Here is a 113162-nt window from a genome sequence, read left to right as displayed (position 1 = left end):
TCTTTTTGTCCCAAGAGTCAAAATTGCCCTTGGGGTTTAGTTCTGTTAGTACCATACAAAGTAAGATTTAGATAAGTAATAGGTTTTCGTTAGAGATGATGGGGCACTCTATAGATGTAAAATGTTTGTTGAGGTTCAGTGAGATTGAGTTTCGCAAAAGACAACGATTGCAAAGAATGCTTAGGCTCTTGCTGCGTTTGCACCTGCTTTGGCCATAAAATAAACCAAAGTTTGCTTCAAAGATTCGTATTGAAAAAGGCTAGACGGGGCGAATGCATCTTGCCGACCTAAAATAGAAATGGGTCGAAAGATTTTGGGCTTGGCCCTTTTGTTATTTTTCGGGGTTTTCCAAAAGTCTGATGGCCAAGGTGTTTCTTGCAATTTAAAAGTTTTCATTCTTTATATTCTTCTTTTAGCGGCACCTATAGTAGGTATTTTTTCTTTGATTCTTTTATAGAGATAGACTTCAAAATCTTGGGTTTTTTTGGGGCCTATTTCAAATTTTTGGGGAAGATATGAATTTTAACAAGAAAAAACGCCCGATTGCTATACTCTGCAATCGGGCGTTTTTGTAAGTGTATAATTTGGTGTTACTTCACCATTTCGTAACTGCGTTTTATAAAGTTTGTCAATTCCTCACCTTTTAATAATCCTTTTGAAAGCCGTGCCAAATCTATGGATTGATTGATCAACCGTTCGCGTTTTTTGGCGGTTTTGGTGTTCAATATCTCACCTACGAGCGGGTGATTGGTGTTTACGATAAGGTTGTACATATCGGGCATTGACCCCATAGCGAACATACCGCCGCCACCGGTCTGCTGCATTTCTTTCATACGGCGCATAAATTCCGGCTCGGTAATGATAAAGGGTGAAGCATCACTGTCCATAGCCTCAAGTTGAACGGTATAGCTCTTATCGGTAATTACCTCTTCAAGATTCTTTTTAAGGGTCTCCTTTTCCTCGTCCGATAATTTAGAGATTTGGGCATCCTCTTTTTTGATCAGGTTGTCCAAATGGTCGGCATCTACACGGGCAAATGAAAGTTTCTCTTTTGAGGTTTCCAATTTTTGCATCAAATGGGCAATGATTGGGGAATCCATCAAGAGTACCTCATAACCTTTTGCCTTTGCAGCTTCAATATAACTGTGTTGGGCAACCTTGTCGGAGGCATAAAGAACAACGAGTTTATCGTCTTTATCGGTTTGATTTTCCTTTATTTTTTCCTGTAGTTCCTCAAAAGTATAGTAGGCACCGTCTACAGTAGGATACAGTGCAAATTTGTCAGCTTTTTCAAAGAATTTGTCCTCACTGAGCATTCCGTATTCAATAACGATCTTGATGTCGTTCCACTTTTGCTCAAATTCCTCGCGGTTGTTCTTGAACAATGAATTCAGCTTATCGGCGACCTTTCTCGTTATGTACGAAGAAATTTTCTTGACGGCACCGTCGGCTTGTAGGTATGATCTGGAAACGTTCAAAGGAATGTCGGGCGAATCGATTACACCGCGAAGCATGGTCAAGAACTCGGGCACGATGCCTTCAACGTTATCGGTAACAAAAACCTGGTTTTGGTACAACTGAATGCGGTCTTTCTGTACATTGAGGTCGTTGGTCAACTTAGGGAAGTATAAAATACCGGTAAGGTTGAAGGGGTAGTCTACGTTCAGGTGAATATTGAACAAGGGTTCTTCGAATTGCATTGGGTACAACTCGCGGTAGAACTCTTTATAGTCTTTGTCCTCTAGATCGGCGGGCTGCTTGGTCCAAGCCGGATTAGGGTTGTTGATGATATTGTCTACTTCTTGGGTAGGTGCGGGATCGTCTTCCTTGGCACCTTCCGGTTTGGGTAAAGTTTCCGTTTTTGTACCGAACTTGATCGGTATCGGCATGAACTTATTGTACTTGTTTAGAAGTTGGTTGATGCGGCTGTCTTCCAAAAACTCGGTCGAGTCTTCCGCAATGTGTAGGATGATTTCCGTACCGCGTTCTTGTCGGCTGCCGGGCTCCAAGGTAAAATTGGGTGATCCATCACAGCTCCAGTGTACCGCCTCGGCATCTTCCTTAAAGCTTTTGGTGTTGATCTCAACCTTGTCGGCTACCATAAAGGCCGAATAAAAACCTAAACCGAAATGACCTATAATTCCGGTTTCCTTGGCGCCGTCCTCATATTTGTTCAAGAATTCCTCGGCACCTGAAAAAGCAAGTTCGTTGATATATTTCTTGACCTCGTCCTCGGTCATACCGATACCCTGGTCTATAACGTGTATTTTTTTTCCTTCCTTATCGACCTTTATTTCTATCATCGGGTTGCCGTACTCTACCTTGGCCTCGCCTATAGAGGTCAGGTGCTTCAGTTTAAGCGTTGCATCGGTCGCGTTCGACACCAGCTCCCTTAAGAAGATTTCGTGGTCACTGTACAAAAATTTCTTGATCAGCGGAAAGATATTTTCCACCGAAACGTTGATTTTACCTGTTGCCATATACTATCATTTTAATAAGGTACTCGCCGTAGCTTGACCTATAGTTTAATATTTGTTTTGGTTCTTGAGCATAAAGGAACCACAGTAGTAATTACCTAGATGGTGCCTGTCAAAAAAAATACCACATACGGTAAGAGTGACAAACTGGCGCATTCCACTCTTCCATACTTTGAAGAAATGGCATAATTGTCTTTTTGTTTAATTATTTTTGGAAATAGTTAAACATTTTGTATATTTGGTCATGGATGTGATTAAGATTGCTATGAGAAAGAGCGTTTTAGTTTGGATCACGTTTAAATTAATTATTGTTAGGTTGTTTAAGAGCGTGTTTTCTTCGGAAAGCACGTTTTTTAAATTAGAGTAGAATAAGAATTGGTATACCCTTAACAGTAGTTAAAGCCTTTAAGGCGTAACTTTATGTAATAAAATTCAAGAATCGTGGCTAAGACAAAGACAAATAAAATTACGGAAGATCGCATCATTGAACTCTATATGGACTACGTTCTCGAGCATGAGGCAGTACCGAAATCGATATACAAGTTCTGTAAGGAAAACAAAATTGCCGAAACCGATTTCTATGCGTTTTTTGGTTCGGTGGAAGCCCTGCAGAAAGCAATATGGAGCAAATTTTACGCCCATACCGAAGCACTTTTGAACAAGAACGACGAATACGAAAGCTTTACGAACAAGGAAAAGATGTTGACCTTCTTCTTTACCTTTTTTGAGCTTTTGAGCCTAAACCGAAGCTATGTGCTGCTTACTTTGACCGAACATCGGAATGCACTCAAGAATTTGGCACAGTTGAAAGATTTACGGCACTTGGTGAAGGGTTTCGCTACTGGTTTGATCGATGAGGCCAATTCGGAGAAAAGCTCCAAGATCACAAAGTACAATCCGAAGATATTTTCTGAAGGGGCGTGGTTGCAGTTTCTGTTCGTATTGAAGTTTTGGATGGGTGACAGTTCCCCTGGTTTCGAAAAAACCGATATGGCCATTGAGAAATCCATCAATACCGTTTTCGACATCTTTGATCATACGCCATTGGAAAATATAATCGATTTCGGCAAATTCTTATATAAGGAAACCATGGCATAGCCGGGTGGTTTATTATTCTCGCCTTAACAACAACATATGAAGACACTTGATAGTATACCCACGGGGAAGATAGAAAGAGCAGGCAAACTGGTTAAGACGGGTGTAAAGATCGGTGGAAACTATGTGAAGTACTACGGAAAAAAATTGGTCAACCCCGAGCTGGGGAAAGACGAACTCAACGAAAACAATGCCGAAGATATTTATGACGGGCTTAAAAGCCTCAAGGGTAGTGCATTGAAGGTGGCCCAGATGTTGAGTATGGAAAAAAACTTACTGCCGAGGGCCTATGTCGACAAGTTTTCGCTATCTCAATTTTCGGTGCCACCACTGTCAGCACCGCTGGTCAGAAAAACGTTTAAGAAATATCTGGGCAAGTACCCTGAAGAACTTTTCGATACCTTTGAAAAAGATAGTGTGAACGCGGCCAGCATCGGTCAAGTGCATAAGGCTACCAAAGATGGCAAAGCCTTGGCGGTCAAGATACAGTATCCCGGTGTGGCCGAGAGTATTTCAAGTGATTTGGCCTTGGTAAAGCCCATAGCCATCAGAATGTTCAACTTGCAGGGGAAAGATTCGGATAAGTATTTTAAGGAAGTAGAGAACAAGCTAATCGAGGAGACCGACTATCTGCTCGAAATTGAACAAAGTATAGAAATTACCGAGAGATGCTCGGCCATCAAGAACCTTAAATTTCCTAAATACTATAAAGAACTTTCCAGTGAGCGTATTATCACCATGGATTGGATGCAGGGGCGGCACCTAAGTGAATTTACCAACAAGGAATTTGATCCGGAAGTCGGTAATAGTATAGGTCAGACTCTCTGGGATTTCTATATGTTCCAAATACACGGTTTGAGGAAGGTTCATGCCGATCCACATCCCGGTAACTTTTTGGTAAGCGAAGACCATACTTTGATCGCTATAGATTTCGGGTGTATTAAAGAGGTGCCCAAGGAGTTTTATGTACCTTATTTTGAGTTGGCGCAAAAACAGAACATTGAAAATGATACGGTTTTTATGGAAAAGCTGTACGAGTTGGAAATATTGACGGAAACCGATTCACCCGAAGAATTGAAATTTTTTAAGGCTCTCTTTAAAGAAATGCTTTCGCTTTTTACCTCGCCATTCAATGAGGAGTATTTTGATTTTGGTTCCAATGATTTTTGGGAAAAAATAGCCGATTTGAGCGAACGCTATTCGAAAGACAGTCAAATACGGAAAATGAACGGGAATAGGGGGTCTAAGCACTTTCTTTATATGAACCGGACTTTCTTCGGTCTTTACAATCTTCTCCATGACCTTAACGCGAAAATCGAGGTCAATAGCTTTAAGCGGTACTTATCTTAAATATCGGAAGATCAAAATCATCTTATAATTTTTGCATATCTTAGAAATTTACGGGTTACTTTGCAATACGGTGAAAGCGTTTGCTTTTAAATTTTTAAAAAATCTTCTATGTATAATTCAAAAATAACGGGACTAGGATATTTTGTGCCCGAAAACGTAGTGACCAATGACGACTTGGCCAAGGTAATGGATACCAATGATGAATGGATCCAAGAACGTACGGGTATAAAAGAGAGAAGGCATGTGCTCAAAGGTACCGATACCACGACCACAATGGGTGTTAAAGCGGCAAAAATAGCTATTGAACGGGCCGGTATCGACAAAGATGATATCGATTTTATTGTTTTTGCCACCTTGAGTCCCGATTATTATTTTCCTGGTCCCGGTGTACTGGTACAGCGCGATTTAGGTATAAAGACCGTGGGGGCCTTAGATGTTAGGAATCAATGTTCCGGCTTTATCTATGCCTTAAGTGTTGCCGATCAGTATATTAAGAGTGGTATGTACAAAAATGTCTTGGTTATCGGTTCGGAACTGCATAGCCATGGTCTTGATATGACTACTCGAGGTAGGGGTGTTTCGGTGATTTTCGGTGATGGTGCGGGTGCCGCCGTGCTCAGTAGGGAAGAGGATAATTCAAAAGGTATTCTTTCTACACATTTGCACAGTGAAGGCCAACATGCCGAAGAGCTTTCTTTGATAGCACCGGGTATGGGTAAGCGCTGGGTTACCGATATCATTGAAGATAACGACCCAAATGATGAGTCTTATTTTCCGTATATGAACGGACAGTTCGTATTTAAAAATGCGGTGGTACGGTTCAGTGAGGTAATTATGGAAGGCTTGAAGACCAACGGGCTGGCCCCTGAGGATATTGATATGCTTGTGCCGCATCAGGCCAATCTGCGTATTTCCCAGTTTATTCAAAAGAAATTCAAACTCTCCGATGATCAGGTGTATAACAACATCATGAAATATGGCAATACTACTGCAGCATCCATTCCTATAGCCCTTACCGAGGCATGGGAAAAAGGAAAGGTCAAAGAAGGCGATTTGGTGGTCTTGGCAGCTTTCGGTAGCGGCTTCACTTGGGGCAGTGTTATCATCAAATGGTAAGTAAATAGAAATTTACGGCACACACAAAACCCCGATGTCTCCATCGGGGTTTCTGTCGTTGATGCTGCTATACTAAACACTAACCATTAACTATAAACATATAGCTTTATCACCGACCAATATTATTGAAAGGTTATAAACATCATAACGACTTTTAATAAGACGCACAAATGTTACAAAGGTTACAACATGTATTAAACTTTAACATCATATTTAACATATGAAAACTACCCTGGTATTCGGAGCCTCGCTCAAAACGAATCGTTACAGTAATCTGGCGGTAAATCGCCTAGTAGACCATAACATCAAAACAGAAGCATTCGGCCTTCGAAAAGGTAAAATCAGGGGTATACAAATAAAGACCAATTTAAGCGAAATTCAAAACATTCACACCATTACTTTGTATATCGGCCCAGCGCGCCAGCCTGAATATATCGATAAAATCTTACAAATAAACCCGAAACGCGTAATATTTAATCCGGGCACTGAAAACCCTGAGTTTTACAAAATACTGGAATCCAAAGGGATTGAAGTGGTCGTGGCCTGCACCTTGGTCTTGTTGGCGACAGGTCAATATTAAATATCCGACAAATGGGGTGTCCGATTTTTCGGATGAAACTTTAACATTTCATAATTTGATATTTAATCGATTTTAATAGAGTCATTTCTTTTGCGAATGGCCCAAAGTCCTAAAAATGTCAGTAATCCGTTCAAGGGTAATAGTTCATAGCCTACTTGGTATCCTCCCAGGTAGTCCGCCGGTAAATTGGCTAGGCCTAAGATGCATAGAACGGAGAGTAAGGCTATGAGCCATACATAGTTGTCCTTAATGGCGAACTTGGTGAGTATTCCAAAGGTAAATAAGCCCAGTAAAGGGCCGTAGGTGTAGGTCGCGACCGTCAATAGTCCGTCAATAACATTGCGGTCTAGAATGTATTTGAAGAGTATAACGGTTACGATTAAAAGAAGGCTCATGCCAACGTGGGTGGTCTTTCGAATTCGGTTCTGATCTTTTTCTTCTTTTTCGTCAATGTTTAAAAAATCTACGCAGAACGAGGTGGTCAAAGAGGTCAGTGCACTATCGGCGCTGCTATAGGCCGCGGCAATGAGTCCGAGCATAAAGGTGATGGCCACAACGCTGCCCAGGCCGCTATTCAGTGCGATTTCAGGAAAAAGAAGGTCGGACTTCGGTTGGCCGTCCATTAAGGGGGTGGCAATGTTGAATTTGGCGGCATAGATGAACAATAGCGCCCCTAGCAAGAGAAAGACAAAGTTTACGATAACCAATACAACGCTAAAGGAAATCATGTTTTTTTGTGCGTCCTTAAGCGATTTACAGGTGAGGTTCTTTTGCATCATATCTTGGTCAAGACCCGTCATACAAATGGTAATGAACATTCCGCCAAAAAATGACTTCAGAAAGTGGTTCTTGTCAAAGAAACTATCGGTAAACAGGATTTTGTTGTATTGTTTTAGCTCTTCCGAAGCTAAAAATTCAGTAAATCCCCAATCTAGCTTTTGATTGATAAAATAGATGCTCAAGCCTACTGATAAGAGCATGAATGCCGTCTGAAGGGTGTCGGTCCATACAATGGTTTTGATTCCTCCCCTAAAGGTGTATATCCATATGAGTAGAATAGATAGGATTACCGTGATCTCAAAAGGAACGCCAAGCTCGTCAAAAACGAATTGCTGTAAAACTATGGCTACCAGAAAGAGCCTGAAAGCCGCCCCGAGAACCCTAGATATAAAGAAGGATACGGCCCCGACCTTGTAACTGACCGTTCCAAAACGTTTTTTTAGATATTCATAAATGGAGGTTACGTTAAGTTGGTAGTATATGGGGAGCAGTACAAAGGCGATAACGAAATATCCGGCCAAATAACCAAAGACCACCTGCATATAGCTGAATTCGGAGGTCTCTACCCAACCAGGTACCGATATAAAAGTTACACCTGAGAGTGAGGCCCCTACCATACCGAAGGCTACCAAGTACCAAGGCGATGATTTGCCGGCTTTGAAAAAGTCAACGTTCGAGTCGTTTTTCCCCGTAAAGTAAGATATGAGCAAAAGCAAAAGAAAATAAACACCGATCAAGATGAGAATGTGGGTGGCGGTCATGTAATAAAATTTCAAACCAAAGTACAAAAAGTAAAAATAGTACGTAATTTTGTAATCATGGATTTTTCATCAAAGCTTCTGGAAAATGCGGTATACGAAATGTCACAGTTGCCGGGTATCGGTAAACGTACGGCGCTTCGGTTGGTACTACATTTGTTGAAACAACCGGGCGAACAGACCGAAAGATTATCCAATGCCCTGCTGCATTTGCGAAATGACATTAAGTTTTGTGAAAATTGCCATAATATTTCAGATGTGGCACTTTGTGAAATTTGTGCCAACCCCAAGCGGGATAGAAGCCTGGTTTGCGTTGTAGAGGATATCAGGGATGTAATGGCTATTGAGAATACCAGTCAATACAGGGGGCTATACCATGTTCTTGGTGGAAAAATATCGCCTATGGAAGGTGTAGGTCCCCAAGACCTTACCATTGCCTCTTTGGTGGAAAAGACCAAAAAAGGAGAGGTAAAGGAGCTTATTTTTGCCTTGAGCTCTACTATGGAAGGCGATACGACCAATTTTTATATTTACAAGCAATTGAAGGGACTTGATGTCAGTACTTCTACCATTGCCCGGGGGATCGCCGTGGGTGATGAACTTGAGTATGCCGATGAGGTCACGCTGGGGCGAAGTATTTTAAATAGAATTCCCTTTGAAGGTTCCTTGAAGGCGAATTAAAAATGTTGGAAATTTAACAAATAGGTGCTTTTTTTGGTATTTTTGCGACCAAAATAGCTTAAAAGCAGTATAAAATAAGAATATGTCAAAGTTTGAACTGAAATTACCGAGAATGGGTGAGAGTGTTGCCGAGGCAACGTTGACCTCTTGGTTGAAAGAAGTTGGGGATACTATTGAATTGGACGAGCCTATTTTTGAAATAGCCACCGACAAGGTGGATTCGGAGGTTCCTAGTGAGGTGGAAGGTGTTTTGGTAGAAAGGTTCTTTGAGGTAGACGATGTGATCAAGGTTGGGGAAACGGTTGCGATAATCGAGACCGAACAGTCGGACAATACGGAAGCTGTGGTTGTCGATAAGACAAGCGATAAAGTAGAGGAATCTGCGGCTATGGTAGAGGAGACGGTAAAAGTGGCCAAGGAAGTGGCCAGTGCACCTGTCCATCAAGCTCCAAAGGCCGTATCGGGAGAGCGCTTTTACTCACCCTTGGTGAAAAATATAGCGAAACAAGAAGGTATCTCAATGGACGAACTCGATACCATTAAAGGTACGGGTAACGATGGAAGGGTCACCAAAAACGATATTCTCGATTATTTAAAGAACGGTAGGGTAAAAGCTGAAGAGCCTGCTGCTGCGGTCGCTACAGAGGTAAAAAAAGAAGCCCCTTCAGTGAATTCGGTGCAAGCGGTAAAAGAGCCGGTTGCGGCGGCTACCATAAAGCAATCCGTTGATGCGGAGGTCATTCCCATGTCGCGTATGGGGAAATTGATAGCCAAGCATATGGCCGAGAGCGTGTCGACTTCGGCGCATGTACAGAGTTTTATCGAGGTAGATGTGACCAATATCGTAAACTGGCGTAACAAGGTTAAGGCAGATTTTGAGAAAAGGGAAGGTGAAAAACTGACGTTTACCCCCATCTTTATGGAAGCTGTGGCCAAGGCATTGAAAAAGTATCCCATGATGAACATATCTGTAGATGGCGATACGGTTATCAAAAAGAAAAATATAAACATTGGTATGGCTGCGGCCCTGCCGGACGGTAACCTTATCGTTCCGGTCATAAAAAATGCCGACCAATTGAATTTGGTAGGTATGGCCAAGGTGGTGAACGATTTGGCCTTTAGGTCAAAAACGAATAAATTAAAACCCGATGAGGTGCAAGACGGTACCTATACGGTAACCAATGTCGGAACCTTTGGCAGTGTGTTCGGTACGCCTATTATCAATCAGCCGCAGGTAGGTATTTTGGCCTTGGGGGCGATTCGGAAGATTCCGTCGGTAATAGAGACCGCCGAAGGTGATTTTATAGGGATTCGCAGTAAGATGTACCTTTCCCATAGCTATGATCATAGGGTGGTAAACGGGGCCTTGGGCAGTATGTTCGCCAAGGCGGTGGCCGACTACTTGGAAGGTTGGGATGTAGATAGGGAAATCTAGTGTATTGAAGTCTTGTCGGTTGGTTCTGGGGCTATCTGTGCTATGGGCGGTCCGGGTGTCCGCAAGAAGATGGCCTTAAAATGATGCGGTACGGTCCGTGGCTTGTGATTTGTATTCCGGGTGAGGTGTAGGGTAAATCCTTGTATTTGATTTGTACATATCTGTAACTCGCTTGTTTGTGTGGTAATTGTCGGCCTTTCCGGCTATAGCGGTCCTTAATCGGGCAAGAAAACCGAAGATATATTTTCTCTAAGCTCGTTAAAGATTATATTTGCTTAAAAAATTGCAAAAACATGGAGCTTAATCTTACGCGTCCCATTTGTTTTTTTGATTTGGAAACTACGGGTACCAATGTTGCCAAAGACCGAATTGTAGAAATATCTGTGTTGAAAGTATACCCTAACGGGAATAAGGAAAGCAAGACTTGGTTGGTAAACCCTGAAATGCAAATACCGGACGAGGTCGTCGCCATACACGGTATTTCAAATGAAAAGGTGGCCAATGAGCCTACTTTTAAGGAGTTGTCCAAGACCATTTACGCGATGATAAAGGACTGTGATTTGGGCGGATTCAATTCTGATCGTTTCGACATTCCCTTATTGGCGGAAGAAATGCTTCGGGCCGAAATCGACTTCGATATGAAAAGTATGGTCTCGATAGATGTGCAGACTATTTTCCATAAGATGGAAAAGCGTACTCTTGCCGCGGCCTATAAATTCTATTGCGGGAAGGATTTGACCGATGCGCATAGTGCGGAGGCCGATACCCAGGCTACCTATGAGGTGCTTTTGTCGCAGCTAGATCGATACCCCGAGCTTGAGAACAACGTAAAAAAATTAGCTGAATTTTCCACGCATCGGCAGTTTGCCGACTTTGCCGGCTTTTTGGGCTATGATGAAGATGGTGTTGAGGTGTTTGCCTTTGGTAAGCATAAGGGTAGGAGGGTGTTGGATGTTCTTGAAAAAGAGCCGGGCTATTTCGGGTGGATTCTTAATGCCGACTTTCCCCTGTATACCAAAAAGGTATTAACGCAGATCAAATTGAGCCAACTGAACAATAAACTAGGGTAAGGCTTAAATCGGTACACATGAAACTTATTTGTATAGGGAGGAACTATGCTGCGCACATTGCCGAATTGGCCAATGAACGCCCTGAAGAACCGGTGGTGTTTATCAAACCCGATTCCGCAATCCTGCCCAAAGAACAAGATTTTTATATCCCTGAATTCTCTAACGATGTCCATTACGAGGTTGAAGTATTGGTCAAGATCAACAAGGTGGGCAAGCATATCAATGAAAAGTTTGCGCATAAATATTATAGTGAAGTAGGCTTAGGTATTGATTTTACGGCTAGGGACCTGCAATCAAAACTGAAGGAAAAAGGCCTGCCGTGGGAAAAGGCAAAGGGGTTTGACGGAGCAGCCGTTATAGGTGAATGGCTTCCGAAAACCGATTTTGAAGATTTGAACCGTATAAATTTTTCGCTGTTCAAAAATGGTAAAGAAGTACAAAAGGGAAATACAAGTCTCATGCTCTGGAAGATAGATGAACTTGTGGCTTATGTTTCCCGGTTTTTTATGTTAAAAAAAGGCGATATAATTTTTACCGGAACGCCTTCCGGTGTTGGAAGAATTGAAGCAAATGATTACCTTTCGGGTGTTCTTGAAGGGCATGAGCTTTTTCATTTAAAAGTAAAATGATGATTTACAATCTTGATAAAATCAATGAGATGGCTGAAGGGGATGAGGATTTCATCAACTCTGTAATTTCAGTATTTTTAGAAGAAGTGCCACAAGATCTAGAGGATCTTGAGATTGCACTGAACGATCAAAACCATGACCAAGTATATAAATTGGCCCATAAAATTAAGCCTAATGTGGATCTTTTGGGGATGGAGCAGACCCGTGCCGCTGCATTGCAAATAGAGACCTTAGGTAAGGCCGGGGCAAATATTTCGGAGATACAGGAGGTCTTTCCCTTGCTAAAAAAAGATATACACCAAGTCGTATCGGAGTTGAAGAAAGATTTTAGTATTTGATGTTTGCCGAAATCATTACCATTGGCGACGAAATCCTAATCGGTCAGATTGTCGATACCAATTCAGCCTTTATTTCTAAGGAGCTGAATAAAATCGGGGTCTCGGTATATCAGATTACTTCGGTTCAAGACGATAGGGAACATATTCTTCAGGCTCTTGAAGAGGCCAAGGGTAGGGCTCAGGTGGTTATCATGACCGGAGGGCTCGGGCCGACCAAAGATGATATTACCAAGCACACCCTTTGTGAGTTTTTTAATGATACCTTGGAGGAAGACGCGGGTGTGCTAGCCCACGTGGAAGAACTTTTTGAAAAGTATATTTCATCTACTCCTATATCCGATATGAACAGGATGCAGGCCTTGGTGCCTTCTAAGGCGACCGTGCTTCACAATGCGCTCGGTACGGCACCGGGAATGTGGTTTAAGGATGAAGGTGTGGCCTTTGTTTCCTTGCCGGGGGTACCCTATGAAATGGAGAATTTGATAGTAAATCAGGTCATTCCTAAAATCATTAAGGATTTTGAGCGCCCATACATCCTGCATAAGACCATAGTAACTTATGGCTTGGGAGAAAGTGCCATTGCCGAGAGATTGGAGCAGTGGGAAGACCATCTTCCCCCCTTTGTCAAACTGGCCTATCTGCCCAATTTGGGGAAAGTCAGGTTGCGCTTAAGTGCTAAAGGGCCAGATAAACAGGTCTTGGTCGATGCGGTAGAGAAGGAGGCTCAAAAACTGCCGGCACTCATAGGCGACATCATGTATGGAACCGAAGACGAGGAAACCTTGGAAGAATTGGTGGCCAAGACCTTAACGGGCAAAGGCCTGACCTTGGCTACGGCGGAAAGCTTCACCGGAGGAAAGATCGCAGGGCAACTGACGGCCTTGCCGGGGGCTTCAGCCTACTTTAAGGGCAGTGTCGTGAGTTATGCCACGGAAACAAAAATAAACGTTCTGAAGGTGCCCAAGGATGTAGTGGATAGATATTCCGTGGTCAGTGCCGAGGTGGCCGAGGCCATGGCCAAAAACGTAAGAAGTTTGTTAAAAACCGATTATGCCATAGCAACCACAGGTAACGCCGGCCCGACAAAAGGGGATTCGGATGCCGAGGTCGGAACGGTCTTTTTGGCCATTGCAACACCGACAGGTGTTCACGCCCAAAAATTCAATATGGGCAACCATAGAAATCGTATTGTGGAGAAGTCGGTAAACAAGGCTTTAGAGCTGTTACAAAAAGAAATTTCAAAAATCTGAAATATTCTTTTGTCCATCCCATAAAAATGATATAAATTTGCACCCTGTTTAAAGAAAAATCAGCGCGATGTCAAAAGTTTGTGAAATTACGGGAAAGAGAGCGATGTTCGGTAACAATGTATCGTTCTCTATCAATAAGACCAGAAGAAGGTTTAATGTCAATCTTTCTAAGAAACGTTTTTATATTCCCGAAGAAGACCGATGGGTAACTTTGAAGGTTTCAGCAAAAGCGTTGAAAATTATCAACAAAAGGGGTATTTCTGCGGTTTTGAAAGAAGCGAAGGCAGAAGGATTGGTAAAATAAGCTAGAATACGATGGCAAAGAAAGGAAATAGAATACAGGTTATTTTGGAATGCACCGAACATAAAGATTCGGGCATGCCAGGTACTTCAAGGTATATCACTACCAAGAACAAAAAGAACACTCCCGAAAGAATGGAGATTAAAAAGTTCAATCCTATTTTAAAGAGGATGACAATCCATAAGGAGATTAAATAAGTTTTCGTATCAACGGGGACATAAAAGAAATTAGTCATGGCAAAGAAGACGGTAGCAAGTTTACAGACAAGTTCAAAAAGATTGACAAAAGCCATTAAAATGGTGAAATCGGCAAAAAGTGGTTCTTACACTTTTGTTGAATCCGTTATGACCCCAGAAGCGGTCAACGAATGGTTGTCTAAAAAGTAAGATACTTTTATAGTATGATGAAGCCTCTTCGTAAAGAAGGGGCTTTTTTTGTTGCTCCTATACCGAGATGAGAAAAGCCCCCGTTTAAACATGGATCGTTTTAAAGCCATGGTAGTGCCAATTAAAGTAAAAACTTCCGCCTTACTTTATTATCTTTGAGCCTATTAATACAAAGAAAACATGAGTTTGTTCAAGAATATATTTTCTTCAAAGAAAAAGGAAAGCCTTGACAAGGGCTTGGAGAAATCTAAAACTTCCTTTCTCTCTAAGCTTAGCAAAGCGGTTGCCGGTAAGTCTAAAGTAGATGACGATGTACTCGATAACCTAGAGGAAGTTCTTGTTTCTTCCGATGTCGGGGTTACCACGACCTTAAAAATTATTGACCGCATCGAGGCTCGTGTCGCCAAGGATAAGTATATGGGTACCGACGAGCTCAATACTATTCTTCGCGAAGAAATATCCGGTCTTCTTTCCGAGACCAATTTGGGGAACCAAACCGAATTTTCAGTACCACAAGATAAAAGGCCCTATGTCATTATGGTGGTAGGTGTAAACGGCGTGGGGAAGACCACGACCATTGGTAAGTTGGCCTATCAGTTTAAGAAGCAGGGCTTAAAAGTGGTTTTAGGTGCAGCCGATACCTTCCGTGCTGCGGCCATCGATCAATTACAGGTGTGGGCCGATCGTGTTGACGTTCCCATCGTAAAACAAAAAATGGGCAGTGATCCGGCTTCTGTCGCTTTCGATACCTTGAGTTCGGCCGTCAAGCAAGATGCCGATGTCGTGATTATCGATACGGCAGGACGACTTCATAATAAGGTGAACTTGATGAACGAGTTGACGAAGGTCAAACGGGTAATGCAAAAAGTGGTCGATAATACACCCCATGACGTTTTGTTGGTGCTCGATGGTTCAACCGGGCAGAATGCTTTCGAGCAGGCCAAACAATTCACCAAGGCCACTGAAGTAACCTCGTTGGCGGTTACCAAATTAGACGGTACCGCAAAAGGCGGTGTGGTCATCGGTATCTCCGATCAATTTCAAATTCCCGTCAAGTATATTGGCGTCGGAGAGGGAATTGAAGACCTGCAGGTGTTCAACAAGCATGAATTTGTAGACTCCTTCTTTAAGGTATAACGGCGTTTAATTTAGCCCACAGTTCATTATCGAAGCTTGAGAGTCCTAATTGGTTTTCCCCAGCACTTTCGCCGCACCTAACAATAACCAGACCTTGGCTGGGAACGACGTAGATTTTCTGGTCGTTGGCACCTAGGGCCGCAAATAGGTCGGAGGGGGCATTGGGTATCAGTTCGCTCGATACCACTTCTTGGGAGGTCGTACCCATATAACTTTGTTTTCCGTTTAACCACCACAAATAGCCATAGCTTTTATTCAGTTCTTGGGAGGTATCGGTCATTTGGTCGAAGTAGGTTTTGCTTACGATCGAACTCCCGTCCCAACTCCCTTTGTTCAGGGCGAGTAGTCCGAAGCGTGCCATGCTTCGGGTGGTACTGTTGTATAGGTTCAAGCCTAGGGCTTTGGTCCAATTTCCCCGCATTCCGATACGGTCTTCAAGTTTGGTTTTTCCATAGTTCTGAAAGTCCATTCCCGTACTTTGGGTCAGAATATTTTGAAGAACGATAAAACCGCCCTGATGGTAGGCCCAACGGGTGCCGGCATCTGCAGTATACTCCAAACAACTTGGGGTGGTACAGACCCACGGTATGTAGTCGCCCACATGGTCGGTCAAGCCAGTGGTCATGCTTAAATGGTGCTGTACGGTAATCAGGTTTTCCTTTTCTATAGGTAGTGAAGTCCAATTCGTTCCGAGATAATCGGAGGTTTTGTCGGTAATATGGAGCAGGCCTTCCTCTTGTGCAATACCGGTGATGGTCGCCGTTAGGCTCTTGGCGGCGGAGAACCAGGTCCATTGGCTATCGGCCGTATGGCCATTGAAGTATTTTTCAAGAACGATACGGCCGTCTTTCAAAACCATAAAACCCTTGGTCCGGTTTACGTCTAAATACTCATATAGACTTTCTATTTCCGTTTCGTTCCAAGCGAGTTGGGCAGGGGTGAGTGTATCCCAAGTGGTACTTGAAATGGCTGGGAAATACATGCCCTGTGGAACTGGGTCGATTTCGACTTCGGATTCTACCTTGTCGTAGGAACAACTAAAAAGAAACAGTAAAAGGAAGCTTAATACAGAGTTGGTGATATATTTCATGACCTCGATTTCTTATAGGACGTCAAATGGCTATTAAAGTTTAACGCAATTCAACAAGAAATCGTACCAAAAGGAAGCTGTTCGTTCATCTTGTTGTATTTTTGCGGTCAATTTCCAATTATGAGAACAAAATCGCAGAAGCAGAATAAAATCAATGTAGTTACTTTGGGATGCTCGAAAAACGTGTATGATTCCGAAGTGCTCATGGGGCAGTTGCGTGCCAACGAAAAGGAAGTGGTTCATGAGGAGGAAGGTAATGTTGTTGTAATAAATACTTGCGGCTTTATCGCCAATGCAAAAGAGGAAAGTGTCAATACGATTCTGGAATATGTTCAGAAGAAGGAGGCCGGTGAAGTAGATAAGGTATTCGTGACCGGATGCCTAAGTGAGCGCTATAAGCCCGATTTGCAAAAGGAAATTCCGAATGTAGACGAGTATTTCGGCACCAGTGAACTTCCTAATTTGTTGAAGGCCCTTGGCGCCGATTATAAGCACGAGCTTATAGGGGAGCGTTTGACGACCACACCAAAAAACTACGCCTATTTAAAAATTGCCGAAGGTTGTGATCGACCTTGTTCGTTCTGTGCCATTCCTATTATGAGGGGCAAGCATAAGAGTACGCCCATTGAAGACTTGGTGACCGAAGCTGAAAAGTTGGCCGCCAAGGGTGTCAAGGAACTGATTCTCATTGCGCAAGACTTGACCTATTACGGTCTTGACCTCTATAAAAAGCGCAACTTGGCCGAGCTATTGCAAGCTTTGGTAAAAGTTGAAGGTATTGAGTGGATCCGATTGCATTATGCCTTCCCGACGGGCTTTCCTTTAGATGTTCTTGACGTAATGAAGGAAGAACCTAAGATCTGTAATTACTTGGATATTCCCCTGCAGCATATTTCAGATTCCATCCTAAAAAGTATGCGTCGCGGTACAACACAGGCCAAAACGACAAAGTTGCTAAAAGAATTTAGGGCGGCGGTACCTGAAATGGCCATTCGTACCACTTTGATCGTGGGTTACCCTGGGGAAACCGAAGAAGATTTCCAAACCCTAAAAGAATGGGTGGCCGAAATGCGCTTCGAGCGATTGGGCTGCTTTACCTATAGCCATGAAGAGAATACCCACGCCTATACCTTAGAAGATGATGTTCCCGAGGAGGTCAAGCAAGAAAGGGCTAACGAGATCATGGAGCTGCAATCACAAATTTCATGGGAGTTGAACCAAGAAAAAATCGGACAGACCTTCCGTTGTATTATTGACCGCAAAGAAGGAACGTACTTTGTCGGACGAACGGAATTCGATTCCCCCGATGTTGATAACGAAGTCCTCATTGATGCTTCAAAATACTATCTGAAACAGGGAGAGTTTGCAAATATAAAAATAACCGATGCCGCAGATTTCGATCTTTACGGCGAGCCGGTATAATGATATGTCCTAGAAGTAGGGACTTTTTGAAAAGAATTGAAAACCTGTCTTGAACGAGACAGGTTTTTTTATGGCCCGGTCTCTGGGCTTATTTTTAAACGTACTAATTACACTTCAATATTATTCACTACTTTAGGGGAAACCAATCGTAACGGTGAGAACTGCTGCTTATGGTGAGATAAAAATAACCCTAGAACTTTAGTTGAATAGTATGGATGACTTGCGAATCGAAAAAATAGAACTTTTTAAAGTACCGCCACGTTGGCTTTTTCTCAAAATAACCACGAAAAGCGGAATCATAGGTTGGGGAGAGCCGGTTGTAGAAGGCAAGGCCGCTACGGTCGAAGCCTGTGTTAACGAATTGTCACAGTACCTTATCGGTCGTTCGGCCAATGATATAGAAGATATTTGGCAGACGCTTTATGGGGGTGGTTTCTACCGCGGCGGGCCTATTCTTATGAGCGCCATTTCAGGGATAGACCAAGCACTTTGGGATATAAAAGGCAAGCACCTTGGTGTTCCGGTATACGATCTTTTAGGGGGTGCGGTACGGAAGAAAATGAAAATGTACTGCTGGATAGGAGGGGATCATCCCGAAGTTGTTCTAGAGCAGGCAAGGGAAAAAGTAGAGCAAGGCTACAAAGCCGTAAAAATGAATGCTACGGGAGCCTTTGCATGGATCGATTCCTTACAGAAAATTAAGACTGTGGCCGATAATATCCGATTGCTTCGGGAGGAGTTTGGCGATACTTTGGATATTGGACTCGATTTTCACGGAAGAATACACAAAGGTATGGTCAAACGTCTGATCGACGAACTGGCGCCTTACAACCCTATGTTTATCGAGGAACCGGTGTTGAGCGAGAATAAGGAAGCCTTTGATCATATTTATCCGTATACCAGTATTCCAATAGCAACCGGCGAACGTATGTTTTCCCGTTGGGATTTTAAGGAACTTTTGCATAGGGGAACGGTAGATATCATTCAGCCCGATTTAAGCCATGCCGGGGGAATCTCGGAAGTGCGCAGAATCGCGGCCATGGCGGAAGCTTACGACGTAGCCTTGGCGCCACATTGCCCCTTGGGCCCAGTAGCGCTTGCCTCATGCCTACATGTTGATTTCAATTCCATAAATGCGGTAATCCAAGAAAGTAGTTTGGGTATTCATTACAACAAAGGTTTTGATCTGTTGGATTATATGGACAACCCCGAAGTGTTCGATGTAAAGGATGGCTATATAGAACTCCTGAAAAAACCGGGCCTTGGGGTAGAAATCAACGAAGAGAAGTTGAGGGAAGGCCAGAAAATTGGTCATAACTGGGCCAATCCTGTCTGGAGAAATGAAGACGGTAGTTTTGCCGAATGGTAAGAAATAATAACTTAAATATCAGTTTTAGAATGATTTAGTGCTTAAATTAATCCAACTTTAACCAACCACCTATGCTTTATCTTGTAGCTTTAATTTGTGCCCTGACCTTTATAATCATGGGCATTGTCCGATGGAAAATCCATCCGTTTTTTGTGCTTTTACTGGCTGCCATTGGCTACGGATTCATCACCGGAATGGGCGTAGAGGCTATTATAGACTCCGTAAACAACGGTTTTGGTAGCATCATGGGCAAAATCGGACTTATTATTTTCTTTGGTGTGGCCATAGGCACCGTACTCGAAAAATCAGGAGGGGCTATGGTCATTGCTACGCGTATGATCCAGCTTATTGGCGAGAAATCCATTCACTTGGCCATGATGCTAACCGGCTATCTTCTTTCGATTCCCGTTTTTGCCGATAGTGCCTTTATTATTATGAATTCATTGAACAAGGCCCTTTCCGAAAAGGCCAAGGTTTCTTATGCCGGTACTACCGCGGCCTTGGCATTGGGCCTGACCGCCACCCACGTCATGGTACCGCCGACACCCGGACCAATTGCCGCGGCCGGTATTTTGAATGCGGAATTGGGGAGTGTTATATTATGGGGATTGATCGTTAGCTCCTTGTCTTTGGTCAGCTGCTATTTTTTTGCGACCAAAATAGCTTCCAAAGTATATGTGCCTATCCGGATGGAAGTTGCTCCCGATGTGGTACATCGACCCAAATTGTCGCTTTCCCTGTTGTGTATTATAGTACCGATTATTCTGATCGTTTTAAAATCGATTTTTGATTACCCCGAACTTCATATGACAGGCATGGCGGTATATCCGGTCATTGCTTTTTTGGGTACTCCTGTAATAGCATTGCTGATAGGGGTGGCTTTGTCTTTATTGCTTCCTGAGAAATTAGATGCCCAAGTCTATTCAGCAACAGGTTGGTTGGGCGATTCGTTGCGTATTGCGGCACCTATTATTTTAATTACGGGCGCAGGGGGCATTTTTGGTGCCATGCTTCAAAACTCGGGTTTCGCCGAGTTGATTACCGAAAGCTTTTCGGGTATGTCCATAGGTTTATTTTTTCCTTTTTTGTTGGCAGCTTGTTTGAAGACTACCCAAGGTTCCTCTACCGTGGCCTTGATAACAACGGCTTCCATTGTCGCACCTATGATGCCCGCCTTGGGCCTAGATGAAACTTTTATGAAAACGATGACGGTTTTGGCCATTGGGGCCGGTTCTACCGTAGTTTCACACGCCAACGATAGCTTCTTTTGGGTGTTTACCACATTAACGGGAATGGATGTCAAGCAAGGAAACCAGATACAGACGGTTGGGACCTTAGTATTAGGTACCTCGGCCATGACCTTGATATTCTGTATTTCACAACTCATGGGCTAGGTTTCAGGGGATAATCGATTTTAAATAAATTGGACATGAAAAAAATTTTTGTAATTGTTTTAGTGATGGGGCTTCACACCGCACTTGTTTCACAAGAAAGGGAAGACCGTTTTTCTGTTGAAATTCTAGATAGTGAGGCATTACAGCTTATAGATGCGAATGCCAAAATTGAAGTTATAGGAAGTGGGTTTACATGGACGGAAGGCCCCTTGTGGATTGCGGATGGCGATTACCTCCTGTTTTCCGACATCCCGAACAATACCGTGTTTAAGATCGATGCCTTAGGAAATACTAGCGAATACCTCAAGCCGTCAGGTTATTTGGGTAAAAGCGATTACGGGGCGGAGCCTGGTTCGAACGGATTGCTGTTGAGCCCGAAAGGAGAGCTTGTGTTGATGCAGCACGGGGAACGACGGGTAGCCAAAATGAAAAGTGGGTTGAACGCTCCTAAGGCAGATTACGAAGCAATTGCCGATTCATTTGAAGGAAAGCGCTTTAACAGCCCGAATGACGGTGTTTTCGATGCCGAGGGGAATCTCTATTTTACCGATCCGCCATATGGGTTGCCCCAACAGATGGACGACCCCCAAAAAGAACTCGATTTTCAAGGGGTGTATTGTTTGAAAACCACAGGGGAAATCGTTTTGGTAGATAAATTATCAAGACCGAATGGCATTGCGGTAAGTCCCGATGCTTCCAAATTGTACGTGGCGGTTTCCAATCCCGAACACGCCGTATGGTACCAGTACGATATTTTAGCGACGGGAAGGGTCGAAAACAAAAGGATTTTTTACGACTTAACCCCAATGGTAGGTCAGGAAGGGCAACAAGGCCTGCCCGATGGTATGAAAATGCACAGCAAAGGCTATCTGTTTGCTACGGGACCCGGTGGGGTTTGGATTTTTAATGAATCGGGAAAACCGGTGGCCAAAATCCATACCGGTGAAAAAACGGCGAATTGTGCTTTCGGAAAAGGTGAAAAAATACTCTACCTGACGGCCGATGATTATATATTTAAGGTTTCGCTTAAATAAAACGTGATATCTATTTATACAAAAGCCCCCCGGAACGTCGGGGGGCTTCGTAGTTGGGAATACTTGCGGGCTATACTAAGTCATTGACTATTTTGGCCCATTTTTCGGCGGTTTGCAGCTCTCCGTTCAGTTGTAGGTTATTATGGCTGTTGAAAAGCTCAAAAACGACATTGCGACGGTCGGCCGGACGGGTAGTGAAAACCAGTTCGATTCGTTCGATGACCTGCTCTACCTTTCCTTTATTTCGGAACGTCTTTCCAATTCTAGAGGCTTTGCATGACTTTACGTCTTTCAGGTCTACCGAAAGTTTTTCAGAGGCGTCCCTTTCTTCCTTATAGAAAAAAACAACCTTTTTATTGGTGTCCATTCCTATTATAAAATCGCCCAAATACTCGTGTTCGTGTATTTTGCAGTTTTCTTGTTCCGCAAAATCGCTTAGGGAACGGAGCATTGCTTTTTCTTTTTTCTTGACACTTCTGGTAACCAAAACAAAGGGGATTACACATACTAATACGGATATGGCCCCGACAAGGGACGTACCTAAATCTAAATTCATTTTTTTAAGTTTTTAAATGGATAAATGGGGCAGTGCGTGGAGCAAGCCCGATGGTAATGGGTCAAATCAAAGATTTGACATGGGGTACTTAAAAAAAAGGATTTACCAGAAGTAATGAAAAGGGAATATCATATCCGATTTTCGATAAGAAATAAGCAAGTTTCTCGAAAAACGGGTGTATTGGGTGAGTTTGCTTTCAAAGGTGCGCTCACTGGCTTTGAAATAGCCCGAAAACTTGTCCGGACCTTCAAGCCAATCAGCGGAGTTGCTCGATGGGTTGTCTATCGTTGTTTCCGATTCGGAGGTATGGCAGTAAAGTTTGGCCGATACCGAAGAGATAGATTCCTTAGGGGAATGGCTTTGGTTTTCTGCCGAAAGGGTCTGGTCGGTATTTAACCCCATGCCGATGGCGCAGCAATAAATTGCCGTCAGCACAAATAAACCAAATACCTTTTTAACCGATTTCATTCGGCAAAGGTAAAATTATATTGGTTTGTAGATGTTAAAAAAAACTAATGATTTAGGCATTCTTGAACGGCGTTCAATCCTTCCATGTTGTCGGAAAGTACGACCAAGGTATCGCCTTGTTGAATTTCGGTGGCCCCTTTGGGGGTAATGTAAACATCGTCTCGTTTGATCATGGCAATGATGGCGTTCTTGGGAAAGTTTAAATCGACGATTTTTTTGTTGACCGAAGAGCATTGGGCCCCAATGGTGATTTCCTTCATGACCGCCTTGGGTATTTCGGCGAGGAACTTCTCTTTTTCGTAAATACGCTTGGCCTTTTCGGGAAGGCCAACGTGTAGCCATTTTGCAACAATGGCCAAGGTCGTACCTTGTATAAGGACCGAGGTCACCGAAATAAAGAAAACGATATTGAAAATGATATGCGCCTTGTCGATGCCCGCCAATAGGGGGTAGGTGGCAAACACGATGGGTACGGCTCCCCGAAGACCTACCCATGAAATATAGAAGCGCCTACGGAGTTTCATTTTAATGAACATTAGGCTAATGAATACACCTATAGGTCTCGCTATAAAAATCAAGAACAGTGAGATGGTGAGGCCGATGCCGATATAAGGTACCACATGACTGGGGAAGACCAAAAGCCCTAGTGTAAGGAAGAGCACGATCTGCATCAGCCAGGCCAGACCATCGAACATACGAAAGATGGTTTTTTTGTGGATGAGATCTTGATTCCCCAAATAAACGGCGCAAATATAGATGGCCAAAAACCCGTTTCCTCCTATAAAATCGGTTGCCGAAAAGGTAATAAACATCATGGTGATGACCAGTACGGGATAAAGCCCTTCAAAATCTAATCTTATCTTGTTGATGACCAGCTTGCTCAACTTGCCAAAACCGAAACCTGCCGCGCCACCAAGAATCATCTGTTGTAAAAACAAGGGAACTATAGAGGCCAGTCCTTGATCTTGGTTCACGACCAAGGAAAGAAAGGCAATGGTAAGTACGTAGGCCATGGGGTCGTTACTGCCACTTTCGAGTTCCAGGGTCGGTCTAAGGTTGGTTTTGAGGGCGAGGCTTTTTCCCCGTAGAATAGAGAAAACCGCAGCGGCGTCGGTAGAGGAGACTATGGAGCCTAGTAGTAAACTTTCATAAATGGTAAAATCGGTGACATAGTATACAAATATACCTAATGAGACCGCGGTGAGCAATACGCCCAGGGTCGAAAGCAAGATACCTTCTTTGAGAATGGGCTTTACGGCAGGCCAACTGGTATCAAGGCCTCCCGCGAACAAAATAAAATTCAGCGAAACCACACCGATGAATTGGGCGATTTTGGGATCGTCGAATACAATACCACCTATGCCCTCCGATCCGGCCAACATTCCGATGCCCAGGAAAAGTAGCAAGGTAGGTACCCCAAATTTGTACGAGGTTTTACCTACGACAATACTAATAAAGAGTAATAAAGAGCCAATTAAGACAATATTTTCGATAGTAAGATTCATTCGCTTTGCATGCTTAAAAAATATCTGTGCAAGATATTGTTTCTAGGTAAGGAAATCAATCAAAAATAGCGGCGAGTTACCATTAATATCAATAAAAATTGGCTTGAAATAATGTAAAAATGCCATTACCATCGTGAAGCCATGAACTTGGTTCGCTAACAATGGTAATGGCACATCCGAAAGGATCTATGAAACTACGTTTTCGGTTTTTTTATAATACTTCTTTCGCAGCCAAAACGAAACCCGAACCAGCAAAATAAGGGCGGGAACTTCTACCAAGGGCCCGATAACCCCGGCAAAGGCCTGGCCTGAATTTAATCCGAAGACGGCTATGGCAACCGCAATGGCCAGTTCAAAGTTGTTTCCGGCGGCGGTAAAGGCCACGGAAGTGGTTTTGTCATATGTGGCCCCCGTGGCTTTTGTAACGAAGAAACCTATGATAAACATAAGCGCAAAATAAATGAGCAAGGGTACGGCAATGATGAGTACATCCATAGGAATTTCAACGATCAGCTCGCCTTTTAAGGAAAACATGACCACGATGGTAAACAGAAGGGCGATCAAGGTCATGGGAGATACGGTAGGGATAAACTTTTTTGAGTACCATTCCTCTCCTTTTAAACGTACGAGAATAGAGCGGCTCAATATGCCCAGAACGAAGGGTATGCCTAGGTATATGGCAACACTTTCGGCAATGGTGGCAATTGAAATGTCAACAATGGCCCCGTCAAAACCAAAATAGGGGGGTAGTACGGTAATAAAGATATAGGCATAAAAACTATAGGCGAACACCTGAAAGATACTGTTCAGTGCCACAAGTCCGGCCCCATATTCACTACTGCCATCGGCGAGGTCGTTCCAAACCAGTACCATGGCGATGCACCGTGCCAAGCCGATCAAAATTAGCCCGACCATATATTCCGGATAATCTTGAAGAAAGGTAATGGCCAGCAAAAACATAAGAACGGGCCCTATGATCCAGTTGAGTACCAATGAAATGGATAAAATCTTGATATTTCTAAAAACCTTGGGGAGTAGGGCGTAATTTACCTTGGCCAAGGGCGGGTACATCATTAGGATGAGGCCGATGGCAATAGGTATATTGGTCGTTCCACTGCTTGCGGAATTTATCAGGTCGGGAAGCTGGGGAAAAAAATTGCCGATAGCGACACCGAGTATCATGGCGGCAAATATCCAAAGCGTGAGGTAGCTATCTAAAAAACTTAACTTTTTAGCCATTTTTAGGGGTTATTTTTGAGAAAACAAAAAACAGTTCGGTAGCAATTTGAATACTCCTTTCATGGTACTTTTCTGCCTGCTGTGGGGTGTTGTCGAAAACTTTTGGGTCTTCGAATGTGATGGGAATCCGTTTTTCGGCACCCGCAATAAATGGGCAGCCACCATCGGCCTGACTGCAGGTCATAATGGCCGCAAAATTGGATTGGGGGTTAAAATCGTCATCCAAGGTTTTTGAAAAACAAATAACAGGATGCTCGTTGGGGGCATATTTAATGCTGTAAACGGGATTTTTGTCATCGGATCTTCTTACCACATCGAAACCGGTATTGCCCAGTGTTTCGGCCGCCATGGGAAACAAAGCCGTGGCTTCCGTTCCTCCGGAATAGCAAAAAACGTTCTTGATATTGAAATGATAGGCCATGGCCTGTGCCCAGACTTGCGAAAGGTGGCTTCTGCGAGAGTTGTGGGTGCAAATAAAATTCAGGCGTATGGTTTCATCGGCATCTACCTTGCCCTGGATAAAATCGATTAGGGGTTGCAATATCGTTTTTCGCGCATCGGAAATAGAACCCGTTTGCAGGGAGGCAATGGTGTTCTCAATTTTTTCAAAAGTTTTCATTAAAATATGTTTAGTTGGAAATTTAGGAGAAACGCTTAACAACACCCGCTTTTAGGGTCACAAGAACTCCCTTGTCCCAAGTCGGAAAATTGTAGTTTCGGTTTTTCGGTAGGAATGCCACAGTTTTCCTTGGCCAAGCAATCCGTTTGTTTGGTCGTTAACAAGAAGTTGGTGCCGTCAAAATCCAAACCGAATTTGCCGATGGTATCCCCTTGGTATTCGACCTCGATTTCAAGGTCACCTATGCCCAAGGTCTTTTCGGAAAGCTCAATAATGTGCAATAGTTTTTCAGGGTGTAGTCTGTGGTCGTAGTCGTTGGCGTTCCAGAGTTGAAAATTTACGACCTCTTCGTTGCGCACGGTGCCCCCGCAATCTATAAAGTGTTTGGTGATTTTACCTATTTCCGTTACGTGAAAGTGGCTCGGTACCAATTCCCCATTGGGAAGTTGAAAGGCTATTTTCTCTAATTTAGAAAGTTCTGATTTGATTTCTGATAGTTTCATAATCTATTTTTTATTTATTGTAATTTTACGATTAAGCAGTTCAAATTTTTTTAGCAACAATTTGATTTTGGAAGGTCTTGATCCAAGAATTTGAACATGACTTCCTTCATTTGGGTCCAGTTTTCCTTATGGATGCAATAACAAACGCTGGTTCCTTCAACGGTGCCTTTTATAAGGCCTAGGTTCTTGAGTTCTTTCAAGTGTTGTGAAATGGTCGGTTGTGCCAATCCTATTTCATTTACCAGGTCGCCACAGACACAGGCGTTTATTTTAAATAAATGTTCAAGTATGGCTACCCGTGCCGGATGCCCGAAAACCTTTGCATAGAGTGCAATCTCATTTTGAAGGTCTGTGAATATTTCGGTTTTGGCGAGTCCCATACTTTTGTATTTGTATATTGCAATATTACGATTAATAAAAGTACGGAATTAAGTTCGGGGCGATTTTAACAGAATTTTTATTTTCAAAGGTGTTACGGTTAAATTTTCAAAAGGCAGTTGAGTCGTATGGAATTCCCTTTGTCGTCATCGGTAACCAAGGAGAGTCTCAGCTTGCCATCGGGAGTTTTTTCGGCCACGGTGACCGATTCTACTTTTAGGGGAGTGTCGTTGTTCGGTATGGCCGCAACTCCGTATTTTTTCGAAAAAGTATTGTTGACAATAGGAATGGCCCCGATAAAGCTTCCTGCAATCTGGCCATCGTTATAGGCTGTTCCTGTTTTTTCTACGGATGCGGTAAAGAGAACTAGGTTTTCCTCTTCCAAGATAGTGGCTCCTGAAAAGCCTGACTCAAAACCATCGATCTGCGGTAGTTTATAAACTAGGGCCTGAGGTTCGGAAAAAGTTTTTCTTCCTTCCAAATAATCGAGCAAATCGGAATAATCAAAGATGAAAATTACGTTTTTGCCCCTATTGAAGAGATAAATATTCTCATGGTAGAGGGCTACGCCCTCAATGTTCAGGTGGGCGCCATCTAGGGCGTGGTGCTTTCTTAAATGGTCGTAGAATTCCGAAACCTGATAGGTATTTACATTGATACTATCGTTTAAGGTAATGTGCAAAAAAATATCCCTTTCAGGAGATTTTGCCCCAGAACCAAAAGCTAGGATCTCGTTTTCGTTAACACTTTCCAAGGCTTCAAAATCGGGTTTTTTAACCTTGTCGAGCCTATTTCCGTCTAAGAGCTCCGTGGAATAGATGAGCGATTTGTCAAGTATGCGTCCGTCTTCGTCGACCTTGAAGAGGTAGGGGGAGTCGTCACCTATTACGAAAAATTTGTCACCGGCCTTTGTGATGCCGGACGCGCTAGGTACATTTTCGAGTAAGGTGGTATCTATGACTTCTAGTTCCAGAAGAGGCCTGTTGCAGGTGGTCGCAATAGTTAGGAGTAAGGAAATAAAGGCTATTTTCATTAGCTATGTTTCTTGGTGAAAATGGAAATATCAGTCTACATAACTAATGGCCCATCTGGGTTCACCTTTTTGTTATCCGGGCAAATTTAGCTATTTGTATAAAAACAATACCCCTTCGGGCAAGGGTTTGATCGATCTATCTTGCAATTGCGGAACGGAACTTACTTGTTTTTGATATGATAGAACAACAATTCGACCGAGTCACCTGGCAAACGTATGGTTCCGTTTTGGCGAAGGCCAAGTTTAGAGAGTAATCGTTGTGAAGCTTTGTTATCTATTCTCGTAATGGCGGATAGCTCTTCAAGGTGAAAGATGTTGAAAGCCATTTCTTTTAGCTTGAGTGCGGCTTCAAAGGCATATCCTTTTTTCGCATATTCGGGTAGAAAAGCAAACCCGATATCGATACAGGGTAGGCCATCCCGTTTGTATAGACCGCAAGATCCGACTTTGGCGCCATCGGAGGTTCGAATTACGGTATAGTTGCCATAACCTAGCTTTTCGAACTGAGGCCTTATTTTGGTATTGATATAGGTTTGGGCATCGTTTACCGTATATACCTTTCTATCGCCAATATATTTGATCCAACCTGGGGAATTAAAGAGTTCATGGATAAAGATTGCGTCTTCCACGGTGGTCGGTTTTAAGTTTAATCTTTCGGTGTTAAATGCCATGGTAGTTGTGTAGGAATAAAGTGTAAAAAATGAACGTTTTTTAATTCGTTGTTTTTTCTTTTTTCTTGGTATCGGTGTATTTTTGTTAAATTTCCTTGGTGGGTTCTGGTCCGTGCCGTCCCAAAGTGCTTTTTTTTCGTATAACCTTTAGAGAGGAGTAGGTTTAAATCGAAACTCCCATTAAACCAAATCGATATAGAATACCGAATAATGTCTAAAAGTAGTAAAATTGAGAGTAGAGGGGGGGTGATTATCATGATTATAGTGGCATTATTGGCCGTTATGGAGGTGGTAAATAGCAAGTTGGAAGAAAAGATTGCCAGCTCTAATTACAAGTATGTCAGTTATTCAAATTGGTACAATGCAAAGAGTATCAAGCAGATATTAAAAGAAAACCAGCGAGATTATCTAGAATCGTTGCGGAGTGCAGGTCTGGTGGAAGATGAGAAAATGGATCAGCTAGATTTCAGGATAGAGATGACCAACGACCTGATCCGCAAATACGAAGAGGAAAAAACCGAAATACTATTGGGTTCCGATAATATTCCCCGTTCGGCCTGGTCGCAAGACCTTGATGGTGAAATGGGAAAAATAGTTGGGCTCCGCGCTTGGGAGGAGGTAGGTATCTCCAATCGAAAGCTAGTGGCGCAAATCGATATCGGAATACTTTTTCTTCAGATCAGTATTCTCTTTGGTGTTCTAGGCATGATCATTCATGATAACCGAAGATTGCAAGAGGTCTTTACAGGGCTGATGATAGCCTCGGGCTTTATAGGGCTTGCGGTCAGTATATACGGGTATTATTCCCTATTGTAAATCATTTTTTTAAATGAATTCGCCCTAGCATGGATTACCTGATGGGCCACCATGCTTCGGTTTGGGTCTCCGATAAAGTATAGGGCACTCCTAACTTGGGGAAGGTGACCTCCAAACCTTTTTCCTTGGCCGTATTTTTAAAGATTGTGGCAGGTTCTGTCCAGTCGTGTTGCGCCAAGGCGAATCCCGCCCAGTGTACGGGCATGGCTTTTTTTACTTGTGCGTCAAGTGCCGCCTGAACGCTTTCTTCGGGAAACATATGGATCTGTCGCCATTTTTCATTGTATTGTCCCGCTTCCATAAAGCCAAAATCGAAGGGCCCCAGCTTTCTTCCGATCGTTTTAAAGTGATCGCCATAGCCACCGTCACCACTGAACCAAATATTGAGATTTTCTGATTTAAAGGCCCATCCGCCCCAAAGTGATTTGGCCCTATCGGTCAGTCCCCTTCCCGAGAAGTGCCTGCTTGGGGTAAAGGTGATTTGAATGTCGGCATAGGAGGTGTTGTTCCACCAGTCGAATTCCGTAATTAGGCCAGGGTCTATGCCCCAAGCGATCAAATGGCGTTTGACGCCAAGGGCTACATAATAGTTTCTGGTCTTGTTTTTTAATTTTTGAATGCTGTCATAATCGAGGTGGTCATAATGATCATGGCTTAGTAGCATCAGGTCGATTTCTGGGAAATCGTCGATGAGCGCCAATGCGTTTTCTGAAAAGCGTTTGGTCTTGAACGGGGCGATAGGGGATGCATTGGGCCCCAACATAGGATCTATTAATATAGTCTTGGCGTTCATCCGTATCAAAAGGGCCGAATGTCCGTACCAAATGTAGTTGAAGTCGGCGCCTTCCCGTAAAAAGGATGCTTTGTTGAACGGGGCTATGGGGAGGGGCGTGGCAGGTTCCCTTTTTTCTTTGTCGGTAAACTGTCGGTATAGAAGTTTGGGTATGTCCCAAAAGCTGATGGACATTCCTGTGTCTTCCAGGTTTTGAAACTTGCCTTCTTTCCAGTTTTCCGATTGACCGTACCGCTTAATGAGGGTGTCGGTCAATTGGCCGCCAAATTGTTTTCTAAAGTTTTTCAAGTAGTCGTATTGAGGGAGTCAATATAATCATTTCGGGGCTAATCGACCATGAAAAGGGCATTGGAAAAGAGGAGTTTCCCGTTTTCCCAAAAACCTCTGAACAAGGGGTTGTCTACCATGTAGACCAACTGTCCCGAGCCATATTTCTCTACTCCGAAGACCAATGTTTCGGCAATTTTTTGTTGGGCATCGCTACCGGCAAAACCGGCCACGGGTTCAATGTTGTTGCCGTCGAGATAGGCTACGGTGCCTTTGTTGAGGTATGCATAGGCATCGCCCCCCAGTTTAAGGCTAAAGTAAATGTCGTCATACCCATAGGCCAAAGGGTGTGTGTTGTTTATTCTGGTTTTGAAAATGGCCCCTGTTATTTCATTCTTGATTTGCTCCCTTTGATCATGGTCATAGACCGGTATGGGGGCTATGCTGTCTTTCTTGATGTTTTTGGCCTTGAGTTGAAGCGTTTTGTCTTTTGCAAAATCTTTTAGGGCACTTCCCATTGCTATTAATTTACCGCCATCCCTTACCCATTGTTTGAGGCTTTTCATTCGGGCTGGGTTTAAAAATTGACTGTACGGCTTACCGCTGGGCAGGATCAAAATGTCGTATTCGGAAAGATCAACGGTATTGAAGTAGTCGCTATTGAGCACGCTTACCGGGTACTGTAGCTGTTGTTCGAAAAAATACCAGATTTCACCAAAATTCAGGGTAGAGGTGGGCTTGCCCGAAAGCAGTGCCACCTTTGCCTTTTTTAGGGGCTGTACCGAATGCGAACCAAAATCTTTTCCCCCGTCAACAAAACCGGTAGAGGTAGGGTATATCACCTTTTGGTGCCTTAAGGCTTTGGATCGTAAGCTGTCCAAGAAATCCGGAAGGTTTTTATTGTCCGATTTGGTAATGATAAGAGTGCCTCGGTCGTAAGAAACACCATCCATAACAAAGGGGTTTTGGGCATAACGCACCTTAATATCGCTATTGAGCAGGTCGGCCAAGAATCGGGCATCGCTAAAGCTGTTCCATTTTATAAGAAAGGCGTACGACTTGCTTGAGAGTTCTTCTAAGTTTAGGGCATCGAATTTGTTCCGGTCCGTTGTGGTTTGTGCGGCAACCTTGGTTTCCGAAGCAATGGCATTAAGTCCATAGGCATAGGGCAAAGACCATGCGGTAATATCATAGGTCAGGGAGTCGCTCAATTTTGTATTGGGTTCAAAGAGTACCTTTACCAGGGTTCCCTTTTTTTGATCGGAATTGACTACTAAGGCATTATTGTCGATTTTTACCGAGCCGTTCTTGCCTAAAACATAGTTGAAACCCTTTGCGGTCTTGTCGGTGGCCCATCCGTATTCGATTTCGTGCTTGGTCAGTAATTCGGTCAAGGCCTTCAGTTTGTCGGGGTTGCCGTTCAGTACATAACTTTTGTACTTAAAGTCCTTGGGCTGGTAGAATTTTTTGAATTCTTGGTTTAAGCGAACCGCGTTCTGTGATGCGATTTCAAGGGTCGATAGTCCCGTGGTATGGTGGTGAAGGATCCTGTCCTTCAAGGTTAACGTATCGCCTGTGCCTGTTCGTACGCCTAGGCCCGCGCTACCGCTACCGCCTTGTTCGTACGTCATGCCGATACTTCCGTTGTAGGTAGGGAAGGTATCTCCATAGCTTGGGTACAATAGGTCGAAGACTTCCTTGGTAAAATAAAACCATCCGTTCGCATCAAAATATTTTGCGTGGTTTTTGCCTACGGTCGTTTGAAATTCTCGCTGAAAATCGGTAATCACTTCGTGAAAAGGTTCCGCCGCGGGGGCGAAATAATACGGACTGTCCACACCTTGTTCGTGGAAATCGACGTGTACATGTGGCAGCCACTTGTTGTAGACCTTTATTCGTTGCCTGCTTTCAACTTGTGTAAGCCATGCCCAATCTCGGTTCAGGTCGAACATATAGTGGTTGGGCCTACCGTTTAGCCAAGGTTCGTGATGCTCCGCACTGTTGGGGTCTATGGTGTAGGGCGAATTTTTATATTGATTGTACCAGTTTACATATCGATCGCGACCGTCAGGGTTGACACATGGGTCTACAATGACCAAGGTGTTTTCTAAATATTCCTCTTTCTGGGTCAATAGTTCGTACACGGTTTTCATAGAGGCTTCCGTGCTTACGCTTTCATTGCCGTGTACGTTATAGCTCATCCATACGATAGCAATGTTGGGCTCCCCTTTTCCTTCGGTGTTCTTTAGGTGTTCCAGCCTGATTTTTTCACGACTTTTTATGTTCTTGGCCGTTGATATATAGGCCAAGATCAGCGGTCTGCCTTCGTTGGTTTCCCCGTAGTTTTCAAGTTGTACGCGAGAGGGATCGTTTTCCGCGAGATACGAATAATAGTCGACTACACGGTGATGTGGGGTAAATCGCGTACCCAGCTCATAACCTAAAAAATCTGACGGAGCCTTTAAATTCTGTGCATGAGAGCTTAGACAGGTGCAAATGAACAAGAGGGAAATGAAAAATCTCATATAGCGAATGTTTCCTAAGGATGCTATCAAAGCTACTGATTATTGGCCGTATATGGTAAGTTTTTCCATTAGTGGTACGAAAAACAGGTTGAAGTAATTAACGTATTTTTAGGAAGCCGCATTGGCGAAGAGTTTTATATTTACACCCTTATGGAAATTGACTGTTTACCTTTTTACAAAACCGGCTATTTTACCGAATTTATTTGCGATTATCTTGCTGAAGAACCGCAGGTGCGAAATTTTTACCATCGGTTTCCGAACCTGGATAATTTTGAGGCCCAAATAGCCGAGAAGGCGACGAGTTTTCCCGATGGGAACAGGGAAGTGCTCTATGAGGCGCTCCAAAAACAGTACAAGGGTTTCGAGGTTACCGATGCGACCCGAACACATCTTAAAAAATTAAAGGAACCTATTACTTTTACCGTGGTGACCGGGCATCAGTTGAATCTTTTTACCGGGCCATTGTACTTTCTTTACAAGATCGTTTCTACCATAAACCTGACAAAGGAGCTTAAAACGGCCTATCCGAAATATAACTTTGTTCCCGTCTATTGGATGGCTACGGAGGACCATGATTTTGAGGAAATCAACTATTTTAATTTCCGAGGAAAAAAATTAAAATGGAACAGAACGGCCTCGGGCGCCGTAGGGCACTTAGATACGAAGGGCCTTGATGAAATTTTTGAGGCATTTTCAAATCAAATAGGCAACAGTGCCAATGCCAAGGCGCTAAAGGAGCTATTTAGAAAATCGTATTTGGGGCATAATAATTTGGCCGAGGCCACGCGCTATTTGGCAAATGAACTCTTTGGAAAGGAAGGTCTGGTCATTGTGGATGGCGATGATAGAAATTTAAAAAGCCTTTTGCTTCCTTATGCCGAGAAAGATATCTTCGACCAATTGGCCTATAAAAAGGTTTCGGAAACCATAACAGGCTTTGAGGCCCTTGATAAAAAATATGGGGTACAGGTCAATCCGCGTGAAATCAACTATTTCTATCTGAAAGACGGACTCCGTGAACGTATCGTAGAACAGAACGGGGCTTATTTCGTAAACGATACCGAAATCCGTTTTACAAAGGAAGAACTACAAAAAGAATTAAAAGCGTATCCTGAGCGGTTCTCGCCCAATGTCATTGCGCGTCCCTTATATCAGGAAGTTATCTTGCCTAATCTTTGTTATATCGGGGGAGGAGGGGAAATAGCCTATTGGCTGGAACTCAAGACTATGTTCGAGGCCATGCAGGTGCCGTTCCCGGTTTTGTTGCTTAGGAATTCGGCCTTGGTGATTACCGACAAACAAAAGGGAAAGCTTGAAAAAATGAATCTTTCGGTAGCCGATATTTTTTTAAGGCAAAGCAGTTTTATCAATAAAAAAATAAGGGAAATATCGAATATCGATATCGACTTTACGCCCCAAAAACAATATTTGGAAGAGCAGTTCAAGGCCATGTACGATTTGGCCGAACAGACCGATGCTTCTTTTCTAGGCGCCGTAAAGGCCCAGGAAGTAAAGCAAAAGAAAGGCCTTGAAAATCTTGAAAAACGATTGCTGCAAGCGCAAAAACGCAAGCTAAAAGACCATGTCATGCGCATGACGGAAATCCAAAACGAACTCTTTCCGAATAAATCATTGCAAGAGCGTAACGTGAACTTTTCTGAACTATATCTCGAACTGGGCGAAGATTTGATTCCGATGCTCTTAGAGGCTTTAAAGCCTTTGCAACTGGAGTTTACGGTCATTAAGGTGTAGCCCTTGAAGGCTTAAGGAGCCAAGAATTTTCCGGACCAAGATCCATCGGTTTTTGAAAACAGTACCCTTATATGCTTAGGTTGCCTCACTTTGAGGTATTCAATACTCGTAGGCTCGATTTTTATGGCGCAGAAGTAATGCTCGTTTAGGTATTCTACGGATCCAGGGTTTTCGATAGGGCTTCCGGGAGCTAGGTGGGTGGTGTAGTCTTTTTTGTTGCTATCCGGCACGGTACTCCAATAGGTTTTTAATAAGTCGGTATCCGTAATTATCGATGCCTTTCCTTTTAAACCAATCTGCAATAGGTTCTTTGGGTGGTAGAACAACAAGCTTACGGTTCCGTTTTTTTCTATATCCTTGACTTTTTGCGAGCGCCTATCCGTATAAAACACCACATCTAGATTGTCGTTGAAGTGCCTAAAGACCACGGTCCGTTGGCTCGGGTGGTCCGATTCATCGGTAGTGGCCAGTGTAAAAAAACGAAATGGATGTCCTATTTCGGTTATTCCTTTTTTTATTTCGTCTAGGGTTTCATCCCAGTAAATAGAGGTCATGGGCGTGCTTTTGAATAAAAGTAGAAAAAACTTTTAAAAAGAGGTAGGGTATTTCATGAGTAGGGTGTTATTAATAAAAAATGCTATGAAAAAGTTTATTAATTAAACCGTTTCATGTGTTTAGGTTGGTTTTTTTGATTTTGATGAAAAGTCCGGGTTTGGTATCCCGGACTTTTACTTTTTTAAGGGGTCGTCGCTAATTCGTATTCAATTACTTTTTCGGTAAGTTGGTAACCGGCAAAAACGCCTATACCACCATCACCCTCAATATTGTTAGGCGCTATGCTGTATTCTACGAAGGGGTTGCCGTCGTTGAAGTCATTTAGAAAGGATGCGCGCAGGTTCGAATAAAGTATTTCTTCAACATTTGTTACTTGCAGGGTTATTTTTACGCTGACCGCCTCATCTGGAAAACCGTATGAAAAAGTAGCGTACCGGCTTACGGTCTCTCCATCGCCAATGGCATCGGTTAAAAAGCTGTTTAATTCAAAATCCAAAGGAAAGTAACTGACTTGTTCACCTTCTTTTAATTCTGCCGTGGCACCTATGATGTAGTGGTTTTTCTCGTTGGCGAAATCTTGAAAAGCTATATCCAGAATATAATCTTGGTAAAACTCATTTTTTTTCGCCTAGCGTTATCTTTTCCGTAATTGAGGGTATTTTTTTAGGGATGTGGCAGGTTGAGGTAAAGTCCTTGCCTTTGGCGGAAACCTGTAGAAAATATGTGCCGCCTTCGATTACATCAAACGCTGTGGCCGCTACTTGGTAATTTTTTCTCTCGGGATTATAGGTGAGTTCGACCGCATTGTTTTCTTCGTCACTAATAACGACCCGTGCATCTTTGATGATGAATTTTTCGATATCGGCCAAGGGGTCGTTCGAGTCTATGGGCGTTCCTACCGCGGCTGTGGTGGTCGATACATGGACGGAAAGTAAGGTGTCTGCGGGCGAGATGTAACCTACGATATAAGTGCGGTCTTCTTCATTGAGCAGCTCGTCTGCGTCTACCGGATCTTGACATGCACTACACAGCAAAGCCAATACGAAACTTATTTGAATGTACTTGCTCATGGTTTAGAATTTAAAGGTGTAATTGATCGACGGGATTAATATGAGTACCGATGTCCGGGTCAATTGTTTTTCGATTGGGGCATCGGGGTCGTAACTGTCATTGTCTTTATTGTCGATGGTATAGATGAACGGATTCTTTCTAGCATAGGCATTGTATAGGGAAAAGCCCCAAATACGCTCTCGGTCTTTCTTTTTCTTTTTGTGGAATTGTACCCCGAGATCTAACCGATGGCTGGTCTCTCCGCGAAAATTGTTGCGTTGGGTGGTGAAATTTTCCATTCCCGTAGAGTTGTTGTAAACCCCGGTGTTGATAATAGGGAAGTCAACAGGGTTGGCAATGTGCTGTTGGTTGGGCAAGGTGTAGTTGTTTCCGGTCGATAGTACCCATGTTCCCGATAGGGTGATTTTTTCGTTTGGCTTATAAATACCTACTAAGGATATATCGTGCCTACGGTCGTAACGGTCGTAGAATTTTTGGCCCAAATTCAATTCATCGAACTGTCGTTCAGACCATGATAAGGTATAGCCGAGCCAGCCTGTGAGCGGGCCTGTTTGTTTTCTAAGGAGTATTTCGGCCCCGTAGGCCCAACCTTGTCCTGAAGTAATGTTTTCCTCCCAGTTGCTGTTTTTTCCCGTCTCGAGGTCGTCGATAGCTAAAAAGGAGGCCCCTTCCTTGTAGGCGATAACGTCATCCAAGGTCTTGTAATAGCCTTCGAGGGTAATTGAATAGTCTTTGTCGAAGAAGTCTTTGGCAACGCCCACAGCGAACTGCTGCGAGGTCTGGGGCTTTATGTTGTCGGTAGATGAGACCCATAAATCCGTTGGCAGTCCTATGCCCGAGCTCGATAAGAGGTGGATGTACTGGTTCATTCGCGAATATGAAGCCTTAAAGGCAAGGTCGGTTTTCATGTTGTAAGACAATGCCAGCCTAGGTTCGGGATTTACATAGTGCTTGTCCTTATAGTTGAAATAACTCAGTCTGAGTCCAGGGGATAGGCTTAATTTATCGGTCAATTTCCAATCGTCCTCTACGTAAACTGCGCCTTCAAAAGAGTTCAGTTCTTGTTCTTTGTCGATGTTAGGGTTAAATTCATCTTTGAGCAACAGCCGCTGTGGTGTAAAGTTGTGTATGGTGGCGTTGGCCCCAAATCGAATGGTGTGTTGGCTGTTGGGGTAATAATCAAAATCGGTCTTTAACGTATAGTCGTTAATGCCCGAGCTGCTCTTGAACTCGTACTTCTGGTCTTCAAAATCTTCCTCTATCAATATTTTGAACTTGTAATTGCTGAAGATCAACGAGGTATTGGAGAACAGCTTATTGTTGAATTGGTGGTTCCAGCGAAGGGTAGAGGTAATATTTCCCCATTGTAACCGTGATTTGTCCCTGTCCCCATCTTCATAGACACTGTTGTCGTAGAATTTGTCCTGTCCGAAATAGTTGCTCCAGAACAATTTGTCCTTTGGGCTGAAGATGTGATGGATCTTAAAATTAAAATCGGTAAAGTAATACCCTGTTCTATTGCCCTTTTCACTATCAATAAAGGGGCGGGCCATAATATCTGCATAGGTGCGCCGGCCACTGGCAATAAAAGAGGTCTTACCTTTATTAATGGGCCCCTCGAGCAAAGCCGAAGACGAGATAAGGCCAATATTTACCTTCCCGGAAAGCTTCTCTTTGTTTCCGTCTTTCATATCCAATTTGATGACAGAGGACAGCCGCCCTCCAAAGCGTGCCGGAAAACCACCTTTGAACGCTTCTACCGATTTTATGGCATCACCGTTAAAGACCGAGAAAAAGCCAAATAGGTGGTTGGAGTTGTAAACAACGGCATCGTCTAAGATAATTAGGTTTTGGTCGGGCGTGCCTCCTCGGACAAAGAAACCGGAACTACCTTCCGATCCCCCTTGAATACCCGGCATCAGTTGCAGGGTTTTCATTACGTCTTTTTCGCCCAGTAGTGCCGGTATGTCTTGGATGTCGGCAGGGTTGATCTGCACTTTGCTCATTTGGGTGACCTTACTTTCCTTTATCCTTTCATCGGCGGTAACCACTACTTCCTCAAGATTTTGGGTAGATGGTTTCAGGGCTATGGATAGTATCTGGTCTTCCGATAAGTTGATTTGCTGTTTTTCGTTTCCGTACCCGATATATGAAATGATGACTTCGTGATTTCCTTCGGGAAGGGTCAAAGAGAAAAAACCATAGTCATTTGTAGTGGTGCCCAGTTTTAATTCGGGCACATATACGGAAACGCCCAAGAGATGTTCGCCGCTGCCACTTTCGGTAACATATCCGCTAATGGTGTATTTCTCTTTGTCTTGGTCAGGGGGTAGATAGTTGTTCTTGATAACGAAGGCTAGCCTTCGATTTTTATGGATGCCATTTTCGACCGGGGAAGGAGGGTGGCTTGTTTTGGCATGGCCTTGTTGAAAAAGAACTAGAAAAAATGAGGTACAGCAGATTGCTTTTTTCAAGATATGTTCGTTTTTTGATTGATGGAAATACTACTTTTAAACACTGATGAAATGTTTTTGTAGTGGTAAATTCTTACGCAAGAAAGTTATTATCTTTAAGGCAGGCTGTTAATGAAACGATAAATAATTTGGCGTACAAAATGGCTCTTATAAGGAAAAGGTTTTTTGGGAGGGATGAAGTGGCGGGGTTTCGTTTTAGGAGGAAAAATGATCTTAATTTACCTGTTTTAATACAATTTAACATTTTGTAGGAATAAATTTAAAGATTTTAAAACCAGTTATTTGATTGTTTTTATATGAAGTTTTAAATTATGATTTGTGTTTTTGCTTTAAATTTGATTTTTGAAACGAAATCCTAGGGAGATTCATTGAAAAAATATTGTAAATGGACTCCTTTAAAAAAATGTAAGATTGAAATAAATCATTTTTTTTATGGTCTCGATCGGGTGTTTTTTGGGAAATGCCCCTTTGTTTTTTGTGATGGTTTGGGGTGTGTTTCAAGGTCGTACCCGATTTATTAAAGACGATTGTTAAAAAACGGATTATAATTATCACAAAAGAGTCTTTTCGAGAAAGTGGAATTTCCTATTTTTGGCCATGCAAAACAACGTCCTTATACTCGATTTCGGTTCTCAGTACACACAACTCATTGCTAGAAGGGTTAGAGAACTCAATATTTTCTGTGAAATAAAGCCTTATAACAAGCTTCCTGATGATTTATCGTCGTACAAAGCGGTAATCTTATCGGGGTCGCCCTTTTCGGTACGTGCCGATGATGCGCCACATCCCGATTTGTCGCAAATCAGGGGCAAAAAGCCGCTATTGGCCGTTTGTTACGGGGCCCAATACCTTGCCCATTTCGGCGGGGGTAATGTTGCGCCTTCCAATACAAGGGAGTATGGTCGGGCAAATCTGTCGTATATAAAACCTGATGAAGCTTTCTTTGAAGGGGTTTCGGAAGGGAGTCAAGTGTGGATGAGCCATAGTGATACCATTCAGAAACTCCCGGAAAAAGGAGTGGTCTTGGCCAGTACGCACGATGTAGAACATGCTGCGTATAAGATTGAAGACGAGAGTACTTACGCCATACAGTTCCACCCAGAGGTTTATCATTCCAAAGATGGAAAGAAAATATTGGAAAACTTTTTGGTGAACATCGCCGGCCTTGAACAAACTTGGACCCCGGATGCATTTGTAGATATGACCGTTTCCGAGTTGAAACAAAAAATAGGAGACGACAAGGTAGTGCTTGGTTTGTCGGGTGGGGTTGATTCTACCGTGGCGGCAGTGCTTCTGCACAAGGCTATCGGAAAGAACCTGTATTGCATATTCGTAAATAACGGCCTGTTGAGAAAGAACGAATTTCAAGATGTTCTGGATCAATACGAACATATGGGGTTGAACGTTAAAGGGGTTGATGCTTCGGCACGCTTTTTGGATGCCCTTGCAGGGGAAAGCGATCCTGAAAAGAAACGAAAGATTATCGGAAAGGTGTTTATAGATGTGTTCGATGATGAGGCCCACTTGGTGAAAGATGTAAAATGGTTGGCGCAGGGTACCATATACCCTGATGTTATTGAATCGGTTTCGGCAACGGGAGGTCCGTCCGCAACCATCAAAAGCCACCACAATGTAGGGGGCTTGCCTGATTTTATGAAACTCGAGGTGGTGGAGCCGCTAAAAATGTTGTTTAAGGATGAAGTCCGAAGGGTCGGTAAGAGTATGGGTATCGATGATGAGCGTCTAGGGCGCCATCCCTTCCCAGGACCAGGATTGGCCATTCGTATACTAGGGGATATAACCCGGGAGAAGGTGGCCATTTTGCAAGAAGTAGACCATATTTTTATCCAAGGATTACGCGATTGGGGACTTTATGACAAGGTTTGGCAGGCCGGAGCCATGCTTTTGCCCGTAAATAGTGTAGGCGTAATGGGAGATGAGCGTACTTATGAAAAATGCGTAGCTTTGCGGGCTGTAGAAAGTACCGATGGTATGACCGCCGACTGGGTGAATTTGCCATACGAGTTCTTGCAAAAGACGTCAAACGATATTATCAACAAAGTGCCGGGCGTGAACAGGGTCGTATATGACATAAGTTCAAAACCGCCCGCAACCATTGAATGGGAATAGATATGAATCAGTTTTTAAAAATAGGCTTTACGCTTCTATTATTCGTTTTTGTGGGCTGTAAGGCTTCTGCGCAGAAGTTTACTACACATGCCGTAAAAAAGGGTGAGACCTTGGTGAGTATCGCCAAACAATATCGCGTCGATACCGAAACCATCCTTAAGCTGAACAAAGAGATAAAAGATGGCGACAATTTAAGGGTCAATACCATCTTGGTCATTCCAAAAGACGGTAAGGCTAAGGCCGTTGCGGAACAGTCTACCGTAAAAACGGCAAGTAGTTCGGTGCAAAACAATAAGGGGGAGACCCAAGAAGAGCCCATTGGTTTTACTTCTTATACCGTAAAGAAAAGGGAGACCCTTTATAGTATCGCAAAGCGATTTCATATTGGTACGGAAGACATCAAAAAGTACAATCCTGAGCTGTATTCTTCGCAGTTGAAGCGAAAAATGACTTTAAAAATTCCTAAATACAAAAGGGTGAAACCCGAAGATGTTTTGGAAATCAATGAAGACGATTTTGAAACGTACACGGTATTGCCCAAGGAGACAAGGTGGAGCATCGCCTATAAATACGGAATTACCGTAGATAGTATGGAGGTCTTGAACCCGGAACTTTCAAAGGCTAACGACTATTTGGCGGTAGGGCAAGAGCTAAAGCTTCCTAAAATAGCAGGTAGTACGGTCGAGAACCAAGAAACACAATTGTATTTGTCCTATACCGTTCCACCAAAAATGAATTTCTTCCAACTGGAACAAAAATTCGGGGTAAAGTCCGATGAGGTGGTTCGTTTGAATCCTGAGATTCAGGAAAGGGGCGGACTCAAAGAAGGTATGGTCATCCGTATTCCCCAGAAAAAAATAGCAAGTGGCGAAATCAATACGGAGAACTACAACTTTTACGAGGTAAAGCCGAAGCAAACAGAATTTTCGCTTACCCGTAAATTCGGTATTAGTTACAAGGAGCTTTTAGAGTTGAACCCAGACTTGGCCCAAGGATTGAAAGCAGGTATGGTCTTGAAATTGCCGAAAGACCAGAAGGGCGATTTTGAAATACGCAATTCCTTGGTTCTTGATAAGATCAATCTCATTGACAGTATTAATGTTCAAAACAGGCCTAAGCTCATGTTTCTTTTACCTTTTAGGTTAGACAAGCTCGATTTGTCCGATAAGGATCGTGTGGCGAATACTATCGATAAACGAAATAGTCTAAAATACAGTTTGGGTCTTTATTCAGGGGCCTTGGTGGCATTAGACTCCATTGCCGACCTAGGGGTATCGGTAGACGTGAAAACATTCGATAACCAATTGAGCCTTGAGAAGACCAAGGAAATCTTACAGAAAGAAAACCTGGCTTCGTACAGTGCGATTGTCGGACCTTTGGATGTGCCATCCTTAAAAGAGGCCGCGGTTCGCGCGGGTGGTAAACGAGTGCCGCTTGTAGCGCCCATACCGGCAAAGAGTGATTTAAGTCTTGCGAACGTGTTTTTCTCCTATACTTCTGAAGAATTGTTGCGGGAGCGGATGATAGGCTATACCCTGGAAAAGCGTACCGATCAGCATATAATTGTTATAGCCGACGATAAAAACCAAGGGGTCAAAGGTCAATTATTGGCCACCTTTGCCGATGCCGATACGTTGAAAGTGACCCAAGAGGAGAAAAACATCGGTATCAATATTGATAAACTGACCCGATTATTAAGTGATAAAACCGAAAACTGGGTATTTGTTGAGACCGATAATTTCAAGTTGGTTTCCAGTGTAACCTCTATTTTGAATTCATTGAATACCGAAGAGGTTAAAGTGCGCATGTTTACCACGGATAAGAATAGTGCCTTCGATAACGAGGTGATCAGTAATGCCCACTTGTCGAATCTTCGTTTTACCTATCCGTCAGTGTACAAGGCTGTGTCTGCCGATGCTTTTTTCAAGCGCTATGAAAAGCGCTTTGGAAGTGCTCCGGATCGTTATGCCGTTCGCGGTTTTGACCTAACCTTTGATCTTTTGCTTCGGTTGGCCTATAAGAACAATCTTATGGAGGCTTCAAAAACGGTGGGAGAGACCGAGTACTCGGGAAACAAGTTTGATTATGAGCGCAATGGTGCTTCTGGTTATTTTAACCGATCTTCATATATCCTTACCATGGAAGACCTTCGTATAAAGGAAGCGGAATAAAATTCGGGGCAACCCCGAATTTTATTTCTTTTTTGAAAGTCGTATCGCTAACTTGGGGCGAGCATTTTTACGAATTATAACCCCTTGTTTGATTATGACTTCAAAAGTTACCTATAACGGAGATTTAAGAACTACATGTGAGCACCTGCGGTCAGGTGATTCCTTTATTACGGATGCCCCTGTGGACAATAATGGTCTGGGCCAAGCTTTTTCGCCTACCGATACCGTTGCTACCGGTTTGGGGAGTTGTATGATTACCATGATGGGTATTAAGGCCAAAGGCTTGGAGGTCGACCTTAAGGGGTCTACTGTCGACATCAAGAAGCATATGGCCGCCGGACCAAGACGGATTTCAAAAATTGAAGCTAAATTGGTTTTGCCTTCCACTGTGTCCGACAAGAACCGGAAGATATTGGAGAATACCGCATTGACATGTCCTGTGCTTTACAGTTTACATCCAGATATAGAAAAGGTAATTACATTTCATTGGGAGCTTTAAAACACTTTGTTTGGGCAGTATGTCTTCTGGGTTTCGGTATGGTCTTTTCCCAAGAGGAGGAGGTGATCGTCTGGGATGCGGATAGAAAACTTCAGTGGTCCGATTTTAAGGGGAGTTATTTTAAGACCGAATGGGCCGCCGCAACTACGGCCAGTGGAATTAGTTATTCGTTTACGTCTTTTACAAAAGAAGGGCAGCTGTATCTTGATTTTGTGGTACAAAGCGAGTTTTATCCCAAAAAATCATGGTATCGCCCAGAATTGTGCGATTCTATTATTCTGGGGCACGAGCAATTGCATTTTGATATATCGGAACTCTATGCCCGGAAAATGCGAAAACGACTGGCGCAGACCCAATTTACAATGAATGCCAAGGCTGAGGTTCGGGCCATTTATAAGGGCATCTTAAAAGAGTTGGGCAACTTTCAGAACAAATATGATCGGGAAACCAATTTTTCCAGAAATTTAGAAAAGCAAGTACTCTGGAATAGGCGGATCAAAGCCGCCCTAAAAGAAGAAAAGCCTTCCCGTAATTAAATATGGGAAGGCTTTTATATGGTATGCTTAGGGTTTCTAGAACCTGAACGATACGCCCAAGGTCAAAAAAGAAGACCCGTAACCGGCTTCTGCAAAACCAGCAAAACTATCTGAAAAATACCAGCGTCCACCGACAAAAGCGCTAGCGCCCGGCCTGCTGTTTAGATCGCTGTAATTGTCGCCGCTATAAATACGCATAGAGGCCATAACCCCACCGTAAACGTCGAGATTGTCAATGTCGAAACCAGTGTAATGATAGGCTCCGCGGGCACCTATGGTTGTGTATGACCAGCTATAATCATAATTGTCAAAGGAGCTGTTATAAGTAAACCTCTTGTAGCCAAGGTAGCCTCCAAGACTTATAACACCGGGGCCGGGCATGTCCCAAACACCTCTTTCGTAGCTGGCGCTAAATACAGGGCTTTCCGTAGAGGTATTGTATCCTCCGTAATAGCCGCCTAAACCTATACCGGCATTGATTACATTCGAGCCTACTTCAAATTCTTGGGCCGATGCAAACTGTACTAAAAAAGTAAATACTGCTAATAGGGTAATCGATTTTCTCATTTTTAATTATGTTTAATGAAGTCGTTATTTTAAAAGCGCTGGCGTAAAATTACGTACATATTTTTAATATATTTTCCTTCTCTTTATTATTTAGTGGAAAAGAAGGGGACGCTTCAGGTCTGAGGGAAAAAGAATAAGGAGGCATTGGTGGACTTCCTCGCAATTTGTTTTTGTTGGCGGGAGGTCAATCCCACTTTACGGTTCCGTTCATGGTCAAGACGGCATCGGTTTTTGTGTTGATGATCGTGGTTTCTGAAAACAACACCTCTTTTTTGTCAAAATCTATACGGTAATCCGAACCACAATCGGTAAAACTGCCAAAGTTCGGGCTGGCGCAGGCGTGCTTGTATTCGGTACCGTCTACGGTTATATTCATCGATAGGGATCGGCTTGCGCTACTGGTAGATGCCTCGCCAAGATCTAAGCCTATAATGATAAAATTGTTTTTCAGGTCGCTGGGAATAGGGCCTTTTTCATCTATTTTGGTGTTGTTGTCGGTCAAGATTATGGTTTTGGCATGTCCGGTCAGGTCAGAACGGCCAATAGCGATATGTCCGACTTGTAACGATGAACCTATGTTGCCGGTTTCTTCTCCGGATAGTTGTATCGTTCCATAGGTCTTGGGTGTGTCGGTTTCGTCGGTCTCTTCGGAATTGCTGCTGCAGGCTACCGTTAAGCTTAGGCCGAGCAAAAGTAGGTTGGTGCGGTAATGGTTCAAGTTCAGTCTGGTATATTTCATTGGTGTGGTAGGGTTTTGGTTAAGTTTGGATTAAGAGGGTTTTAATTGTCCGCATCGCAATTTGCCGAATAGAATTCTAGCTGTGCCTTTTGTTCTGCACTTATAAAGTCTTTACAGGTTTTCAGGATCTTGGCTACGTCCGACTTTATTTCCTCACAGTCCCTGTCTTGTTTATCCCATTTTTCGTCAATGTCTTCAATTAGGTTGACACAATCAAGTGCCTTTTGTGTATCGCTAAGCTCGTCTATGGTGTCTTTAACGTTGCAGTTGCTCAAGGTAACTAGGCTCAAAAAAAGCATTGTAAAAAGGAGTGATGGTTTTTTCATGGTTCTTGGATGTTTTTTTAGGTTTTAAGGTCGGTTCTAATTATTGGTGATGGTGTATTTGTAGTTTTTAAAGGTGCCGTCGGTAACTACATAGGTTTTTCCTGTGTCCTTATTCTTTCCTGAAAAACTGAATTCTCCGGATAGGAGCTGCTTCTCGTGGTCTATTGAGGTGATTTTGATGTAGACTTTCTCCAAGACATCAAGCGTTGAACTCGTGTTGTCATTGTCATCGGTGTCTATGTTTTCCGAATAAGCGGCTAAAGCGCCTCCGACCAATACATCTTCTACAATGGTGTTCCATTCCGAACCTGATTTTACTGAATTGAAATCCTTGCCAAAAATAGACAGTAAGATATATTGGGCTTTTTTTAGGCCTAATTCGACATCAAAACCTGAAATCTGTAAAAAATAGTACCCCTTGTTTATAGAGACACCTGCGCCTGTCAGTTCTAAAAAATCAGGGGTGGCGAAGTTGCTTTCATTTACCTTGGCGGTCATAGTTCCTATGATTTCCTTGACTTCCTCTTCTTTCTCTTCTTCCTCTTCTTTTTCATTTTCTTTTCCCGTGTCGACTGCTTCAAATTCATCTGCGAGGTCTTCGGTAAGCTCGTTGATGGGGTGGTTGTCACATCCAACGGCCAGAAAGGACATAAGGGTAATGACAAGGATGATTCGGTTGTAGTGATGGTTTCTCATAGTGGCAATACGTTGTTGGGTTTGACGGGGTGAAAATAGGAAGAAGTGGTGTGGCTTCCGATTTGCATTTATTAAGCGTGATGCTAGGTATGGTATGTGTCGGTTTTTTTGCTATAATCGTAATAGCTTCGTTTTTTTATGTACAGACCTCAAAAAGAACAAATTATCACAATATTTACGGCCTTTGGTAGTGCATACTTCATTGAAACTGTTAAATTTGAGGCGTTATACATGACTTGTGCATATGCCCTTACCCAGAATAAAAGTGCTTACCGTATTGCTCTTATTGTCTTTGTTTGGTGTACATGCACAACGGCCCAAGATCGATAGTTTGAGCTTGCTTTTGAAGGGGCATTTGAAGCAAGATACGCTTCGATTGAATATCTTGAATGAATTGGCCTATACCTATTACTCCGTAGACCCTGCGGCCGGGATTGCTCGGTCGACCGAAGCCATAGAATTGGGGCATAAACTGCAAAATCATCCGGGAATCGCAACCGCGTATGCCTACCAAGGGCATAATTATAGCGCCTTGGGCCAAGACTCTTTGGCCTTGGCCTCTTACGACAAGGCTATGGAGGTCAGAAGGCGTATGGGCGATCTTCAGGGGCTTGCCCGATTGATATACAATAAGGGTCTGGTTTATTTTAATGAATCTGACTATGCCCGGGCAAATGATAACAACCGAAGGGCCTATGAGGTTTTTGAGAAGGCAAAGGATAGTTTTTTGATGGCTAAAATGCTCAACAGTATAGGTATTAATCATATGTACCTCTCCCAGTATCCCGAAGCCCTGAAAAGTTACCTTGATGCCAAACGTATTTATGAAGACCTAGGATTGACGGAAGATCGACAATACGCTTCCATCCTAAGTAATATCGGACTATTGTATGCTCGGTTGGAAAAATTTGGGCTAGCTGAAGAATTCCAGAAAAAGGCCCTTTTGTTTTTTGAAAAGAATGATTTTCAGGAAGGTGTAGCCAATGCCCTTACCAATCTTGGGAGGGTGTACAACGATACCGGAAATTCTGAAAAAGCCATTGAAAGTTATAAGCAGGCCCATGATATCATGGAAAAGAACAAAAATGAAAGAGGGGTGGCCAGTGCTTTGACCAACATGGGTATTGCATATTCTGAAATAGCCCAATATACTGAGGCGGTACCATATTTTGAAAAGACCCAGAAGATTTATGAAAAGTTGAAGAATACCAATAACTTGGCTATTGTTCATCGGTATCTAGGAGATTGCTATGCCTTGGGGGCGCATAAAAATTTGAAACGGGCCGAAGAAAATTACCAAGCCTCTTTTCAATATGCGAAAGGTGCGGGTAGTGTAAACCTGCAGTTCAATGCCCTAGAACAGTTGGCTTCCTTGCAAAGTGAAATGGGAAATTATAAAGGGGCTTATAAAAACAAGACCGAGGCTGTGGTCTTGCGCGATAGTTTTGCTTCGGTAGAAAAGAAAGAAGAAATAGCGCTTCTCGAGGCCGAGTATGAGTATGAAAAGGAAAAGTCGGCACTTCAGACGGCCCATGAGAAAAAACAGGCTGTTTCCAAAATGGAAATGGAACGTCAAGAACTGATGATCGGGGGCTTGACAATAGGGGCATCGTTGATCGTTGTTTTTCTTGTAGTGGCTTTTCAATTGTATAAGAAAAGGGAGAAGGTGTTGTCTGAAAAGAAGATTTCGGAGTTCAAGACCAGGGTTGCCGAAACCGAACTGAAGGCGTTGCGTTCTCAGATGAATCCGCATTTTATATTCAATGCCATGAATTCCATAAGTGATTATATGGCCAAGAATGATTTGGAGACCGCTAATGGTTTTCTGGTAAAATTCTCCAAATTGATCAGGGCTATTTTAGAAAGCTCTGAGAAAAAATGGATATCCTTGGAGGAAGACCTTGAGCTTATGGAATTGTATTTGCAGATTGAAGCATTGCGTTTAAAAGATAAATTTGGGTACTCTTTTCATATAGGGGAGCAGGTTGATGTGGGGAACACCATGGTGCCGCCTTTAATTTTGCAGCCTTTTATAGAGAACAGTATTTGGCATGGCATGGCCCCAAAAGAAACTATTGGGCAAATTGACGTATCCATAAAGTGTCAAGATCGGTTTTTGGTCTGTACGGTAGATGATGATGGGGTAGGGCGACAGAAAAACGTGGCTACCCATAATGGGAAGACTTCAATGGGGTTAAAGATTACCAAAAACAGACTGGATATTATCAATCAGTTGAAAAAGGAAAACGGAAGCATTCGCGTATTCGATAAAAAAGAAGGAGTGCGAGTAGAGCTGAAATTGCCTTTGGAACTTCAATTTTAAAGATTTTATGTTGAGAGCGATTATTATAGATGACGAAAAGCACTGTCAAGACCGCTTATTCTCATTGTTGGGTGCTCATGGCGCTATACAGGTGGAAAGTATGGTTTCTTCCTTTGATGAAGGGGTGGTAGCTATAAAAAAACATAACCCTCAAGTGGTATTCTTAGATGTACAATTGCACGATAGGACCGGATTTGAGCTACTTCAAGAATTGCCCCATGTGAATTTTGAGGTCATTTTTACCACCGGATACGATACGTACGCCTTAGAGGCCTTTAAGTTCTCCGCCCTCGATTATTTGTTGAAGCCCATTGCGGAAGACGATTTGCATGTCGCCTTAGAGAAACTAAGGGAGAAAATTTCCCTACAGGAAATCTCTAAAAAAATGGAAGTGCTATTTTATAACCTTGACAATCAAAAAGCCAGTAATTTCCGAAAAATAGCCGTGCCTACGGTAGACGGACTTTCAATGATCGCGATAACCGATATTGTCCGCTGTCAATCAGATGTGAATTATACCCACTTGTTTTTAAAGGCCGATAGAAAACTTACCGTGGCCAAGACCCTAAAATATTTTGAAGCCCTTCTTGAAAAACACCATTTTTATAGAACGCACCAATCGCATCTGGTCAACTTAAGCTGTGTGGATAAGTATGTAAAGGGAAAAGGAGGCTATGCCCTTATGAACGATGGTTCGCACATAGAGGTGGCGGTACGCAGAAAAGAAGACTTTTTGAAGAAATTAATGGGATAAAAAAAACCTTCCCGAAGGAAGGTTTAGCGATTTTTTAAACGTCACAAATGGTGACGCCTTCTTTAAGGGCCGCGATTTTATCGTCCCAGGTCGGTATAAATTCTTGGGCAACATAGCCTTTGAAGCCGGTTGCTAAAATAGCCTTCATGATGGCAGGATAAAAGAGCTCTTGCGTATCGTTGATTTCGTTTCGGCCAGGATTTCCACCAGTGTGGTAGTGTCCGAAATATTGGTGATAGTCTTGAATATTGCGAATGATGTCTCCTTCCATAATTTGCATATGGTAGATGTCATAAAGCAGTTTAAAGTTTTCCGAACCGATGGCCTTGCACAATTCAACACCCCATGCGCTGGTATCGCACATGTAATCAGGGTGGTTTACCTTAGAGTTGAGTAGTTCCATTTGTAGCACTACACCGTGCTTTTCGGCAATGGGCATTATTTTTTTTAGTCCTTCCGCGCAGTTCTTTAATCCTTCTGCGTCGTCCATGCCGTTTCTGTTTCCGCTAAAGCAGATCAAGTTGGTGTAACCGGCTTCGGCCACTTTTGGAATATGTTGGGAGTAATCGGCAATAAGTTCGGCATGAAGGGAAGGGTCGTTCCATCCTTTTTCAATACCAAATCCGGCACCCCAGCACATAGAGGCGTGAATACCGTATTTTTTCATCAAGGGCCAATCTTCAGGTCCGGTAAGGTCCATAGCCTTTATACCGAGTTGATTCAGGCTTTTTAGAAAATCTTCCATGGGAATGCCCTTGTAGCACCAGCGGCAAACGCTATGGTTGATATTTCCTTTTAATTCTGTACTTTCAGCACTTGCGGGAGCCATAGCATTTGTAGTTTTGCAGGCCACCAGTCCAACTGAGGCAGCGGCCGATGTACCGATAAATTTTCGTCGTTTCATAATTTCTTGCTATTGCGCTAAAATAAAGATAAAATATTTAGTTTTGAAAATGAATGTAGCTCCCGATAGAGAAAAATTGTTAGAATTGGCACATTATAGGATGCCTTTCGGAAAGTTTAAGGGCAGATATCTGGTAAATCTTCCGGAGCCATATTTGATATGGTATCAACAAAAGGGATTTCCTGAAGGAAAATTGGGAAATCTGTTAAAATCCATGCTGGAAATTAAGGTTAATGGACTAGAGCCGTTAATTCGGAAGATTCAAAAAGATTTTCCTAGGTAATACCTATGATTTCACGGTGCAATTTATATCTTTGTGCCCCGTAACAAAGAACACCAATATGTCGCAGACAAAGTATATTTTCGTTACGGGAGGTGTTACTTCTTCTCTAGGGAAAGGTATTATAGCCGCATCGCTCGCCAAATTGCTACAGGCTCGTGGCTACAAGACCACTATTCAAAAATTAGACCCGTATATCAATGTTGATCCGGGAACCTTGAACCCATACGAACATGGCGAATGCTATGTAACGGATGATGGGGCCGAGACCGATCTTGACCTTGGTCATTACGAACGTTTCTTGAACGTGAAGACGTCTCAGGCCAACAACGTTACCACGGGGAGGATCTACCAGAGTGTGATCGAAAAAGAACGTAGGGGGGAATTTTTGGGCAAGACCGTTCAAGTAGTACCCCATATTACCAATGAAATCAAACGACGTGTACAGCTTTTGGGCAATAGTGGCGAATACGATATTGTCATTACCGAAATAGGCGGTACCGTGGGCGATATAGAATCATTGCCTTATATCGAATCGGTAAGGCAGTTGTTGTGGGAATTGGGAGATAGCAATGCCATTGTTATACATCTTACCTTGGTGCCCTATCTTTCCGCAGCCGGTGAGTTAAAGACCAAGCCTACACAGCACTCCGTAAAAACCTTGATGGAAAGCGGTATCAAGGCCGATGTTTTGGTGTGCCGTACCGAACACGAGATTTCAGATGAGATCAAAGATAAATTGGCGCTTTTTTGCAATGTAAAAAGGGAAGCGGTTATACAATCCATTGATGCATCGACCATTTACGACGTTCCGTTGTTGATGCAAGAAGAGGGGTTGGATACCGTAGTACTCAAGAAACTGGCACTGCGCGACGATATAGAACCGGACCTTACCCAATGGAAAGAGTTTTTGGGGCAGCATAAAAATCCGAAAAACGAAGTCAATATCGGTTTGATCGGTAAGTATGTTGAACTTCAAGATTCGTATAAGTCCATTTTAGAGGCTTTTATACATGCAGGGGCAGTGAACGAGGTTAGGGTGAACGTTAAGTCCATTCATTCGGAACACCTCTCCGAAAAAAGTTTGCAGAAAAAATTAAAGGACCTAGACGGTATTCTTGTGGCACCAGGTTTTGGTGAACGGGGTATAGAAGGTAAGATCAAGGCGGTACAACATGCCCGAGAGAACAATATTCCTTTCTTGGGAATCTGTTTGGGTATGCAAATGGCGGTCATTGAATATGCGCGCAACGTTTTGGGCCTTAAGGATGCCAATTCTACCGAAATGGACGAAAACACCCCAAATCCTGTTATTAATTTAATGGAGGAGCAAAAAACGGTAACCAATAAGGGCGGTACTATGAGATTAGGGGCCTGGGACTGTGAACTTCTTGAGGGCAGTTTGGTCAAAAAGGTATATAACGGTGCCGAAAGTATCTCCGAAAGACATCGTCACCGCTATGAATTTAATAGTGATTACAAGGCGCAACTTGAGGCAAAGGGACTTAAGGCTACGGGTATCAACAAAAAGACCAATTTGGTGGAAATTGTCGAAATACCTGAGCATCCATGGTTTATCGGTGTGCAATATCATCCTGAATATAAAAGTACGGTCGCAAGTCCGCACCCGCTTTTCGTTGGCTTTGTAAAGGCAGCATTAGCGCATAAAACGCAATAAAACAATGCCAGTATGGCATAAAATGCGGTTTTGGACATATATTTGCAAATTGACTGGACCAAACCCTAGTATTTGGCACTGCGATTCAATATGTAACCATCGTGGGTAGTCTAAAAACAATTAATTAGATGGAAGAAAAGAAAGTAGACATCAATTCCATAATCGGTTTTGTGCTGATTTTTGGGATACTGATATTTATGTTTTATCAGAATAGGCCTACTCCCGAAGAGCTCGAGGCCCAAAAAGCTCAAGAGGAACAGGTAGTGGAGAAAGTTGAAAACGACGTTCAGTCGGTAGCGGTAGATGCCCCGGCCGAAATCAACCTTCAAGATTCTACGGCTATTGCCAATTATCAGGGTAAAATAGGTGCATTCGGGTATACGACCCCTTCCGATAAGGTTACTGAACTGGACAATGAACTGCTTTCGTTGAAAATCAGTAATAAGGGGGGGCAGATCATCGAAGCCCGAATGAAGCAATACCATACGTACGACTCTATTCCGGTTTATTTGGTACACGAAGGCAACGCGTCTTTCGGACTTGATTTTACTACCACTGATAACCGCGTACTCAACACCAAGGATTTGTACTTTGTACCGTCGTTGAGCGAAAGTAACGGTAATAAGGTACTCTCCATGAAGGCCAAGGCAGGTCCTTCGCAGTTCTTGGAATTCCGGTACGAAATGAAAAAAGGCGACTACCTCGTTGATTTCACCATTCGCTCACAAGGTCTGAACGGTATCATCGACAGTAGCAAGCCCGTTGAGCTGAGCTGGAAACTTAAAGGTATCAGGCACAGTAAAAGTGTGGAATACGAAAATAGGTACACCGAGCTGACCTATAACCACGACGATGGAAAAATAGATTACTTGTCGCTTACCAGTGACGACGAGGAAACGGAGGAAGATGTAAAGTGGATATCGTACCGCCAACATTTCTTCAGTTCGATCCTGGCCACCAAAAACAATTTTAAAACAGCTGACCTTACTTCGCGTAATTTAGTGGAGGAAGAGAGCAAAGACACCCAGTTCACCAAATTGTTCGGTGCTACCGTGCCATTGGAGCTTACCGCCGGCGAGCTGGCGCATAATATGTTCTGGTATTACGGCCCTACCGACGTAAAGGTATTAAGTCAATATAAAGAGTTGGGTCTTGATGATTCCATTCCTTTCGGATGGGGTATTTTTGGGTGGTTGAACCGATATCTGTTCACTCCCTTCTATTCGTTCTTGAGCTCTTTCTTGCCCTTTGGTGTAGCCATTGTGGTGATGACCATATTGGTTCGGTTGGCCATGTCGCCCGTAACCTACAAGTCGTACTTGTCACAGGCAAAAATGAAGGTGTTGAAGCCCGAGTTGGCAGAGCTAGGGGAGAAGTACAAAGATAACGCCATGAAGAAGCAACAAGAGACCATGAAGCTTTATGGTAAGGCAGGTGTAAGCCCGATGAGCGGTTGTATTCCCGCATTATTGCAAATGCCGATTTTTTACGCCTTGTTCATGTTTTTCCCGACCTCTTTCGCCTTGCGTCAAAAACCATTTTTATGGGCGGACGATTTATCGTCATATGACGTAGTGGCCAATTTGCCTTTCCATATTCCGTTTTATGGGGATCACGTTAGTTTGTTTCCGATTTTGGCCTCTATTGCCATATTCTTCTATATGACGATGACCACAGGTCAGAACATGCCGCAACAACCAGGTATGCCTAACATGAAGTTTATCATGTATCTGATGCCGGTTATGATGTTGTTCTTCTTTAACAACTATGCAAGTGGATTGAGTTTGTACTACTTTGTTTCGAACTTGATTACCATTGGTATTATGTTGGTCATCAAGAATTTCATTTTGGACGATGCGAAAATCCATGCGCAAATTCAAGAGAACAAAAAGAAGCCTAAAAAGGAAAACAAGTTTCAGCGAAGAATGCGCGAAATGATGGAGCAGGCCGAAGAACAAAAGAAAACCGGTAAGAAGTAATCGACTGACTTCAGTACCGCTTATTTATAAAACAAAAAACCCTGACATTTCTGTCGGGGTTTTTTTTAGCATTCAGTTAGTTTGGTAAGATTTGGGACTCCAAAGATGCGCCATAACTGCAGTTAAAAAAAAATAGAGTTGTCAAGTGGCTGTTTTTGTATGCTAACTCAGTAGGGCTTGTTGTCTGATTTGTTTAAAATCAAAATCATCGATAGAAAGTCTTTTTTAAAGTCCTTCATCTGACGGGTTTAAGAATGGAAAGTTGAAAGACCGTTAGTTGTAAACTGATATTTGAACTACGGATACGAACAAAAAAAAGCCGCTGAATTCAGCGGCTTTACTCTTATAATGGATAATTGAATATTATTCTTCGGTGGTACTGGGCAGTAAAACGGTATCTACGGCATGAATTACACCGTTCATGGCTTGAACATCGGCCTTGACAATATTGATTCCTGAATTTCCGGCACCGTCCGTTATGGTAAACGAATCATTGGCGGCGGTAAAGGTGAGGGCATCCCCTTGTAGGGTTGCTGGCGAAACCAGTCCGTCACTTAAATCCCCAGAAACAATATTGGCCTCTGCTATGACGTGGTGTGTTAAGACCGCGGTCAGATCTTCTCCCTCAGGTACTTCGGCTAGTGCCGCAAAAGCACTGTTTACCGGAGCAAAGACGGTAAAGGGCGTATCTTCCGTGGTAGAGCTGAGTATGCTTACGAAATCGGGTTGTCCCTCGGCAGTAAGTACGCTCACTAAAGTTGAGAAGTTTTCACTGTCAGCAGTGGCAAAAGTAACAATGGTAGGTAAATCGATTACCATATCCACTGCGTGTATAATACCGTTAGTGGTTACTACATCGCTGATGATTACTTGGCTTGTTCCGTTCAATACAACGCCGTCATCGGTATTTACATAAATGCTCAGATTATCTCCATCTTCATTTGCCGCTACAGTATTTGCATAGCTGTTACTTAAGTCACCGGCAGCAAGGGCCGCACCCATAATAACATGGTTTGAAAGGATGTCGTTCAAAGCATTCTCGTTCAGGTTCTCAAATGCGGTAAATGCATCGTTGGTCGGGGCGAATACGGTAAACTTTTCCTCAGTATCACTTAATAGGTCGGTAAACACGGTGTTGTTGTCCGCCGTCAATGCCGCAACCAAGTCCGTAAAGGCACCGTTATAAGTGGCATGGTCTACGATGTTCGGTAGGCCTATTACCATGTCTACTATATGTATGGTTCCGTTAGAGGCCTCAATGTCGGCCGTGGTTACTGATGAACCATTAATGGTCACCCCATCTTCAATATTGACGTAGAGACTGAGGTTTTTACCATCAACCCCTGCGGTAGAAGAGGAAGTGTAGTAGGTAGATTCTAAATCGGCGGCTTTTACGTTGCCACTTACTACGTGATTCAAAAGAACCTGTCTTAGGGTTTCTTCGGGAATATCGTCTAACGAAGCGAAATTGTTATCGCTCAAAAAAGCCTGAAAGGCCGCATCGGTCGGGGCGAAAACTGTAAAGGGGCCATCTCCTTGGAGGGTAGAAACCAAATCGGCTTCGCCAAGGGCTTCCACTAAAATAGAAAGATTGGGGTCGGTAATGGCGATATCTACAATATCGGTCTCGGGTTCCATGGGAACAACGGGGGCGTTGTCATCGTCGCTACAAGAGACGAACATTACTACGGTAAAGGCTAAGCCTAATAAGCTTTTAAAATTGTTGAGAGTCATAATACATATATTAAATGTTCATATTAAATGGACAGAATACAATACCCTATGTATCATCCTTACCCACTTCCTTAAGTTAAATCTGATGCAATTTAAGCTAAAAATATAGTTTTGTTTAACTTTATTGAATAAAAGTTGAACACTTTTAAGTTTAAGGGAATGCTAAAATTGGATTTGAAAAGGTGGAATCCGTGTTTATTGACTAATTTTGTCCTCTTATTTATTATCATGAAAAAAGTAGTTGTAGGCCTCTCGGGAGGGGTGGATTCAAGTGTAACGGCATACCTCTTGAAAGAGCAGGGGTATGAGGTAATAGGCTTGTTTATGAAGAATTGGCACGATGATTCGGTTACTATTTCGGAAGAATGCCCGTGGTTGGAAGATAGTAACGATGCTTTGATCGTGGCCGAAAAGTTGGGGATACCTTTTCAGACCGTAGATTTAAGCGTTCAGTATAAGGAACGGATCGTAGATTATATGTTCGCGGAATATGAAAAAGGACGTACCCCAAATCCTGATGTGCTCTGCAACCGTGAAATAAAATTCGATGTATTCATGGATATTGCTTTGCAACTGGGGGCCGATTACGTAGCTACGGGCCACTATTGCAGAAAGGGAATCATTAAGAATGAAGATGGTTCGGAAACCTACCAACTTTTGGCAGGTGTCGACGGGAACAAAGACCAGTCCTATTTTCTGTGTCAGCTTTCCCAGGAGCAATTGTCAAAAACCTTGTTTCCCATTGGGGATTTGAACAAGCCGGAAGTTCGACAGATCGCGGCTGATAATAATTTGATTACGGCCGATAAAAAAGATTCACAAGGACTTTGTTTTATAGGAAAGGTGCGTTTGCCGGAATTTCTTCAACAAAAATTGAAGCCTAAAAAAGGGGTTATTGTTGAAGTGCCGTCGGATGTTTCCCAATACCAAAAAGAACGGCCCCAGTTTGAAAGCAAACAGGCGGAACTAGCCTTTTATTCCGAAAAGCCTATATACAGCGTTTCAGACGGTAAGGTGGTAGGCGAACATCAAGGGGCACATTATTTCACCAAGGGGCAGCGTAAAGGTCTTGATGTTGGGGGAACCAAAGAACCCCTGTTCGTGATCGATACCGATGTGGACGAAAACGTGATTTATACGGGGCAGGGTAAATCGCACCCCGGTCTGTATAGAAAAACCCTCTTTATAACCGATGAAGAATTGCATTGGGTGCGTACCGATTTGGCGCTGAACGATGGTGAAACACTTGAGGTAATGGCCCGAATTCGATATCGTCAACCCTTGCAGAAAGCAAGCTTGTATAAAGTCGATGGAGGGTTGTATGTAGATTTCGAGGAAAAGCAATCAGCAATTACCGAAGGTCAGTTTGCGGCATGGTACCTAGGCGATGAACTTATTGGGTCGGGAGTAATTTCATAAAGGAAATTTTTCAATACTATATCGATGCAAAATAGAATTACGGAACTCTTCGGAATTAAATACCCGATCGTTCAGGCGGGAATGATATGGACTAGCGGCTGGCGATTGGCTTCTGCCGTTTCCAATGCCGGTGGATTGGGCTTGATCGGTGCCGGTAGCATGTATCCGGAAGTATTAAGGGATCATATAGAAAAATGTCAAAAGGCAAGCGATAAGCCTTTTGGTGTCAATGTACCGATGCTCTATCCTGATTTGGGGCGATTGATGGATATTATCGTTGAACTTGGGGTAAAAATTGTTTTTACTTCGGCCGGAAACCCGAAAACATGGACATCCTACTTAAAAGAAAAAGGAATTACGGTAGTACATGTGGTCAGTAGCCTAAAGTTCGCCCTAAAGGCCCAAGAAGCCGGTGTAGACGCTATTGTGGCCGAAGGTTTTGAGGCCGGGGGGCATAATGGTCGCGATGAGACGACTACCTTGACCTTGATTCCGGCGGTAAAGGAAAAAATAGACATCCCTATCATTGCCGCCGGTGGAATAGCTACGGGTGCGGCCATGCTCGCTACTATGGTCTTGGGTGCCGATGGGGTACAAGTAGGGAGTAGGTTTGTTGCCAGTGATGAAGCTTCATCCCATTTGTTGTTCAAGCAAAAAGTAGTGGAGGCCGGCGAGGGCGATACCCAGCTTACCTTGAAGGAATTGGCCCCGGTACGGCTTATAAAGAACAAGTTTTATAAAGATGTAGAGCAGGCTTACGCCAATGGGGCTACAAAGGAAGATCTAAGGGAACTCCTGGGAAGGGCGCGTGCCAAAAGGGGCATCTTTGAAGGTGATTTGGAAGAAGGGGAGCTCGAGATAGGCCAAGTGGCTTCGCTTATTCACGATATTAAACCGGCGGCCCGCATTGTAAGTGACTTGATGTCGGAATTTGAAAAGGCCAAACAGGGGGTGTCTTTCCTTTAATAAAAACCGTATCGAAAAATAAGAACAAAAAAAATCCCTCCAGAACCGGAGGGATTTTTTTGTTGGTCTTTAACCTTGTTTGAGATTGGCAAGGTACTCTATCAAGTTTCGCAATTCCCTTTTCGATATCAATCGGCCCATAGGCGGCATGGCCGATGGCATGTTTTCACGTTTGGCTATACGTGATATAGGGATGTCCAAAGGTTCGGCTTCCGATGTTCTCAAAGTAATTTCCTCATCGGTTTCGGCTTCGAGAATGCCGCTAATTTTTTGTCCGTCTTTTAAGGTCAGGGAAACGCTACCGTATCCTGGGGCCAATCGTGCACTTGGTTCAATAAGTGCTTCTAAGATTTGCTCCCTGCTTAGAATGTTTCCTATGTTTTCAAGGGAAGGCCCTACGTCGCCACCGGCACTGCCAATAGCGTGACATCGGGTACATTGTGCGGTAGGGTTTTTGTTGAATACGTTCCGGCCATCCCTATAATTGCCGCCGACCAAGGTTTCTTTAAAGGCGTCAATAGAGTTGCCGTTTTCCTTGAGTGGTGTTAGTTCCGCGATTAAAGTTTCGCTTCCAGTGGCTTCAACGGCCTCGATAAGGTCGAGAATAACACTTTGTTTAAGGCGGTCAGCCCTGGCTTCTTGTATCAATCCTTTTAAAACATCACCACTCTTCTCGATGGGAAGTTCTCCTAAAACACTCAATAGCTGCTGCTGTTCGCGAACCGACCCCTTTTTGAAAATGGGATTGATGATGTTCGGTAAGTTCTCTTTTGAGATATCCATTTTAGTCATCAGGCTTATGGCCGTGGTGCGAACATTTTTATCGTCATCTTTCATGCCGTATTGCATGGTGGTTTCAATTTTCTCGTAGTTCAATGTGCCCAAGGCCTTTAAGATTTCAGACCTGACCTTTGGTGATTTGTCCTTTTTCATAATAGCGAAAAGGGCGTCGTTATGGGTGTCGATTCCTAGGTTTGCCAAAGTATTGGTAATGCCGATAAGTATTTCGGTATCGCTATCTTCAAGAAAATCGGGAATGTCTTTTTCTATCTTTTGCTTTACGCTGTTCGGGTCTCTCTTGATTTCGCCTCGAAAGCGACCGTCTACGCGGTCAAGGACCGAAGGTTCTGCCCATGTGCCAATCGTAGCCAAGGCTTCACCTCTTAAAACGTTCGACCTATTCTTGTCTTTGGCGAAGGCGATAAGGTTTTCCAATTCCTTTTCACCACCAACACGAAGGGCGGCATTGATTGCCCTACGCATTAAGGGTTCTGAATTGAACTTTTCTACGGTAAGCATATTCGCAAGGGCGGGAAGCGCCGCTTCAATAGACCAGTCGTCGTTAATGGCCCTCGCAGCTTCCGTTACAATGTATTCGTCCTCATCGTTCAAGAATTGGGCGACCGCGGGGTCTTGGAGCCGGCGTAAAACGAGAACGGCGGCAATTCTAAGGCTTCGGTTCGGGTTATGCGCCAAAGGGATGATGGATTCGGTTTTTCCGATTCGGGATAGGGCCAGAACGGCCGCATGTCTCAAATAAACATCTTCATCGTTATTCGTTACAATAAGGTCAAGCAAGGGTTGTACGGCAGCGTCGGCCTTTGTTCTTCCCAAAGCTTGGGCGGCAAAGAACTGTACCCTAGGGTTGGTATGCTTTAATAGTCCGATTAATTTTGAAGTAGCTCCCGTATATCGTACATCACCTAAAATTTTTGCGGCTTGGGCAATGATTTCAGGGTCCTTATCGGATAAAAGGTTGACTAGGGGCTCGGCTTCGGCGGCTTTTGTATCGGCCATTTGGCCAATGCCCCAAATTGCGTGGATCCGGGCAAATTGATTGGGGCTTTCGGCAGCGACCTGTTTCAGTGCCTTATATCCTTTTGCGCCGTTCTTTGCCAATTGAAATTGGGCTTTTTTCCTGATGCGCATATCGCCGTATGAAAGCAATTTGACCAGTTCTTCGATTGATTGGACTTCGTAGTCGAGGGTCATAAGGCGCTTGGTCTCCTGACGTTCTTTTTCAAGGTCGTTTTTAGAAGCGTTCACATCGAGCTTCCAGACCCGGCCATAATTTTTGGTGCCCCATCCGGTAATCCAGTCCGCAAGGTACATGGCGCCATCGGGGCCAAACTGGATTCCTGTAGGTAGAACGCCGCTCAAGATACTTTTATCGGTATTGAGTTCAAAACTGGCTCCTTTGGGTTTTAGGTCAAAGGCCCAGATATTGGAACGATCCGGGTTGCCCACAAATTCGACCAAAAAGAACTTGTTCAGCCAATCTTTACCTAGGGCGGTACCTGGGTTATAGGTCATACCCGTAGGTCCGTTGTGGAAATTCTGTATAGGGGGAACAATGTATGCCGCTTGTCCTTCCCAGCGGGGAGTGAATAGCTTTTCGTCCATCCAAACCTTATATCCGTTGTTCTTGGGGTCGGTATACTTGCCGTATTGCCAGTTGGAGCGCCATCCCGAATCGGAACCTTCCACGAGGTGTACAAGGCGTTCGCTTTCACCGGCGTGGTCGCCATCGTTATCGGAGGAGATAATATTTCCGTAGGCATCGAATACAAATTCGTGGGTGTTTCTCAATCCCCTGGCGAATACCTCAAAATTACTTCCGTCAGGGTTGCAGCGTACAATAACACCTTGGTTCGGGTATTTGAACTTTTGGCCGTCGGCAGTGGTAAGGTTGGCGCCAATATCACCTATGCCCCAGTAAATCTTGCCGTCGGGGCCTTCAATGGCCCCTGACATACCATGGGCGGCAAAACCTATATGAACGGCGAAACCGTGGGCAAGGGAGGTTTTTTCGTCAAGGATCAAATCGTCATTCGTATCGGTCAAGCGCCACATATCGGGCCCTACTCCTACAAAGACATCGTTGTCGCGTACTAAAAGTGCTCCGGCAACATCGGTAATCTCCTCGTTAAAATCTTCCAATATTCGGGTAGACCTATCGGCGATACCGTTATTGTTGCTGTCTTCCAGCATCCATACTTCGTCTTTTTCAACAGCAAGATCTTTCCAGTCATGGCTGCCATCTTCGTTAAGGTCTGGAAACCATTCGTTCTCCTCACTTTTTTCAGGGGCGAAGGTTTCGTGTAAAAACTTGCGACGATCCTCTACCGACTGCAATGAAATTGAAGCGGTCATCCAATCTTGGTGTCCCCGGATATCGAATTCCGAGTTTTTTTGTCGATTGGTACGGGTGAGGTAAACTCTGCCCTCATCGTCAATTTGCATGGCAATGGGGTCGGGAGCGAGAGAATCGGAAGCCCATAGGCTCAATTCGAGTCCCTCTGCTATTTGGGGGTTAATGCTTTCCCTGATCTGTTTTGCCCGGCTTACTTCGGTAAGTGAATCTTCAACGATTACCAAGGGCGTTTCCTTTGGTTTTTTCGGTGTGGATTCGCAGGAACAGAATAAGGTAAAAAGAAGCGCGAACGCGACGAATTGGGGGAGTTTGGTGTTGATTGTCATTGTTGTTATGTATTCATTGGTATGGAGCCGATAAAAATAGGGAATAATGAATACAGAAAGCAATGTTGCCCCGTTTTTTTACTCTGCCGATACGGTTTTGGCAATACGCATGGCCTGTTCTTTTTCGTCTTCGCGGACGTAGAGCTCTAGCGCGCCATCCATATTGGCCGCGAACCCTGCCAAACGGGCGGATTTCGATTCGTCCTTGATGATCGGCACTATACCGACTTCATTCAATTTTCCTTCAATTAATTGTGCCGTAAAACGGTTTCCGGAGTAGATTTTAACATCATTCGTGTTCATAGCATTGTTTTTATAACAATATGAAGTTATGGTGTTATTCCAAATTTGACTCCCCTTAAAACGTTAATTTTTAGTCATATGAAACATGATAAAAGCAGGAGTCTAGTGTTTAGGGGGAATAAGGACGCTTTTTGTTACCAGTAACTGACCGACATGGCGTTGGCTGTGTTCGGCGGCGTGAAATAACAGGCCTAGGGTCGTTGAAGGAAGCTTTTTTCTTCCTACCGAACGCACTTCCCTTAAGGTATCCTCGTCTAAGGTCTTAAACAAAGATAGGGCCTCTTGGGTCTTCTCCTGAAAAGCGGAAACCAGTTGTGTGACAGTACGTCCTTCGTCGGCTTGGCCTTCTTTGGAGAGATAGCTAAACTGCTCTTCCGATAAGCTTTCGGCCCGGGCATAGCTCATCATACGGTCGAGTACACCGGTAATGTGCTGCAAATGAAAACCTACCGAAGCGCGACCGGCAACTTTGGTCCATAATTTGTCTTGTGGGAAATCGATCAGGTAGCGTTCTATTTCCTCGCAAGATTGTAACAGGGCGTGTGCCGCGGGTTGTAGTAGTGCGGGTATTTCCGGAATAGGGCCGCGAAGCCAGACTTCAGGTTTTGGGTTTTGCATCTTCTCAAAATTTAGGATCCGAGGTTTAATGGCTGTGCTCGTAGTGCCGTTTTAAAATATCTTGGCCGAAATCATTGGTCAGGTCGCGGACTACGGTGTGCACATGGTTGGCATTGTTTTGGGTATTGTCGTATTCTATAAGTATGGTTGGTCCGTAAATACGGTAATAGTGTCCTTTTCCGGGTTTTAGGCTTCCGGCCCAGCTAAAGGAAAGCGTGTTGATGCCGGCCTCTTCAATTTTGGACTTTAGCGATTTTGAAAACTTGGCTTCGTAGTTGCCCAAATAGAGGTCCAATAGGTTTAGGAAGAGGTTTTTTTGCGCTTTGGATAAATCGGTGAACGAAATTCCGCTAGGCTCTGGTTGAGATACGGTTCTTTGGTTACCGGTGATTATTTCGTAGGGTGCCTTTTCGGAAAACAGGGCTTGGGCAAGTTGTTGTTCTGATAAGGAGTGAACAAATGAAAACCCCATTTCGGTCTCCTTTTGAAGCACTTGTTTTCCCTTGGATTTTCCGTGCGGCACGATGCCCGGATTGGAGCCCATAAAGGAAGGTGTGGCCGACAGGATGGTTCCTTTGGAAGCTACAAAGTTCAACGATAGGTGATGTCCTTCAAAACGCCAGCCCCAAAAGTCCTTGGCTGTGGGGTTTCCGAAAATGCAAAAATGGTAGTTAAGGGCATCCCGCATCGGGGATCCATCGGGCATAGTGAGTTGCTTCTTTTCGATGACGGCCAAAACGTCTTCAAGGGCCATGATCTCAGAGGTTTTACGTAAGCCTTCCTTACTTAGCGATGTTTTTAACAAGGCCAGGGCGGCCTCTTTTTGAACCGGGTCAAAGTCTTTGAAGGTGGGGCCTTTTCTTTCTAGGGGTATATAGTTGAAATTGAAACGTTCGTCATCGCTTAGTTTGAACTGGGCTTCTTGGCGTAGTTCATCGGTCAATGAAAGAAGAAAGGTTTCCGCTAGCGTATGTAGTTCTTGGGCTTGTCCTATTTGAAAAGCAACCAGGGCAAGCAGCGATACTAGGTTTTGTTTGACGGTCATGGTTTTTGTCTGGCTAAAAGGTGCTGGTATCCCCTAAATTTAGGGAACTCAATTGAATTGGCGGACAGACTCGACCTAAAACTTGCTATAGTGTGCTTTTTGTGAAGAAAGCCAATATTGAAAAGCTGTTAAAATAGTAGAAAACTAATAAAGATTGTAGTTCAAAAGACTTAATGTCGGTTTTTGAACAAGGTTTAATTCGTCTGTATATCCCGCCTTTTTGAAAATTCGGAGTAGCTTACCGTAGTCGTTACCGCTGGTTATCAGCTTTAGTTGGTATTCATCACATTTGATGACGACCTGGGTCTCCGTAATCTTGTGTTCCGATGGGTATACTTTAAAATAGCGCGAGATGCTACTAGGGATGCCCAATTTGAGTAAAATATGCATGGGCGATAAGCAGAATGTATCAATGGTTTCCTTTCCTCTGATCAAGCTAATTGAGCGTATTTCGTCTTTCAGCAAGGGGATGATGTTGTCGTTGCCATCAAAATTCCCTACTATCATAACCCCTTTAGGTAGGATTTCTAAATTGCATTGGGTCTGACATAATAAAAGATCGGTTTTGTAATCTTTGTTTTTGAAATCGACAAGACGAAACCTATACTTTGGTTTTTTATCTGAAAAATTTACGATGTTCTTTGATGATTTCGCAAATCGTGGAAGTGTTTCTTTCATTCCTGTTCTAGTAGGTTTGGTTCGTCGTATAGTTTTTCTCTGTGGTATTCCGCATACCGTGGGGGGGGGGGTGCAATTTACAGAATAATACTATAATTTTTGCCGTGGTATTTCGTCTAGAGGTATAAACTAAGGTTATTAGGTGTGCATTTTGTCGATGATATATAAGCAGAATAAGGGTTGACAAATTGCTGTTTTTCCTCCAAAAAGTTATCAACAGAATTTTTGGGGATAAACTGTTGAAATCTTATGAAAAATTTATTTGTAAAATCAATTTAATTGAAAACCTTAAGTTTTATAGAAGTCCGCGTGCCTTAATCTCTAAATAGGTGTTAATAGTGTTGACGGTAAGCTTTTCAGGTCGCGTAAGAATAGTCTGTATTCCGTATTTTTGAAGTTCTTTTTGCATCAGTCGTTTTTCGAGCGAGAATTTTTCGGCAATGGTTTTATGGTAGATGCCCTGAAGGTCTTCTGCCTCTTTTGATATGAGTTCTTCCAGTTCGGTGTTCTCAAAAAATATGACCACAAGAAGGTGTTTTTTGGCAATGGCCACTAAAAAGGGAAGTTGCCTTTTCAGGGCGGATATGTGTTCAAAGTTGGTGTACAAGAGCAGTAAACTGCGTTGGTTGACATTGCGTTTTATATGGGCATACAGCATGCCGTAATCGGCATCGGTAAATTCGGTATTGATGTGGTAAAGCTTTTCAAGTATAGTGTTGAGGTGGGTAATTTTCTGAATTGCCGGAACAAAGGATTCTATTTTCTTTGAAAAAGTGATCATGCCCGTTTTGTCGTTTCGTTTTAGGGCAACATTTGAAAAGGCCAAAGCGGAGTTGATGGCATAATCTAAGAGTTTTAGGCCGTTAAAGGGCATTTTCATGACACGTCCGGTGTCAATAACGGAATAGATAGGTTGTGAACGTTCATCTTGGTATTGATTGACCATCAACTGGTTGTTTTTGGCGGTGGCCTTCCAGTTTACGGTCCTGTAATCGTCACCTAGAACGTATTCCTTGATTTGCTCAAATTCTTGGGTGTGCCCGATCCGACGTATCTTTTTGAGTCCCACTTCCGTGAGGCGGTTGTTCATGGCCAAGAAATCGTACTGCTGCATCTGAATGATGCTGGGATAGACCGGCACCATTTGATCATTTTGAAATACGAATCTTCGTTTGATGATCCTAAGTGGGGAAGAAGCATAGATGTTCAGGTGGCCGAACACATATTCGCCGCGTTCAACGGGGCGTACAGTGTATCGGTGTTCTCGTTTTTCACCTTTTTTTAATTGTGTTCGGTATTCAAAATCACGTTTTTGGAACTGTATCGGAAGCTCGTCTATGATAGATAGGTAGGAGGTGAAAGGGTAGAGGTTTTCAAATTGTATGGTGATGGGGTTTTCGTCGCTGTTCGATAGCTTTTTGGGAAGTGTCCGCAGGCCCCGGATAGCTTTGGGGACGGAGTAGAGCAGGTACAGGTCAAAGAGCAGTAGGGCTGCCAATAGCATGGTCAAAAGCCAGGCAATGGGGTAAAGTACGGGAAGCCAATAGCTCATGATAAAGCAGGCGGCAAGTAGGGCGATATACCGAAAGAAAACGTTATGTATGTAGAGCGATCTTAAAAACTGCATATTTACCTCGGGATTTCCACCGACTCGGTTATCATTTGTACCACGCTTTCGGTGGTCATGCCTTCCATTTCGCGTTCAGGCGTTAGAATGACCCGGTGGTTGAGTACGGGTACAAGTGCTTTTTTGACATCTTCTGGTGTTACAAAATCCCTTCCATTGATCGCGGCAAAGGCCTTGGCCGCATTTAAAGTGGCAATCGACGCCCTAGGCGAGCCGCCTAAATATAAATGGGGGTGGTTTCTCGTTTTGGTGATAATGTCCGCAATATATTTGATAACCTTTTCCTCAACGATAACCTCTTGGATCTTGTTTTTGTATTCGTTCAGTTCATCGGGGCTCACTACACCATTGATTGTTTCTTTGGCTATGGCTCCTTTTCGTTCATGGTGGCTCTTAATGATCAAGACCTCTTCTTCCAGAGAAGGATAATCTACCTTTATTTTAAACAGAAATCGGTCTAGTTGTGCTTCGGGAAGGGCATAGGTGCCTTCTTGTTCAATGGGGTTTTGGGTGGCCAATACCATAAAGGGCCGATCCATTTTATAGGTCTGGCCGTCCATGGTAATCTGTCTTTCCTCCATGGTCTCGAACATGGCGGCTTGGGTTTTGGCAGGGGCACGGTTGATTTCGTCGATCAAAACGATATTTGAAAATATAGGACCTTTTTTGTATTCGAATTCCGACTGTTTTACATTGAAAATGGAGGTGCCGAGAATGTCACTGGGCATTAGGTCAGGGGTAAACTGGATCCGGCTAAAATCGGTTTTCAGGGTTTTGGCAAAGAGTTTGGCCGTAACCGTCTTGGCAATCCCGGGCACCCCTTCTATAAGGACGTGGCCGTCTACCAAAAGTGATACGATCAAAAGTTCTATAAAATTATCTTGTCCGATAATGACTTTTGAGAGTTCTTTTTTTATTTGTTCAACAGCGTTTTTCAGTTCGTCTAACGGAATTCGGTTGTTGAAGTGGAGTTCTTCGTTAGGGTCGTGCGTTTCTTCCATGTGCTTTGTTTTTGAATTTTTCTATAGCCGTATTCAATTGTTGTAATTCGGTGTCGGTCAGGTTCGCTTTGGCTTCCACCTGATCTATAAGCGAAAAAAGCGAAGCGATCTCATCTTGGGTATGGTGGCTTCGTGAGGCCAAGTTTTTAAAGAAATCGTCTGTCCTTTCCGCAGTATTCAGATAAAAATGTGACCGAAGGTATTCTAAAAAATGGACGATCTTATGTTGTGCAATTTGTTTTCGTTCCCCTTTTTCAAAATACATGTCGGCGATGGTGCGGGTAAAGGCCAGGGTTTGGTTTTTGAGGGGGGTGACGATGGGTATGGCCCTTTGTTTGCGCTTTCCTTCAAAAAATACGTACATGACGACTCCTATCAATACGAGATAATAGGCCCATTTAAATTCCTTGGTGCTCAAAAAAACGTGCATGGGAGACGTGTAGACCCCTTTTCCGGCTTTATGATGGTTGTCTATGTAAATGGTACGGGTGTCGTCTAGGTAAGAGAGTAGGCCCGCCGTATACTGTTTGTTGTCGTCCTTTAAGATAAAATAATTGGTAAAGGCTTTGGGGAATGTGCTGAGCACGATTTCTCCTTTGCCATAAGCTATTTTGATGACGTTGCCGAAGCCCGGGGTTTCGGTATTGTTCTCGTTGGAAACCGTACCTAAGACGGTTGTGATTTCGTTTTTGTACGCATCGAAATAGGTGGCGTAATCGTCTTTTTTAAAGGGATATGCGTTTTCTGGTTTTAGATTGGGGTTGACCAGTTTGTGCCGATATGAACGTATATTCCCAAACTCATTAAAAAGGCTTGCCGTATTAAGGTTGAGGGTGTCTAAAAGTGTCTGCTCAAAATTTTCCGAAGCAATGAAAAGGGTATTCCCATGGGTGGTCCAATCTAAAAGGGCGAAGAGTTCGGTATCGCCAAAATTGACGGAGTTGTTTACGAAAAAGTAGGTGCCCGAAGCTTCTTTGTTCGTCGATAGAAACTCAAAGGGCGATAGGTTTACCTGCTGTATCCGATCTTGGAAAAGACCTTGCATCACATCGTTCAAGACATAGGTGCCGTAGGGTATTTTGTGCTTGGCTACATAGGAGTCGCTCCAGTTTATCTCTTTAGGCCGGTTGTATTGGAAAAGCATCAGCAGTACCAAGGTGCCAACGGCAATAATGATGTATTTAAGGCCTTTTTTATCCATTTTTTTGTACCGATTTTTCTATGGATAAAAATGTTTGCCTTGCCCTTTGGTATCCTGTTTCGTCTATGGGGAAATCACCATACCATGTAAAATTGTACAAACGGGTGATATGGGTGAACGGATCTTTGAGGTCTGATTTTGATATTTCCCGTAGGTAGTCGTCATTGGTTTTCTGGGGTTCCCAGGCAATCAGTTCTTTTTCGCTCATCAATTTGAGCAGGTGTAGGTAGGAATAGCGCACCGCCAGTCGAAAATCATTTTTTGAGAGGGCCTGTTGTATAAGGTCGTGGATGTTCTCGTTTTTAATGATATGTTCCTCTTCGGAAATCGAAACCAGGGATTGGTTTTTTTGGGCCTCTTGAAGGGCCCTTGCATTGATGTTAAGAAAAAAACGTATCAGAATATAGATCAATAGGCCTAAAAGTAAATAGGGAGCAAGCCGTATGAGTCCCGCCAGAATGCCCGAGGCTTTTCCAACGCCGAAGATAAGCTCTAGTGTTCGAAGCATTAGATTACCGAGCCAACTTTTAAAATCGTCCCACCAAGTGGCTTCGGCTTCAAAGGTTTCGTAATTGAACGCCTTGTCATTTTGGTAAGGAAGCAAATCGGCATCACTGATTTTTTTGACCTTCAGTGGCTCGGAGTCGTACGAAATCTTCAGTGAGTCCTGCGGTGTGGCAAAGGCCATGGAACAACACAGGGCAAAACAAAAAAAGAAAAACGTTTTTGGCATATTTATTCTTCGAAGGTTCGGCCGAGATTTTTTATACGTTCATAGGTGCCGGTAAAGTTCTTTTTTTCGTTCAGGTCAAAATAGATCAAAACGCCTGCCACAACGGATATGATATTCAAAAGAAATTGGGCAAATATACTCATACTGCCCAAAGCGATGGATATCGGGTCGGCGACCCCAAAATTTTCGACGTCTATTTCACCTGATAATATTCCCATTTTGGCATAGTTGTAAATTGTACCGGGCAAGGCAAAGGCATAGCCGGTAACCATAACGATAATGCCCACCACGAAGAGCGAGGCAAAGGTGATCCACCAGTAATCCTTGACCAGTTTGAAACTGTCGCTAAAAGCGTCTGAAACTCCTTTGTTTTCAAAGGCGAGTAGACAAAATGATAAAGATAGGGGCACGTACACATAGATACCGGGTATAAGGCAGAAAAGAAAACCGAATCCTGCACAGATAGCTACTAAAAAACCTAGTCCGATAAACTTCCAAAACGAGTCGTAAACGTTTTGCTTTATTTCATCAAAATCGATATTGCCCTCGTTCTTAATGTACGACTTAATATAGAAAATGGTGGTGGCCTGTGCCATTATGTACGAAGTGATCAGGGCAATGAGAAAGGCGAGCGTAACGGTGAAGAAAAGAAAGGGAACACCCATTGAAGAGGAGAGGGCGTCATTTCTCTGAATAAAATCCCCTGTTTGGTACAGGTAAAATCCGTAGCAAATGATCATGGCCACAAGATAGGGGCCGACCAGTTTGAAGAAAGTAGTGAAAAATGATTTGAAATCGTTTCTCAAAAAAGCAAAGGTGTCGGATAAGATTTGGCCCATCTCCCGTTGTTTTTTGAACTCTATGTATTGTTTCATGGATTTGGTCTTTTATGCAGTCGTATAGGGTATATAACGTAGTAAAATAAAATTAGTGCCAAAGAGGCCAAAATAATGCAAATGGCAAGAAAGTCGGGCATTTCGGTATGTCGGGTGACAAAACCTTCGAGAAAGCCCGCTATGATAAAGAAGGGGATTGTACTCACCATAATTTTCAGTCCGTTGCGAACCCCTATTTTAAACGATTCAATTCGCGTGTAGGTCCCCGGAAAAAGAATGCCATTGGCCAATACAAGTCCGGCGCAACCGGCAATGATGATGACCGATATTTCTATGGTGCCGTGTATCCAAATGGTACGTACCGATTCCCATAACAATCCTTTTTCGTAAAAAAAGTACTGAAAGCTGCCTAGCATAATACCATTATGCATCATAATATACAAAGTGCCTATTCCTAGCATAATACCGTAGGCAAAGGCCATAAGGGCCACGCGTATATTGTTGATGGTGATGCCCAAGAACATGTTGAATTCGCCCATTTGCTTGTAGACCGCCATAGGGTCGCCCTTTTCAATATTTTCGAGCGTCATGTTTACATAGGCATCGCCTAATATCGATCTTACAAAAGTACCTTCGTTGGCCGCAGAAAAGGCTCCGACCATACTAAAGAACAGAAAGACCAAAAAAGAAATGCGTAACTCCCTTTGGTGGTAGAAGAACATTTTCGGAAATTCCGTTTTCCAGAATTCGAGTATTCGATTTTTGGGTTCGCGTTTGGTCTTGTAAATCTTTTGATGGGCCTGGGAGGCCAGATTGTTTAAATAGAGCTCTGTGTTGCTTCCCGGATAAAAAGTTTTGGCGTAGCTGAGGTGGTCGGTGATCTCTATATAAAGATCGGACAATTTATCGGGCGTCAACTTCGTTTTGTTGGTCAGGGTACTTTCAAAAGTAGCCCATTTGTCTTTATTTTGTTTTACAAAGGCGGCCTCGCGCATTAACGTTTGGTTTATACCAAAGAAACGAAACTATGGAACAATTTCAAATAGAAACGGCCCAAAATATAACCATAAACCAGAATACCGCACACCTCGGGGAACGTATGTTGGCCTACCTCGTTGATAGTTTTGTTATCATCGCTTATACCGTACTTGCTGTTGTAATGTTGCTTGCCATGGATTTGGATTTCAATGATATGTGGGCCCTATATCTACTTTTGAGCCTGCCCGCATTTTTGTATTATGTGCTCCTTGAAACTTTTACCGATGGGCGCACCGTAGGAAAGGCCCTTATGAAGATCCGAGTGGTAAAGTTAGATGGTTCAAAGCCCGGTTTTTCCAGTTATTTCGTTCGGTGGATCTTAAGGATTATTGATGTGGTGCTCAGCTCGGGCGGTGTTGCCGTTCTTACCATTCTGTTTCGGGGCAATGGTCAGCGTGTTGGGGATATAGCCGCCGGTACCACCGTAATCAGTGAAAAAAAACGAATTTCGTTAAGCGATACCCTGCTACGTGACCTGCCTGAGGATTATACCCCACAATTTCCCCAAGTGACGGTATTTAAAGATAGCGAGATGCAAACGATTAAAGAGCTTTACGAATCGGCAAAACGGAAGGGAAATCATAATGTAATCGTATCTTTGAGCGATCAAATTAAAAAGGTGGCACAAATTACGACCGATATGAAACCTATTGATTTTGTAGATGTAGTGGTCAAGGATTACAGCTACTACACTCAGCAACTCTAGAAATGGTAATAGCTTTTGTCTGGGGGTGAACGGAATTGACTCAGAAATACCCTGTAATGCATGTTTTATTTTCTAATTGATATTTTGGGCACCATAGCTTTTGCTATTTCCGGGGTCTTGGTGGCCATGGACAAAAAACTCGACTTGTTCGGAATTTTTATCGTAGCCTTCGTTACCGCGGTGGGTGGTGGTACCCTTCGTGATGTGCTCATTGGCAATACGCCCGTACTTTGGATGCGTGAGCCTATCTACATTACCGTAATTACCGGGGCGGTCATCTTTTCGGTTATTTTTGTTCGCCAATTGAAATACTTAAGAAAAACCCTGTTCTTATTCGATACAATAGGCATAGGCCTTTTTACGATGTTGGGTATAGAAAAAGGCTTGGCAATAGATCTCTTGCCCGTAATGTGTATAGCTTTGGGTACCATTACCGCGTGTTTTGGGGGTGTTATTCGCGATATGCTTTGCAATGAAATTCCGGTCATTTTCAGAAGGAAGGAAATATATGCTACCGCCTGTATTTTGGGGGGAATCAGTTATTTTGTTTTGGTACTGTTGCCCTTTGACGGTGCCTATGCCTATGTTGCGGCCATCCTGATTATCATTGTTACCCGATTATTGGCGGTTAAATTCGGTATAGCACTGCCCAATATTTACAGGAAAATCGAAAGTTAAGTTGCTGAACGGACTATTCTATGACCTCTGCTTTTTGAATGTAAATGTTCTGTGAGGGCCAATCGCCATCACCGGTTTCTACTTGGTTAATGGCATCCACCACGTCCATGCCCTGTATGACTTTTCCAAAGGGTGTAAAGTCGCCGTCTAGATGGTATGAGCCCGGGTCGGTGACCACGATAAAGAATTCGTAGGGCGATGCCAACATATGTGGGTTGTCTATTTCACTACTCGGCATTGAAATAGTTCCCCTGTGGTGGCGGTGGCCTTTTCGTGTGTCTGGAGGTAAAAGATACCGTCCGATCTTACCTCTTTTTTGCCCTGTTAACCTATCGTCTGAGTTGCCGCCTTGAATAATGAAATTCTTCACCACCCGATGAAATTGGGTGTTGTCGAAATACCCTTTGCGTGCGAGGTATATAAAATTGGCCTTGTGGTAGGGAACATTATCGTAAAGCTGCACCGTAAAGCTGCCGAAACGGGTAGTTATTTTTACTTTGTCGGCTTTTAGGTCTTTTTGGTAATTGAAGAAAAAATCGATGGCATTGTCTTCGGTGAGCACAAATTCCTCTTCTTTTTTCGTTTCGGAAGTGTCTACGGTTACCGAATCTTTTTTGCTTGCTGTCCGGGTCGGGGGCGTTTTTACCTTTTCTTTAGGATTTTCCCTACATGAGGCCAGAAAAATAAGTAGTAATATTGTTACTGTAAAAGAACTTTTGATTGTCATGAATTTTGATGATTTCTCCATACGAATACCAAAAATAAAGAATCTACCCTTACCCGGTGAAGCTTCGCATTTAAAAATGGCCCCTCAATTTAGGCTGGAAGACTTGCAGGCCGCCCGTAAAAAGTCGGCAAACACCAAAAAAGCTGCCGTTATGGCGCTTTTCTATCCTGATGAGGTCAACTTGACCCGCTTTTTGCTTATTTTGAGAAAGAGCCATCCAAAGGATGTGCACTCCAACCAAATCGGTTTTCCTGGCGGACAGGTAGAGGAAAATGATAGGGATATGAGGGCTACGGCATTGCGGGAAACCTATGAGGAAGTAGGCGTAAACCCGAATCATATTGAAATTGTAAAATCGCTTACCGAAATTTACATTCCGCCCAGTAATTTTGAGGTTCGACCCTATATGGGGCTCTACATGCGTCCCGAGCCTTTTACCAAGCAAGATACCGAGGTAGAGGAATTGGTAGAGGTCCGTTTGGCCGATTTTATGGACGACGCCAATGTTTTTACCGAAAACCTTACTACTTCCTATGCGACCGATGTGCCCGTACCTGCCTTTAAATTAAATGGTTATACAGTTTGGGGAGCTACCGGAATGATGCTAAGTGAAATCAAGACCTTGTTACAACAGGTTTTATAGGGGTAAATTCGTATTTTTGCAATCTATGGGCATATTCAAAGAAAATCCGTTCGGGCATATTTTATTTCTGAAAAAATGGCTTATTCGTGTTTTGGGACTTATGACCCACTCGCGATACAAGCGCTTTAACAGTCTTGATGTCGAAGGTTCTGAGATCATTCGGTCGTTACCTGACAAGAACGTTCTTTTTGTAAGTAACCACCAGACCTATTTTGCCGATGTAGTGGCTATGTTCCACGTATTCAATGCAAGTCTCAAGGGCCGCGATAATAACATCAAGAACGTGGGCTATATTTGGCAACCCAAGTTGAACATGTACTATGTGGCCGCTGCCGAAACCATGAAGAAAAGTCTTTTGACCAAGATTTTTGCCTATGCAGGGTCTGTAAGTGTAGAGCGGACTTGGCGTTCAGAAGGTAAGGATGTAAAAAGGCAGGTGAAAATGAGCGATATTTCCAATATAGGAAAAGCCTTGAACGATGGTTGGGTTATTACCTTCCCACAAGGTACTACCACGCCTTGGAAACCCCTGAGAAAAGGTACCGCACACATCATCAAAAAATATAGGCCCGTTGTCGTTCCCGTAGTTATTGACGGGTTTAGACGTTCCTTCGATAAAAAGGGACTCCGGATCAAGAAAAAGGGAATTCTACAGTCTATGGTTATCAAGGAACCCTTGGATATCGATTACGAGAACGAATCTTTCGACTCCATCATCGAAAAATTGGAGTATGCCATTGAACAACACCCATCGTTTTTAAAGGTTATTTCCAAGGAAGACCTCATGGCCTACGAAGAAGAGAACGAACTCCGAAGGTTCCGTAATCGGCATAAAGTTTAGATTTCAAGTCTTTTTAGTTCTTTGTAGTTGCGCTTGAGCTTGCGCAAGAGTAGTCCGTAGAGCAAAAAGTATACCCCGCCGAAAAACGCTATCATGACTACGCCTATAATCGCCATTGATACCATTAGGGTGGTCTTTAACTTTTCAGGGGAAACGTCTTTGGTATTTGCGGCCATTTCCGAAAAGTTATCCATAAAACTATCGTTGAGATAGATGCCTATGATTACCAGGCCTATAAATATGAGTATGGTGGATAATGAGAAAATTACGTAATATTTTACCGTTCTTCGGGTTTTGATAATTTTTCGCATCAGACCCTTGGCACTATCGAGAACCGATATTTCCTTATATCTTTTGTAAAAGAGGAAAACGAAGTAGAATACTACCAGGTAGTAGATGACGGTCATGGCGACGAAGCATTGGTCTACAATGGTGTTATCGTAAATGCTCATACTTTTCCTAAAGGAAGGAATCAGGTACAGTAAATTGGGTAATATGATTTCTAGGATGCTGATAATCAGTATCCATTTAACAATGGAAGAGGATTTCTTCCATGTCATTTTATGTATTTCGTTATAGGTCAACTTAGGAAGCTGGTCGTTCTTCTTTTGCCAGTCTTTCTTTAAAAGTTCCAGTTCGTCCATCATATCCTTAAGGATTCAATATCGTTCTTAATTTTGTCTTGATCCTATTCATCTTCACTCGTGCATTTACCTCGCTGATACCGAGGGTTTCACTTATTTCGCGATAGTCTTTGTCTTCTAGGTATAGAAAGACCAAGGCCTTGTCTATATCGCCTAGTTGCTTTACCGCCTTGTACATGAGCTTTAACTGTTCTTCTTCCGTACTGTCGTATTCGTCGGCTTTTATCTTAAAGATTACGGACTCATAATCTTGGGTCTGAACACGTCTTTTCGACTTTCGGTACAGGGTAATTGCCGTATTCAACGCTACACGGTACATCCACGTACTGAATTTCGATTCGCCCCTGAATTTAGGGTATGCTTTCCAGAGCTGTATCGTAATTTCTTGAAACAGGTCTTTATGCGAATCCCTATCATGGGTATACAATGTGCAAACCTTGTGAACAATGTTTTGATTGTTCTCAAGCTCCGTAACAAATTGATGTTCCAGTTCTTTGTTCACTCCAAGTTGGTAGGTTGTTAGACTATTAGTAGCACTAAAGGATTAATTGTTACAGCGTCAATTTGGTTATTTTAAGCTGTGATTGAAGATGTTGTTTTTGAAAATGGGATCAAGATCATTGATTTTTAAGGTGATATGATACTGTCCGATGGATGTGATTATTTTTAAAAGTTACATTTTTGAATTTTAGTTAAAGTTAAATAAACTTTATTTCACTACATAGTGAAATGAAATTTCTTACGTTTTAATTTGTCCTAAAGGAATAAAACCTGTGGTTTGCCCGTGGGGTAAGTATTGAATGATTAATTTTGCCCATATTTTGGAATATGTCAGATATAGATGCACTTAACATCCCTAAATTGAGTCTACCGCGTATCGTAATTGTTGGTGGTGGTTTCGGGGGAGTGGCCTTGGCCAAGAAATTGAGCAAAAAAAAAGAAGTGCAAGTCGTGCTTCTTGACAAAAACAACTATCATACGTTTCAACCCTTGCTGTATCAGGTTTCCACGGGAGGGCTTGAGCCTGACTCCATAGCTTATCCGATCCGGAAGATTTTACAAGACTACAGCAACTTTTACTTTCGCTTGGCCGAAGTACAGCAAGTGAGGCCCGAATCAAAGGTTATCGTTACCAATATCGGTCAGTTGTCCTATGATTATTTGGTCATTGCCGCAGGTTCTACCACTAATTTTTTTGGCAATACCGAAATTGAGCTCAACGGTATGGCCATGAAGACCATTCCGCAATCGTTGAACCTTAGGAGTCTTATACTCGAGAATTTTGAACAAGCACTATTGACCGATGATTTGCATGAGCGCGATGCGTTGATGAACTTCGTAATCGTAGGGGGCGGACCTACGGGAGTGGAGCTGGCCGGTGCCTTGGCCGAAATCAAGAAAGGGATCCTTCCTAAAGATTATCCGGATCTAGATACCCGTAGGGCGCAGATCAACCTCGTGCAATCGGGGGACCGGATATTGAAGGGAATGAGCGATAATGCTTCGAAAAAGGCAGAGGATTTTCTAGAAAGCCTTGGGGTCAATATCTGGAAAAATACACGGGTTACCACTTATGATGGTAAAACGGCTTTGACAAAAACGGAACTGAAGTTTGAAGCGGCCACTTTGGTGTGGGCCGCCGGGGTAAAAGGCGTGCCTATCGCCGGGCTGGATGCCAAGGAAATTCTAGCGGGCGGCAACCGTTTAAAGGTTAATGAGTTTAATCAAGTGATCGGTCATGATCGTATTTTTGCCATTGGCGATATAGCTTGTATGCAGACAGACGCTACCCCTCAAGGGCACCCGATGATGGCGCAGCCTGCCATTCAACAGGGGCGTAACCTGGGTGAAAACCTATTGCGTTTGGTTCATGACGAAGCCATGGAGCCTTTTGTGTATAAAGACAAGGGTAGCATGGCCACGGTAGGTCGAAACAAGGCCGTGGTGGATCTAAAACATTATAAGTTTCAAGGGGTTTTTGCCTGGTTCATATGGATGTTCATACACCTCTTTTTTCTTATCGGGTTTAGAAACAGGGTAGTGGTTTTTGTAAACTGGGTCTACAATTATGTACGCTTTGATAGGGAGGCACGATTGATTATACGTCCCTATCAGCGTGATTATTCTTTGTTCAAAAATCAAAAGACCTTATAAATCGAAGCTTGATAAGGGGCTAGTTCAAAATTGTTTCCGATTTGGGTGTTTTCGGCCTGATTGTTCGAAATGATGAGGCGTGCCTTTTCAAATGAAAATTCATTTATGCTTACCGAACTGGGTTCGGTTGAAAAGTTGAGGAGGACTAAAAATTGTTCCCCTTGCCATTCCCGGGCATAAGCATATACCTTTTCGTTGTCTTTAAGCAATAAGCGGTAGGTGCCATAGACTAGTCCGAGATGGTCTTTTCGCACTTGAACCATGTTCCTGAAGTAATTGAGTACCGAGTCTTTATCCGATTCTTGTGTTGCAACGTTGATACCTTCCTTGTAATTTTCATTCACCTTTAACCAAGGTTTTTTTACGGTAAAGCCCGAATGGGGCTCGGTATTCCATTGCATGGGAGTTCGGGCATTGTCCCTTCCGGCATCTTTTTCGTTTTTGATAAAAGCTTCCAGGTCACCGCCGGACTTTTTTATGCTTTCGTAGCGGGTCAGGGTGTTAATGTCTTGATAGTCGGTTATACGGTCAAATTTTATGTTGGTCATTCCTATTTCCTCTCCATACAAAAAATAGGGGGTTCCGCGCATTGAGAGCAGAAAGGTTTGTAATAGGGTGGCCGAGTGTTTCCAATGCGCCTTAGAGTCGCTTCCCCAACGGCTGACACTGCGGGGGAAATCGTGGTTGTTTAAGTAAAGGCTTCCCCATCCTTTTTTGACAAAGACTTCGTCCCATTCCGTGAATATCCGTTTAAATTCGGTGAGTTTCCAAGGTTCTTTTCTCATCTTAAAGGTCTCCCCGGGTTCACGGTCAAGGCCCATAAGGTCAAAATGAAAGAACATATTGAGTTCGTTTCGGTCTTCATCAACAAAGTCTAAGGCCTGTTCTTTTCGAACACCGGGAGCCTCGCCAACCGTCATGACATCATACTTGCTCAAAACTTTTTCATTCATTTCCTGCAGGTACTCGTGCAAGTGGGGGCCTTCGGCGTAGTACGGAATAAAATCGCCCTTGTACTTTTCAGGAAGCTCGGGGTAATCGGTGTCTTTTGAAATGGTTGAAATCACATCCATACGGAAACCGTCTATGCCTTTGTCGAACCAAAATTTCATAAGGTCGTAGACTTCTTCCCTTACTTTGGGGTTTTCCCATTTGAGGTCGGGTTGTTTGGCCGAGTAGTAGTGTAGGTAATATGAATCGCTAGGTGCGTCATACTTCCACGCATTGCTGTCTATGTCAAAATAACTAAAACGTTTTGGGGGAGTGCCTTTTTCGGCGGGCCACCAATGATAGTAGTCGCGGTAAGGGTTGTCTCTTGATTTTCGCGATTCAACAAACCATTGATGTTCATCGCTACTGTGGTTTACAACAAGGTCCATGACCAGGCGTAGGTCCCTTTTTTTCATTTCGGACATAAGCTCGTCCATGTCTTCCATGGTTCCGAACTCGCCCATAATATCCCTATAGTTTGAAATATCATAGCCGTTATCGTCGTTGGGGGAAGTGTAAACGGGATTCAGCCAAATGATATCGACACCTAGGCTTTTTATATAATCGAGTCTTTTAATGATGCCCTGTAGGTCGCCAATACCGTTACCGGTGGTATCTTGAAAACTTCTTGGGTAGATTTGATAGACTATACCTTCTTTCCACCATTTTCGTTCGGTGTTTTCGTACATGTGCTTTATTTATTTTTTAAATATAGAACTTGTAGATTCAATAAAAGAGGGGGTAGGCGTATGGGGCTAAACTACAACGTTTTCGGTTTATAAATTTCCTGTAAAACAGCGTTTAAAGTGAAAATGAGGTGCTTTTTTGGGCTTCACCCAAAGGTTAAAATTGTCAAAATCAGCCATTTTTGGCCCGGGGTATGCTTATATTTATAATGACAAAACCAAGCTATGATTACATTGATCAGAATTGCATTCATATTTTTTATTGTAGCCATTGGAAAGTGTCAAACTCCCGAAAAGACACTACAGGGTGTTGAACCCCTTACGGAAAATTCGAACTTCAATACAAGTGCATATTCTTATCCGGTTTTTATGGATAATGAAATGCACTCGGAGTTTTTGATAGGCTATGAATTTGACGAAAAATTCATGGTTGAGCTACAGAATTACTATGACACCTATAGGACCTTTGATGTTCAAAAGGTATCGGTGAGACTAAAAAATTATGTTAGCGATAGGCTGTACTTCGTAAACGGGGCTGCAATGGAACGGGAATTGGATAAGCATGGTGCAAATGCACCCAGGCCACGTTATATCATGACGAACGGTGTTGGCTACGACATCAATAAAAATGTGATGATGGAAGTTAATCACGATTTGAACTTCAATAAATCGAATATAGGTACTTACGGAATGCCGAGTTTGTTGTCGATAAAAAGCAAAATTAAATTTTAATGCCCTCTACTTTCTCGGGTGGTATTTGTTCATGACATCGGTCAGGTGTGTGCGGTCTACATGTACGTACACCTCGGTAGTGGTAATACTTTCGTGCCCCAACATCTGTTGAATGGCCCTTAGATCGGCCCCGTTTTGTAAGAGGTGAGTGGCAAATGAATGTCTGAAAGTATGGGGGCTAATGCTTTTTTTTAGGTCTATTTTTACCGCCAGTTGTTTGATGATGGTAAAGACCATGGCACGGGTAAGCTGTCGCCCCCTACGGTTTAGGAAAAGGATGTCTTCAAACCCCTTTTGAATGTTTTGGTGAACCCGTATCTCCTTTCTGTAAATAGCAATGTATTTTTTGTTGACGGGGCTAATCGGAACAAAACGCTGTTTGTCTCCTTTACCCGTCACTTTTATGAAGTCTTCCTCAAAAAACAGGTCCGAGATTTTAAGGTTGATTAGTTCCGATACCCTGAGTCCGCACCCGTAGAGTGTTTCGAGCATGGCACGATTCCGCTCGCCTTCGGGTTTTGAAAGGTCTATTGCTTCGATTAGGGCGTTGATCTCATCTTCCGATAGGGTATCCGGTAGTTTGCGGCCTATCTTGGGTGATTCGATCAGGTCCATCGGATTGTCGTCCCTATAGTCTTCAAAAACCAAATAGTTGAAAAAACTTTTGAGTCCTGATATAATACGTGCCTGTGACCTTGGGTTCATGGTCTTCGCCACCTGATAGACGAACTGCTGTAAAACTTCCTTTTTGATTTTTACAGGGCTATCGCTTAAGGAACTCGCATCTAGAAAACCCATGAGCTTGGTAATGTCCAAAGTGTAGTTGGTAATCGAGTTTTTCGATAGGCCCCGTTCTATTTTTAGGTAATGTTGGTAGTCTTGAAGCGCTTCATGCCAATTCATAGGGTAAAGTTAACCATTGCAGGGTTTACGGCAATCCGTTTTTTATAAGGGGATGTAAAAATTAAAATCAAAAAATGAGCTAAATAACTGACAGTATATAAAGTTTTCTATCTTTGGTTACGATATAATAACGAACCAATGCTAGTTTTCGTTGTTGTTGCCTTGGTCTTAAAGTCTGTTTTTTTTTTGTAAAAATAAGGGGTGACGACTAATGAAAATAGCGTTCACAAAAACCATTGTAATCATGAAAATTAAGTTTTGCGCTATTCTGGCGTTAGTTTTTTTTGGAGTACAAAGTAGCGTTGCACAAACCGTAATTCAGGGTACCGGCCCGTCGGGAGGAATGAATACAGGAGATATTTCCTTCGGGGGAAAAACCGGAATCAATTTCACCACATGGCGTGGTAGTGAGTTCGATGGCATTTCGGCCAGGGTGGGGGCTTATGTCGGAGGTGTGGTAGAAATACCTGTTATGGATGATTTTTATGTGCAGCCAGAGTTGTTATTTTCTTTACAAGGTGCCGATTTAGGGCCTTCCAATGCCAATTTGGTCTATTTGCAAATACCGGTTATGGGAAAATACCATATTACCGATGAAATAGCGGTAGAGCTGGGGCCTCAAGTAGGTTTGCTCTTGGCGGATAACTGGGAAGAGGACCTTCAGTCACAAGATACCGAGTCTCTTGAATTAGGCTTGAACATAGGGGGCGGTTACCGAATGGATGAAAATTTCTATTTTCAGCTTAGAATAGGTCTAGGGCTTTCCAAAGTATTGGAAATTACCAAAGCCTATAATGCCGGAGTGTCGATAGGGGCCGTATACTTCCTGTAATTGACAAGACCCATATAAATATAACGGCCGCCTAAAGCGGCCGTTTTTCATTGTCTGGATTAAAAATCACATTAAAAAGTTTATTTTTGGAATATGAAATTAATCATTATCAACGGCCCTAACCTGAATCTGTTGGGCAAGCGCGAACCAGAGGTATACGGTAACAAAACTTTTGAAGATTATTTTGCTGATTTACAGTTTAAGTTCAAAGACGTTCAGCTCGAATATTTTCAATCGAATATAGAAGGTGAACTTATTGGGAAAATACAGGAAGTAGGTTTTTCTTATGACGGTATTGTCTTGAATGCCGCAGCCTATACGCACACTTCCGTAGGTATTGGCGATGCTATAAAGGCGGTTACGACACCTGTGGTGGAGGTCCATATTTCCAATACCCATAAGCGCGAAGAATTTAGGCACGTATCTTACATCTCGCCCGTTGCAAAAGGGGTGATTCTTGGCTTTGGTCTTCAGAGCTATGATTTGGCCATTCAGAGTTTTTTAAAATAGCCTAATGGCTTGTTCAGACCTGTTTTAGGCAGTTTTTTGGTTTAAGGGAAACTTATTTGAAAGCGTTTCATCGTTTGTCGCACATCGATTTTTGGTTTGTTGTTGCAACAAAAGGATAAAAACCTTCGTTTAGCCTCTAGCTTATAAAGCGATCCAAACAAACCAAATCTTAAATTGCCATGATCAAATCTTTTTGTTTATTCCTGACCCTGACTTTTTCCTGTATTTCACTATTTGCCCAAGAAGGCTTTAAAATCGGGGCACAAGCTGGTATGCCGCTTGGAGAGTACAACGATTATGTTAGTGTTGTTATCGGTGCCGATGTAGGCTATATGTGGGCTCCGAACAAAGTATTTGACTTAGGGGTAAAAGCCGGTATCATTCACGGCTTTGCCGAAACGTTTACGGGGCAGAATGTTACTATTGACTACCCTAGCGTTCAGTTTTTACCACTTGCGGCTTCGATTAGATTGTGGCCGGCAAAAACTTTTTCTATTGGAGGGGATATTGGAAATGCCTTTGGTTTGAACAAAGGAAACGATGGCGGATTTTACTACCGACCACAAATAGGTTTCCAAGTCGGGCCAACATCGGAACTCAACTTTTCGTACACAGGTATCACGATAAATGATAGTACCTGGTCTACCATTACCATGGGCTTTGTCTATACCTTTTTATCTGCAAGACATTTCAGGTAATTCGGCGGAAGGGAATCTTATGCCAATGTAGCGTCTTCGTTCAAGTACTTTTTTTCCACATAGAAAGTGGCAAAGGGAAGGAGGGAAGCTACAAGTAGGATGATTCCTTTTTTGAGGCTCCATTTTTTTTCCATCCAAAGAACAACCGCCAAAATGATATAGGCGATGAACAATGCGCCGTGTGCATACCCTACATATTTGTTGGGCATGGGTAAATCTGCCAAATATTTTAACGGCATGGTAACGGCGAATAGGGCCAAATAAGAGATACCTTCTAAAATAGCTATAACCCGAAAAAAACTTAGCATACGGAATGGATTTTTTAAATAAGTTCGTTTAAAGATGTAATAATGGGCCTATGAGACGTGTTCGACACGGTCTTATAGGCCCATTGGTAATTTATTCTGTCTATTACAGGTGTATCACCTCGTCGTAGGCGGCAGCTACAGCTTCCATAACGGCTTCACTCATTGTTGGGTGAGGGTGTACCGCTTTTAAGATTTCATGGCCGGTAGTTTCAAGTTTTCTGGCTACAACGGCTTCGGCGATCATATCGGTTACACCGGCACCAATCATGTGGCATCCTAACCACTCACCATATTTGGCGTCAAAAATAACTTTTACGAAACCATCAGGAGTACCAGCTGCTTTTGCTTTACCACTGGCCGAGAAAGGAAATTTACCAACTTTGATATCCAATCCTTTTTCCCTTGCTTGTTTTTCGGTAAGACCTACGGATGCAATCTCGGGAGAACAATATGTACATCCGGGAATGTTGCCGTAATCTAAAGGCTCAACATGCATGTCGGCAATCTTTTCAACACAAAGAATACCTTCGGCAGAGGCAACGTGAGCCAAGGCCTGACCTGGGGTTACGTCGCCAATAGCGTAGTAACCTGGTATGTTGGTCTGGTAGTAATTGTTTACTAATATTTTGTCCCTGTCGGTAGAAATGCCAACATTCTCAAGACCTATGTTTTCGATATTGGTTTTGATACCAACGGCGGAAAGAACGATATCGGCCTCTATAACCTCTTCGCCTTTAGCCGTTTTTACGGTTGCTTTTATGCCGTCACCGGAAGTGTCAACAGAAGTAACCTCTGCAGAGGTTTTTATTTTTATGCCGGATTTTTTTAAGCTGCGTTCTAATTGTTTTGAGATATCCTCGTCTTCAACAGGAACAATGTTGGGTAGATATTCTACTACGGTTACCTCCGTACCCATGGCGTTATAGAAATAGGCGAATTCAATACCGATGGCACCACTACCTACAACAACCATAGATTTTGGTTGTTCTTTTAAGGTCATAGCCTCGCGATACCCAATAATTTTTTTACCATCTTGGGGTAAACTAGGTAATTCGCGGCTACGGGCACCCGTAGCAATGATAATGTGATCGGCACTGTATTCGGTTTCTTTGCCATCGGCATCTTTAACAGAAACCTTTTTGCCGGCCTTTAAGGTACCATAGCCTTTGATGACTTCGATTTTGTTCTTCTTCATCAAGAACTGAACACCTTTGCTCATACCTTCGGCAACGCCTCGGCTTCTCTTTACTACGGCATCAAAATCCTTATCTACATTTTCAGCGGAAAGGCCGTAATCTTCCGCGTGTTTTAGATAATTAAAAACCTGAGCCGATTTCAATAATGCCTTGGTAGGTATACAACCCCAATTCAAACAAACACCACCTAAACTTTCTTTCTCGATAATGGCCGTTTTAAAACCTAATTGTGAGGCTCTAATGGCGGTAACATATCCTCCAGGTCCGCTACCCAAAACAATAACATCGAAATTGCTCATATTTTTTATTTTTTTGCTGTTCTAAATTTAAAAGCCCGCCTTAGCTAAGCAGGTGCAAAAGTACAAAACCAAACGGAAAGATTAATACGAAAATTGAAGTCTAGTGCTAAAAAGGACAAGTTTGGTATAGTGTAAAACCAACATTTTGTGGTGTGCATAACAGCTTAGTTGTTGAACATGGTTCTGTTGAACTGCTCCGAGCCGCCTTTGGGAATGGAAAGGGAAACCCAGTTTTCGCCCTTTCGTATTTTTGCCAGTAATACAATTTGCCCTACATGGCCACTATAATGGGCCAGTTGCCTATGTATGGCTTCAACGATGCTGTGGCTTTCGTTTCTTATTTTTATCGGATGGTCGAAATTTTCCGGAGACACGGAGTCCAAGGCGTTAAAAAGGCATTGCCATCCCGCTTCCCAGGCGGTCGACATTTCGCTTTTGGTCATGTAGGGGGCTTCGAATTCGCTTTCGCGATTGCGCCACGATTTTTCCCCGTCCTCGGTGAGAAAGTTGGTCCACCTACTGAGCATGTTGCCCACCATGTGTTTGACGATCTGTGAAATGCAGTTGGAGTGTTCGCTAGGCTGCCATAAGAGGTCTTCGTTGGATAGCTGGGCAAAGGTTTTGTCGCCCATGCCCTTATATTTCCGAAATTCAGAAATGGCGCTGTTTAAAAAGTGTTCTTGATAGCTCATATCGTCATTTGTCTTTGTGCCATAGCATCCTATGATCTATATGCTACCTTTGGTGTCAATCTTTTTTGGCGGGAACAAAATCGAGGGCCACGCCGTTAACGCAATGTCTTAGTCCCGTTGGTTCCGGTCCATCCTCAAAAACATGTCCTAAATGGCCTCCGCAGGTCGCGCAATGTTCCTCGGTTCGTTTGTAACCGATTTTGTAATCTACGTCATAGGCAACGTTTCCTTTTATTTCTTCGTAAAAACTGGGCCAACCCGTACCTGATTTGAACTTGGTACTACTCTTGAACAGCTCGGTACCGCAGGCCGCGCATACATAGGTGCCTTCTTCTTTGTTCTCCAACAAATCGCTGCTGAAGGGATTTTCGGTTGCCGCCTTTCGTAGAACATAGAATTCGGCCTCGGTCAACTCCTTCTGCCATTCCGCTTCCGTTTTTACAACGCTAAAACGCTGTTCTTTTTTTGGGGCGGTCTGCCCGGCGGTTTCTTTTTTTTGACTGTTGCCCTTGCACCCGATAAATACGAGGCAGAGTCCGAAAATTATATTTTTATACATGGTATCCGTGATATTAAGATGTTAGGGCTTAGACGGGCCATACGGCTCTTCCTTTCAAATTTAATGGTATTTGCCTTAAGTTTTAGGGTCGATTTTCGTTTCCTTGCAAAAAAGTAAAAACCCCGTACTTTTTAGAACGGGGCTTGTTTTTTCTGAAATGGGGGAAGCGCTTTACTTCAAGGACATTTTTTTAACATCCTCTTCGGTAAGGCCAAGGCTGCCCATTACGGCGGTGATACTGCTTTTATCCATTTTGGCGGCCGCTTGTCCGGGAACGATCACGAACCTAAAAATCTGTCCTTGGGTAATATCGGTGCTCAGGTCGGAAAGGTCGAAGTTTCCTGTGATAAGGATCTCTACGTCTTTTGTGGTGTGCCCCGGTACAAATTGAATACTGCCCTCTTCATAAAAGAAGGTCTGTGGGATTAAATTCCAAACATCATTTAAATTGCCGTCTTCAAATTCAACCGTTCTATCGTATTGGTATACGAGCACGGCGTCGTTTGGTAAGACTTCGAAACTGGTGAAATCTTCAAAGACGAGAATGGTTTCGTATAAATTGTTTTCGGCGATATAGTTAAAATCTACATCCTCTACTTCAAAAACTTGGGCTTCACGGCCATCTAAACCGTCAGCCCCATCACGGCCATCAAGTCCGTCATATCCCCGAGGACCTGTTGGGCCTTCACATGAAATAAAGAATAGGGTAACAAATGTGCCGAGTAAAAGAAGTGTTTTTTTCATAATTCCGTAATTTAATAATATGAGCCATATTGGCAGAATGTAAAAGATGTTTTCAAAAAGTGTTCCACTTTTTATATTATTCGTATCTTTTTATTTGTAACATTGAATTATCGATTCAAAGTTAATCGGCAATAAGCTAAAGCTTTTTTTGTAAAGTTGCTTAGATTTGTCTTAACTACCTAAAATATTTGAACACTATGCCGCAAGTTACCGTTTTCAGTCTTTTTTCCGAATTTGATATTGATCTTTTTAAGTCGGGAAAGCATTTTAGATTGTACGAAAAATTAGGTTCCCACCTTGTAGAATTTGAAGGGGTCAAAGGAACTTATTTTGCCGTTTGGGCGCCATCGGCACGCTCGGTATCCGTTATCGGGAACTTCAATGATTGGGATGATGAAAAGCATATGCTCAACGTTCGTTGGGACGGGAGTGGTATTTGGGAAGGTTTTATACCCGATATAGGGGTGGGTGAACTTTACAAGTACAAGATCTATTCGAACAATCATGGGGCCGTTACGGAAAAGGCCGATCCTTTTGCCCGTTATTGTGAACACCCGCCTAAAACCGCTTCTATCGTATGGGAGCAAGACTACCAGTGGAAGGATAAGAAGTGGATGGAGAACGTACGAAAGAAAAAAAATGCGCTAGATGCCCCGTTTTCGGTATACGAAGTGCATTTAGGTTCTTGGAAACGCGATAAGGACGGAAATTTTCTCACTTACGGGCAAATGGCCAAAGACTTAGTGGCCTATGTTAAGGAAATGGGCTTTACCCATATTGAATTCATGCCGATAATGGAGTATCCGTACGATCCTTCATGGGGCTATCAGTTAACGGGATATTTTGCGCCGACTTCAAGATTCGGTGACCCTGAAGGCTTTAAATTATTGGTAGATGCATTGCACCAAGCTGAAATAGGAGTGATATTGGATTGGGTTCCTTCTCATTTTCCTGAGGATGCCCACGGCCTTGGTTTCTTTGATGGGTCGCATTTGTATGAACATCCAGATAGAAGAAGGGGCTACCATCCCGATTGGAAGAGTTTGATCTTTAATTATGGAAGAAACGAGGTGCGGGCCTTTTTGATCAGTAACGCCCTGTTTTGGTTGGATCACTACCATGCCGACGCCTTACGTGTCGATGCGGTGGCTTCTATGCTCTATCTTGATTACTCTCGTGAGGAAGGGGAATGGGAGCCGAATATGTACGGAAATAACGAAAACCTTGAGGCCTTGTCTTTCATTAGGGAATTTAATGAGGCAGTTTACGGCAGTTTTCCCGATGTGCAGACCATTGCCGAAGAATCAACGGCATTTTCAGGGGTGTCAAAACCCGTAATGTACGGAGGCCTTGGTTTTGGTATGAAGTGGATGATGGGGTGGATGCACGATACCTTGGAATATTTTAAAAAAGAATCGATATACCGAAAACACCACCAGAACGATCTTACGTTCAGTATGACCTATGCCTTTACCGAAAACTTTATGCTACCCTTTTCGCACGATGAGGTGGTGTATGGCAAACAATCGTTGGTGTATCGTATGCCAGGTGATGAATGGCAGCGTTTTGCCAATCTGCGTTTGATGTTCGGTTATATGTTTACGCACCCGGGCACGAACCTTATTTTTATGGGGGGCGAATTTGGGCAGACCAGCGAGTGGAACTTTCAAAAGGGGTTAGATTGGCATCTTACCCAGTACAAAGTGCATTCGGGCGTACAAGAATTGATAAAAGATCTGAACAAGGTGTATAGGGACTTTCCGGCCCTGTACCAAAAACAGTTCAGTCCCGATGGTTTTCAGTGGATCGATTACGGAGACCATGAAAACTCGGTGTTGACCTATATTCGACGGGGGCATGACACCAAAGACGATATATTCATCGCCTGTAATTTTACCCCGGTTCTAAGGGAAAACTACAGGGTGGGTATACCCAAATCTTCTGGAAAGTTGAAAGTTATTTTGAACAGTGATGACGAAAAGTACGGTGGGTCGGGCGTTCAGCCCAATATATCGGCCATTCAGAAAAAGGTTTGGCACGGGCGTGAACAATCGGTAGAAATGACCATTCCGCCATTGGGGATTGTTATTTTTCAATAGTCGGGCCTATTATAATGATAATAGTTCGTAAATGGATGTAAAATCATTTCGTTATTAAGGTTTAAAGTCTTTTTTTTGTTAGTCTTTAAATACTCAATACATGATAACCAATACTGAGCTAGAATATAAAGGGAATCTCTATCCAAATCATATTGTAGATTATGTGAGGGATAAAGATAAATTCTATTTTACCACTGAAAACGGAGTGGTCTTAGAAATTACCGTAATTCAAGATAGAACGATCAGGTTCAGATATGCTACCGAGCATGCCTTTCAACCTGATTTTTCATATGCGGTAGATCCTAACGCAAGTCGGGGATACAGTCATCTCGACTGTACGGAGAACCAAACGGAATATATTATTGAGACCGCAAGGCTCAAGGTGCTTGTAGATAAGAAAACCTTACGTACCCAAGTATCGGATCTCAAGGGTAATATCATCAATGAAGACGAATTGGGTTTTCATTGGGAGGAGAACTACGAATACGGGGGCAACACCGTTAAAATGAGCAAGATCACCCAAAATACCGAAAGCTTTTACGGTATGGGCGATAAGGCTACGCACAGTAACCTTAAGGGGAAAAGGGTTTGTAACTGGGTTACCGATCAATATGCCTACGGTAAGGATCAAGATCCACTTTACAAAGCGATACCGTTTTACATTGGCCTACATAATGGCCAATCGTATGGTATTTTCTTTGACAACAGTTTCAGAACCGATTTCGATTTTGCCCATGAACGTCGTTCCACTACCAGTTTCTGGGCCGATGGGGGAGAAATGAACTACTATTTCTTCTATGGCCCCGAAATGCACAAAGTGGTCAAGGCCTATACAAACCTGACCGGGGCGCCAGAGCTTCCTCCTTTATGGGCTATGGGCTATCACCAGTCAAAATGGAGCTATTTCCCAGAGAGTAACGTAAAAGATATAGCCAAGCAGTTCAGGGATCTTAAAATTCCCTGTGATGCCATTTATTTGGATATCGATTATATGGATGGATTTAGGTGTTTTACTTGGGACAAGACCAGGTTTCCCGATCCGAAACGTATGATCAATGAACTTAGCGAAGATGGGTTTAAGACCGTGGTCATGATCGATCCGGGTATTAAAATAGATAAAGACTACTGGGTATACCAGGAAGCGGTTGAAAACGATTACTTCTGTAAGCGTGCCGATGGCCCAAGAATGAAAGGTAAGGTTTGGCCAGGGGAATGTAACTTCCCTGATTTTACCAATCCTGAAGTTCGCGAGTGGTGGGCCGAACTCTATAAAGAATTTATGGCCGAGATAGGCGTTCATGCCGTTTGGAACGACATGAACGAACCTGCGGTTATGGAGGTGCCTACAAAGACAGCTCCGCTCGATACCCGTCATGATTACGACGGCCACCCCAGTAGCCATAGAAAGGCCCATAATGTTTATGGAATGCAAATGGTAAGGGCGACCTACGAAGGGGTCAAAAGATATGTATACCCCAAACGGCCTTTGGTCATCACTAGGGCCGCTTATTCGGGTACACAGCGTTTTGCCTCGACATGGACGGGAGATAATGTAGCTACGTGGGAACATTTGTGGATCGCCAATGTACAGATGCAACGAATGTGTATGAGTGGTTATTCCTTTGTTGGGTCCGATATAGGGGGCTTTGCCGAGCAACCCAACGGCGAACTTTTTGCCCGATGGATCCAATTGGGTATTTTCCACCCCTTCTGTAGGGTACACTCCAGTGGGGATCACGGCGACCAGGAACCTTGGTCGTTTGGAAAGGAAATCACCGATATTGTTAGAAAGTTCATCGAATTGAGGTACGAATTATTGCCTTATCTCTACACGATGTTCTGGAGGTACTCAAAAGAAGGCACCCCGATGTTGCTTCCTATCGTATGTTACGACCAAGAAGATACACAGACCCATTTCAGAACCGATGAGTTTATTTTTGGGGAGCAGATTTTGGTCTGCCCGATTCAAGAGCCCAATGCAAAAGGACGAAGAATGTACATTCCTCGTGGCAATTGGTATAATTTTTGGAACGATGAGGTCGTAGAGGGTGGAAAAGAAAAATGGGTCGTTGCCGACATCGATAAGATACCCTTGTTCATAAAGGCCGGGGCCATTATTCCAAAATATCCTGTACAGCAGTATGTGGGCGAGCTTGAGATCAAAGAGCTGGTATTGGATGTTTATTTTGCGGAAGGGGCCGAAAACTCTACCGTTTATGAAGATGCAGGTGATGGTTATGCTTACGAAAACGGAAAATATAGCTTGAGAAACTTTAAGCTTTTAGGTAAGACAAATGAATTGACCATTCAACAATTTAAGGATGGGGCCTTCATTACAAACTATGAAACGTTTAAGATCAAGTTACACGGACTCCCGTTCAAAATAGGAGAGGTTCAGCTCGACAACGAAAAAGTGGCTATTGAAGACGTTATGCCGAATGGGGGGAATATTATAATCGTAAACAAAGACTTTACTCAATTGCGTATTACCGCAAAATAAGATTTTTGTATTTTACGGATCTAAACACGACCATAATGAGAAAGATAATTTTAGTTTTCGCCCTGTTTTTAGGGGTAGCAGCTTGTAAAACGAATCCGTTTACAGGTAAAAAAGTATTGAATTTTTATCCAAACAGTCAAATTTTTCCGACTGCATTTGCCCAGTATGATCAATTCTTGACGGAAAACAAGGTGGTAGAGAATACGGCCGATGCTAAAATGATCACGAAGGTAGGCCAGCGCATATCGTCTGCTGCGGAAAGATGGTTGACCGCCAATGGTTATTCGGGTTATCTCAAAGATTATCAATGGGAGTATAACCTAGTAAATGACGAAACGGTCAATGCTTGGTGTATGCCCGGCGGGAAAATTGTTTTTTATACCGGTATCTTGCCCATTTGTAAGGGAGAGGCAGGTATTGCCGTGGTAATGGGTCATGAGGTGGCTCATGCCTTGGCCGATCACGGGGCACAGCGTATGAGTGCCGGTACATTGCAGCAATTGGGCGCTGTGGCCGGTAGCGTCGCCATACAAGACCCTGAAAAAAGAGATATGTTCAATCAAGCTTATGCTGTTGGTTCCCAAGTGGGGGTGATGTTGCCTTTTAGTCGAAGCCATGAAACCGAAGCGGACCGTATCGGTCTACAGATTATGGCCATTGCAGGGTATGACCCCGCAGAAGCTGCTGAACTGTGGAAGCGAATGAAGGCCAACAGTGGGGGAGAGGCTCCACCTGAGTTTATGAGTACCCACCCGTCGAACGATACAAGGATCAATAACCTTACGGAATGGGCGCCAGCGGCCAGGGCCGAGGCCAAGAAGTTTGGGGTAACCTCGTTTCAAAAGTAAATAATTGCAATTATTGTATATTTAAAACCGTTCTTAAAAAAGAACGGTTTTTTTATTGATACCATTATGCCAAAAACTATCCTTCCAAAAGGAAGTAAAAAACTCCTGAATGCTTGGGCTTTCTATGATTGGGCCAATTCAGTTTACAACCTGGTAATCTCATCTGCCATATTTCCTATCTTTTATGGGGCACTCACTTTGGTGAAAGACGAAGACGGTAAAGTGCTTGACGACACGGTCCGTTTCTTGGGCATCGATTTTAATAACGATACTTTGATCAGTTATGTGACGGCAGCCGCATTTTTGATGGTCTCCTTTTTGAGTCCGCTTTTAAGTGGGATAGCAGATTATGTAGGGAACAAGAAAATGTTCATGAAATTCTTTTGCTATTTGGGGGCCTTCTCGTCTATCGGACTTTATTGGTTTAATATGGACCACCTTTGGTTTGGTTTGCTGTGTTATTTTATGGCATTGATCGGTTTTTGGTCGAGCTTGGTATTCTATAACTCGTATCTGCCCGATATTGCTTTTCCCGAACAGCAAGATGCCATTAGTGCCAAAGGGTATTCTTTGGGCTATATCGGTAGTGTATTGCTTTTGGTTATTTGTTTGGCGATGATCTTAAAGTTTGACACCTTCGGTTTTGAGGATGAATCTACACCGACCCGGCTTTCATTTGTATTGACCGGTTTGTGGTGGATCGGTTTTAGTCAGTATACCTACTACCACTTGCCAAAAGGAAATAAAAAGGAAAATTTTACCAAGGATATTCTGTTCAACGGGTTTAAGGAATTGAAATTGATTTGGTCAAAGATCAAGGCCAATATACCGTTAAAAAGGTATTTGGGTGCATTTTTTGTATACAGTATGGCCGTGCAGACCATTATGTTGGTGGCTACGTATTTTGGTATAGAAGAACTTGATTGGGGCAAGACCGATTCCACTACGGGACTCATTGTGAGTATTTTGCTGATTCAAATCGTTGCGGTTTTAGGGGCTTACGTAACCTCACGTTGTTCAACGCGTTTTGGGAATATCAATACATTGATTGTATTAAATGTTATTTGGATCATCATTTGCGTTTTTGCCTATACGATTACGACGCCGATGGAATTTTATATCACGGCTTCGGCCGTTGGTCTTGTGATGGGGGGTATACAGTCCCTTTCTAGGTCAACCTATTCTAAGCTCTTGCCGGAAGATGCGGTAGATACCACTTCTTATTTTAGCTTTTACGATGTCTCCGAAAAAATAGGGATTGTTATCGGGATGTTGAGCTATGGGTACATTGCACAGCTTACGGGAAGCATTAGGTATTCAATTATTTTCTTGGGACTGTTTTTTCTAGTGGGGATGATTCTCTTGACACGGGTCAATAAAAAAGCCCCTTAAAAAGAGGCTTGATCGATGACTGTTATACTCGTTTTTTGATGTGTTATTCTTTTGAAATGTCGCCCGACCCCGATACTTTGCTGTCTACCTTTTTCGGGTTGCCGCGATAGCTGATATCTCCCGAGCCTGAAACCCTTGCCTTTAATTTTTCATTGGCCGTGACCTTGATATCGGCCGATCCCGAAACCGTGGCTTCCACGATATCGGCCTCCAGCTCGTAGGCCTTGATGTCGCCCGAACCTGAAATACTGGCTTCAAAATGATGGGTGTTTCCTGAGAGGTTCATATCGCCGGACCCCGACATGGTGGCGGTCAGGGTATCCGTATCTACGTCAAGGGTAATGTCGCCTGAACCCGACATCGATGTTTTGAGTTGAGGTGTCTTTAGGGGGAGATGGCCTACAATGTCGCCCGAACCCGATAGACTTAGGGCGTCTATACTTTCTACCGGCACTTTTATCTGTATGCTTTTATTGCGTAAAGAAGGTTTTAGGTTTACACCGCGTTCAACCTTGATGACCAGCTTGCCGTGATCTACTTTTGTAATGATATGTTTCAATAGGTTTTCTTCGCCTTTGATGGTCAGTTCGCCCTCGCTTCCGCTTACGAGGTCAACATCGAACCAGCCCGATACGGCAATGGCGTCATAGTTGCCGACCGTGCGTTCTATGCTGACCATGTGGCCGTTGCCCTTAACGCTCTTGCCCCATTGTGCCGAGCAGGAAAAACTTATGAAGGCTACACTTACTAAGATTAAATTTTTCATGACTTTCTGTTTTAAATATGATTTTGATGATGTGTTAATTTCTAAAGAATGAGATGCCTCCGTAGTTGCTCACGACAGAAAGCGAATTGGTTCCCTGTGGCGAGCCGTGAAAGCCCTTGTAATAGGTACTTGTGTTTTTTTCTTCCCTGATATTGATTTCAAAATCGTCTATACCGCTCACTCCGGCATATGAGGTTTTGATTTCAAAATTAAATCGATAATCGGGGGCATAGCCAATTTTTATGCTGGTATAATCGGCCCTGATCTCTACGTTGCCCGCATCTTCCGATAAACGGCTTATTTTTAGGGAACCATAGTCGGCCGAAATATCGAGGTTGCCGTGAACGCTTCCTAATTGTACATTGATGTAATCTCCCGAACCTTGTACGTTTTTGACTTCGCCTATTTCAATCTTACCGTAATTACTCGAATATTGCAGGTTTTCCATTTGTTCGACCGAACTATTGGTGTAATCGGCACTTATGGTCAGGTTTCCGGCTTTCGCTATATTGAACCCCGAGTAATCTGCCGATATTTTTCCGCTGTTTATATATGAAATGGTTGATTTAGAGGTGTAATCAAAATTCAATTGGTTGTTCCGGCCCCTGAGCTCTCCGATATCCAAGCGGCCATAATCGCAACTTATTTTGGCGTGTCCGTCTATTCGGTCGAGGTTTATGCTGCCATAGTCGTTGTCAAGGTCTACACTGCTCTTTATCGGTAGCTTGATCGTGTAGTTGATCTGCATGTTTACATTGCTGCTTTTTCCCCAGCTCCAACCCCAGCTACTTTTGTGGTCGTTAAATATGGTCCTTGCCGAGACAACACTATTGCTGGCGTCGAAATCGACGGAAATTTGGTCTAATTTTTCTTGGGCCTTTTCTTCGTTGTTACTGCTCGTTTTGATATGTACCTCTATGAGGATGCGGTTCTCGTTCCAAGAAGTGATATTAAGGTTTCCGTAGCTGTTGTTGACCTCCAAGAGGGCATCGCTGTTGACCTCAAATTCTTTCTTGATGGTCTTTTCCTTGGTGTAGCGCCCCTTGAGCTTGCCCTCGTGGGGAAACAAGTAGAGGGGTAGGGTCAAAAACAAAAGGACTAAGGTTTTATATTGTTGTGCTGTCATCGTATTTTTTTAAATTTTTAATAGTTTCAATGGTGTCGAGAACATCTTCCAAAAGATTGATGCGGGTCTGGAAATTGGTAATCATGGCGCTTAGAATGGCCTTGCTATTGCCCCCATTGATAAGGTCTTCTTCCAGTTGTTTGTAATCGGCTTCCAATTTATTGAGCTGAACCATAGTGTCATCTACGATTTTCTTTGTTTCGGGGGAGGTTTCGTTTTGTAGCTCGTTTACCTGCTCTTCGATCAGGCTGGCGAAATAAAATCCGGTTCTTGAAATCTCCGGTGATATTTTGGCCACTTTTTCCTCTAAGGAGGGCTCGGGCCGAAAAAGGCCTATTCCGAGCGCAAGGAGTACCAGTAAACAGGCGGCAATGCCCATGGGTCTGTACCATGTTCTTTTTTGGGTCTTCAAACTGATCGAACCCTTTTGGGCGTTCAATTTTTGAAGAAACCTCAGTTCATGGCCTGCTGCCGGGGTTTCATGGTCAAATGAACCGTTCAGGTCTTCAAAAAGGTGGTCTATATTATCTTTTTTCATAGGTCAAGCTTGTATCAATTTATTTCTAAGGCTTTCTTTGGCCCTTGAAATAGTCGTTCTGCAATTGGCATAACTCATATTCATTATTTCGCAAATCTCCTCATAATCATAACCTTCAATAAGATATAAGGTCAAAGAAATTCGATAGTTGTCTTTAAGCCGCTTCATGGTTTCCATCACTTTTTGAGCCTTCAGTTCCGTAAACTCATGGGGGCCGCTAGCATCTACTTCATTGTCTTCGACCTTGTGTAACACATCTTCCAGGGCAACCTCGTTCTTTTTTGAACGTTTTCTGTAATGGTAGATACTGTTGTTGATTACAATCCGTTTTAACCAAGAACCAAATGTGACCTCACCTTTGAATGTGTGCAGTTTCGTGAACGCGTTCAAAAACGATTCCTGCATAATGTCTTCGGCTTCATCGCTTTGTTTTATAATCCGCAAAGCCGTATTGTACATGGCTTTGTAATAGCGGTTATAAACTTCAAGCTGGGCACTTTGGTTCCCGTCAAGACACTGTTGTAACAATGTATCGATATGTTCTCTTTGTTGGCTCAAAAAGTGAATGGTTTCTTTATAGATGATCATAAGGTATGGATTGTTACAGTTTGTCATAAAAATAATTTCGCCGTGGTTTTTTCGGTCTGGCATAAGAATTGACCATTATGGAGCGATAGAAAAGGCGCTAGGCTTTGTTTGGCCAATAGGTAAGGCGCTTTTGATGAATATGATGTAAATAGATAACTAAGGGTTCTGTCAATAAAATGACAGAATGACCGCAATTGATACTATGGGAGATTCTAAATTCACGAATTTTGACAATATGTCGCTACAGTCCATCGATGAAGATGCTGAGCTAATACCACTTTTGACCTCTGAGGATGAAGAGGAAATGAGCAACGAGGTGTTGCCAGAAACACTTCCGATACTTCCGCTTCGTAACACGGTACTCTTTCCTGGGGTGGTTATTCCTATTACCGCGGGAAGGGATAGTTCGATCAACTTGATCAAAGATGCGAACAACGGTTCGAAGGTAATAGGTGTGGTGTCGCAAAAAGATAAGGATACCGAAAAACCCACCGTTAACGATATTAATGTATTGGGTACGGTGGCACGGATCCTAAGGGTGCTCAAAATGCCCGATGGGAATACGACCGTAATCTTACAAGGGAAAAAGCGTTTTGAAGTGGCCGAGGTATTAACCGAGAAGCCATATATAACCGCTACCGTTAGGGAAACCTCGGAAGAGAGACCTGATCATAACGATCCCGAATTTTTGGCGATTATAGAGTCGATCAAAGATTTGGCGCTTCGTATTATTCGAGATAATCCCAATATCCCGAGTGAAGCTTCTTTCGCTATAAAGAACATTCAAAGCAATTCGTTCTTGATCAATTTTGTTTCGAGCAACTTGAACCTCAATGTAGACGATAAGCAAGAACTTCTTGAAATCAACAACCTACAAGAGCGTGCCCTTGCCACCTTAAAGCATATGAACCTTGAGCTACAGAAATTGGAGCTCAAGAACGATATTCAATCGAAGGTGCGTAACGATATGGACCAACAACAGCGCGAATATTTCTTGCATCAGCAAATGAAGACCATTCAGGAAGAATTGGGAGGGGTTTCACATGATGATGAAATCTTCGAGATGCGCAAGAAGGCCAAAAAGAAAAAGTGGGATGATAAGGTCAAGGAGCATTTTGATAAGGAATTGTCAAAGATGCAACGAATGAATCCGCAAGTGGCGGAATATTCGATCCAAAGAAACTATTTAGACCTGTTTTTGGATTTGCCTTGGAACGAGTTTTCAAAGGATAAATTCGATTTGAAAAGGGCCCAGCGAATATTGGACCGTGATCATTACGGATTGGAAGATGTCAAACAAAGGATTATCGAGTATCTGGCGGTTCTAAAATTGAGGAATGATATGAAATCCCCCATATTATGTCTTTACGGCCCTCCTGGGGTGGGTAAGACCTCTTTGGGGAAATCGGTTGCCGAAGCTTTGGGACGTGAATACGTAAGGATATCCTTGGGTGGATTAAGGGATGAAGCGGAAATACGCGGACACCGTAAAACCTATATCGGGGCCATGCCCGGTAGGATCGTACAAAGCCTTAAAAAGGCGGGTACTTCCAACCCGGTCTTTATTCTTGATGAGATAGATAAACTCTCTAGTAGTCATCAAGGCGACCCGTCGTCCGCCATGTTGGAAGTTTTGGATCCGGAGCAGAACAATGAGTTTTACGACAATTTCCTTGAAATGGGCTACGACTTGTCAAAAGTAATGTTCATTGCCACGGCCAACAACTTGTCTACCATTCAACCCGCACTTCGTGATCGAATGGAGATAATAAACGTTACGGGCTATACCATTGAGGAAAAAGTGGAAATTGCCAAACGACATTTGCTTCCGAAGCAATTGAAGGAGCACGGTCTTACTTCAAAAGACCTGACGATAGGCAAGCCGCAATTAGAGAAGATCGTTGAAGGGTATACGCGTGAATCGGGTGTACGTTCATTAGAGAAACAGATTGCCAAAATGGTGCGCTATGCGGCCAAGAATATCGCCATTGAAGAAGAGTACGAGGTAAAGGTTACCAATGCGATTGTTGAAAAGGTATTGGGGCCTGCCCGCTTGGAACGCGATAAGTACGAGAATAACGATATTGCAGGGGTTGTAACCGGCCTTGCGTGGACAAGTGTTGGAGGGGATATTCTTTTTATCGAATCCATTCTGTCAAAAGGAAAGGGCGCCTTGAACATTACCGGTAATTTGGGTAAGGTGATGAAGGAATCGGCAACGATCGCTATGGAATATATTAAATCGAATGCCGAAAGATTTGGCATCGATTCAGAAGTGTTCGATAAGTACAATGTGCATATTCACGTGCCGGAAGGGGCTACCCCAAAAGACGGGCCAAGTGCCGGTGTAACCATGTTGACCTCACTGGTTTCATTGTTTACACAAAAGAAAGTGAAGAAGAGCCTGGCCATGACCGGGGAGATTACGCTTCGTGGCAAGGTCTTGCCAGTGGGGGGTATCAAAGAAAAAATCCTAGCGGCCAAACGGGCCAGAATCAAGGAGATTATTCTTTGCAAAGACAACGAAAAGGATATCTTGGAAATAAAAAAAGAGTATCTTAAGGGTCTCAAATTCCATTATGTTACCGATATGCACGAAGTAATAGATATTGCTATTACAGGGCAAAAGGTTAAGAATGCTAAAAAACTCTAATGTCTAAGATTACGATTGCCATCGATGGCTTTTCTTCTACCGGTAAAAGTACCTTGGCCAAACAATTGGCCAAGGCCCTAGGTTATGTTTATGTAGATACAGGGGCCATGTACAGGGCGGTAACCTTGTTCGCCATGCGTAACGGTTTTATAGGAGGTGAAAGCGAAAAACTGGAAGATTTGGTACAATTGCTTCCCAAAATAAAATTGCGGTTCGAACCCAATGAAGCATTGGGGTTCTCGGAAATGTACCTTAACGGGGAAAACATCGAGAAACAGATACGTACGCTCGAGGTCTCTAATTATGTGAGCCGAGTAGCGGAAATTGAACAGGTGCGCTACAAACTGGTAGAGATGCAAAAGGAGATGGGCAAGGAAAAAGGCGTGGTTATGGACGGTAGGGATATCGGTACCGTGGTCTTTCCCGATGCCGAGCTCAAGGTCTTTATGACCGCATCGCCCCAGGCACGTGCTACCCGTAGGTACAAGGAGCTGTTGGATAGGGGGGAGAAGGTCTCTTACGAAGAAGTACTCGAAAATGTACAGAAACGGGATTACATCGACTCCAACCGTGAGTTTTCCCCACTGCGGAAAGCCGATGATGCCATTGAGTTCGACAATAGCGATATGGGCTTGAAAGAACAGTTCGAGCGCTTGTTGAGCATAGCCAGGCGTTTTATAGAAAGAGCATAAAAAAACCTGTCAGATTTGTTTCTGACAGGTTTTTTATTTTCCTTCGGTTTATCCTTAGATATTCGGAATAACAAGAACTTGATCTGGGTGAATTACATCAGGATTGTCAAGTACGCCCGTATTGGCCGCAAAGATTTGCTTGTACTTCATTGGGTCACCATAATATTGCTTGGCAATTTTGCTCAAAGATTCGCCGCTTTTGACGGTATGTCTGTGGTAGACCGAAGTATCGGAAACCGTAATATTCGCCTGTACGTCAGAAGGATTTTCACCGCCCAATTGCTTGATTTTGTCCCATAATAGGTTTTTTTCGTATTGGGTTCCGGCTTCTCCTTTTATCTTTAAAACGCCGCTTTCTTCCTTAACGTCGCCATTCTTTATACCTAGTTGCTCACCAAGATTTAAAACCTCTTGATATTTTGCTTTAACACTCATAATTGATTTCTTTTTTCTAATGGTTAATATTTGAATTTCTAAGATAACGATAAATCCAGTGTTTTATGTATAAAATGGTATAAAATATGGCTTAAACGGGAATGCTTGGGCCTAAGGGTTGGTAGACTAATAAAAAAGATGTATTTTTGCACACCTTTTTTGCAAAGTCATCAAGAGAAAAAAGGATAGATGAAAAATTGACATATAACAACTTCTACGATCATTGTTTAACTCTTGTGACGTCGTGGAATACAAATTGAACATCAGCAAATGGCTGAAGAAAAAACAACAGCTCAGGTAGAAGAAACTGCCGAAGCAAAACAAGAAGTAAAAGAACAAGCTCCGAAACAAGATCCAAAAGAATTTTTGGAAAATTTTGATTGGGACAAGTACGAAGAAGGTATCGAACGAGTAGATGACTCTAAATTAGAGGAATTTGAAAAGTTGGTAGCTGAAAACTTCGTAGACACTGCCGATGAAGAGGTAGTTGAAGGTAAAGTCGTCTATTTGACCGACCGTGAGGCGATCATAGACATCAATGCCAAATCTGAAGGTGTTATTTCGTTGAACGAATTCCGTTACAACCCAAACTTAAAAGTGGGTGATAAGGTTGAAGTTCTTATCGATATACGTGAAGATAAAAGTGGCCAATTGGTACTTTCGCACAGAAAGGCCAGAACTATTATGGCTTGGGACCGTGTGAATGCGGCCCACGATAAAGAAGAAATTGTTAGTGGTTTCGTTAAGTGTAGAACTAAAGGTGGTATGATCGTTGATGTTTTTGGCATCGAAGCGTTCTTGCCAGGTTCTCAAATCGATGTGAAGCCTATTCGTGACTACGATCAATACGTAGGTAAGACAATGGAATTCAAAGTGGTTAAGATCAACCACGAATTCAAGAACGTTGTAGTATCTCACAAAGCCTTGATCGAAGCCGATATCGAAGAGCAGAAGAAAGAGATCATCAGCCAATTGGAAAAAGGACAGGTGTTAGAAGGTGTTGTGAAAAACATCACTTCTTACGGTGTGTTCGTTGACCTTGGTGGTGTTGATGGTTTGGTGCACATTACCGACCTTTCTTGGAGCCGTATCAACCACCCGAACGAGGTTGTGGAATTGGATCAGAAAATCAACGTTGTTATACTTGATTTTGATGAGAACAAATCTAGAATCCAGTTGGGTATGAAGCAATTGGAGAAACATCCTTGGGATGCCTTGAGCGACGAAATCAAAATTGGAGACAAAGTAAAAGGTAAAGTAGTTGTAATCGCTGATTACGGTGCGTTTATCGAGGTTGTTGAAGGTGTTGAAGGTTTGATCCACGTTTCTGAAATGTCATGGTCTACGCACTTGCGTTCTGCCCAAGACTTCGTAAACGTTGGTGATGAGGTCGAAGCTGTGGTGTTGACATTAGATCGTGAGGATCGTAAAATGTCTCTTGGTATCAAGCAATTGACGCCAGACCCATGGACTGATATTACTACGAAATACCCTGTTGGTTCAAGACACACAGGTATCGTAAGAAACTTTACCAACTTCGGCGTTTTTGTTGAAATGGAAGAAGGTATCGACGGTTTGATCTACATTTCTGACCTTTCTTGGACGAAGAAAATCAAGCACCCATCTGAATTTGTATCCGTTGGAGACAAAATGGAGGTTGAGGTATTGGAGTTGGATGTTGAAGGTCGTAAGCTTAGCTTAGGTCACAAACAGACAACTGAAAACCCATGGGATAAGTATGAGGCTGAATTTGCAGTCGGAACTTCTCACACGGCGGCCATTACCGATATCGTTGATAAAGGTGCTACCATCGACTTTAACGAAGACATTACGGCATTTGTACCGCAACGTCACTTGGAAAAAGAAGACGGAAGCAAGCTTGGTAAAGGCGAAGAGGCTGAATTCAAGATTATTGAGTTCAACAAAGACTTTAAAAGGGTTGTTGCAAGCCACACCGCTATTTTCCGTGAAGAAGAGCAGCGTAACATCAAAGCCGCTCAGAAGAAAGCTGCTGCAGCTGCAGACGAGGCTAAACCTACTTTAGGTGATGCTAACGAGCAATTGCAAGCTTTGAAAGATAAGATGGAAGGTAAGACTAAATAAGTCTTTTCACTTATAGATTACAGATCTCCGTAGCCCAATGGGTTGCGGAGATTTTTTTTTGATTTATTTTTGGGTTAACCACTTCATTAGGCATGAGTTGTGGCTTTGTAAGGCTAAAAAGGGCGGAAAAAGAAGCTTCATATGTGAAAAGAAAAACCGATACATTTGTAAAGACTCTTTTTTTCTAACTAGAAATCGCTATTTTTGTCAAGCTAAACCAACAAAGCAGTATGGGGCAAAAAGTACTTCTTTCTGAAAAAGAAATAAACATCATACTCCATCGTTTGGCATGTCAACTCCTCGAAAATCACCTTGATTTTAAAGACACCGTACTCATAGGTATACAGCCTAGGGGCACCTTCGTGGCGGAAAGATTGACCAAAATATTGAAGGAGGAATATGGTGTAAAGGAAATTAAATCAGGTTTTCTTGATATTACCTTCTATAGGGACGATTTTAGGAGGGGCGATAAGACCTTGGAGGCAACCAAGACCAAAATCGACTTTTTGGTCGAAGATAAAAAGGTCGTCCTTATTGATGATGTTCTGTATACCGGGCGGAGTATTCGTTCGGCCCTTACGGCCATCCAGTCTTTCGGCAGGCCTTCGGAAATAGAGTTGTTGACCCTTATCGATAGACGGTTCAGTAGGCACTTGCCTATTCAGCCCAATTACAGGGGGCGTCAAGTCGATGCTATCAACGATGAAAAAGTTAAGGTGCTCTGGAAGGAGAACGACGGTGAAGACGTGATATATTTGATAAATAAATAACAATGGCGGAACTGAGTGTAAAACACTTATTAGGAATCAAATATCTAAATGAAAAAGATATTCATCTCATATTTGAGACCGCCGATCATTTTAAAGAGGTAATCAACCGTTCCATCAAAAAAGTACCGTCACTACGTGACATTACCATTGCCAATATCTTTTTTGAGAACAGTACGCGAACCAAATTATCTTTTGAACTTGCCGAAAAAAGATTGTCGGCGGATGTCATTAACTTTTCGGCGGGCCAATCATCGGTAAAAAAAGGGGAAACCCTTATAGATACCGTTAACAATATTCTTTCGATGAAGGTCGACATGGTGGTCATGCGCCATCCGAACCCCGGGGCGGGCATTTTTTTGTCCAAACACGTGAACGCGAGTATTGTAAATGCGGGTGACGGGGCCCATGAGCACCCGACACAGGCATTGTTGGACTCTTACTCCATTCGTGAAAAACTCGGTGATGTGGCAGGTAAGAAAGTTGTTATTGTTGGTGATATTCTTCACTCTAGGGTGGCCCTGTCAAATATTTTTGCCTTAAAATTGCAAGGTGCCGAGGTTAAGGTCTGTGGCCCTAAGACTTTGTTGCCCAAATATATTGAGTCGCTTGGGGTAAGTGTAGAGACCGATTTGAGAAAGGCGCTTGAATGGTGCGACGTGGCCAATATGCTGCGCATACAGAACGAGCGTTTGGATATCAGCTACTTCCCCACCACTAGGGAGTATACCCAACAGTTCGGGGTAAACAAGAAAATGCTCGATAGTTTAGATAAGGAAATCGTTATTATGCATCCCGGACCAATTAATAGGGGAGTGGAAATTACGAGCGATGTGGCCGATTCAAAACAAAGTATTATCTTGAACCAAGTAGAAAATGGTGTAGCGGTTCGTATGGCAGTGATTTATTTGTTAGCTTCAAAAATTAAATGATATAAGTATGATTTTCGATTCAGACGGTTCAACCACCATCGTTTTTCAAGAAAATACCACACTTTCAGTTTTTTTGAAAAACCTAAAAGATGCTTATCCTAAGATTAAGAACGATAATATAATTGTTAACCTTTTTTCCTTTTCAAAGTTGAATGCCGGCGATGTTCTAGAGTTTCTGCAGATATCTGAAGCGCATAGAAAATCGAAAAAATCATTTGTACTGGTCACCGATAAGGTGTCGTACGAAGAAGTGCCCGATAAGATTATTGTTGTGCCCACTATTCAAGAGGCGCACGATATCATTGAAATGGAAGAAATAGAAAGAGATCTAGATTTATGAGTGACTATCACCTATCTCAAGTAAACATCGCAAGAATGCTTGCACCTATCGACAGCCCGGTAATGGCCGATTTCGTCAAAGATTTGGATCGTATCAACGGTATTGCCGATAAGAGTACGGGGTTTATTTGGAGATTAAAGGGTGATGAAAACAACGCAACGGCCTTGCGGGTCTTTGAAGATGATTTCTTGATCATCAATATGTCCGTTTGGGAATCCAAGGAAGCCTTGTTCAATTTTACGTACGCCTCACAACATGCCGGTGTGCTCAAGCGAAAAAAGGAATGGTTTCACAGTATGGCCGATATGCATATGTGCCTTTGGTATATAGAAAAAGGACATGTGCCTACGCCCGAAGAGGCAAAACAACGCTTAAACTATCTTAATACACACGGCGAGTCTCCGTACGCCTTTAGTTTTAAAGGGCAATTTTCAGCTGAAGACGCTTTGAAATATTCGCCCAAGAACTAACAACAAAATGAAATTGCACATTCTAGGTTGCTACGCAGCCACCCCGAGAACCTTGACCAACCCCACTTCACAGGTACTCGAAATAGGGAACCACATGTTTCTCATCGATTGCGGGGAAGGAACACAGGTGCAATTGCGCAAACTTAAGCTCAAATTTTCCCGCATCAACCATATTTTTATTTCGCACTTGCACGGCGACCACTTTTTTGGCCTGCCCGGATTGGTCTCTACTTTTAGGCTGTTGGGCAGGGAGAAGGAATTACATATTTACGGCCCCAAAGGTATCAAGGACGCCATTACGCTCTTATTAAAGTTGGGTGATTCGTGGACAAACTACCATATCCATTTTCATGAACTGACAAGTGCCGGACCCGAAGTTATTTTTGAGGATGACAAGGTAAGTGTAGAGACCGTTCCCTTGACCCATAGGGTGTATACCAATGGTTTTCTTTTTAAGGAAAAATTGGGCGAGCGAAAGCTGAGTGTAGAAGCCGTAGCTAAGTATAAGGTCGATAAGGCCTATTTTCAAAATATTAAAAATGGGCGCGATGTAACCATGGACGACGGTACCGTTTTGCCGAATGCCTTGTTGAGCTTTGATCCGCCGAAACCCAAGAGTTATGCCTATTGTAGCGATACGGCCTACAAGCCTGATATTGTGGGGCAAATTGACCATGCTACGGCACTGTACCACGAATCTACTTTCTTGGAGTCTGAGGCCGACTTGGCGGTAAAAACCAAGCATAGTACGGCCAAGCAAGCGGCAGCAATCGCGAAATCGGCCCATGTAGAACGACTTATTTTGGGGCATTATTCTACACGTTACAAATCGATCGGGCTTTTTAGGCAAGAAGCCTCGGAAGTCTTCCCTGATGTAGAACTTGCCGATGATGGTAAGTTTTTTGAGTTTTAGTATCCTTCCTATTTTTGCGTTAAAAATCTTTTGCTGAACTTTGGTTGAACAGATTTCAGTAATAAGATTATGCAAAAAGATTTAGGTGATTATCGTAAGTCATACGAAAAAAGTGCCCTTTTAGAAGGCGCTATTTCGGAAAACCCCATGGAGCTCTTTCAAAAATGGTTTCATGAAACCGAGGCTTCGGAAGGTGTAGATGAACCCAATGCCATGACGGTATCTACAATTGGTTTGGATGGCTTTCCGAAGAGCAGGGTGGTGTTGTTGAAGAAGTTCACTTACGAAGGCTTTATATTTTACACCAACTATAATAGCGAAAAGGGAAAGGCCATTGCGGCCAACCCGAATGTATGTGTATCCTTTTTTTGGCCGAATATGGAAAGGCAGGTCATTATTAAGGGAAAGGCCGAAAAAATTGCAAAAAATTTATCGGACGGTTATTTTGAGTCACGTCCTGACGGAAGTAAACTAGGGGCCTTGGTTTCAGATCAAAGTTCGGTTATTCCTTCCCGGGAAATCTTGGAAACCAAGTTGAAGGCACTCGAACGCGAGTACGAAAACAAAGAGATTCTTAGGCCCGAACACTGGGGTGGATACTTGGTCAGGCCCCAATCGATTGAGTTTTGGCAAGGTAGGCCCAATCGTTTACACGACCGTATAAGGTATGTGTTGGTGGATCAACTGGATTGGAAAATGGAGCGTTTGGCTCCCTAAAAGCAGAGAGACATGTAAGGGGCGATGTCAAAACATTTTTAAACTTTAAATTTTGGTTAAATGAAAACATTGGTATTGGTCAGACACGGCAAATCTTCATGGGATTATTCAGTAGGCGATAGGGATCGCCCCTTACAGGAAAGAGGGATTAGAGACGCCCTTAAGGTGTCTTCCGCCTTTAAACCACAAGCCGTAAAAATCGATAAGGTTTTCTCAAGCCCCGCCAATAGGGCTTTGCATACTTGTATGATTTTTATGAGGCAATTGGGCCTGCCCTTGGCTAAAGTGGAGGTTACTGACGAGCTTTATGACTTTTCAGGTGAGTCGGTCTTTGATTTTGTCGAAAAGCTTGATGATGCCCTTGATTCCGTTTTGGTCTTCGGGCATAATCATGCCTTTACCTATGTTGCCAATTCTTTGGGAAATACCTATATTGACAACGTTTCTACTAGTGGACTGGTACACCTTGATTTTAATGTGGATTTTTGGAAATCGGTTCAAAAAGGAACAACTAAACAGACAATTTTTCCCAAAGACCTTAGATAGATGATTAAAACAAAAACGAAATATATAAATCGAGAAATCAGTTGGTTACGATTTAATGAAAGGGTGCTTCAAGAATGTGAGGATGAAAATGTGCCACTGATCGAACGACTTCGGTTTTTGGGTATTTTCTCTAACAACCTTGATGAGTTCTTCAAGGTACGCTACGCTACGGTAAAGCGAATTTTTGAGGCAGGAAAGTCGGGAAAGAGTGTTTTGGGAGGAGAAAAGGCCAAAGATTTGTTGGAAGAGATCACCAAATTCGTAATCGAACAGCAACGTAAGAGTGTTGAGATTCTTAAGAAGATAGAAAACGAACTGGAGGAACAGGATATCTTTTTGTTGAATGAAAATGAACTCACTGAGAAGCAAGGGGAGTTCGTTAGAAAGTACTTCATCCAAAAGGTGAGTCCTCAATTGATGACCATAATTCTCAACGACTTGGCTGAGTTTCCGATGTTGAAGGATACGGCGGCATACTTGGCCATTAAAATGGTGTTAAAGAGCGATGATCGTACCAAGCGAACCTATGAGAAGAAGGAGAAACGGTATGCGCTTATAGAAATTCCGAAGGGAATAGACCGTTTTGTGGTGCTTCCCAAAGAGGGCAATAAGAACTATATTATTATTCTAGACGATGTCATTCGGTATTGTATGGACAGCGTTTTTCCGATGTTCGATTATAAGTCCATATCATCTCACATGATCAAGATTACCAGAGATGCCGAGCTTGATATCGATAACGACTTGAGTAAAAGTTTTATAGAGAAGATATACTCAAGTGTAGAGCATAGGAAAATCAGTGATCCCGTACGTTTCGTCTACGATAAGAATATAGAGACCGATACCCTTGATTTTCTTAAGGATAAAATGGGAATCGAAGATGCCGATAGTGTTATACCTGGCGGTCGCTACCACAATAAAAGGGACTATATGGGCTTTCCTAGTTTGGGAAGGGAAGATCTTATGTACGAGAAAATAGCACCCTTACCCGTAAAAGGATTGCCTTTAGAAGGTAGTTTGCTTGAAAAGATAGCAGAGAAGGACTATCTGCAGTACACGCCCTACCACACCTTTTCCTATGTGCTTAAGTTTTTAAGGGAAGCGGCATTGGACCCTAAGGTAAAGACCATCAAGATTACCGTTTATCGCCTGGCCAACGATTCTCAAGTGGCGGCTTGCCTTTCCAACGCAGTGAAGAACGGAAAGCAGGTGACCTTGCAGATCGAGTTGCGCGCTCGCTTTGATGAACAAGCCAACATTAGGTATGCCGAAGAATTACAGGCAGAAGGTGTAAAACTGATTTTTGGTGTACCAGGCCTGAAAGTGCATAGTAAAATTTGTATGATCGAGCGGGAGGAAAACGGACTCATAAAGCGCTACGGTTTTATCAGTACCGGAAACTTCAACGAGTCTACGGCCCGTATCTATACCGATTATACCTTGTTTACGGCAAACGAACCTATTTTAAAGGAGTTGAACAAGGTTTTCGATTTCTTTGAAACAACATATAAGATCAATAAATACAGGCACTTGATCGTGTCTCCCCACTATACTAAAAGTTTCTTTAAAAAGTTGATTCAGAAAGAGATAAATAACGCAAAAGAGGGTAAAGAGGCGTATATCAAGATCAAGATGAACAGTTTTACGTCGTACAAGATGATCGATATGTTGTACAAGGCTAGTAATGCCGGTGTTAAAATTCAACTGATCGTACGGGGTATCTGTTGTCTGATACCGGGCATAAAGGGTATGAGCGAGAATATCGAGGCCATCAGTATAGTGGATAAGTTTTTAGAGCATCCGCGTTTGTTTATTTTCTGTAATGATGGGGATCCGAGGGTGTTTATTTCTTCGGCCGATTTTATGACGCGTAACCTAGAGAATAGGGTAGAGGTAGGGTGTCCTATCTATGATGAAGATGTAAAAAATGAGCTGATCGATACTTTTGAAATATCGTGGAACGATAATGTAAAGGCCAGGGTGTTCAATGAGGCCCAAGATAATGCCTATCGTGTGAACAATAAACCGAAACTAAGGTCGCAGTTCGCTATGTACGACTATTACAGGGATAAATTAGGTTCTGATATACCTACTACAACGGAGTAAAAAAAAGCCTCTGCTATAACGTATATGGCAGAGGTTGGTCTTAACCGTGGATACTTTCTTTTTTTCCGAGGTCTTTCATAATCTCGGCTTCGTAATCTAATAGGGCCTGCCATTTTTGGTCAACTTCGGCACGGTCACCGTATTGACGTGCAAATTTAAGGAACATCGTATAGTGGCCGGCTTCGCTTACCATTAATTTGTGATAAAACTCGGCCAGTTCCTTGTCTTCGAGTTCTTCGGAAAGCAACCTGAAACGTTCGCAACTTCGGGCTTCTATCAAGGCGGCATATAAAAGCCGGTGTACCAATTGATGGGTACGACTACCTCCTTTTGGGAAAAATTGCGTCAATTTATTCACATATTCGTCCTTTCTGTCGCGACCCAAAACCTGGCCACGGGCAATAATGCGGTCGTGTACCATTTTAAAGTGGGCCATCTCTTCGCGGGAAAGTGCGATCATTTCTTCTACCAATTCGGTATATTCGGGAAAACCTATGATCAACGATATGGCCGTGCTCGCTGCCTTTTGTTCGCAATAGGCATGGTCGGTCAGTATTTCATCGATATTTTTCTCAACAATATTCACCCATCTTGGGTCGGTCGGTAGCTTTAGGCCTAGCATAATTCAATTTTTCGTAAAATTAGCAAGAATCTTTGTAAAGTATAACTAGAATTTAGCATCTAAAATATCAAGTTTCCCCTAAAGAATAATTAGTTTTGTGATTAGTTGTTTTTTATGGAGCCAAATCACATAAAGAACAGGGTTGTTACCACTTGTCAAGAAACCCGAAAAACAGATTATGAAATTTACCAAATTAGACCAAGGACTAAGGTCTTTGCTGAATAGCAATCTAGACCCTGAAACGAAATCATGGTTACATTCAAAGTTAGAGTTAATTGTAGGTTCGAGTTCCGCTAAGGAACTTTATATGACCTATAGTTTATTGGCCAGTAAAATAGATGCGAACAAAGCTTTGCAACTGGGCTCCGATACCGATGAAGTAACCGCGTATCTGCGAACACAAAATGCAAGCACCCTAGAGATAGCGAGAATCTATCTCTTGATAGAGGTGCTGAAAGCCGATGCTGCTTTTTTTACGCCAAAAGTGGCCAACCTGATTCAGGTGGCCGATACGGGCGAACTCGAGACGTTTTTAAAGTATTTGATGCTTTTGCCCGACGCCGAAAACTACAAGCAAACGGCAGTGGAGGCTTTGCGAACCAATATAGCTACGATTTTTGAGGCTATTAGCATGCAGAACCCCTATCCTGCAAAATACTTCAACGATCAGCAATGGAACCAAATGTACTTGAAAGCGGCTTTTATGCAATTGGATCTTTCCAATATTTTGAGTATTGATGAGCGTGCCAATAAAGATTTGGCCCGTATTATATCGGATTATGCCCATGAACGATGGGCGGCTTCCCGAGAAATCGAACCCTTGTTCTGGAGGCCTGTAGCGGCATTTTTAGACGACAATCTCCTAAAGGATATGCAAGGCCTGTTCACAAGTGACAATCCTGTAGAAAACAAGGTGGCGGCACTGTGTTGTTATAATTCCGAAGTGCCGAAGGCCAAAGAATTATTGGCACACTACCCTCAATTGCAGTCAGAAGTGGCGAATGAAAAAATTACCTGGAATAATATAAAAGCTTAATATGGAAGATAAAATGATGATAATCGACCCGCATGTGCATATGTCATCGCGGACTACTGATGATTATGAAGCTATGGCCGCGGCCGGAGTAGTGGCTATAATAGAACCTTCGTTCTGGTTGGGCCAACCAAGAACACAAGTAGGCTCTTTTCAAGATTATTACAGTAGCCTGGTCGGTTGGGAGCCTTTTAGGGCAAGCCAATTTGGTATTCAACATTATTGCACCATAGGGCTGAATTCAAAAGAGGCCAATAACGAGGCCTTGGCAGAACAGGTCATAGAGCTTTTGCCCTTGTATGTACATAAGCAAAATGTGGTGGCTATTGGTGAAATCGGTTATGACGATCAAACCCCGGCAGAAGACAAGTATTTTCGCCTGCAATTGGAAATGGCCAAAGAACTGGGTATGGTCGTTCAGGTACATACGCCACACCGTGATAAAAAAGCCGGTACGTTAAAAAGTATGGAGGTTTGTTTGGAACATGGCCTTGATCCCTCTAAGGTGGTTATTGACCATAACAACGAAGAAACCGTAAAAGATGTGCTTGATAGAGGTTTTATCGCTGCGTTTACCATTTACCCCAAAACCAAAATGGGCAATGAACGCATGGTAGAGGTGGTTAAAAAATATGGCAGTGACAATATTATTGTCGATAGCTCTGCAGATTGGGGCGTTAGTGATCCTTTGGCCGTACCGAAGACCGCTAACCTTATGTTGAAAAGAGGTATAGCCCGTGAGGACGTGGTAAAGACTTGCTACCAAAATGCCTTGGATATCTTTGGTTCCAATGGTAAAATGAAGGAAGAGCATTGGTTGAACCCTAAGGGAATCAATCAGGCCCAGCTTTTTAATGATAATAGCGTTTTGAGGGGGCAAGAACCTCGAATAGATTCAGACCAGATTACATAATGAATCGCACGTTTCTTGGCTATGCTCGCTTGGCAAGACCAGCTAATTTGCCTACGGCCGCGGCCGATATATTGGCCGGTGTGGCTATTGGGGGTGTTTTTGTAGGGGGTGTTCAAAGCGATTTTATAGGGTCTAGTGTTTTCCTGAATGTCGTGTATTTGGTATTCTCGTCCGTCTTTCTTTATGCCGGAGGGGTAATCCTTAACGATGTTTTTGATTTTAAACTCGATAAGGTCGAACGGCCCGAACGGCCTATACCTAGTGGTGTAGTGCCATTGCGTTCGGCCGCCATATATGGAGGGCTTACTTTGACCATCGGCGTAGGACTGGCCTTTTTGGTTTCCCAGCTGTCGGGTATCGTAGCCTTGGCACTGGCTTTGGCCATTTTGCTATACGATGCGGTCGCTAAAAGATATGATTTCTTCGGGCCCTTGAGTATGGGGCTATGCAGGGGGGTAAACTTGCTGTTGGGTATGTCCGTTCTGGGCAACTTCGATTATTGGTTTATGGCCCTCATCCCTATCGTTTATATATTTGCCATTACCCTCATAAGTAGGGGGGAAGTACACGGAAAAAACAAAAACCATATCGTATTGGCAGGCGTGCTTTATGCTACGGTTGTTTTGGCTGTGGCATCCATAGCCTTTTTGTATACGGATGCCCGTATATTTCCGTTATTGTTTTTGGTATTGTTTGCGTTCACGGTTTTTAGGCCTTTGATAAAGGCATATACCGTTAACTCTCCCGAGAATATCAAAAAAGCCGTTATGGCGGGAGTCATAGCGCTAATTTTACTCGATTCATCTATCGCCGTTGCATTTTCCGATTGGTGGTACGGATTGTGCATATTGGCATTACTGCCCGTTTCAATGGGCTTGTCTAAATTATTTGCCGTTACCTAAGGTCAATTTATTATTGACGTTCAAAAGAAATACAATGTTTAAAACTATAGAGCAGAAGTTTGAGGTTTCCTATCGATATGGCCTCTATTTTACAGAAAACCTTTTTGGGACTACGAATACCCTGTTCAGGGATATTATAAAAGAATACAAAAACGAGCCCGTAAAACTGCTTTTTGTAATTGATGATGGCGTAGCGCTTGCCCATCCACAACTTGTAAAGAGCATAGAGACCTACTGCCAGAACTACCAAGAAAACTTGGTGCATATGAAAAGTATGGTGGTTCAAGGGGGCGAGGCGTGTAAGAACGATCAAGGTCAGGTCGAAGATATTCTAAAGGCCGTTAGTGAGTATGCCATTTGCCGCCATTCTTTTGTTGTGGTTATAGGTGGGGGTGCCGTTATTGATATGACGGGATATGCCGCTGCTATAGCGCATAGAGG

General features: G+C 43.1%; 111 protein-coding genes and 1 pseudogene (2 of these 112 running past the window's edge). 59 read left to right on the top strand and 53 right to left on the bottom strand.

Annotated elements, in window-relative coordinates; genetic code table 11:
- Positions 1–55, bottom strand: partial view of a hypothetical protein gene (locus ZOBGAL_RS02830; protein ID WP_013991993.1) — the 5' portion only. It extends 320 nt beyond the left edge of the window; only the first 55 of its 375 coding nucleotides appear in the window; it begins with the start codon at positions 53–55; its stop codon lies beyond the left edge, outside the window.
- Positions 56–590: 535 nt separating this feature from the next.
- Positions 591–2480, bottom strand: coding sequence for a molecular chaperone HtpG (gene htpG / locus ZOBGAL_RS02820; RefSeq protein ID WP_013991990.1), 1890 nt, complete (start codon positions 2478–2480; stop codon positions 591–593).
- A gap of 438 nt (positions 2481–2918) precedes the next feature.
- Between htpG and ZOBGAL_RS02815 the strand changes: the two genes are divergently transcribed.
- The 4 genes from ZOBGAL_RS02815 (at position 2919) to ZOBGAL_RS02800 (ending at position 6618) form a co-directional block, all read left to right on the top strand.
- Positions 2919–3575 (top strand): TetR family transcriptional regulator C-terminal domain-containing protein, encoded by a 657-nt coding sequence (locus tag ZOBGAL_RS02815; protein ID WP_013991989.1) that lies wholly within the window; start codon positions 2919–2921, stop codon positions 3573–3575.
- Between the two features lie 36 nt (positions 3576–3611).
- On the top strand, positions 3612–4922 hold the full coding sequence (locus tag ZOBGAL_RS02810; RefSeq protein ID WP_013991988.1) for an ABC1 kinase family protein: 1311 nt from the start codon (positions 3612–3614) through the stop codon (positions 4920–4922).
- A 108-nt stretch (positions 4923–5030) separates the two neighbouring features.
- Positions 5031–6038, top strand: coding sequence for a 3-oxoacyl-ACP synthase III family protein (locus ZOBGAL_RS02805; RefSeq protein WP_013991987.1), 1008 nt, complete (start codon positions 5031–5033; stop codon positions 6036–6038).
- A gap of 220 nt (positions 6039–6258) precedes the next feature.
- A complete protein-coding gene (locus tag ZOBGAL_RS02800; protein WP_013991986.1) occupies positions 6259–6618 on the top strand; it encodes a CoA-binding protein in 360 nt (119 codons plus the stop codon).
- 62 nt (positions 6619–6680) lie between these two features.
- Here the strand turns inward: ZOBGAL_RS02800 and ZOBGAL_RS02795 are convergent, their stop codons facing one another.
- The gene (locus ZOBGAL_RS02795; protein ID WP_013991985.1) at positions 6681–8159 is read right to left on the bottom strand and encodes a sodium:solute symporter; all 1479 of its coding nucleotides are present in this window, start codon (positions 8157–8159) and stop codon (positions 6681–6683) included.
- 57 nt (positions 8160–8216) lie between these two features.
- Here ZOBGAL_RS02795 and recR point away from each other — a divergent pair, with 57 nt between their 5' ends.
- From recR to ftsY, 10 genes are all read left to right on the top strand, one after another.
- Complete coding sequence (recR, locus tag ZOBGAL_RS02790) at positions 8217–8837, top strand: recombination mediator RecR (protein ID WP_013991984.1); 621 nt, start codon at positions 8217–8219, stop codon at positions 8835–8837.
- A gap of 82 nt (positions 8838–8919) precedes the next feature.
- Positions 8920–10272 carry a dihydrolipoamide acetyltransferase family protein gene (locus ZOBGAL_RS02785; protein WP_013991983.1) on the top strand — a complete coding sequence of 451 codons (1353 nt, stop codon included), beginning with the start codon at positions 8920–8922 and terminating at the stop codon, positions 10270–10272.
- A gap of 293 nt (positions 10273–10565) precedes the next feature.
- Positions 10566–11342, top strand: a complete 777-nt coding sequence (locus ZOBGAL_RS02780; protein ID WP_013991982.1) for a 3'-5' exonuclease — start codon at positions 10566–10568, stop codon at positions 11340–11342.
- Positions 11343–11359: 17 nt separating this feature from the next.
- Positions 11360–11971 carry a fumarylacetoacetate hydrolase family protein gene (locus ZOBGAL_RS02775; protein WP_013991981.1) on the top strand — a complete coding sequence of 204 codons (612 nt, stop codon included), beginning with the start codon at positions 11360–11362 and terminating at the stop codon, positions 11969–11971.
- Positions 11971–12309 carry an Hpt domain-containing protein gene (locus ZOBGAL_RS02770; protein ID WP_013991980.1) on the top strand — a complete coding sequence of 113 codons (339 nt, stop codon included), beginning with the start codon at positions 11971–11973 and terminating at the stop codon, positions 12307–12309. The genes ZOBGAL_RS02775 and ZOBGAL_RS02770 overlap by 1 nt, the downstream gene beginning before the upstream one ends.
- On the top strand, positions 12309–13559 hold the full coding sequence (locus tag ZOBGAL_RS02765; RefSeq protein WP_013991979.1) for a competence/damage-inducible protein A: 1251 nt from the start codon (positions 12309–12311) through the stop codon (positions 13557–13559). Before ZOBGAL_RS02770 ends, ZOBGAL_RS02765 begins: the two co-directional genes overlap by 1 nt.
- Before the next feature lie 67 nt (positions 13560–13626).
- Positions 13627–13863, top strand: a complete 237-nt coding sequence (gene rpmB / locus ZOBGAL_RS02760; protein ID WP_013991978.1) for a 50S ribosomal protein L28 — start codon at positions 13627–13629, stop codon at positions 13861–13863.
- Positions 13864–13874: 11 nt separating this feature from the next.
- A complete protein-coding gene (gene rpmG / locus ZOBGAL_RS23005) occupies positions 13875–14057 on the top strand; it encodes a 50S ribosomal protein L33 (protein ID WP_013991977.1) in 183 nt (60 codons plus the stop codon).
- 36 nt (positions 14058–14093) lie between these two features.
- Positions 14094–14246 carry a DUF4295 domain-containing protein gene (locus ZOBGAL_RS23000; protein WP_013991976.1) on the top strand — a complete coding sequence of 51 codons (153 nt, stop codon included), beginning with the start codon at positions 14094–14096 and terminating at the stop codon, positions 14244–14246.
- A 180-nt stretch (positions 14247–14426) separates the two neighbouring features.
- Positions 14427–15383, top strand: coding sequence for a signal recognition particle-docking protein FtsY (gene ftsY / locus ZOBGAL_RS02750; RefSeq protein WP_013991975.1), 957 nt, complete (start codon positions 14427–14429; stop codon positions 15381–15383).
- Here ftsY and ZOBGAL_RS02745 read toward each other — a convergent pair.
- Positions 15373–16473: a serine hydrolase domain-containing protein gene (locus tag ZOBGAL_RS02745; protein WP_013991974.1), complete on the bottom strand. Its 1101-nt coding sequence runs from the start codon at positions 16471–16473 to the stop codon at positions 15373–15375. The two genes, ftsY and ZOBGAL_RS02745, sit on opposite strands and share 11 nt — an antisense overlap.
- A gap of 120 nt (positions 16474–16593) precedes the next feature.
- Between ZOBGAL_RS02745 and rimO the strand changes: the two genes are divergently transcribed.
- The 4 genes from rimO (at position 16594) to ZOBGAL_RS02725 (ending at position 21692) form a co-directional block, all read left to right on the top strand.
- A complete protein-coding gene (gene rimO / locus ZOBGAL_RS02740; protein ID WP_013991973.1) occupies positions 16594–17895 on the top strand; it encodes a 30S ribosomal protein S12 methylthiotransferase RimO in 1302 nt (433 codons plus the stop codon).
- A gap of 211 nt (positions 17896–18106) precedes the next feature.
- Entirely contained in the window at positions 18107–19264 is a 1158-nt protein-coding gene (dgoD, locus tag ZOBGAL_RS02735) for a galactonate dehydratase (protein ID WP_013991972.1), read from the top strand.
- Between the two features lie 71 nt (positions 19265–19335).
- Positions 19336–20658: a GntP family permease gene (locus tag ZOBGAL_RS02730; protein WP_013991971.1), complete on the top strand. Its 1323-nt coding sequence runs from the start codon at positions 19336–19338 to the stop codon at positions 20656–20658.
- 35 nt (positions 20659–20693) lie between these two features.
- On the top strand, positions 20694–21692 hold the full coding sequence (locus ZOBGAL_RS02725) for an SMP-30/gluconolactonase/LRE family protein (RefSeq protein ID WP_013991970.1): 999 nt from the start codon (positions 20694–20696) through the stop codon (positions 21690–21692).
- Between the two features lie 70 nt (positions 21693–21762).
- Here ZOBGAL_RS02725 and ZOBGAL_RS02720 read toward each other — a convergent pair whose 3' ends face one another.
- The 9 genes from ZOBGAL_RS02720 to ZOBGAL_RS02680 form a co-directional block, all read right to left on the bottom strand.
- Complete coding sequence (locus ZOBGAL_RS02720; protein WP_013991969.1) at positions 21763–22248, bottom strand: hypothetical protein; 486 nt, start codon at positions 22246–22248, stop codon at positions 21763–21765.
- 102 nt (positions 22249–22350) lie between these two features.
- Positions 22351–22716, bottom strand: a complete 366-nt coding sequence (locus ZOBGAL_RS02715; protein ID WP_013991968.1) for a hypothetical protein — start codon at positions 22714–22716, stop codon at positions 22351–22353.
- Between the two features lie 44 nt (positions 22717–22760).
- A complete protein-coding gene (locus ZOBGAL_RS02710; RefSeq protein WP_013991967.1) occupies positions 22761–24221 on the bottom strand; it encodes a potassium/proton antiporter in 1461 nt (486 codons plus the stop codon).
- Positions 24222–24407: 186 nt separating this feature from the next.
- On the bottom strand, positions 24408–25460 hold the full coding sequence (gene arsB, locus ZOBGAL_RS02705; protein WP_013991966.1) for an ACR3 family arsenite efflux transporter: 1053 nt from the start codon (positions 25458–25460) through the stop codon (positions 24408–24410).
- Entirely contained in the window at positions 25453–26079 is a 627-nt protein-coding gene (locus ZOBGAL_RS02700; protein ID WP_013991965.1) for an arsenate-mycothiol transferase ArsC, read from the bottom strand. The genes arsB and ZOBGAL_RS02700 overlap by 8 nt, the downstream gene beginning before the upstream one ends.
- Positions 26080–26114: 35 nt before the next feature.
- Positions 26115–26582 carry a DUF6428 family protein gene (locus ZOBGAL_RS02695; RefSeq protein WP_013991964.1) on the bottom strand — a complete coding sequence of 156 codons (468 nt, stop codon included), beginning with the start codon at positions 26580–26582 and terminating at the stop codon, positions 26115–26117.
- A gap of 50 nt (positions 26583–26632) precedes the next feature.
- On the bottom strand, positions 26633–26962 hold the full coding sequence (locus ZOBGAL_RS02690; protein ID WP_013991963.1) for an ArsR/SmtB family transcription factor: 330 nt from the start codon (positions 26960–26962) through the stop codon (positions 26633–26635).
- Between the two features lie 98 nt (positions 26963–27060).
- A complete protein-coding gene (locus tag ZOBGAL_RS02685; protein ID WP_013991962.1) occupies positions 27061–27993 on the bottom strand; it encodes a DUF6929 family protein in 933 nt (310 codons plus the stop codon).
- A gap of 161 nt (positions 27994–28154) precedes the next feature.
- Positions 28155–28664, bottom strand: a complete 510-nt coding sequence (locus ZOBGAL_RS02680) for a GNAT family N-acetyltransferase (RefSeq protein ID WP_013991961.1) — start codon at positions 28662–28664, stop codon at positions 28155–28157.
- Between the two features lie 210 nt (positions 28665–28874).
- Here ZOBGAL_RS02680 and ZOBGAL_RS02675 point away from each other — a divergent pair, with 210 nt between their 5' ends.
- Positions 28875–29480: a DUF4337 family protein gene (locus tag ZOBGAL_RS02675; RefSeq protein ID WP_013991960.1), complete on the top strand. Its 606-nt coding sequence runs from the start codon at positions 28875–28877 to the stop codon at positions 29478–29480.
- 34 nt (positions 29481–29514) lie between these two features.
- Here ZOBGAL_RS02675 and ZOBGAL_RS02670 read toward each other — a convergent pair whose 3' ends face one another.
- Both ZOBGAL_RS02670 and ZOBGAL_RS02665 read right to left on the bottom strand, forming a co-directional pair.
- Positions 29515–30561, bottom strand: coding sequence for an MBL fold metallo-hydrolase (locus ZOBGAL_RS02670; protein ID WP_013991959.1), 1047 nt, complete (start codon positions 30559–30561; stop codon positions 29515–29517).
- A 38-nt stretch (positions 30562–30599) separates the two neighbouring features.
- Positions 30600–33065, bottom strand: coding sequence for a M14 family metallopeptidase (locus tag ZOBGAL_RS02665; RefSeq protein ID WP_013991958.1), 2466 nt, complete (start codon positions 33063–33065; stop codon positions 30600–30602).
- A 150-nt stretch (positions 33066–33215) separates the two neighbouring features.
- On the opposite strand from ZOBGAL_RS02665, the gene bshC reads away from it, so the two are divergent.
- Positions 33216–34817 carry a bacillithiol biosynthesis cysteine-adding enzyme BshC gene (bshC, locus tag ZOBGAL_RS02660; protein WP_013991957.1) on the top strand — a complete coding sequence of 534 codons (1602 nt, stop codon included), beginning with the start codon at positions 33216–33218 and terminating at the stop codon, positions 34815–34817.
- 11 nt (positions 34818–34828) lie between these two features.
- Here bshC and ZOBGAL_RS02655 read toward each other — a convergent pair whose 3' ends face one another.
- From ZOBGAL_RS02655 to ZOBGAL_RS02640, 4 genes are all read right to left on the bottom strand, one after another.
- Positions 34829–35371, bottom strand: a complete 543-nt coding sequence (locus ZOBGAL_RS02655) for a pyridoxamine 5'-phosphate oxidase family protein (protein WP_013991956.1) — start codon at positions 35369–35371, stop codon at positions 34829–34831.
- Between the two features lie 182 nt (positions 35372–35553).
- A complete protein-coding gene (locus ZOBGAL_RS23890) occupies positions 35554–35967 on the bottom strand; it encodes a DUF4249 family protein (protein ID WP_394331325.1) in 414 nt (137 codons plus the stop codon).
- A gap of 19 nt (positions 35968–35986) precedes the next feature.
- Positions 35987–36442 carry a DUF4249 family protein gene (locus tag ZOBGAL_RS23885; protein ID WP_013991954.1) on the bottom strand — a complete coding sequence of 152 codons (456 nt, stop codon included), beginning with the start codon at positions 36440–36442 and terminating at the stop codon, positions 35987–35989.
- Between the two features lie 3 nt (positions 36443–36445).
- Entirely contained in the window at positions 36446–38917 is a 2472-nt protein-coding gene (locus tag ZOBGAL_RS02640) for a TonB-dependent receptor (RefSeq protein WP_013991953.1), read from the bottom strand.
- Between the two features lie 597 nt (positions 38918–39514).
- On the opposite strand from ZOBGAL_RS02640, the gene guaA reads away from it, so the two are divergent.
- From guaA to ZOBGAL_RS02620, 4 genes are all read left to right on the top strand, one after another.
- Positions 39515–41047: a glutamine-hydrolyzing GMP synthase gene (guaA, locus tag ZOBGAL_RS02635; RefSeq protein WP_013991951.1), complete on the top strand. Its 1533-nt coding sequence runs from the start codon at positions 39515–39517 to the stop codon at positions 41045–41047.
- Between the two features lie 2 nt (positions 41048–41049).
- Positions 41050–43218: a PBP1 and LysM peptidoglycan-binding domain-containing protein gene (locus ZOBGAL_RS02630; RefSeq protein WP_013991950.1), complete on the top strand. Its 2169-nt coding sequence runs from the start codon at positions 41050–41052 to the stop codon at positions 43216–43218.
- A 94-nt stretch (positions 43219–43312) separates the two neighbouring features.
- Positions 43313–43717 carry an OsmC family protein gene (locus ZOBGAL_RS02625; RefSeq protein WP_013991949.1) on the top strand — a complete coding sequence of 135 codons (405 nt, stop codon included), beginning with the start codon at positions 43313–43315 and terminating at the stop codon, positions 43715–43717.
- Positions 43705–44253, top strand: coding sequence for a DUF922 domain-containing protein (locus tag ZOBGAL_RS02620; protein ID WP_231854787.1), 549 nt, complete (start codon positions 43705–43707; stop codon positions 44251–44253). Before ZOBGAL_RS02625 ends, ZOBGAL_RS02620 begins: the two co-directional genes overlap by 13 nt.
- Positions 44254–44289: 36 nt before the next feature.
- On the opposite strand, the gene ZOBGAL_RS02615 is transcribed toward ZOBGAL_RS02620, so the two are convergent.
- The 4 genes from ZOBGAL_RS02615 to ZOBGAL_RS02600 form a co-directional block, all read right to left on the bottom strand.
- Positions 44290–44820 (bottom strand): hypothetical protein, encoded by a 531-nt coding sequence (locus tag ZOBGAL_RS02615; protein WP_013991947.1) that lies wholly within the window; start codon positions 44818–44820, stop codon positions 44290–44292.
- Between the two features lie 184 nt (positions 44821–45004).
- Entirely contained in the window at positions 45005–45559 is a 555-nt protein-coding gene (locus ZOBGAL_RS02610) for a hypothetical protein (RefSeq protein WP_013991946.1), read from the bottom strand.
- 41 nt (positions 45560–45600) lie between these two features.
- Positions 45601–45885 (bottom strand): hypothetical protein, encoded by a 285-nt coding sequence (locus ZOBGAL_RS02605; RefSeq protein ID WP_013991945.1) that lies wholly within the window; start codon positions 45883–45885, stop codon positions 45601–45603.
- Positions 45886–45921: 36 nt separating this feature from the next.
- Positions 45922–46581 carry a hypothetical protein gene (locus tag ZOBGAL_RS02600; RefSeq protein WP_013991944.1) on the bottom strand — a complete coding sequence of 220 codons (660 nt, stop codon included), beginning with the start codon at positions 46579–46581 and terminating at the stop codon, positions 45922–45924.
- Between the two features lie 244 nt (positions 46582–46825).
- Here ZOBGAL_RS02600 and ZOBGAL_RS02595 point away from each other — a divergent pair, with 244 nt between their 5' ends.
- Complete coding sequence (locus ZOBGAL_RS02595) at positions 46826–48904, top strand: tetratricopeptide repeat protein (RefSeq protein WP_013991942.1); 2079 nt, start codon at positions 46826–46828, stop codon at positions 48902–48904.
- Between the two features lie 7 nt (positions 48905–48911).
- Positions 48912–49658: a LytR/AlgR family response regulator transcription factor gene (locus ZOBGAL_RS02590; RefSeq protein ID WP_013991941.1), complete on the top strand. Its 747-nt coding sequence runs from the start codon at positions 48912–48914 to the stop codon at positions 49656–49658.
- A gap of 34 nt (positions 49659–49692) precedes the next feature.
- On the opposite strand, the gene ZOBGAL_RS02585 is transcribed toward ZOBGAL_RS02590, so the two are convergent.
- Together ZOBGAL_RS02585 and ZOBGAL_RS23995 are read right to left on the bottom strand one after the other, a co-directional pair.
- Positions 49693–50562: a hydroxypyruvate isomerase family protein gene (locus ZOBGAL_RS02585; protein WP_013991940.1), complete on the bottom strand. Its 870-nt coding sequence runs from the start codon at positions 50560–50562 to the stop codon at positions 49693–49695.
- 9 nt (positions 50563–50571) lie between these two features.
- A pseudogene (locus ZOBGAL_RS23995) lies at positions 50572–50625 on the bottom strand (hypothetical protein); the annotation flags it as partial.
- Here ZOBGAL_RS23995 and ZOBGAL_RS02580 point away from each other — a divergent pair.
- The 3 genes from ZOBGAL_RS02580 to yidC all read left to right on the top strand — a co-directional run bounded on the left by ZOBGAL_RS02580 (position 50612) and on the right by yidC (position 54499).
- Positions 50612–50845, top strand: coding sequence for a DUF3820 family protein (locus tag ZOBGAL_RS02580; RefSeq protein WP_046287303.1), 234 nt, complete (start codon positions 50612–50614; stop codon positions 50843–50845). The pseudogene ZOBGAL_RS23995 and the gene ZOBGAL_RS02580 sit on opposite strands and share 14 nt — an antisense overlap.
- Positions 50846–50903: 58 nt before the next feature.
- Complete coding sequence (locus ZOBGAL_RS02575; RefSeq protein ID WP_013991938.1) at positions 50904–52520, top strand: CTP synthase; 1617 nt, start codon at positions 50904–50906, stop codon at positions 52518–52520.
- Between the two features lie 128 nt (positions 52521–52648).
- Complete coding sequence (yidC, locus tag ZOBGAL_RS02570) at positions 52649–54499, top strand: membrane protein insertase YidC (protein ID WP_013991937.1); 1851 nt, start codon at positions 52649–52651, stop codon at positions 54497–54499.
- A 363-nt stretch (positions 54500–54862) separates the two neighbouring features.
- Here the strand turns inward: yidC and ZOBGAL_RS02565 are convergent, their stop codons facing one another.
- Positions 54863–56233: a fasciclin domain-containing protein gene (locus tag ZOBGAL_RS02565; RefSeq protein ID WP_013991936.1), complete on the bottom strand. Its 1371-nt coding sequence runs from the start codon at positions 56231–56233 to the stop codon at positions 54863–54865.
- Between the two features lie 228 nt (positions 56234–56461).
- Here ZOBGAL_RS02565 and mnmA point away from each other — a divergent pair, with 228 nt between their 5' ends.
- Positions 56462–57652: a tRNA 2-thiouridine(34) synthase MnmA gene (mnmA, locus tag ZOBGAL_RS02560; RefSeq protein WP_046287302.1), complete on the top strand. Its 1191-nt coding sequence runs from the start codon at positions 56462–56464 to the stop codon at positions 57650–57652.
- 24 nt (positions 57653–57676) lie between these two features.
- A complete protein-coding gene (locus tag ZOBGAL_RS02555) occupies positions 57677–58618 on the top strand; it encodes an NAD(P)H-dependent flavin oxidoreductase (RefSeq protein ID WP_013991934.1) in 942 nt (313 codons plus the stop codon).
- 69 nt (positions 58619–58687) lie between these two features.
- Here ZOBGAL_RS02555 and ZOBGAL_RS02550 read toward each other — a convergent pair whose 3' ends face one another.
- The 11 genes from ZOBGAL_RS02550 to ZOBGAL_RS02500 form a co-directional block, all read right to left on the bottom strand.
- Positions 58688–62098, bottom strand: a complete 3411-nt coding sequence (locus tag ZOBGAL_RS02550; protein ID WP_013991933.1) for a HEAT repeat domain-containing protein — start codon at positions 62096–62098, stop codon at positions 58688–58690.
- A gap of 78 nt (positions 62099–62176) precedes the next feature.
- A complete protein-coding gene (locus tag ZOBGAL_RS02545; protein ID WP_013991932.1) occupies positions 62177–62401 on the bottom strand; it encodes a putative signal transducing protein in 225 nt (74 codons plus the stop codon).
- Between the two features lie 102 nt (positions 62402–62503).
- Complete coding sequence (locus tag ZOBGAL_RS02540; protein ID WP_013991931.1) at positions 62504–63019, bottom strand: DinB family protein; 516 nt, start codon at positions 63017–63019, stop codon at positions 62504–62506.
- 25 nt (positions 63020–63044) lie between these two features.
- Positions 63045–64064, bottom strand: a complete 1020-nt coding sequence (locus ZOBGAL_RS02535; RefSeq protein ID WP_013991930.1) for a DUF3500 domain-containing protein — start codon at positions 64062–64064, stop codon at positions 63045–63047.
- 144 nt (positions 64065–64208) lie between these two features.
- A complete protein-coding gene (locus ZOBGAL_RS02530; protein WP_013991929.1) occupies positions 64209–64742 on the bottom strand; it encodes a hypothetical protein in 534 nt (177 codons plus the stop codon).
- 295 nt (positions 64743–65037) lie between these two features.
- Positions 65038–66369, bottom strand: coding sequence for a DUF58 domain-containing protein (locus ZOBGAL_RS02525; RefSeq protein WP_013991927.1), 1332 nt, complete (start codon positions 66367–66369; stop codon positions 65038–65040).
- 2 nt (positions 66370–66371) lie between these two features.
- Positions 66372–67370, bottom strand: a complete 999-nt coding sequence (locus ZOBGAL_RS02520; RefSeq protein WP_013991926.1) for an AAA family ATPase — start codon at positions 67368–67370, stop codon at positions 66372–66374.
- On the bottom strand, positions 67348–68571 hold the full coding sequence (locus ZOBGAL_RS02515) for a DUF4350 domain-containing protein (RefSeq protein ID WP_013991925.1): 1224 nt from the start codon (positions 68569–68571) through the stop codon (positions 67348–67350). Before ZOBGAL_RS02515 ends, ZOBGAL_RS02520 begins: the two co-directional genes overlap by 23 nt.
- A complete protein-coding gene (locus ZOBGAL_RS02510) occupies positions 68564–69304 on the bottom strand; it encodes a DUF4129 domain-containing protein (protein WP_013991924.1) in 741 nt (246 codons plus the stop codon). Before ZOBGAL_RS02510 ends, ZOBGAL_RS02515 begins: the two co-directional genes overlap by 8 nt.
- A gap of 2 nt (positions 69305–69306) precedes the next feature.
- Complete coding sequence (locus ZOBGAL_RS02505) at positions 69307–70179, bottom strand: hypothetical protein (RefSeq protein ID WP_013991923.1); 873 nt, start codon at positions 70177–70179, stop codon at positions 69307–69309.
- The gene (locus tag ZOBGAL_RS02500; RefSeq protein ID WP_013991922.1) at positions 70176–71135 is read right to left on the bottom strand and encodes a stage II sporulation protein M; all 960 of its coding nucleotides are present in this window, start codon (positions 71133–71135) and stop codon (positions 70176–70178) included. The genes ZOBGAL_RS02505 and ZOBGAL_RS02500 overlap by 4 nt, the downstream gene beginning before the upstream one ends.
- A gap of 32 nt (positions 71136–71167) precedes the next feature.
- Between ZOBGAL_RS02500 and ZOBGAL_RS02495 the strand changes: the two genes are divergently transcribed.
- Positions 71168–71884, top strand: coding sequence for an RDD family protein (locus tag ZOBGAL_RS02495; RefSeq protein ID WP_013991921.1), 717 nt, complete (start codon positions 71168–71170; stop codon positions 71882–71884).
- Between the two features lie 60 nt (positions 71885–71944).
- On the top strand, positions 71945–72562 hold the full coding sequence (locus ZOBGAL_RS02490) for a trimeric intracellular cation channel family protein (protein ID WP_013991920.1): 618 nt from the start codon (positions 71945–71947) through the stop codon (positions 72560–72562).
- A 13-nt stretch (positions 72563–72575) separates the two neighbouring features.
- Here the strand turns inward: ZOBGAL_RS02490 and ZOBGAL_RS02485 are convergent, their stop codons facing one another.
- Positions 72576–73289, bottom strand: coding sequence for a peptidylprolyl isomerase (locus ZOBGAL_RS02485; protein WP_013991919.1), 714 nt, complete (start codon positions 73287–73289; stop codon positions 72576–72578).
- Between ZOBGAL_RS02485 and ZOBGAL_RS02480 the strand changes: the two genes are divergently transcribed.
- Positions 73288–73932, top strand: coding sequence for an NUDIX hydrolase (locus ZOBGAL_RS02480; RefSeq protein WP_013991918.1), 645 nt, complete (start codon positions 73288–73290; stop codon positions 73930–73932). The genes ZOBGAL_RS02485 and ZOBGAL_RS02480 overlap by 2 nt on opposite strands.
- A gap of 25 nt (positions 73933–73957) precedes the next feature.
- Entirely contained in the window at positions 73958–74773 is an 816-nt protein-coding gene (locus ZOBGAL_RS02475; RefSeq protein ID WP_013991917.1) for a lysophospholipid acyltransferase family protein, read from the top strand.
- Here the strand turns inward: ZOBGAL_RS02475 and ZOBGAL_RS02470 are convergent.
- Both ZOBGAL_RS02470 and ZOBGAL_RS02465 read right to left on the bottom strand, forming a co-directional pair.
- Positions 74770–75420: a hypothetical protein gene (locus tag ZOBGAL_RS02470; RefSeq protein ID WP_013991916.1), complete on the bottom strand. Its 651-nt coding sequence runs from the start codon at positions 75418–75420 to the stop codon at positions 74770–74772. The genes ZOBGAL_RS02475 and ZOBGAL_RS02470 overlap by 4 nt on opposite strands.
- Before the next feature lie 4 nt (positions 75421–75424).
- Positions 75425–75919 (bottom strand): RNA polymerase sigma factor, encoded by a 495-nt coding sequence (locus tag ZOBGAL_RS02465; protein ID WP_013991915.1) that lies wholly within the window; start codon positions 75917–75919, stop codon positions 75425–75427.
- Positions 75920–76245: 326 nt separating this feature from the next.
- On the opposite strand from ZOBGAL_RS02465, the gene ZOBGAL_RS02460 reads away from it, so the two are divergent.
- Positions 76246–77571 (top strand): NAD(P)/FAD-dependent oxidoreductase, encoded by a 1326-nt coding sequence (locus ZOBGAL_RS02460; protein WP_013991914.1) that lies wholly within the window; start codon positions 76246–76248, stop codon positions 77569–77571.
- Here the strand turns inward: ZOBGAL_RS02460 and ZOBGAL_RS02455 are convergent.
- Positions 77556–79250: a glycoside hydrolase family 13 protein gene (locus ZOBGAL_RS02455; protein ID WP_013991913.1), complete on the bottom strand. Its 1695-nt coding sequence runs from the start codon at positions 79248–79250 to the stop codon at positions 77556–77558. The genes ZOBGAL_RS02460 and ZOBGAL_RS02455 overlap by 16 nt on opposite strands.
- A 222-nt stretch (positions 79251–79472) precedes the next feature.
- Here ZOBGAL_RS02455 and ZOBGAL_RS02450 point away from each other — a divergent pair, with 222 nt between their 5' ends.
- The gene (locus ZOBGAL_RS02450; RefSeq protein WP_013991912.1) at positions 79473–79979 is read left to right on the top strand and encodes a hypothetical protein; all 507 of its coding nucleotides are present in this window, start codon (positions 79473–79475) and stop codon (positions 79977–79979) included.
- A gap of 6 nt (positions 79980–79985) precedes the next feature.
- On the opposite strand, the gene xerD is transcribed toward ZOBGAL_RS02450, so the two are convergent.
- The gene (xerD, locus tag ZOBGAL_RS02445) at positions 79986–80882 is read right to left on the bottom strand and encodes a site-specific tyrosine recombinase XerD (RefSeq protein WP_013991911.1); all 897 of its coding nucleotides are present in this window, start codon (positions 80880–80882) and stop codon (positions 79986–79988) included.
- A gap of 244 nt (positions 80883–81126) precedes the next feature.
- Between xerD and ZOBGAL_RS02440 the strand changes: the two genes are divergently transcribed.
- The 3 genes from ZOBGAL_RS02440 (at position 81127) to ZOBGAL_RS02430 (ending at position 82922) form a co-directional block, all read left to right on the top strand.
- Complete coding sequence (locus tag ZOBGAL_RS02440; RefSeq protein ID WP_158499711.1) at positions 81127–81714, top strand: porin family protein; 588 nt, start codon at positions 81127–81129, stop codon at positions 81712–81714.
- Positions 81715–81807: 93 nt separating this feature from the next.
- Positions 81808–82224 carry a type II 3-dehydroquinate dehydratase gene (gene aroQ / locus ZOBGAL_RS02435; RefSeq protein WP_013991909.1) on the top strand — a complete coding sequence of 139 codons (417 nt, stop codon included), beginning with the start codon at positions 81808–81810 and terminating at the stop codon, positions 82222–82224.
- A 179-nt stretch (positions 82225–82403) separates the two neighbouring features.
- Positions 82404–82922, top strand: coding sequence for an outer membrane beta-barrel protein (locus ZOBGAL_RS02430; RefSeq protein ID WP_013991908.1), 519 nt, complete (start codon positions 82404–82406; stop codon positions 82920–82922).
- Positions 82923–82939: 17 nt separating this feature from the next.
- On the opposite strand, the gene ZOBGAL_RS02425 is transcribed toward ZOBGAL_RS02430, so the two are convergent.
- From ZOBGAL_RS02425 to ZOBGAL_RS02405, 5 genes are all read right to left on the bottom strand, one after another.
- Complete coding sequence (locus ZOBGAL_RS02425; RefSeq protein WP_013991907.1) at positions 82940–83230, bottom strand: DUF3817 domain-containing protein; 291 nt, start codon at positions 83228–83230, stop codon at positions 82940–82942.
- Between the two features lie 103 nt (positions 83231–83333).
- Complete coding sequence (lpdA, locus tag ZOBGAL_RS02420) at positions 83334–84725, bottom strand: dihydrolipoyl dehydrogenase (RefSeq protein WP_013991906.1); 1392 nt, start codon at positions 84723–84725, stop codon at positions 83334–83336.
- Positions 84726–84889: 164 nt separating this feature from the next.
- On the bottom strand, positions 84890–85417 hold the full coding sequence (locus ZOBGAL_RS02415) for a DUF1572 family protein (RefSeq protein WP_013991905.1): 528 nt from the start codon (positions 85415–85417) through the stop codon (positions 84890–84892).
- Between the two features lie 55 nt (positions 85418–85472).
- Positions 85473–85976 (bottom strand): peptide-methionine (R)-S-oxide reductase MsrB, encoded by a 504-nt coding sequence (gene msrB, locus ZOBGAL_RS02410; protein WP_013991904.1) that lies wholly within the window; start codon positions 85974–85976, stop codon positions 85473–85475.
- Between the two features lie 171 nt (positions 85977–86147).
- Positions 86148–86720, bottom strand: a complete 573-nt coding sequence (locus ZOBGAL_RS02405) for a dihydrolipoamide dehydrogenase (RefSeq protein ID WP_013991902.1) — start codon at positions 86718–86720, stop codon at positions 86148–86150.
- 197 nt (positions 86721–86917) lie between these two features.
- Here ZOBGAL_RS02405 and glgB point away from each other — a divergent pair, with 197 nt between their 5' ends.
- The 4 genes from glgB to ZOBGAL_RS02385 all read left to right on the top strand — a co-directional run bounded on the left by glgB (position 86918) and on the right by ZOBGAL_RS02385 (position 93559).
- Positions 86918–88819 carry a 1,4-alpha-glucan branching protein GlgB gene (gene glgB, locus ZOBGAL_RS02400; RefSeq protein WP_013991901.1) on the top strand — a complete coding sequence of 634 codons (1902 nt, stop codon included), beginning with the start codon at positions 86918–86920 and terminating at the stop codon, positions 88817–88819.
- 100 nt (positions 88820–88919) lie between these two features.
- The gene (locus ZOBGAL_RS02395) at positions 88920–91319 is read left to right on the top strand and encodes a glycoside hydrolase family 31 protein (RefSeq protein ID WP_013991900.1); all 2400 of its coding nucleotides are present in this window, start codon (positions 88920–88922) and stop codon (positions 91317–91319) included.
- A 35-nt stretch (positions 91320–91354) separates the two neighbouring features.
- Positions 91355–92167, top strand: coding sequence for a M48 family metallopeptidase (locus tag ZOBGAL_RS02390; protein WP_013991899.1), 813 nt, complete (start codon positions 91355–91357; stop codon positions 92165–92167).
- A 66-nt stretch (positions 92168–92233) separates the two neighbouring features.
- On the top strand, positions 92234–93559 hold the full coding sequence (locus tag ZOBGAL_RS02385; protein WP_013991898.1) for an MFS transporter: 1326 nt from the start codon (positions 92234–92236) through the stop codon (positions 93557–93559).
- A gap of 43 nt (positions 93560–93602) precedes the next feature.
- Here ZOBGAL_RS02385 and ZOBGAL_RS02380 read toward each other — a convergent pair whose 3' ends face one another.
- From ZOBGAL_RS02380 to ZOBGAL_RS02365, 4 genes are read right to left on the bottom strand one after another with little or no spacing between them, the layout of a single operon-like run.
- Positions 93603–94325, bottom strand: coding sequence for a head GIN domain-containing protein (locus ZOBGAL_RS02380; RefSeq protein WP_013991897.1), 723 nt, complete (start codon positions 94323–94325; stop codon positions 93603–93605).
- 34 nt (positions 94326–94359) lie between these two features.
- Positions 94360–95451, bottom strand: a complete 1092-nt coding sequence (locus ZOBGAL_RS02375; RefSeq protein ID WP_013991896.1) for a hypothetical protein — start codon at positions 95449–95451, stop codon at positions 94360–94362.
- Positions 95432–95989: a nucleotide exchange factor GrpE gene (locus tag ZOBGAL_RS02370; RefSeq protein ID WP_013991895.1), complete on the bottom strand. Its 558-nt coding sequence runs from the start codon at positions 95987–95989 to the stop codon at positions 95432–95434. The genes ZOBGAL_RS02375 and ZOBGAL_RS02370 overlap by 20 nt, the downstream gene beginning before the upstream one ends.
- 3 nt (positions 95990–95992) lie before the next feature.
- Positions 95993–96547: an RNA polymerase sigma factor gene (locus tag ZOBGAL_RS02365; protein WP_046287711.1), complete on the bottom strand. Its 555-nt coding sequence runs from the start codon at positions 96545–96547 to the stop codon at positions 95993–95995.
- Positions 96548–96779: 232 nt separating this feature from the next.
- On the opposite strand from ZOBGAL_RS02365, the gene lon reads away from it, so the two are divergent.
- Both lon and cmk read left to right on the top strand, forming a co-directional pair.
- Positions 96780–99230 (top strand): endopeptidase La, encoded by a 2451-nt coding sequence (lon, locus tag ZOBGAL_RS02360; protein ID WP_046287299.1) that lies wholly within the window; start codon positions 96780–96782, stop codon positions 99228–99230.
- Entirely contained in the window at positions 99230–99922 is a 693-nt protein-coding gene (cmk, locus tag ZOBGAL_RS02355; RefSeq protein WP_013991891.1) for a (d)CMP kinase, read from the top strand. Before lon ends, cmk begins: the two co-directional genes overlap by 1 nt.
- A gap of 54 nt (positions 99923–99976) precedes the next feature.
- On the opposite strand, the gene ZOBGAL_RS02350 is transcribed toward cmk, so the two are convergent.
- Complete coding sequence (locus tag ZOBGAL_RS02350; protein WP_013991890.1) at positions 99977–100357, bottom strand: LysM peptidoglycan-binding domain-containing protein; 381 nt, start codon at positions 100355–100357, stop codon at positions 99977–99979.
- Positions 100358–100627: 270 nt separating this feature from the next.
- On the opposite strand from ZOBGAL_RS02350, the gene rpsA reads away from it, so the two are divergent.
- The 9 genes from rpsA to ppk1 all read left to right on the top strand — a co-directional run bounded on the left by rpsA (position 100628) and on the right by ppk1 (position 109251).
- Entirely contained in the window at positions 100628–102460 is a 1833-nt protein-coding gene (gene rpsA, locus ZOBGAL_RS02345; protein WP_013991889.1) for a 30S ribosomal protein S1, read from the top strand.
- Positions 102461–102690: 230 nt separating this feature from the next.
- Positions 102691–103230 (top strand): bifunctional pyr operon transcriptional regulator/uracil phosphoribosyltransferase PyrR, encoded by a 540-nt coding sequence (pyrR, locus tag ZOBGAL_RS02340; protein WP_013991888.1) that lies wholly within the window; start codon positions 102691–102693, stop codon positions 103228–103230.
- A gap of 2 nt (positions 103231–103232) precedes the next feature.
- Positions 103233–104159: an aspartate carbamoyltransferase catalytic subunit gene (locus ZOBGAL_RS02335; RefSeq protein WP_013991887.1), complete on the top strand. Its 927-nt coding sequence runs from the start codon at positions 103233–103235 to the stop codon at positions 104157–104159.
- A gap of 7 nt (positions 104160–104166) precedes the next feature.
- Entirely contained in the window at positions 104167–104499 is a 333-nt protein-coding gene (locus tag ZOBGAL_RS02330; RefSeq protein WP_013991886.1) for a hypothetical protein, read from the top strand.
- Positions 104496–104969, top strand: coding sequence for a DUF3291 domain-containing protein (locus ZOBGAL_RS02325; protein WP_013991885.1), 474 nt, complete (start codon positions 104496–104498; stop codon positions 104967–104969). Before ZOBGAL_RS02330 ends, ZOBGAL_RS02325 begins: the two co-directional genes overlap by 4 nt.
- Positions 104970–104976: 7 nt before the next feature.
- On the top strand, positions 104977–105882 hold the full coding sequence (locus ZOBGAL_RS02320) for a ribonuclease Z (protein WP_013991884.1): 906 nt from the start codon (positions 104977–104979) through the stop codon (positions 105880–105882).
- A 69-nt stretch (positions 105883–105951) separates the two neighbouring features.
- On the top strand, positions 105952–106599 hold the full coding sequence (gene pdxH, locus ZOBGAL_RS02315) for a pyridoxamine 5'-phosphate oxidase (RefSeq protein ID WP_013991883.1): 648 nt from the start codon (positions 105952–105954) through the stop codon (positions 106597–106599).
- A gap of 60 nt (positions 106600–106659) precedes the next feature.
- Complete coding sequence (locus ZOBGAL_RS02310; RefSeq protein ID WP_013991882.1) at positions 106660–107145, top strand: SixA phosphatase family protein; 486 nt, start codon at positions 106660–106662, stop codon at positions 107143–107145.
- Complete coding sequence (gene ppk1 / locus ZOBGAL_RS02305; RefSeq protein WP_013991881.1) at positions 107146–109251, top strand: polyphosphate kinase 1; 2106 nt, start codon at positions 107146–107148, stop codon at positions 109249–109251.
- A 40-nt stretch (positions 109252–109291) separates the two neighbouring features.
- On the opposite strand, the gene miaE is transcribed toward ppk1, so the two are convergent.
- Complete coding sequence (gene miaE / locus ZOBGAL_RS02300) at positions 109292–109873, bottom strand: tRNA-(ms[2]io[6]A)-hydroxylase (protein ID WP_013991880.1); 582 nt, start codon at positions 109871–109873, stop codon at positions 109292–109294.
- A gap of 178 nt (positions 109874–110051) precedes the next feature.
- Here miaE and ZOBGAL_RS02295 point away from each other — a divergent pair, with 178 nt between their 5' ends.
- The 4 genes in view from ZOBGAL_RS02295 to ZOBGAL_RS02280 are tightly spaced (at most 34 nt apart) and all read left to right on the top strand, a layout consistent with a single transcriptional unit that may run on beyond the window.
- On the top strand, positions 110052–110909 hold the full coding sequence (locus tag ZOBGAL_RS02295) for an EboA domain-containing protein (RefSeq protein ID WP_013991879.1): 858 nt from the start codon (positions 110052–110054) through the stop codon (positions 110907–110909).
- Between the two features lies 1 nt (position 110910).
- A complete protein-coding gene (locus ZOBGAL_RS02290) occupies positions 110911–111819 on the top strand; it encodes a TatD family hydrolase (protein WP_013991878.1) in 909 nt (302 codons plus the stop codon).
- A complete protein-coding gene (gene eboC, locus ZOBGAL_RS02285; RefSeq protein WP_013991877.1) occupies positions 111819–112721 on the top strand; it encodes a UbiA-like protein EboC in 903 nt (300 codons plus the stop codon). Before ZOBGAL_RS02290 ends, eboC begins: the two co-directional genes overlap by 1 nt.
- A 34-nt stretch (positions 112722–112755) precedes the next feature.
- Positions 112756–113162 carry the 5' portion of a 3-dehydroquinate synthase gene (locus ZOBGAL_RS02280; RefSeq protein ID WP_013991876.1) on the top strand. Its footprint extends 754 nt past the window's final position, so the window shows 407 of its 1161 coding nt (coding positions 1–407); its start codon is at positions 112756–112758; its stop codon lies off the right edge, out of view.

The organism is Zobellia galactanivorans (genome assembly GCF_000973105.1).
Classification (GTDB): Bacteria; Bacteroidota; Bacteroidia; order Flavobacteriales; family Flavobacteriaceae; genus Zobellia; species Zobellia galactanivorans.
The sequence above is the reverse complement of the archived record's forward strand: the minus strand, read 5'-3'. Positions and strand labels throughout refer to the sequence as shown.

Excerpts from the sequence above, each read along its gene's own strand:
- htpG (WP_013991990.1), bottom strand. The coding sequence starts at position 2,480 with ATGGCAACAGGTAAAATCAACGTTTCGGTGGAAAATATCTTTCCGCTG.
- ZOBGAL_RS02810 (WP_013991988.1), top strand. The coding sequence starts at position 3,612 with ATGAAGACACTTGATAGTATACCCACGGGGAAGATAGAAAGAGCAGGC.
- ZOBGAL_RS02805 (WP_013991987.1), top strand. The coding sequence starts at position 5,031 with ATGTATAATTCAAAAATAACGGGACTAGGATATTTTGTGCCCGAAAAC.
- ZOBGAL_RS02800 (WP_013991986.1), top strand. The coding sequence starts at position 6,259 with ATGAAAACTACCCTGGTATTCGGAGCCTCGCTCAAAACGAATCGTTAC.
- ZOBGAL_RS02795 (WP_013991985.1), bottom strand. The coding sequence starts at position 8,159 with ATGACCGCCACCCACATTCTCATCTTGATCGGTGTTTATTTTCTTTTG.
- recR (WP_013991984.1), top strand. The coding sequence starts at position 8,217 with ATGGATTTTTCATCAAAGCTTCTGGAAAATGCGGTATACGAAATGTCA.
- ZOBGAL_RS02785 (WP_013991983.1), top strand. The coding sequence starts at position 8,920 with ATGTCAAAGTTTGAACTGAAATTACCGAGAATGGGTGAGAGTGTTGCC.
- ZOBGAL_RS02780 (WP_013991982.1), top strand. The coding sequence starts at position 10,566 with ATGGAGCTTAATCTTACGCGTCCCATTTGTTTTTTTGATTTGGAAACT.
- ZOBGAL_RS02775 (WP_013991981.1), top strand. The coding sequence starts at position 11,360 with ATGAAACTTATTTGTATAGGGAGGAACTATGCTGCGCACATTGCCGAA.
- ZOBGAL_RS02770 (WP_013991980.1), top strand. The coding sequence starts at position 11,971 with ATGATTTACAATCTTGATAAAATCAATGAGATGGCTGAAGGGGATGAG.
- ZOBGAL_RS02765 (WP_013991979.1), top strand. The coding sequence starts at position 12,309 with ATGTTTGCCGAAATCATTACCATTGGCGACGAAATCCTAATCGGTCAG.
- rpmB (WP_013991978.1), top strand. The coding sequence starts at position 13,627 with ATGTCAAAAGTTTGTGAAATTACGGGAAAGAGAGCGATGTTCGGTAAC.
- rpmG (WP_013991977.1), top strand. The coding sequence starts at position 13,875 with ATGGCAAAGAAAGGAAATAGAATACAGGTTATTTTGGAATGCACCGAA.
- ZOBGAL_RS23000 (WP_013991976.1), top strand. The coding sequence starts at position 14,094 with ATGGCAAAGAAGACGGTAGCAAGTTTACAGACAAGTTCAAAAAGATTG.
- ftsY (WP_013991975.1), top strand. The coding sequence starts at position 14,427 with ATGAGTTTGTTCAAGAATATATTTTCTTCAAAGAAAAAGGAAAGCCTT.
- ZOBGAL_RS02745 (WP_013991974.1), bottom strand. The coding sequence starts at position 16,473 with ATGAAATATATCACCAACTCTGTATTAAGCTTCCTTTTACTGTTTCTT.
- rimO (WP_013991973.1), top strand. The coding sequence starts at position 16,594 with ATGAGAACAAAATCGCAGAAGCAGAATAAAATCAATGTAGTTACTTTG.
- dgoD (WP_013991972.1), top strand. The coding sequence starts at position 18,107 with ATGGATGACTTGCGAATCGAAAAAATAGAACTTTTTAAAGTACCGCCA.
- ZOBGAL_RS02730 (WP_013991971.1), top strand. The coding sequence starts at position 19,336 with ATGCTTTATCTTGTAGCTTTAATTTGTGCCCTGACCTTTATAATCATG.
- ZOBGAL_RS02725 (WP_013991970.1), top strand. The coding sequence starts at position 20,694 with ATGAAAAAAATTTTTGTAATTGTTTTAGTGATGGGGCTTCACACCGCA.
- ZOBGAL_RS02720 (WP_013991969.1), bottom strand. The coding sequence starts at position 22,248 with ATGAATTTAGATTTAGGTACGTCCCTTGTCGGGGCCATATCCGTATTA.
- ZOBGAL_RS02715 (WP_013991968.1), bottom strand. The coding sequence starts at position 22,716 with ATGAAATCGGTTAAAAAGGTATTTGGTTTATTTGTGCTGACGGCAATT.
- ZOBGAL_RS02710 (WP_013991967.1), bottom strand. The coding sequence starts at position 24,221 with ATGAATCTTACTATCGAAAATATTGTCTTAATTGGCTCTTTATTACTC.
- arsB (WP_013991966.1), bottom strand. The coding sequence starts at position 25,460 with ATGGCTAAAAAGTTAAGTTTTTTAGATAGCTACCTCACGCTTTGGATA.
- ZOBGAL_RS02700 (WP_013991965.1), bottom strand. The coding sequence starts at position 26,079 with ATGAAAACTTTTGAAAAAATTGAGAACACCATTGCCTCCCTGCAAACG.
- ZOBGAL_RS02695 (WP_013991964.1), bottom strand. The coding sequence starts at position 26,582 with ATGAAACTATCAGAAATCAAATCAGAACTTTCTAAATTAGAGAAAATA.
- ZOBGAL_RS02690 (WP_013991963.1), bottom strand. The coding sequence starts at position 26,962 with ATGGGACTCGCCAAAACCGAAATATTCACAGACCTTCAAAATGAGATT.
- ZOBGAL_RS02685 (WP_013991962.1), bottom strand. The coding sequence starts at position 27,993 with ATGAAAATAGCCTTTATTTCCTTACTCCTAACTATTGCGACCACCTGC.
- ZOBGAL_RS02680 (WP_013991961.1), bottom strand. The coding sequence starts at position 28,664 with ATGGCATTTAACACCGAAAGATTAAACTTAAAACCGACCACCGTGGAA.
- ZOBGAL_RS02675 (WP_013991960.1), top strand. The coding sequence starts at position 28,875 with ATGTCTAAAAGTAGTAAAATTGAGAGTAGAGGGGGGGTGATTATCATG.
- ZOBGAL_RS02665 (WP_013991958.1), bottom strand. The coding sequence starts at position 33,065 with ATGAGATTTTTCATTTCCCTCTTGTTCATTTGCACCTGTCTAAGCTCT.
- bshC (WP_013991957.1), top strand. The coding sequence starts at position 33,216 with ATGGAAATTGACTGTTTACCTTTTTACAAAACCGGCTATTTTACCGAA.
- ZOBGAL_RS02655 (WP_013991956.1), bottom strand. The coding sequence starts at position 35,371 with ATGACCTCTATTTACTGGGATGAAACCCTAGACGAAATAAAAAAAGGA.
- ZOBGAL_RS23885 (WP_013991954.1), bottom strand. The coding sequence starts at position 36,442 with ATGAGCAAGTACATTCAAATAAGTTTCGTATTGGCTTTGCTGTGTAGT.
- guaA (WP_013991951.1), top strand. The coding sequence starts at position 39,515 with ATGCAAAACAACGTCCTTATACTCGATTTCGGTTCTCAGTACACACAA.
- ZOBGAL_RS02630 (WP_013991950.1), top strand. The coding sequence starts at position 41,050 with ATGAATCAGTTTTTAAAAATAGGCTTTACGCTTCTATTATTCGTTTTT.
- ZOBGAL_RS02625 (WP_013991949.1), top strand. The coding sequence starts at position 43,313 with ATGACTTCAAAAGTTACCTATAACGGAGATTTAAGAACTACATGTGAG.
- ZOBGAL_RS02615 (WP_013991947.1), bottom strand. The coding sequence starts at position 44,820 with ATGAGAAAATCGATTACCCTATTAGCAGTATTTACTTTTTTAGTACAG.
- ZOBGAL_RS02610 (WP_013991946.1), bottom strand. The coding sequence starts at position 45,559 with ATGAAATATACCAGACTGAACTTGAACCATTACCGCACCAACCTACTT.
- ZOBGAL_RS02605 (WP_013991945.1), bottom strand. The coding sequence starts at position 45,885 with ATGAAAAAACCATCACTCCTTTTTACAATGCTTTTTTTGAGCCTAGTT.
- ZOBGAL_RS02600 (WP_013991944.1), bottom strand. The coding sequence starts at position 46,581 with ATGAGAAACCATCACTACAACCGAATCATCCTTGTCATTACCCTTATG.
- ZOBGAL_RS02595 (WP_013991942.1), top strand. The coding sequence starts at position 46,826 with ATGCCCTTACCCAGAATAAAAGTGCTTACCGTATTGCTCTTATTGTCT.
- ZOBGAL_RS02590 (WP_013991941.1), top strand. The coding sequence starts at position 48,912 with ATGTTGAGAGCGATTATTATAGATGACGAAAAGCACTGTCAAGACCGC.
- ZOBGAL_RS02585 (WP_013991940.1), bottom strand. The coding sequence starts at position 50,562 with ATGAAACGACGAAAATTTATCGGTACATCGGCCGCTGCCTCAGTTGGA.
- ZOBGAL_RS02580 (WP_046287303.1), top strand. The coding sequence starts at position 50,612 with ATGAATGTAGCTCCCGATAGAGAAAAATTGTTAGAATTGGCACATTAT.
- ZOBGAL_RS02575 (WP_013991938.1), top strand. The coding sequence starts at position 50,904 with ATGTCGCAGACAAAGTATATTTTCGTTACGGGAGGTGTTACTTCTTCT.
- yidC (WP_013991937.1), top strand. The coding sequence starts at position 52,649 with ATGGAAGAAAAGAAAGTAGACATCAATTCCATAATCGGTTTTGTGCTG.
- ZOBGAL_RS02565 (WP_013991936.1), bottom strand. The coding sequence starts at position 56,233 with ATGACTCTCAACAATTTTAAAAGCTTATTAGGCTTAGCCTTTACCGTA.
- mnmA (WP_046287302.1), top strand. The coding sequence starts at position 56,462 with ATGAAAAAAGTAGTTGTAGGCCTCTCGGGAGGGGTGGATTCAAGTGTA.
- ZOBGAL_RS02555 (WP_013991934.1), top strand. The coding sequence starts at position 57,677 with ATGCAAAATAGAATTACGGAACTCTTCGGAATTAAATACCCGATCGTT.
- ZOBGAL_RS02550 (WP_013991933.1), bottom strand. The coding sequence starts at position 62,098 with ATGACAATCAACACCAAACTCCCCCAATTCGTCGCGTTCGCGCTTCTT.
- ZOBGAL_RS02545 (WP_013991932.1), bottom strand. The coding sequence starts at position 62,401 with ATGAACACGAATGATGTTAAAATCTACTCCGGAAACCGTTTTACGGCA.
- ZOBGAL_RS02540 (WP_013991931.1), bottom strand. The coding sequence starts at position 63,019 with ATGCAAAACCCAAAACCTGAAGTCTGGCTTCGCGGCCCTATTCCGGAA.
- ZOBGAL_RS02535 (WP_013991930.1), bottom strand. The coding sequence starts at position 64,064 with ATGACCGTCAAACAAAACCTAGTATCGCTGCTTGCCCTGGTTGCTTTT.
- ZOBGAL_RS02530 (WP_013991929.1), bottom strand. The coding sequence starts at position 64,742 with ATGAAAGAAACACTTCCACGATTTGCGAAATCATCAAAGAACATCGTA.
- ZOBGAL_RS02525 (WP_013991927.1), bottom strand. The coding sequence starts at position 66,369 with ATGCAGTTTTTAAGATCGCTCTACATACATAACGTTTTCTTTCGGTAT.
- ZOBGAL_RS02520 (WP_013991926.1), bottom strand. The coding sequence starts at position 67,370 with ATGGAAGAAACGCACGACCCTAACGAAGAACTCCACTTCAACAACCGA.
- ZOBGAL_RS02515 (WP_013991925.1), bottom strand. The coding sequence starts at position 68,571 with ATGGATAAAAAAGGCCTTAAATACATCATTATTGCCGTTGGCACCTTG.
- ZOBGAL_RS02510 (WP_013991924.1), bottom strand. The coding sequence starts at position 69,304 with ATGCCAAAAACGTTTTTCTTTTTTTGTTTTGCCCTGTGTTGTTCCATG.
- ZOBGAL_RS02505 (WP_013991923.1), bottom strand. The coding sequence starts at position 70,179 with ATGAAACAATACATAGAGTTCAAAAAACAACGGGAGATGGGCCAAATC.
- ZOBGAL_RS02500 (WP_013991922.1), bottom strand. The coding sequence starts at position 71,135 with ATGCGCGAGGCCGCCTTTGTAAAACAAAATAAAGACAAATGGGCTACT.
- ZOBGAL_RS02495 (WP_013991921.1), top strand. The coding sequence starts at position 71,168 with ATGGAACAATTTCAAATAGAAACGGCCCAAAATATAACCATAAACCAG.
- ZOBGAL_RS02490 (WP_013991920.1), top strand. The coding sequence starts at position 71,945 with ATGTTTTATTTTCTAATTGATATTTTGGGCACCATAGCTTTTGCTATT.
- ZOBGAL_RS02480 (WP_013991918.1), top strand. The coding sequence starts at position 73,288 with ATGAATTTTGATGATTTCTCCATACGAATACCAAAAATAAAGAATCTA.
- ZOBGAL_RS02485 (WP_013991919.1), bottom strand. The coding sequence starts at position 73,289 with ATGACAATCAAAAGTTCTTTTACAGTAACAATATTACTACTTATTTTT.
- ZOBGAL_RS02475 (WP_013991917.1), top strand. The coding sequence starts at position 73,958 with ATGGGCATATTCAAAGAAAATCCGTTCGGGCATATTTTATTTCTGAAA.
- ZOBGAL_RS02470 (WP_013991916.1), bottom strand. The coding sequence starts at position 75,420 with ATGATGGACGAACTGGAACTTTTAAAGAAAGACTGGCAAAAGAAGAAC.
- ZOBGAL_RS02460 (WP_013991914.1), top strand. The coding sequence starts at position 76,246 with ATGTCAGATATAGATGCACTTAACATCCCTAAATTGAGTCTACCGCGT.
- ZOBGAL_RS02455 (WP_013991913.1), bottom strand. The coding sequence starts at position 79,250 with ATGTACGAAAACACCGAACGAAAATGGTGGAAAGAAGGTATAGTCTAT.
- ZOBGAL_RS02450 (WP_013991912.1), top strand. The coding sequence starts at position 79,473 with ATGATTACATTGATCAGAATTGCATTCATATTTTTTATTGTAGCCATT.
- xerD (WP_013991911.1), bottom strand. The coding sequence starts at position 80,882 with ATGAATTGGCATGAAGCGCTTCAAGACTACCAACATTACCTAAAAATA.
- ZOBGAL_RS02440 (WP_158499711.1), top strand. The coding sequence starts at position 81,127 with ATGAAAATTAAGTTTTGCGCTATTCTGGCGTTAGTTTTTTTTGGAGTA.
- aroQ (WP_013991909.1), top strand. The coding sequence starts at position 81,808 with ATGAAATTAATCATTATCAACGGCCCTAACCTGAATCTGTTGGGCAAG.
- ZOBGAL_RS02430 (WP_013991908.1), top strand. The coding sequence starts at position 82,404 with ATGATCAAATCTTTTTGTTTATTCCTGACCCTGACTTTTTCCTGTATT.
- ZOBGAL_RS02425 (WP_013991907.1), bottom strand. The coding sequence starts at position 83,230 with ATGCTAAGTTTTTTTCGGGTTATAGCTATTTTAGAAGGTATCTCTTAT.
- lpdA (WP_013991906.1), bottom strand. The coding sequence starts at position 84,725 with ATGAGCAATTTCGATGTTATTGTTTTGGGTAGCGGACCTGGAGGATAT.
- ZOBGAL_RS02415 (WP_013991905.1), bottom strand. The coding sequence starts at position 85,417 with ATGAGCTATCAAGAACACTTTTTAAACAGCGCCATTTCTGAATTTCGG.
- msrB (WP_013991904.1), bottom strand. The coding sequence starts at position 85,976 with ATGTATAAAAATATAATTTTCGGACTCTGCCTCGTATTTATCGGGTGC.
- ZOBGAL_RS02405 (WP_013991902.1), bottom strand. The coding sequence starts at position 86,720 with ATGAAAAAAACACTTCTTTTACTCGGCACATTTGTTACCCTATTCTTT.
- glgB (WP_013991901.1), top strand. The coding sequence starts at position 86,918 with ATGCCGCAAGTTACCGTTTTCAGTCTTTTTTCCGAATTTGATATTGAT.
- ZOBGAL_RS02395 (WP_013991900.1), top strand. The coding sequence starts at position 88,920 with ATGATAACCAATACTGAGCTAGAATATAAAGGGAATCTCTATCCAAAT.
- ZOBGAL_RS02390 (WP_013991899.1), top strand. The coding sequence starts at position 91,355 with ATGAGAAAGATAATTTTAGTTTTCGCCCTGTTTTTAGGGGTAGCAGCT.
- ZOBGAL_RS02385 (WP_013991898.1), top strand. The coding sequence starts at position 92,234 with ATGCCAAAAACTATCCTTCCAAAAGGAAGTAAAAAACTCCTGAATGCT.
- ZOBGAL_RS02380 (WP_013991897.1), bottom strand. The coding sequence starts at position 94,325 with ATGAAAAATTTAATCTTAGTAAGTGTAGCCTTCATAAGTTTTTCCTGC.
- ZOBGAL_RS02375 (WP_013991896.1), bottom strand. The coding sequence starts at position 95,451 with ATGACAGCACAACAATATAAAACCTTAGTCCTTTTGTTTTTGACCCTA.
- ZOBGAL_RS02370 (WP_013991895.1), bottom strand. The coding sequence starts at position 95,989 with ATGAAAAAAGATAATATAGACCACCTTTTTGAAGACCTGAACGGTTCA.
- lon (WP_046287299.1), top strand. The coding sequence starts at position 96,780 with ATGGGAGATTCTAAATTCACGAATTTTGACAATATGTCGCTACAGTCC.
- cmk (WP_013991891.1), top strand. The coding sequence starts at position 99,230 with ATGTCTAAGATTACGATTGCCATCGATGGCTTTTCTTCTACCGGTAAA.
- ZOBGAL_RS02350 (WP_013991890.1), bottom strand. The coding sequence starts at position 100,357 with ATGAGTGTTAAAGCAAAATATCAAGAGGTTTTAAATCTTGGTGAGCAA.
- rpsA (WP_013991889.1), top strand. The coding sequence starts at position 100,628 with ATGGCTGAAGAAAAAACAACAGCTCAGGTAGAAGAAACTGCCGAAGCA.
- pyrR (WP_013991888.1), top strand. The coding sequence starts at position 102,691 with ATGGGGCAAAAAGTACTTCTTTCTGAAAAAGAAATAAACATCATACTC.
- ZOBGAL_RS02335 (WP_013991887.1), top strand. The coding sequence starts at position 103,233 with ATGGCGGAACTGAGTGTAAAACACTTATTAGGAATCAAATATCTAAAT.
- ZOBGAL_RS02330 (WP_013991886.1), top strand. The coding sequence starts at position 104,167 with ATGATTTTCGATTCAGACGGTTCAACCACCATCGTTTTTCAAGAAAAT.
- ZOBGAL_RS02325 (WP_013991885.1), top strand. The coding sequence starts at position 104,496 with ATGAGTGACTATCACCTATCTCAAGTAAACATCGCAAGAATGCTTGCA.
- ZOBGAL_RS02320 (WP_013991884.1), top strand. The coding sequence starts at position 104,977 with ATGAAATTGCACATTCTAGGTTGCTACGCAGCCACCCCGAGAACCTTG.
- pdxH (WP_013991883.1), top strand. The coding sequence starts at position 105,952 with ATGCAAAAAGATTTAGGTGATTATCGTAAGTCATACGAAAAAAGTGCC.
- ZOBGAL_RS02310 (WP_013991882.1), top strand. The coding sequence starts at position 106,660 with ATGAAAACATTGGTATTGGTCAGACACGGCAAATCTTCATGGGATTAT.
- ppk1 (WP_013991881.1), top strand. The coding sequence starts at position 107,146 with ATGATTAAAACAAAAACGAAATATATAAATCGAGAAATCAGTTGGTTA.
- miaE (WP_013991880.1), bottom strand. The coding sequence starts at position 109,873 with ATGCTAGGCCTAAAGCTACCGACCGACCCAAGATGGGTGAATATTGTT.
- ZOBGAL_RS02295 (WP_013991879.1), top strand. The coding sequence starts at position 110,052 with ATGAAATTTACCAAATTAGACCAAGGACTAAGGTCTTTGCTGAATAGC.
- ZOBGAL_RS02290 (WP_013991878.1), top strand. The coding sequence starts at position 110,911 with ATGGAAGATAAAATGATGATAATCGACCCGCATGTGCATATGTCATCG.
- eboC (WP_013991877.1), top strand. The coding sequence starts at position 111,819 with ATGAATCGCACGTTTCTTGGCTATGCTCGCTTGGCAAGACCAGCTAAT.